Raw genomic sequence first — 115,343 nt, forward strand, 5'->3', positions numbered from 1 at the left:
TTTATCCGGGGGAGTGACCCCCGAGCCCCCCGAATGTGGTGACTGGGGTCCGCTGTTCGCAGGCATAGCCTGCTTCCCGCGGGCCCCTTCGTCGTCTCTGCCGGGGGAGTGACCCCCGAGCCCCCCGAATGTGGTGACTGGGGTCCGCTGTTCGCAGGCGGAAAGTCTGCTCCCGGGCCGGGGAAGGGGATCTTCCCATCGACCGTGGTACGTCGAGGTACGGTTGAGTCATGGATGCTCCGAGGTCTCGCCCGACCGAAGTGAGCGTGCGCCAGTTCGTCAACGACTCCGGCAGTATCACGCGCGGCCTGCGCGAGGGGAGGCGATACATCTTGACGATCAACGGTGAGCCGCTCGCGGAGGTGAAGCCGATCAAGCGCCGCCGGTTCGTTCCCACGGCCGAGGCGCAAGCCGTCTTCGCCACCGCTCCGGCTGTCGACTGGGACCAGGTGCGGGCCGATCTGGACACCGTGATCGATGACGAACTACGCGATCCGCTCGACGGGACCGGTCTGTGATCCGGCACGAGCGAGGCGTGCTGGACACCAATATCGTGGCCGCCTTCAAGCTCTTCGACCCTGCCGAGCTGCCGGCTGAGTCGGCGATCACGGCCGTCACGCTCGGCGAGCTGTCGCGTGGTCCGTACGCCACCGATGATCCGGTCAAGCGGGCGGGAAGGATCGCGGTGCTGCAGTATGCCGAAGCGGCTTTCGGCGACCCGCTGCCGTACGACGCCGAGGCGGCCCGGATGTTCGGGCAGATCTGCGCCGTCGTGTACGCGCAGGGCCGGCAACCGCGAAGCCGGACCGCTGACTTGATGATCGCCGCGACGGCCGCCAGCAATGAGCTGCCGCTGTTCACCGCCAACCCCAAGGACTTCGACGGCCTGGAACGGATGGTGGACGTGTTCGCCGTGACACGCCCTTATGGCGCGACAGGTTAGCCGTGGGCACGTGGGGCGGGTCTGCCCCTTGCGGCGGAGATGTTCGAGTGAGCAGGCATCAGGTCCACTTCGGTGACCGGGGTTCGCTGGTCGCAGGCGGAAAGCCTGCTCCCGGCGGGCCCCTTCGTCGTTCGTCCGGAGGGATCGCGGGGGATTCACCGGGATCGACCGACCAGCCATGAGCGTGCTCCCCGGGGAGCACGCCACATGGCCGGTCGTCTTTCAGGTACCGGCCCCCGGATGAGGGGGCATCGGGGCGTTCATCGGAAGAATCAGTTGCCGGTGATCACGAAGGTCGTCCCCGGCTGCCTCACGATGTTGCCGTCGGCCGAGTTGGTGATGGTCACGTTCGACAGGATCGCGTTGCCGCGGGCGCCGCTCATGGCCAGGATCCCGGCCCCGTTGTTGGATTTGTCGATCTTCACATTGGTGATCGCGACGTTCGGCATGTTGCCGCCGCCCGTCTTGAACTGGATGCCGTCGTAGGTCGAGTCGGAGATGTCGGTGTCGCGGACGGTGACACCGGTGATGTCGCTGCCCTGCGGGAACAACGTGATCGCCCCGAACTCCTGGTCCTCGTTCCAGAAGGCGCCACCCGTGCGGTACAGCCCGTTGTTGGCGAGCAGCGTGGTCCCCGAGAAGGGCAGGGGGCTGTGGTCGGTCGCCAGCATGATGCCCGGGTAGTTCATGGTGTCGTAGATCAGGTTGTTCTCGGCGGAGTTGTCGTAACCGCCGTAGATCGCGATGCCGTTCGCCCGCCAGGGCAGCTGGATGGTGTTGTTGACGAAGTGGTTGTCGTGCGTGTTGTCGACGACCCGGTCCTTCACCGCCTGGTTGGCCCAGATCGCCAGGGCGTCGTCACCGGTGTTGCGGAACGAGGAGTTGAACACCCGCGAGTTCCGCGTGCCGTTGGTGAAGTTGATGCCGTCGGCGTAGGTGTTGCGGATGCGCATGCCGCTGAACAGCAGGTTGTCGCCGGGGCCCCACAGGGCCGGGATGTTGTCGTAGTCGCGGCCGACCCAGGCGCCCACGTTGGCGTGCTCGATCCACACGTTGGTGATCTTGGTGTTCTCGCCGAACCGGCCGTTCAGGCCCACTCCGCCCTCGTCGTTGCCGTCTCCGCCGCGGATGCGGCCCGAGCCGAAGATGGCGATGTCGGAGATCTGGGTGTTGCTGTCGATGTCGAAGCCGAAGTTGCCCTCGTGCGGGTGGTTGATTCCGCCCACCACGTCCTGCGGCTCGGTCAGGGTGTACAGCTGGGAGTGCCACATGCCCGCGCCGCGGATCGTGACGTTGCTGATGCCCACCTGGTTCCACTGACCCCGGTTCAGCGGGTCGTCGGTGAGGATCTTCTGCTCCTGGCGCCACTGTCCCGCCGGGATCCACACGCAGCTGATGACGCCGTTCTGGTCGTCCGTCACCGCCCGCTGGATGGCGGCCGTGTCGTCGAGACCGTCGTTGGGCACCGCGCCGTAGTTCGTGATCGAGGTGCAGCCGGCCGGCTGACTCGTCGGCGGCGCCACCTGCTCCAGGTCGATCAGGTCGATGACGTAGAACGAGGCCGTGTCGCCCGCGTCGCGCTGCAGCTTGAACTTGGTGCCGGCCGGGTAGCTCTGCGAGAGCAGCGCGTGCGACTCGTCGAACAACCTCCGGGCGTCGGCCTGGGGGGTGTTCGACAGCGCCTCGGGGCCGTCGGTGTTCCCGTACAGCCAGCTGTGGCGCGAGGAGAGGGTCAGCTTCCTGGAGAAGGTGCCGTTGATGTAGAGGCTGATGGTGGCCTCGATGCCGCCGCCGCCCGCCGCGTCGGGGATGGAGTTGCGGACCACGATCGAGTTGGAGGGGGTGGTCGAGGTGAACTCGACGAACTGGCCCGTGCTGTTCAGCCGCACCGACTTGCGGCCCGAGGACTCGGTGGCGAAGTTGGTGTGCCCGAAGGTGCGCAGCGGGTCGGTCTCCAGCAGGGTGCCCTGGTAGTTGGCGGCCTCGGCCTCGTACTCGACGTACGGGACGGCCGCGCCGCGCCCGACCACGATCGCCTGCGAGAACGTGTTGTTGTTCTCGTTCGTCTCGGTGACGGTGTTGGTCGCGTCGGCGGTGGCGGTGATGGTGGCGCCGCCGCTGGTGGCGGTCCAGCTCCCGCTGACGGCCACGTTGGCCGTCGCGCCCGCGGCGATCGACGCGGTGTTGCCGTTGAGCGTGGTGCCGCCCACCGCGACCCGGGTGACCGTGGTCGCGCCCGTCGCGGAGGTTCCCCGGTTCTTCACGGCCACGGTGAACGTGACCGGCGCGCCGACGGCCGGGTTCTGCGGGCTGGAGGTGACGCCGAGGACCTGCAGGTCGGGGCCGGGAGCCTGCGCGACCACCAGCGGCGACGAGGCGGTGAGGGTGTTGTTGCCCTCGTTCTGCTCGAAGACCGAGTTGTCCGCGTCGACCCTGGCGCTGACCGTGTAGCTGCCCTCGCCTCGGGTGCCGATGTTGTGGGTCACCGTGGCGGTGGCGCCGGCGGCCAGTGCGGGGACGGCGACGGTGCCGGCGAGGGTGCCGTCGAGGTTGAGGTTGACGCTGTCCGCCGGGGAGGCGGCGTTGCCCGCGTTCCTGACCGTGGCCGACAGCGTGATCGCGCCGGCCTCGCTCGGGGACGCCGGGGTCCACGAGAGGTTCGTGACCGTGAGGTCGGGGTTCGGCGCGGGGACGCCGATGACCTGGAACTCGGCGACCTGGCCGCCGGGCGCGCCGCTGTTGCCGGTGAACCTCAGCTGGACGTCGGCGACGGTGGCGTCGAAGGTGATCGTCACCGAGTTGCCGGAGGCCGGGTTGAACGTGTGGTTCTGCGCCGCCACCAGGCTGGTGTAGCCGGTGGCGTTCTGCTCACGGCCCAGGACCTGGATGTTCTGCGTCCGGGTGCCCCACGCGGAGTCGGGGTTGAGTTTCACCACGACAGAGGTGACGCCGGCGTTGGCTCCGAGCCTGGCGGTCAGCGTGTTCGGGAACGCGCCGGAGTTGGCCTCCCAGTAGGTGGCCAGGTTGTTGTCGTTCGCGTTGGCGGCGACGAACGAGTGCACGTGGCCTGACGCGACCATCTCCTTGCCGATCGCCAGGTTCGTGCCGGGGTCGCCGGTGCCGTTGCGGGTCACGGAGTTGCTGTTGGCCGACTGGTTGCCCGCCGCGTCCTTGGCCCGTACGAAGTACGTCACGGTCGCCGACGCCGGCTGGGTGTCGGTGTAGGTCAGCACGTTGCCGACGCTGCCCCGCAGCTGGTTGTTGGCGTAGATGTCGTACCCGGTGACGCCCACGTTGTCCGTGGAGGCGTTCCAGGCCAGCCTGATCTGACCGGTGGCCGGCTGGGTGTAGGAGAGATTGCCGGGGGCCGACGGGTTCTGGTTGTCACCGCCGGCGGTGGCTCCGTAGATCTCGAACTCGGAGATCTGCGCGGCGGGCCAGCCGGTGTTGGCGGTGATGTTGACACGCCAGTAGCGGTGGGTCGCGGCGCCGAAGTTGATCGTGACGGTGTTGCCGGTCGCCGGGTTGAACGTGTAGGCCGCCGAGCCCACGACCGTGCTGAAGGTGTTGCCGTCGGCGCCGCCCTGGACCGAGAGCGTCTGGGTGCGGGTCTCCCAGACGGCCGGCGGGGGCAGCTTCAGGACGATCTGGTCGACGCTCGTGGCGGTGCCGAGGTCGATCCGCGCCCACTGCGGGAAGCTGTTGTTGGCGCTTTCCCAGTAGGTGGACTGGTTCCCGTCGTTGATGGCGGACACCGCCTGGCCGCCCGTGGAGCTGCTCGCCAGGGTCGCCTTGCCCGGCGACAGATTGGGGCCGGCCGCGGCGGAGGCCGGGACGACCGACCCCACCATGAGCAGGCCGGCGGCGGCGATCATGGTCGCCACCAGCCGTAACGGTCTGTACAGCATTCTCATTCGCGCTCTTCTTCTCTCGTCGGGCACGGCAGGGCCGAGGCGTGAAGGCTGCGCCTTCACCGCACACGTAATGGGGGGCAGGTGCACGACGCAGTGCATCCCTGGAGAGTTGCGAGGAATAGCAAGAAACTGAACAACAGATTGCAATATTCTTGCATGACTTTGGCCAAATGTTACATACGTGCTACAGGCGCGTCAACGGCTGGGAAGCAGCTTTCTCAACCGGTTCGACGCGAGATGTGACAAGGGGTCAGAACGGCCGTGAATGCCGGGCCGTGTCCGTGGCCGCCGGGCGCGGGCATGGGCCTGTGAGCGCGGGCACCTGTGAGCGCGGGCATATGGGCGCCGGGTCACGGGCGCGGGGTCACGGGCGCGGGGTCACGGCGCCGGTCTGTGAGCGCCGGGCGTGGGTCACCGGGATGCGGGCACCGGTCTCGCACGCCGGACGGCCGGATCGCCGGCCTCGGCGGGGGGAGGAGGCGCCCCCGCGCGTCGCCCGCCGTCCGCCGGCGCGCGCGGGGGCGGCCGTTCTCAGCCCAGTTCGTAGTCGAGGTGGAAGGAGTGGGCGCCGTCGTCGTTGACGATCTGGCCGCCGCCCCGGATGCCCGACAACTCGCCGGTACCGGAGTCGGGGAGGATCGTCCAGCTCAGCGCCGACTCGCCCGCGTGGCCCGTGGCCGTGTGGTGGAGCACGAAGGTGCCCTTGCGGCCGTGCGCGGTGCCGGTGAAGCGCTCGAAGCCGGCGTAGGCCGCCGACGTCTCGACCTGGGAGATCGCGGTGATGATGTCGGTGGTGCTGGTGCCCACCAGGTCACCGTCGAAGGTCTTGGTGATGTGGACGCGGGAGAGCGTGGCTCCCTCGGCCTCGTCGTAGGGCTGTGGATCCCAGCTGTCGATGGTGAAGGTTCCTGTGGCGCGAGGCATGTGGGGCTCCCTTGTGGAATTCCGGATCTCGCGCCCATCCTGGCGACCGTACCTGCCATCTGATGTCAGATACGGGCCCGCTCCGGACTCCCTAGGACAGCCTCCACTTGTCCATGTTCCAGGTGATGGTCGACTGCGCGGGGTTGGGGACGACGTTCCGGAGCGTCTCGTTCCACGCGCTGAGGCCCGGGTGCTGGAACAGCGGGATGGTGGCCAGATCGCTCCAGAGCCGCTTCTCGATCGCGCCGATGATCGGGTCCTGGGCCGCCAGGTCCACCGTCGAGTTCAGCTTCGCGATGAGCCGGTCGACCTGCCTGCTTGAGTAGCAGCCGTTGTTGTTGCCCTTGTTCTGGGCGTCGCACTTTCCCGGCGAGGTGAAGTTGGAGGCCCAGCCGCTGACCAGGGCGGAGCCCGACCAGGCGAACAGGGCCACGTCGTAGCCGTTGGCCGGCATCACGGTGCCGAGGAAGTCCTCGGAACCCTTGTCGACGACCTTGAAACCGGCCTTGTTGCAGGCGTCGATGATGAGCTGCACCGCCGCGGTACGGCGCGGGTTGGGGGTCTGGTAGCCGATGCTGACCTCCAGGCCCGTCCTGCCCGCCTCCCGCAGCAGTGCCCTGGCGCCCGCGATGTCCTGCCGCGCGTACGCGCCCGCGCTGCCGCTGGCCGCGACGACCCTCGCGCTGTTGGCCTGGAACGGGGCCACGGTACGGACCTGCAGGGGCTTGGCGGAGGGGGAGACGGGCCCGATCAGGGTGTTGACGATGAGCTGCCTGGGCACGCACCTGGCGAACGCCTCGCGCAGCCTCCTGTCCCTGAACGGGCTGGAGTCGAAGTTGAAGTCCAGGTGCTCGTAGGTGTACTTCTCGAAGACGTCGACCTCCACGCCGCGCAGCGACTGCAGCTGCCTGAGCACGTCGGGTCCCGGCTGCGGCTCGACGATCTGGACCTCGCGGTTCTGCAGCGCCTGGGCCTGCTCGTCGAGGGTGATGAAGCGCTCGACGATCGTCGGGGTCGCGGCCGGGGTGCCCCACCACCTGTCGTTGGCGACCAGGGTCAGCCGCTGCCCGGCGTCCAGCTTGGAGAGCTTGTACGGCCCCGAGGACGGGATCAGCTCGGCGTCGGGCAGCCTGCCCTCGGAGACCCAGCCGTCGTTGAAGAACGTGATGCCCTTCGCGATCCTCCTGGAGTCGCCCTCCCTGACCGCCGCGATGAAGTCCTCCTCGGACAGGCCGTCCTGCTTGGCGACCACATGGGCGGGCATCATCTCGGTCGCGCCCGGACCCCCGGCCACCCAGTCCGCGAACGGCTTGTCGTAGACCAGGGTGAACTTCTTTTCGCCCTTGCGGCAGTCGGGCACCTTGGTGTCCCGCAGGCCGGTGGTGTCGGCGGAGGCGAAGCCCCTGACCTTGCCGGACCGGAAGGCCCACCACAGCATGACGTCGTCGCAGTCGATCGGGACGCCGTCCGACCAGACCGCCTTGTCGTTGATGGTGTACTCGACGCTCAGCGGGTCGTCGGAGACCTTCTCGTACGTCCCGAAGTCCTTGTCGGGGGTGATCGCGCCCTTGTCGCCGTAGAACCAGAAGCCCGTCAGCACCCGCTGCAGGGGAGCGGCGTTGCGCGTGGCGTTCTCGGCGGTGGTGTTGTTGTTGTAGGAGTGGAACTCCTGCTCGTACGCGTAGGTGATGGTCTCGCTCGGCAGGGCCGACTCCGAGCCGGAGGCCGCGGGGTCGTCCGCCGGGCCGGTGTCCGCGCAGGCGCTCAGCAGGAGCGCGCCACTCGCGAGCAGTGCCAGGAACCTTCCCGGCATTCGTGCGTGGAACACGGCACCACTCCTTCGATCGCCCGGTCCCCGGTCTGTCCCCGTACCGGTCGAGCATCGTCACTTCGTGTGGCCGGGCGGAACCCGGACCGGCATCGCGTCTCCCCATAACCATGCCGAACGCGAGACCCTCAAATGAGGAGAATAGAAAAAACACAACCTTTGAGCGAATTTACCCAATATGTGAGATAGCCGTCTCACGGGTCCGGATCACGGGCCTGGGGCGCGGGCATGTCCCGCGAGAAGGGCCGTGGCCTGATTCTTGCGGTTATTGGCACTCGGGCCACTCGTGGGCCCGTGTGCCGTCCCTCGATTATGGAGCGCATGACAACGACCCCTCGGGCGCCCGAACGCGGGCTGCACCGCGCCTGGATCGTGGCGGGAGTCGCGTTCGTGGCAATCCTCGGCGCGGCCGGGTTCCGGGCGACGCCCGGCGTGCTGATCACACCGCTCCAGGAGGAGTTCGGCTGGTCCCGGGGCACGATCTCACTGGCCGTCTCGGTCAACCTCATGCTGTACGGGCTGACCGCGCCCTTCGCCGCCGCCCTCATGGACCGCTTCGGCATGCGCAGGGTCGTGACGTACGCCCTGCTGCTGGTCGCCGCGGGCAGCGGGCTCACCATCCTGATGAACGCCCCCTGGCAGCTCATCCTGTGCTGGGGCGTGCTGGTCGGTCTCGGTACCGGCTCGATGGCCCTGGTCTTCGCCGCCACCCTCACCGAACGCTGGTTCGTCCGCCACCGCGGCCTCGTCACCGGCGTGCTCACGGCGGGCGGCGCGACCGGGCAGCTCGTCTTCCTGCCGGTCCTCGCGCACCTGGCGGCGGACAGGGGCTGGCGGTCGGCCGCCGTCACGGTCGCCGTCGCCGCCCTCGTCGTGGTCCCCCTGGTCTGGTTCCTGCTGCGCGACCGGCCCGAGGACGTGGGCACCACCGCCCTCGGCGCCGACCCCGCCGCGCCCCCGGCGGTCTGGCCGGCGCGGGCCGGAGGTGCCGCCTCACGCGCCCTCGGAGTGTTGCGGAGCGCGGCGCGTACGCGTCCCTTCTGGCTGCTCGCCGGGGGGTTCGCGATCTGCGGGATGAGCACCAACGGCCTGGTGGGCACCCACTTCATCCCCGCGGCCCACGACCACGGCATGGCAGAGCCGGTCGCCGCGGGGCTGCTCGCCCTGGTCGGGATCTTCGACGTGGTCGGCACCGTCGCGTCCGGCTGGCTGAGCGACCGGGTCGACTCGCGCGTCCTCCTCGGCGCCTACTACGGCCTGCGCGGCCTGTCGCTGATGGCCCTGCCGAGCCTGTTCGGGGCGACCGCCGAGCCCAGCATGCTCGTCTTCATCATCTTCTACGGCCTCGACTGGGTGGCCACGGTCCCGCCGACCGTCGCCCTGTGCCGCCAGATCTACGGTCCCGACGGGGCCGTGGTGTTCGGCTGGGTCTTCGCCTCCCACCAGGTCGGCGCCGCGATCGCCGCGGTCGCCGCGGGAGTCACCCGCGACCACTTCGGCGCCTACGACCTCGCCTGGTACGCCGCGGGCCTCCTCTGCCTCGCCGCCGCCGTCATGTCGATCGCCATCACCAGGAAGCCCGTCACCGGGAAGCCCGTCACCGGGAAGCCCGTCACCGTGACGCCTGGCACGGGAGAGGCCACCACCGAGGAGCAGGCATCCTTGAAGGCGTGAGAGAACGAGGCGGGGCAGCGGCGACGGCCGGCGGAGACGGCGAGGGCAGGGACGGCGAGGACGGCGAGGGCAGGGACCGGGACCGGAAGGTCCTCCCGCTCGTGGTGCGGATCGAGCGCTCCGCGCCGCCCGCGCGGACCGACGCCCTGGAGGCGGCGGCCCTGGCCGTGCTGGCACTGCTCGACGACCCGCGCGCCCTCGACGGCGGCGAGTGGGCCGAGGCCGTACGGGCCTGGGACGGCAGCCGGTTCAGGAAGGTCGTCCGGCGGGCGCGCGGGGCGGAGTGGCGCCGGGTGCTCGACCTGCCCGGTGTCACCGTCACCTCGGGCACCGCAGAGGTCCGCGTCCACCCGCCGGTCCCGCTGGACGGCTGGCCCAGGGATCTCTTCAGGCTTCAGGTGTCCGGGACCGAGCTCGCCGACCCCTCCGATCCGGGACCGCCGGGGGACGTGGTGCTGTGGCTCAACCCCGGGCTGACGATGTCGGCGGGCAAGGCCATGGCCCAGGCCGGGCACGCCGCCCAGCTCGCCTGGCAGGCGAGCGGGGACGACGCCAGGCGGGCGTGGCGGGACAAGGGCCTGGCGGCCTCGGTGCGGACCGCCGATCCCGCCGCGTGGGCCGGGCTGGTCGCCTCGGGCCTGCCGGTGGTCAGGGACGCCGGGTTCACCGAGATCGAGCCGGGCTCACGCACGGTCGTCGCGGACGCTCCCTGGCTGCGCGGGGACGGCCGGTGATCGGCGGGCGACGCATGAGCCGGTGATCGGCGGGTGACCGGCATGAGGGCGCCGGCGTCCACGGGGGAACGGGCGGTGGCCAGGTCCGGGGGACGAGCGGTCAGCGGGGCATCCTGACGATGTCGGCGAGCACGCCGCCCTCGGGGGTGAGCCGCGCCGCCGACGGGCTGTCGTGGACCACCAGGAGGCGCTCGCCGTCGAGCACGGTGATCCCCTCCGGGTGGTCGTTCCCGTTCCCGTGCGGCAGGTCGCCGACGAGCTCCAGCTCGTGCCGTACCGATGGTTCGTCCTCCGGGTCCCAGCGCAGCACCCGGACCGGGCCGTCCAGGCTCATGGTCGGCCCCGCGAGGATCAGCAACCCGCCCCGGTGCGGGCACATGTCGCGGACACCGAGCCCGCCGAGGTTCAAAAAGTGCGTCCGGTAGGGCCTGCCGTCGATGGGGGCGAGCCTCAGGCTGCCGGGACGCCGGGGGTCGCTCTCCGGCCGGATCTCCAGCATCGCGGCCCAGCCGCGCAGCACCGGGCCGCGCAGGCCGACGAACAGGCGGCCGTCGAGCACGGCGATGCCCTCGATGTCCAGCCCGTTGTCCTTGCTGGGAATCGTCACGAAGGGGGCGAGGTGCGGATCGTCCGCCAGCAGGTCGGCCAGGTTCCGGCCGGGACCCGCCAGGATCTCCGCCCTGCGGGAGCCGTCCTCGCGGGCAGGGGTGGCGCCGACGAGCGGCAGCCGTACGAGGATGTAGCGGTTCTCCTCGCGCACCACGCTGCCGAGACGGCGGCGGGCCTTGTCCGGCGGATGCCCCTTCTTGACCCGCCTGCGCTTGAGGCTGTGCGACCCGATCGCCCAGAGCCAGCCGTCCGCCCGGGCCAGGCCCTCGATGTCGGCCTCCTCGTCGCGCCCGGCCGGCAGGTCCACGAAATCGGCGAGGTGGAAGGTGCGCTGGTCGTCGAAGCGCCCGGCGCGGAACGCCAGATGCTCGACGGTGGCGGTCTCGTCACCGGCCAGCCAGAGCCCGAGGGCGTCGGTGCGCACGGCCGACAGGTTGGTGTGCGTCCTCGCCTCGCGTGAGGAGACGTCGAACCTGAGTTCCACCTGGCGTTCCACGAACATCCCGGAATCATCGCAGGGTGTTTCGCGCGAGGAAGGGGAAGGTACTCGTTCCCGAAGTGTGATGGGGATCCCGCACGGGAAAACAGGATTTGTCGTACGCTCCCGATCGTGCTCGATGGGTTGGGTGGGACTCAGGGGACCCGGGAGACGGGTCCCGCGCCGACATACGTGACCGCGGAGGCGGCCACATCGGAGATGCCGAGAATCGTGGCCGAGAGCCCCCCGAAGCTACCGGATTCCCCCGTGAAGCGGTCCCGCATCGGCGACCTGCCGATGCGCGTCATCTACCGCATCCTGGCCGTCGGCCTCGCGGTGATCCTGGCCGCGGTCGCGGCGGTGGTCGGCTTCGTCTCCTCGAGCTCCCCAGATCAACCGGGCGAGGGAAAGACGGGGCAGATCGCCGCGCCATCTGCCGCGCCACCCTCGCCCGGTCCAGGCTCGGCGGAGCCGTCCGTCCCCGCGACTCCGGCGACGGAGCCGTCCGCCTCGGTGTCGGAGCAGGCGTCCGCCCAGGCCTCCGCCGAGGCCTCCCCCGCGCAGTCGGCGCAGGCGTCCCCCTCGGAGACCCCCTCCGCGTCGGCGTCCCCCTCGGGGAGCCCCGCCGAGACGGCCGCTCCCTCCTCGCCGTCCGACGGCTCGGAGCCGGCGCCCGACCGCAGCGCCGTCATCGCGGCCCTCGCCGACCCCCGGGTGCCCGACCTGCCGCGTGACAAGCGGCTCGGCCGCCTCCCCGGCAAGGCGTACAAGAGCAAGCGACGCGTCCAGGACGGCAAGTCGGGCGTGTCGCTGGTCCGCCTGGGCAAGCCCTGGAAGGTCTTCGGCGCGTCGCCGTTCTCCACCAAGCAGGTGCTGCCGAAGGCGAAGGGCGCCGCTCACCGGGGGATGCTCGCGACCTGCCCGGTGCCGATCCTGGTGCAGAAGGAGTCCAAGGACACCGCGCTGCTGGCCGCCCGGTGGACGCTCAACCACCACCCCAAGGGCGGCAAGATCACCTGGACCGCCTCGCAGCCGATCAAGGACGGCTGGCTGCTCGCCTACCGGGTGAAGTACAAGCTGAAGGGCAAGACGCGCTCCTCCATGGCCGCCGTCGCCGTGACCGAGATCTCCGGTGCCAAGCCCGCGATGCTCTTCGCGACGATCCCCGACACCCAGAGCAAGTACTGGCGCGCCATCAACACCGCGGTCTCCTCCCTCAAGGTGAAGTGACAGATTGAAGTGAGCCTCACCTGGGCAGGAATCGCCTTGTCCGTGTGACCTGGTGAAACTCGGGGGAATTTCACGGCCGGCCGCTTCGCCGCCGCACGCGTGACGACCTCCCGCCCGCTCGCCGGGCGCGGGGTCCGGCTCTCCTGCGGAAGGCGGCCCCGGTTCGAGGGCCCGGACCGAGCCGGGCGTCCCGGACGCGCCTCCGGGACGCCCGTCCAGGCCGACTCCCCCGAGCCGTCGAGGGGGAAGTCGTGAACCGACCGGCGTCTCAGGAACGCAAGGGGGCCGGCCCCGACACGCCCGACAAGGGGAACGAGACCAAGCCCTGGCGGTCCGAGGGCCTGCCCGGCGACGGGGCGCCCGCCCCGCAGCGCCCGAGGTTCAACTGGGTGCGCTTCCTGATGACCATGGTCATCGTCTACGCGGGCTTCTTCATCGTCTCCTCGTTCTTCGAGGAGCCCACCGAGCCGATCTCCTACACCCAGTTCACCCAGCAGGTTCAGGCGGGGAACGTCAAGGAGGTCTACGCCACGGGCACCGCGATCCAGGGCACCCTCAGGAAGGCGGCCCGCGACCCCGACAGCGACAACGTCACGTACCACAAGTTCTCCACGGAGCTGCCGGTCTTCGCCGACCGGGCCGGGCTCTACCAGCAGCTCCTCGCGACGAAGGCGAACATCAGGGCCGAGCCCGTCGGCGGGAACCTCCTGTCGAACCTCCTGCTGTCCCTGGTCCCGGTCCTGCTGCTGGGCGGCCTGTGGATCTGGCTCGTGCGGCGCGCGGCGTCCGGCGCGATGGGCGGCGGGACGGGCGGCCTCGGCGGCCTCGGCGGCCTCGGCAGGTCCAGGGCGGCCAAACCGGTGGAACCGGCCAAGGTCCGGGTCGACTTCGACGACGTCGCGGGCATCGACGAGGTCGAGAACGAGGTCGCCGAGGTGGTCGACTACCTCAAGGACCCCGACAAGTACCGGCGGCTGGGGGCGAAACTGCCCAAGGGCGTGCTGCTCTCCGGGCCGCCCGGCACCGGCAAGACCCTCCTCGCCCGTGCCGTGGCGGGGGAGGCCGACGTGCCCTTCTTCTCGGCGAGCGCCTCCGAGTTCATCGAGATGATCGTGGGGGTCGGGGCCTCGCGGGTGCGCGAGCTGTTCGACGAGGCCCGCAAGGTCGCGCCGTCGATCATCTTCATCGACGAGATCGACGCGATCGGCAGGGTGCGGGGCGGCAGCACCATCGGCGGCCACGACGAGCGCGAGCAGACCCTGAACCAGATCCTCACCGAGATGGACGGCTTCACCGGCTCCGAGGGGGTCATCGTGATCGCCGCCTCCAACCGGGCGGAGGTCCTCGACCCGGCGCTGCTGCGTCCCGGCCGCTTCGACCGTACCGTCGTGGTCTCCGCGCCGGACGCCGAGGGGCGGCTGGCGATCCTGCGCGTCCACAGCCGGGGCGTGCCGCTCGCCGGCGACGTGGACCTGGAGCGGCTCGCCAGGACCACCCCCGGCATGACGGGCGCGGACCTGGCCAACCTGGTCAACGAGGCGGCGCTGCTCGCCGCCAAGCGGGGCAACGACAGGGTCGACGCCGCCGACTTCGCCGACGCGCTGGAGAAGATCCTGCTCGGCGCGGCCCGCGCCGTCGTGATCCCGCAGGACGAGCGCAGGCGCACCGCGTACCACGAGGCGGGCCACGCGCTGCTCGGCATGCTCCAGCCTGGCGCCGACCCGGTACGGAAGGTCTCGATCATCCCGCGCGGGCGGGCGCTCGGCGTCACGCTCTCCACGCCCGACACCGACCGGTACGCCTACGACGAGAAGTACCTGCGCGACCGGATCGTCGGGGCCCTCGGCGGCATGGCGGCCGAGCAGGTCGTCTACGGTGTGGTCACCACCGGCTCGGAGAACGACCTGGAGCAGGTCACCGTGATCGCCCGCGGCATGGTCGGCCGCTGGGGCATGTCCGCCAGGATCGGCCCGCTGACCGTCCTGCCCGCCGCCGCCGACGGCCGGCCCGCCGCCGCCCCGGACACCCTCGCCGCGGTGGACCAGGAGGTACGGCGCATCGTGGACGAGTGCTACGCGGTCGCCCTGGCCGTCCAGGCGGAGAACCGGAGCCGCCTGGACGGCATCGCCGCCGCCCTGCTGGAGAACGAGACCCTGGCCGAGGCCGAGGCCTACGCCGCAGCCGGGCTCCCGGTGAACACCGCCGCCGAGATTCCCTCCCCGGAACCGCCTCCGCGGCTCCCGCCCCCGCCGCACGGCTGACCTCCGGGCGCCCGTCGTGGATCGGGTGCTCTCTCGTGGATCGGGTGCTCTCTCGTGGATCGGGTGCTCTGTCGTGGACGGGGTGCTCTGTCGTGGACCAGCTGCTCTGTCGTGGAGCGGATGCTCTGTCGTGGGCCGTGTGCCTGTCGTGGATCGGAGTCGCGCTAGGCTCGGTCGCCGTGACCCAGATCGTCCTCGCCTCCGCCTCGCCCGCCCGCCTCGCCCTGCTCCGCAGCGCCGGAATCGATCCCAAGGTGATCGTCAGCGGTGTGGACGAGGAGGCCATCACCGCCGACAGCCCGAGAGAGCTCTGCCTCGCGCTGGCCCGCGCGAAGGCGACCGTGGTCGCCGGTGATCTGACCGAGGGGCTGGTCATCGGCTGCGACTCGATGCTCGAACTCGACGGACGGGCCTACGGCAAGCCGTCCTCACCCGAGGAGGCCGTCGCCCGCTGGCGCGACATGCGCGGGCGCGAGGGCCGCCTGCTCACCGGCCACTGCGTCATCGACGCCGCGGACGGGCGCGAGGTGGCGGAGGTGGGCGCGACGGTCGTGCGCTTCGGCACCCCCGGAGACGACGAGATCGCCGCCTACGTCGCCAGCGGTGAGCCCCTCAACGTCGCCGGGGCCTTCACGCTGGACGGCCGCGGCGGCTGGTTCGTCGACGGCATCGACGGCGACCACGGCAACGTCCTGGGCATCTCCCTGCCCCTGCTCCGCCGCCTCTTCGGCGCCCTCGGAGCCTCCGTCCCCGGCCTCTGGCAGCGCCCCTGACGCCCGCCGTCCCGTGTGCCCGCCAGGCACGGTGCCCGGTTTCCGGAGGCGTTCCTCTGACGTCTCCCGGTGCCGTCGGGCGCGCCCTCCCGGGTGACGTCCGATCCCGATAATCTTCCGCCATGGGTCATTTCCGCTCCTTTCTGGACGGCATCGGGTTCTTCTTCCAGGGACTGCGCTGGGTCGCGCGACACCCGCGCTGGTGGCTGTTCGGGTTGATCCCGGCTCTGATCGCGTTCGCCCTCTACGCGACCGGCCTCTACTTCCTCGGCACGAACGCGCTGGACATCGCCGCGTGGGGCACGCCGTTCGCCGACGGATGGAGCGAGGCGACGCGGACCGCGCTGCGGGCGGTGGTCGGGCTGGCGCTCTTCGGCGCGGCACTGATCCTGTCGGTGGTGACCTTCACGGCGATCACCCTCATCCTGGGCGACCCCTTCTACGAGAAGCTCTCCGAGAAGGTGGAGGAGACCTACGGGGAGGTGCCGACCGGCTACGACCTCCCGCTGTGGAAGTCGATCCCCCGATCCATCAGGGACAGTCTCGTCACCCTCGGATGGCTGTTGCTGTTCACGATCCCGCTGTTCTTCCTCGGTTTCGTGCCGGTGATCGGGCAGACGGTGGTGCCGGTCCTGGGCGCCCTGGTCTCGGGCTTCTTCCTCACGATCGAGCTGACCACGCTGGCCCTCGAGCGCAGGGGACTGGCGCGCAAGCGACGTTTCGGCCTGCTCAGGGGGAACAAGGCCCCCGCGCTCGGCTTCGGGGTCCTGCTCTTCCTGCTCTTCCTCATCCCGTTCGTCGCGGTGATCGCGATGCCCGCCGCCGTGGCGGGCGCGGCCATCATGGTCCGCACCCGCCTGGCGCCGCCCGTCCTCCCGGCGGGAAGGACGGACGGGAGCCCGCGCGTCGACAGGGGTGTCTGAGGAGTTCCCGCCCCCTCGGCTGTTCACCTGTGGACAGCCGAGGGGGGCTTTCCACAGAAAGACGCTCGGTGCGAAGGAGGCGGTCCGGTTCCGGCGAGGCTTCGGGACATGACACCAAACACCCCGGCCTCGCCCGAGCCCTCGTCCGCCGGGTCCCCGGTCTCACCTGAAGCGTCGTCTCCATCGGCCCGGTCCTCGGTCGCGCCCGAAGCGCCGTCGCCCTCCTCTCCGTCCTCCCCGCCCGCCGCGCAGCCCCGGCTCCTGCTCGGTTCCACGGAAGACGTCCTGGGCGCCGTTCCCTACCTGCTGGGGTTTCACCCCGCCGACAGCCTGGTCGTCATCGGCCTCACGGGCAGCCCGTCCAGGGGCAGGCTGCATCTCACCGTCCGGTGGGACCTGCCGCTGGGGCCCGGTGGTCTCGGCCGGATCGTCCCGCTCCTCGGGAAAGAGGGCGTCACCGAGGTCGTCGTGGTCGGTTACGGTGCCGGCCCGCTGGTGACCCCGGCCGTCGACGAGGCCGTGGCGCTGTTCCGCCGGAGCGGGCTCACCGTCGTCGACGCGCTCCGGGTGGAAGACGGCCGCTACTGGTCGTACGAATGCTCGCGGACCGACTGCTGCTCGGCCGACGGCATGCCGTACGAGCGACGGGCCGGTGCGGTCGCGGCGGAGGCGGTCCTGCACGGGCTCGTCGCCCTGCCGGACAGGCAGACCCTGGAGCGCTCGCTCGATCCGGTCACCGGACCCGCGCGGGAGGCCATCCGCGAGGCGACGAGCCGTCTCACGGAGGAGATGCGCGGCAGGCTCGCCGGATGCCACGACGCCGACGGGTTCGCGGCGGAGTTCGTCGCGGACGGCATGGCCAGGATTCGCGAGGCGGTCGTCACCTACGCCTCGGGAGGACGGCTCGACGAGGACCAGGCGGCCAGGCTGGGGCTCGACCTGGCGGTGATCAGGATCCGTGACGAGGCGTGGGCGCTGGTCACCGACGAGAGCCACGACGCGCATCTCAAGCTCTGGCACGACCTCACCCGGAGGCTGGAGCCGAGGTTCGTGCCTCCGGTGGCCTCGTTACTCGGCCTGGTCGCCTGGCGGCGGGGAGACTCCGCGCTGGCGGGCGTCGCCCTCGCCCGGGCGCACGAGGCCGACCCCGGATACTCGATGGCCAACCTGCTCGCGCACGCGATTCACCACCTGGTCCCGCCCCACGTGCTCGACGACAGGATGCCCAGCCCCGAGGAGCTCGACCAGGAGATGGGCAGTCCCCGGATGTCCTGGCTGCTCCCGATGGCCGCGCTGCTGGAAGGGCCCGGCGGCCCCGGCCGCGAGGCGGCCGCCGGTTCCTCGTGCCCCCGCGCCACCGGATGACCGGGGTCTCCTCGGTCCCGGTGACGAGGGGCGGTCGCGTCACCGGTTCTTCAGGTCGCCTGTCTGGGGGACCCAGGGAACGCTCGGCCGTCCTCTCCGCAGGAGGCGCTGGAGCACGCCGACCCCCGCCCCCGTCGCTCCCACGAGGGTGACCAGAAGGTGGACGGCACTGAAGTAGAGGCCGAAGAGGAGGCCCCGGCGGGCGAAAACCCGTCGATAGGTGCTGCCGTCGAGGACCACGGCGGCGGCGACGAGCAGCGGCGACACGAGGGCGCCGGCCGGGCCGGCCAGCAACGGCAGCAGGAGCGCCGGTACGGCGGCGACCAGCAGGACACCGCCGAACGCGCGCGGCACGGAGTCGCCCGGCGTCTCGCCCCGGGTCCACTCCCGCGCGCTCACCCGTGCGCGCCGGAACACCTTGCTCAGGATCATCCGCATCGTGGAGTCGTGGTCGGCCCGGCCGCAGACGGCGGCGGTGATGCGCACCTCGTAGTCCTTGCGCATCAGCCGGGAGCGATAGTCCGCGGACACCGTGTCGCTCAGGTGCGGGTTGAAAGGGCCGATCTCCTTGAACACCTCGGCCGACACGGCGAGCACGGCCGCGTGCAGCTCAAGGGTCGGACGGTCGGTCGGCATCCACCAGTGGTACATCTGCAGCGCGCGATACTGCGCGGGAAGGGTCCGGGCCGCCAGCGGCTCGGGGTGCAGGATGCCTCCCAGGGCACCCAGCCGGGGCTCGGCCTGGAGGATGTTCACCGCGTTCTCCACGGCGTCCGGGTCGAGGGCGATGTCGCCGTCCTGGAAGAGCAGGATCTCGCCGTGGGAGTGCTCCGCGCCGAGGTTGCGCGCGGTCGACGCCCCGCTGTTGACCTCGGTGCGCAGCACGGTGACGCCCATCGACCTCGCCACCTCCGCCGCGTCCTCGGTGCCGCAGTCGTCCACCACGATGACCTCGATGGGGGAGTAGGTCTGCTTCTCCAGCGCGCGCAGGCACAGGCGTAACACGTGGGATCGGTTGAAGCTGGGGATGATGACCGAGACTAGCGGGCGTTCTCGATTCACAGGTCGCTCCATTGGCTGAAGGCCGCTCTTTCCGAACCGCCGGGTGTCGGCCGATGATCAGGGCGGGCAGCCCCGGTGGGTCTTCGGTCAACCGGCCGTGGCTCGTCGCCCGACCTCCGACCGCCTTGCTTCCCGCCCACGCTAGCCTCGGCGGCTTGTCTCATTCTTGTCGTGCGGTCCGGCATGTCATACGGTTCCCTTTCCGTGCGGCTTGTGCGGTCCGAGACCGAGGCTCGTGCGGTCCGGGGCAGAGGTTTGTGCGGTCCGGGGCAGAGGTCTGCGCGGTCCGGGGCCGAGGTCTGCGCGGTCCGGGGCCGAGGCTTGTGCGGTCCGGGGCCGAGGCCTGCGCGGTCCGGGGCGCGGACGACAAGGAAGCGACAAGAACCGGTCAGTACGTTGAGGTGCCGCTGGAAGTGACCGCGGATCGTCAATGGCTCTCGCCGGCCTGACCTACGTGCCGAGGTGGTGTGCTGATGGGCGACCGGGACATCATGACCGAGGATCAGCCGACGGATGTCCCTCCCGGGAAGCCGTTCAGCCGGCGGGCTCGCATCGGCCGGTTCGTCAGGCCGCGGCGGCGGTGGTGCCTGGGCACCCGGCTGGTGGTGACGGCCACCACGGGATGGCTGCTGTTCGTGGTCGCGCACCTGCTGGTGAGCGGCCGCACCTCGCTGTGGGCCCCGCTCGACCTGATGCCGCCGTTCATGTTCGTGGCGGTTCCGTCGCTGGTGCTGGTGGTGGCGCCGCTGGCGCGCCCGGTCCGCCGGCGGGTCATCCCGGTGCTGGTGCTCACCCTGGCGCTCGGCGCGGGACACAGCGGGATCAACGTGGCGACCCTCTGGCACACCCCGCCGCCGGCTCCGCCCGGGGCCGTCAAGGTGGTCACCTGGAACACCGAGTTCTGGGACCAGGACTGGCGCACCTCCGACGGGAACAGCTACTCGCCCAACTTCTACGACTACCTGCGCGAGATGGACGCGGACGTCTACCTGCTCGCGGAGTACCTCTACGTCGACACCTCGGCGGGGGACATGATGGCGTCGAAGTGGACCGCCGACATGGCGCTCCGCATCGACAAGACGGCAGAGCTGCGACGCGAGTTCCCGGGATACGAGGTCGCGACGTCCGGGGAGCTGATCACGCTCTCCCGGCTCCCCGTCGTCGGGCAGCGCGGGCTCGACATGACCCCGTGGCTGCCCGCGAACCAGAAGGCGATCCCGGAGGTGATGCGGGACTGGCCGACCTCCTACACGGTCGAGACGCTGCGCACCGACATCCGGGTGAACGGCGCGGTCGTCTCCTTCTACAACACGCAGATCAACCAGCCCCCGACCGGATGGCGGCTGTACGACGGCGAGACCCGCGACTCCAACCAGTACGCCCACAGCCGGCGGGAGGCGAGCTACCGGGCGCTTCGCGCCGACATCGAGGCGAACGACCACCCGGTGATGCTCGCCGGAGACCTGAACACCACCCCGGCGATGGGGATGCTCGGGCTGCTGCCGGAGAAGCTGGTCGACCACACCCGGGCGCTGCCATCCCTCTATCCGGCCACCTACCTCGCCGGAACCGCCGAGCTCTGGCGGATCGACTGGGTGCTCACCACACCGGACGTCGTCGTGCACCGCTACGAGATGCCCGGGGCCGCCGGACTGTCCGACCACCGTCCTCAGCAAACGGTTCTATCGGTCGGCCACTGAGCCGTGGAAGGAATTGACATGACGGAACCGGCGACCGCGCGACCCGAGGATGTCGCGGTCATCGTGCCCAACTACAACAAGAAGAAGACCCTCCGAGCCTGCCTGGAGGCGGTGTACGCGCAGACGTACCCCCCGGCCGAGGTGATCGTGGTCGACGACCGCAGCACGGACGGCTCGCTGGACATCGCGCGGGAGTTCCCGTGCACGATCGTCGAGCTGCCGACCAACCAGGGGCCGTCGGGGGCCCGCAACACCGGGGTCGACTCCAGCACCTCGCCCCTGCTCTTCTTCGTGGACTCCGACACCGCGCTCGCCCCGGACGCCGTGGAGAACGCGGTGCGGGCCTACCGGGAGACGCCCGACTGCGGCATGGTCCAGGGGATCTACGACAAGGAGCCGCTGTACGACGACGGCCCGGTGGAGAGATACCGCGTCTTCTCCGAGCACTTCGACCGCCAGCGGGCGGTGTCCACGTTCCTGTCCAACTCGCTGATCCCGCGTGCGGTCTATCGCGAGGCGGGCGGGCTGGACGAGCGGCTGCGCGACGGCGAGGACTTCGAGTTCGGCAACCGGGTCCCGTCCAGGTACCGGCTGGTGGTGACCGCGACCGTGGTCACCAGGGCGGACGACGTCGACCGGTTCTGGGAGTGCATGTGGGAGCGGTTCGTCAGGGCCAGCACCCTGCCGGTGATCATGTTGAGGGCGCGGCGGCTGTACGACGACGACACGATCGGGTTCCGGCTGGACATGATCGGCCCGGATCCCCGCACCCGCCGCCTGCCGCCGCGGATCTCCTCCGTCTCGGCGGCGCTGAGCCTGTTCACGCTGCCGTTCGTCTTCCTCGTGCCGTGGCTGCTCTTGGTGCTCGCGCTGCTGCTGGCGGCGTTCGTGACGGTGAACCGTGACTTCCTCCGATACTCCTACCGCTACCGGGGCGCGGGCTTCGCTCTGCTGATGGCCTCGATGCAGTTCTGCTACCACACGGCGTTCTTTCTCGGAGCCCGCGCGGGGCTGCCACGGCTCGTCTACGAGCTGCTCCGCCGCCAGGGGCACCCGGCCAAGACCGGTATGACCCCGGTCTCCCCGGCCGGTGCGCCCGAGTGACCGAGAGCCGGCCGTGGCGCCCGTGGCGCCCGTCGTGGCGCCTGCCCCGCGCGCTCGTGCGCGCCCTGATCGCGGCGTTCGCGCTGGTCCTGGTGGGCGCGGTGGCGGCGGCACTGGCCGGGCAGGACTGGAGCGTGGTCTCCGTCATGCTCGCCCGGAGCGACGGCGGGCGGATCGGTCTCCTGCTGGCCGGCGCGCTGCTGATCAGCATGGCAGGGCTGGGGTTCGGCTACCTGGCGTGGCGGGCGGTGCTGTTCGAGCTCGGCCCGCGGGTCGGCGAGCCGCGGGTGGCGCGCGTCTTCTTCGTGACGTTCCTGAGCAAGTACGTGCCGGGGAAGGTGCCCGGCCTGATCGCCGCGACCAAGGTGGCCACGGCCAACGGTGTCGGTCTCGGGCGGTTGATGGGCACGGCGGCGCTGAGCATGAGCCTGGTCCTGCTGACCGGGCTCACGATCGGGCTGCTCGCGGGCGTGCACATGCTCGGCACCCAGGTGGCGTGGCTGGTGGCGGTGGCGGCGGTGCTGATCGTGGTCGTGCTGGTGCGGCCGCAGCTGGTCAACCACGGCGCGCAACTGGTGCTGCGGGTGCTGCGCCGGCCGGACCCGGCCAGGTCGGCCTCGCCACGCGGGATACGGTTCGCGGTCGTCGCGCAGGCGGTGTCGTGGCTGGTCACCGGCCTGCACCTGTGGCTGCTGGCGGTCGCGATGGGAGCCGACCCGCTGCGGTCCCTGGGACTGTGCGTGGGCGCGTTCACCCTGGCCACGACGGTCGGGATGCTGACGGTCGTGCTTCCCGACGGGATCGGCGTCCGCGAGGCGGTGCTGACCGCCGCCCTGACGGTGGTGCTGCCCGCGCCGGCGGCCGCGGTGGTGGCGGTGGCCAGCCGGCTGGTCTCCACGGTCGGCGAGGTGGCGCTGGGAGCGGCGGCGCTGGCGGTGGCCGAGGTCGTCATCCGGCGTACCCCGGCCCCGGCCTCGAAGCCGGATCCGGAGCTCACGGTGGATCCGGAGCTCACGGTGGATCCGGAGCTCACGGTGGATCCGGAGCCCGCGACGGAACCGGAGCCCGCGACGGTGGCGGAATCGGCGTCGGCGGCGGGAGAAAAGTAGCCCTGACAAGCATCGGAACAGACCAACGCGTGCGAGCGTCCGCCAGGTGGGCCCCCTCCCGGCCGGCGGGCGCCCGCCAACCCGAAGGGGTCATCGACCATGGATGAGCAGCGGCCACTGGTCTCGGTCATCATTCCCAACTACAACTACGCCCGCACGCTGGACCTGTGCCTGAGCGCGCTGGAGCGGCAGGACTACCCGCACATCGAAGTGATCGTCGTCGACGACCGGAGCACCGACGACTCGGTGGAGACAGCCCACCGGCACGGGGTGCGGGTGCTGGTCACCGACACCAACATCGGGGCGCCGGCGGCGCGCAACCTCGGCGTCGAGCACGCACGCGGGGAGGTGCTGTTCTTCCTCGACTCGGATGTGGCGCTCACCCCGGACACGGTGGGCAACGCGGTGGCGCTGCTCACGTCCGATCCCACGCTGGGGGTGGTGTGCGGCACGTACGAGCCGGAGCCGCTGATCCCCGACAGCCGCGTGGAGCGGTACCGCAGCCTCCAGCTGCACTACTGGATCTCCGGTGACGCGGGCGACATCACCACCATCTACTCGGCGATCTTCGCGATGTGGACCAGGGTCTTCCACGAGATCGGCCCGCTCAATCCGGCGTTGCGCCACAGCGAGAACGCCGACTACGGCCACCGGATCACCCAGCGCTACCGGATCGTGCTGGACACCGCGATCAGGGGCGCGCACGACCACGACGACAAGCTGAGCGTGGTGCTGTCGAAGTTCTTCCACCGCGCGCGCCTGCACATCCCGCTGTACCTGCGCCGGCCGGACTTCAACGGCGGCCCGACCAACAGCAGCCGCGGCTGGGGTTCGCTCGCCGCCCTGTTCGCGGTCGTCACCGCGCCGCTGCCGGTGCTGTTCGGCCCGCTCTGGCTGCTCGTGCCGCTCGTGCTGCTGGCCGGCTCCATCGCCTCCGACCTGGGGATGTACCGCTTCGTCTGGGGTTATGCCGGGCCGGCGTTCACCGTCTACTTCACCGCGATCCACTTCCTGGTGAACGTCACCGTCGCGCTGGCGGTGTTCGTCGGCGCCGCGCATTGCGTGCTGTCCAGCAAGTTCCGCAACACCTACGACATGCCGGAAGCGTCCGCGCCGGCGATGGGGGCGTGAGCGATGGCCGGCCCGCTGGTATCGGTGATCGTGCCCAACTACAACTACGCCGGCTCGCTGGAGCTCTGCCTGCGCGCCCTGCAGGAGCAGACGTACCGGCCGATCGAGCTGATCATGGTGGACGACGGCAGCACCGACGACTCCGTCGCGGTCGCGGAGCGGCTCGGTGTCCGGGTCGTCCACACCGAGCGCAACATGGGGGTGGCCGGCGCGCGCAACCTCGGCACCACCCACGCCCGTGGCGAGATCCTGGTGTTCGTCGACTCCGACGTGGCCGCCTACCCCGACTCCGTCGAGGTGGCGGTGGGCATGCTCGCGGCCGACCCGCGGCTCGGGGCGGTGTGCAGCATCCACGACCCGGAGCCGCTGATCCGCGACAGTCTCGTCGAGGAGTACCGGGCGCTGCAGTACTACTACTGGACGGCCAGTTCCGAGGGGCCCATCTCGTTCCTCTTCCCGGCGATGGTCGCTATGCCCCGACACGTGTTCGACGAGGTCGGGGAGTTCAACACCCGGCTGCGCGAGACCGAGGAGGTCGACTACGGCCATCGCCTCACCCAGCGGTACGACATGGTGCTCACCTCGGCGGTGCGCTCCCGGCACGACCACGACGACGAGCTGTTCAAGTTGCTGCGCAAGCTGTTCAAGCGGGGGCGCGCCCGGGTGCCGCTGTACGCGCGGCGCAAGCGCTTCGCCCGCGGGTTCGAGACCTCGAACCGGGCCGGCGGCAGCCTCGCCGCGCTGGCGGCGGTGGCCACGCTGCCGGCGCTGGTGTTCGGCCCGGCCGGCGCCGCGCTGCCGGCCCTCGCCCTGGCCGTGTCGATCCTGGCGGACCTCGGCATGTACCGGTTCGTGCTGCGGCGACGCGGCCCGCTGTTCCTGCTCTACTACGGTACGGTGCATTTCGTGGTGAACGTGACCATCGCGGCCGGGGTGGCGGCCGGGGTCGTGCAGTGGTTCTTCTCCGCCAGGTTCCGCCGGCTCTACGATTCCGACCTGCTCGTGCGGCCCTCGGCCGCGGGGGAGGCGGCGACGTGACGGCTCGTCCATGCCCGCCCGCGCCACGCGCGCGTTCCGGACCCGGCCGCGGGGGAGGCGGCGACGTGATCTCGTCCGCGAAGCCTGCGACGTCCGCGCCACGCCCACGTCCCGGATCCGGCCGCCGCCGATGACCGATACGCGGGTGGTGACAGCGGCCGCCGGGCCCAGGCCGGTCCGGCGGGCGCACTGGCGGACCTGGCCCCTGCTGTCCGCGCCGGTCGCCTGGCTGGTGTTCGTGGTGCTTCATCGCGTGCTGTCCGGCCGGGTGTGGTGGTGGCAGGCTCCGGAGCTGGTCCCGCCGCTCGCCTTCGCGGTCCTCCCGGTCCTGCTGCTCGCGGTGGCCCTGCCCGCGCGCACGGCCCGTGGGTGGATCGCGGCGGTGACGCTCGCCTCCCTGGTTCTCGGCGGTGGCCTGAGCGGGCTCAATCCCGCCGCCCTGTGGCACCGTCCCCCGCCCGCCCCGCCGGGCGCGATCACGGTTTTCTCCTGGAACACGTTGTACTGGGACATGGTGACGGGCGGGGAGACGATGCCACCGCCCACCGGCACGCCGGCGCGTGACGTCGACGACTTCTACCGGTACCTGCACGACCAGAAGGCGGACGTGTACCTCCTGCAGGAGTACATCTACTTCGGCCCGGACTCGAAGGCGATCCGGGTGGACGACCTGGCCAGGCTGCGCCGGGAGTTTCCCGGCTACCACGTCGCCGCGGCGAGCGAGATGGTGACGGTCTCCCGGTTCCCGATCGTCCTGGAGCGGGGGCTCGACCTCCGCCCGTGGGTGTCGGAGAAACGCGACGCGGTCCTGCCCCCCGACCCGGGCCTGCCTGGTTTCTCGGCGGTGAAGACGCTGCGCACGGACGTACGCGTCGGCGGGGAGAGCGGGAACGGCGGGAACGGCGGGAAGATCGTCTCGTTCTACAACACGCACATCAACTCCCCCGTCCACGCGTTCCCGCCGGGCCCGGACCCCCGCCGCCTCAACCGGACCCAGCACGAGCGGCGGCAGGCCAACCTCCGCGCGCTCGCGGCCGACGTGGAGAGGAATCCGCACCCGGTCGTGCTGGCCGGAGATTTCAACGCCTCACCGGCGATGGGCATCCTGCGCCTGCTGCCGGACCGGCTGGTCGACGCCACCCCGGTGCTCGAATCGCTCTACCCCACCTCCTGGGACGACCGATGGCCGCTGTGGCGGATCGACTGGGCGTTCACCACGCCGGACGTCACCGTGCACCGGTACGGGCTGGTGCGGTCGGGGGGCCTTTCCGACCACAGCGGGCAACGCCTGGTCATCTCGACGAGCGGGTGATCCGGCGAGCAGGGAGGGACTCCGGGGGCTCCTCCGGGAGAGCGGTCAGGGCCTGGACAGCACCCGGTCGGACACGTGGGCCGCGGGGCGGATCCAGCTCGGCGGCTGCCCGAGTGGCACCCAGCCGGCGACGGCGTGGTGGGCGCCGGCCAGGACCACTCCCTCGGCCGCCCAGACCGGCAGGTCGTGGTCGCCGCGCAGGATCTCCTGGTGCAGCGCGCGCAGCTCCGGCCCCGGCTCGATGCCCAGGTGGTCGGCCAGATACCCGCGCAGGCGCGCGTACTGGGCCACCGCCTCCGCGGTGCGTCCCAGGGCGCAGAGCGCGCGCATCAGCATGCTCGCGAGCGGCTCCACGAGCGGGTAGCGGGGAACGAGAGGGGTGAGTTCGGTGACCACCGCGTCGGGCCGTCCCAGCCGCAGGTGCGCCTGCGCCCAGGTGACGACGGCACCGACGAACTGCTGCTCGATGCTGTAGCGCATCCGGGAGGCCCAGTCTCCGGAGATGCCGGTCAGCGGCGAGCCGCGCCACAGTTCCATCGCCTCGGCCAGCAGCGCGGCCCGGGCGGGGTCGTCGCCGGCACGGGTCTGCGCCTGTTTCGCCAGACGGTGGAACCGGTGGGCGTCCACCCGGTCGGGATCGGCCTCCAGGACGTAGCCGCCGCCGCCGCGCTCGATGGCGACCGCGGTTCCCGCCAGTGCCTGCCGCAGGCGTGCGATGTGGGCGTACAGCGAATCCGTCGCCCGGTCCGGCGGAAGATTCCAGACCCGGTCGATCAACGTCTGAAGTGGCACGGGATGGTTGACGTCGACCGCGAGGGCGGCCAGCACCGCGCGTCGTTGCGGTGGCCCCAGGGGAACGCGCCGGCCGTCGACGGTCACCTCGACCGGGCCCAGTATGCGGACTTCCATGCTTTCCTTCCGTGTGGCTCTCACAACGGGACCGGCTGGTGGGCGAGCACGAGCGTCACACCCAGGGTGGCGGCCCACAACATCGAGTTGGCGACCATGCCCCGGTCCCGCAGCAGGATCCGGACCGGGTCACCACCGCCTTCGTCCATCAGCTGGATCTGCAGGTAGCGGAAGAGGGCGAAGAGCGCGAAGGGCGTGGACAGCAGCATCGCCGTCTGGCCGTACTGGGGGCCGAACGGGCCCTCGTCGCGCAGGTACATGAGGCCGGAGACGAGGGCGAGCACGGAGGCGATCTGCAGCAGCCAGTTGGTCAGCTCCATCGAGTAGCCGTGGAGCGCCGGCCGGTGCGCGGCGCCGGTCTTCAACTCCTGGCGCCGCTTGCCGATGAGCAGCAGCAGGGACATCGAGAACACCGCGACCAGCAGCCAGGTGGCCGCCCGCCCCCCGGCCACCTCGTATCCCTGGACGACCCGGAGGACGAAGCAGACGGCCACCGTGCCCACGTCGACGAGCGGGATGTGTTTGAGACGGCGGCTGTACGCGATGTTGATCAGGAGGTACGCCACGATGGGCCAGTACGGCCCCGGGGTGAGGGCGATGACGGCACTGAGCAGCACGAGCAGGCAGGCGCAGTAGGCGTACGCGACCCTGATCCCCACGCGACCGGCGGCGACGGGACGGTGACGCTTGACGGGGTGGTGCACGTCGCGGTGCCGGTCGGCGATGTCGTTGCCGACGTAGACGGCGGAGGAGGCCAGGATGAACGCGACCGTGGCCAGGACGACCTCGACCACGGTGGCGAGGTTCCACAGGGAGGTGTCGATGAGCGCGAGCGGTACGAGGAGGATCGCCTTGGCCGCGTGCGAGGGCCGGATCAGTCTGAAGAGGTCCGTGACCAGGCGTGGCCGGGCCTCCGCTTTCTGCTCCGGGGCCGGTCCCCTGGGCCGCGGGAGTTCTGGAATGTCTGCCGATTCGACGACGTACATGCTTTCCTCGTCATTTCAGAAGAAGACTTTCGCCAGCGACAGCGCGCCCTGCCGCCACGCGTCGCGGCTGGTCTGGCCGGCACCCCGCGGTGAGCCGGCGGTGCGATGCTCCCGCCACCAGGCGTACGTGCGGAGGATCGCGTCCCGGTTGGACAGCCGGGGCCGGAAGCCGAGCCGGTCCCTGGCCTTTTCGATGCTGACGTAGGAGTCGGCGAGCAGCTTGTGCACCAGCCGCCCGTACACCGGGGACAGCCGGGTCCGCTCCAGCAGCCGGAGTCCGGCCAGGGCCGGCCGGACGGGCAGTGACACGACGCGCCTGCCGTGGCCGGCCGTGTCGAGCACCGCCTGGAAGTCCTCCCGCAGCGTGCCGAACTCCGCGGCCGCGAGGTTGTAGGTGTCGTTCGCGACGTCCGCCGGTGCCGTCAGGACGCCGGCCACGGCGTCCACCAGGTCCTCTATGGCGAGCATCTGGATGCGTACGTCTCCGCGGCCGAGGACCGGGAAGTTCCGGCCCTCCTCGGCCCACTCGAAGAGCATCGCGAACAGGCCCATCCGGCCGGGACCGAGGAAGGTCTTGGGGCGCAGGATCGGCACGCACATCCCGCCGGCCCGGTACTTGTCGGCCAGTTCCTCCGCCTCGGTCTTGGCCCTGGTGTAGGGGTCGACCGGCTCGCGCGGATGCTCCTCCGGGGTGGGCACCAGCTTCGGGAGCCCGTACACGGCGGTGGAGGAGATGTGGACCGTCCGCTCCACCCCGGCCCGGCGCGCGGCCTCCAGCACGCTGTGGGTGCCCCCGACGATCAGGCTCTGGATCTGCTCCGCCGGATAGCTCGGCAGCGCGCCGGCGCAGTGCACGACGGCGTCCGCCCCGGCCATCGCCTCGGACATCAGCGCGACGTCGCGCACGTCGCCGACCCGGTGGTTCCATCCCGGGTCGGGATCGGACGGCGGGCGCAGGTCCACGCCGACCACCTCGTGGCCGTCGAGCACGAGCCGCCGCACCAGGTTGCCGCCGAGCATCCCGGCGCTGCCGGTCACTACGACCCGAGAGGCCACCGCGATCCCACCTTCTCCCGTACGAACCGGGCGAGCAGCCGCGGCAGGCCCTTGGACAGGGTCTTGTCGAGGCTCTGCACGAAGTACTCGACGTCGTCGGGTTCGATGGCGAGGGTCGGCGCGACGACGAGGGGGTTCTCGACGTTCGGGCTGTAGTACGACACGATGTCGTGCTCGCTGTAGAGGTCGGCGATCACCGAGAGGGTGATCAGCTTGGTCCGGAAGTGCGGGTCGCCGGAGAAGCCGGGCACCAGCTTTCCCGCCAGGTCGAGCACCTTGGGGCCGCCGGTCAGGAACACCCCCCACAGCGCCCCGGTGCCGGTCACCTGGCCGACGACGTCCGGGTAGCGCTTCTGGATGTTCTCCAGGCCGGGCTTCAGGATGCGCTCGATCTGCCGCGCCCGCGCGGGAAAGTCCTCCTCGACGATCACGTTGATCGCCTCGATCGCGGTGACGGTCTCCTCGCCGAACCCGTAGTAGGTCGTGCTGTGCAGGATGACGTCGGAGAGCCGGTCGTAGGCCTTGCGGAAGATGGGCTCCCGCGCGGTGTACCCGGCAATGGACGCCTTGCCGCCGCCCAGCGACTTCGAGTAGACGAGGATGTCGGGCAGCAGGTCCGGATAGCGCATGAAGTAGAAGAGGCTGCCGGTCTTGCCCCAGCCGGTGTACACCTCGTCGAAGATCATGATGATGTCGTGCTCGTCGCAGAGCCGTCGCAGCTCGCGCAGGTCCGTCTCCGACCAGGAGCGCATGCTCGACGCGCTGAACGGCTCGACCATGATCGCGTAAACGTCGCACCTGCCGTCGGGGGTGCGCGCGGCGTCGACCGCCGCCCGCACGGCCGCGAGGTCGCCGTACGGGTGGACGACGATCCCCGGGAGCCCGGGGAAGCGGAACGAGTTCTCCGACGAGCCGGTCAGGCTTCCGGCCCCCAGGGTCTTGCCGTGGAAGCTGATGTCGGATCGCAGGATGGTGTTGCGCCGTCCGCCGTGATACTTGTACGCCATCTTGATGGCGCCCTCGTTGGCCTCGGCACCCGAGTTCGGGAAGTAGGAGATGTTCAGGTCGCCGGGCAGCAGCGTGGCCACGTTGTGGCTCAGCGCGGCCACGTACGGGGAGAAGAACGCCTTGTGGACCTCCATGCGCCCGGCGTCGGCGAAACGACGCCGGGCCGCCAGGATGCGCGGGTGGTTGTGGCCGTGGTTGAGGACGCCGACCCCTCCGGTGACGTCGAGGATCCGGCGGCCGTCACGGGTCCAGATCCAGGCGCCCTCGGCTCGCTCGGCGAGCTCGCGACCGAAGCCGAACGAGGTCATGAGGTTGACCTGGCTGCGGCTGACGTACTTCCCGTACAGGTTCTGGACCTGTTTCACGGTAAGGTTTTCACACTCATCGATGCCGATTAGCTCCGACACGTTCGCCCTTTCCTGGCGTTTTTCCGCATTTTGCAGCTGCTGGCGTCACAGGTGAGTTCGGTCCGAGGATGGCAATCGTCGCGAGGTGGGCGCCCGTCGGGCTCCTGCGGCAGCGCCGCCGCTGTCACCGGTCAGCCCCTGGGTCTTCCTGCGCAAGGTGCCGGCCTTCTCTCCGCGGTATGAGAAGACGAGAGACATCTCGCTAATGGTGTTAAATATGGCTATACCTCGCACCATACAAATCTGTATAGGTCGGCGCCGTGGCGCGATGAACCGCGAGCGGGAAAGGGTGGCGCGAAGCGCTGACTCGGGATTTCTTCTTTCGAAGATCCCGTGGCCGTCCCGGTCACATGTGGCGATGATTTCGGGCATGCCGGATTCCGCGATTACGGCGGGCATGAGAATTTTTCCAGCGTGTAAATTACCGGGATTACGACCGATGAGCCTGAAGATTATTTTCAGCGTGTAAGGTTTCCCGCCGGTTCCGATCACTCATTTCTCGTCGCCGCCGATCGGGTGGAGCGCTCCCATGCGGCGAAGGGCGATTTCCGGCGCGGCCCAGCGCGCCCCGGTGCGGCCCGGTGCGGCGACCTCGCCTTCGCGACCCGCCGGACGCTCGGCCGCCGGACCGGCGGCTCTCCGAGGGGCCCCGGTGTTTCTAGCCGCCCCAGCCGTACGACGGCCGGTACCGGACGACGCCGCGGGCGATCGGGAGGCCGGTGGCGTCTCCCGCCGTGCCGGGCACCTGGCGCGCGGTGGAGAGCAGGTCGGCCATCTTGGCGTTGAGCCATCGGGGATCGGCCGTGCACCCCTCGGGCGGCATGCCGAAGCGGCCGAGGGCCAGGCGGCCGAACTTGGCGTCCCGCCTGGTTCGCCGGTTGCACACGTCACCGAGAGTGCAGGCGGTGAGGAGGGAGCTGTGAAGCGCCCGCCGTACGGCCTGTACCTGCTCCTCCTCGGTCTCCTCCTGCCGGGTCCGTTCGCGGGCGAACAGGCAGAGCAGGTCGTGCATGCGGTACCGGTCCACGTCGCGGACCTCGAGGAGTTGGACGTCCGCGAGATGATCAAGGAGATCCGCGGTCTGTTCCTCCGAGCGGTCGGCCAGCGCCGCGGCGACCGCGACGCTGATGTCGGATCCGCCGAGCAGGCTCAGCAGCCGGAACATGCGGGAGTGCTCGGCCTCCAGGCTGCGGTAACTCACCATGAAGCAGGCCCGGACCGCGCGGTCGTCGGCCTGCAGCTCGGACAGGCGGTGATCCTCGACCGCGAGCCGGGCGGCGAGGACCCGCAGCGACAGGCCCGGCCGGGCGATCAGCCGGGCGGCGGCGATCCTGATCGCCAGCGGCAGGCCGCCGCAGAGCCGTACGATCGCGCGGGCCGCCCGAGGGTCGGTGGCGACGCGCTCCTCGCCGATCAGGCGGCTGAGCAGGGTGGTCGTCTCGTCCTCGGCCATGACGTCGAGGCGGAGATGCGTGACGGCGTCCAGAGAGGTCAGCATCCTGCGGGCGGTGATCAGCACGCAGCAGGCAGGGCTCGCGGGCAGCAACGGCCGTACCTGCGCGGCGTCCCGGGCGTTGTCGAACAGGAACAGCAGGCGTTTGCCGTCGGTCAGCGAGCGGAACCGCGCGGCGGCCTCGTCCACCTCGGCCGGCACGGCCGCGTCGTCGCCGCCGAGGGAACGTAACAGGCGGGCGAGGACCTCGGCCGGGTGCAGCGGCTTGACGTTGGGGGTGGAGCCGTGCAGGTTCACGTAGAGCTGCCCGTCGGGGAACCGGCCCGCGATCTGGTGGGCGACGTGCACGGCGAACGCCGACTTGCCGATCCCGGCCGCTCCGGCGACCGCGGAGACGGCGATCCGGTCCGGGCCCGCGGAGACCAGTGCCGTCCGCAGCCGTGAGATCTCGGCGGCACGCCCGGTGAAGGCGGCCGAGTCGATCGGGAGCTCGGCCGGGGCGAAGGCCCTGCGGGCGATGACCGACGGTGACGGCGCCGCCAGTACGGAGTCGTCGACGAGGATCTGCTGGTGCATGCGGATCAGGTCCGGGCCGGGATCGACGCCCAGCTCCGCGGCGAGCGTCTCCCGAGCGCGCTGGTACACCGCGAGCGCGTCGGCCCGGCGGCCGGAACGGTACAGGGCGAGCATGAGCTGTGCCCGGAGCCGCTCGTTCAGCGGATCCCTGCGCGTCAACGCCTCCAGATCGGCGAGCACCTCGCCGTGCCGGCCCAGCGCCAGACGGGCCTCCAGCGAGGCGTCCACGACGGTCGTTCTCAGCCCCTCCAGCCGCGCCGCCTCGCCCCGCAACGGCTCGGGCAGGGACAGTCCCTCCAGAACCGCCTCCGCGCGCCAGAGGCCCAGGGCCCGGGTGTACCGTTCGAGCGCGACGTCATTTCGCCCTTCGGATAACATCAGACGTCCTTGAGAGACGAGTTCTTCGAACAATCTCACGTCTGTTTCACCGGGAGCGACCCGGAGCACGTAGCCGTTGGAACCCGCCTCGATCCGGGAAGGCGAACCGAGCGCCCGGCGCAGCGCGGAGATATAGGTGTAGAGGTTCGACTCGGCGTTGGCGGGAGCATGTTCACCCCACAACCAGTCGAGCATTCGATGGGTGGGGACCGCCTTACCGGCATTGAGCAGCAGGGCGGCGAGCAGCACCCGCTGTTTGCGCCGTCCAAGGGCGATCGGCTGCCCATTGGCCGTCCGCACCTCGATCGGTCCAAGAATCTTGAAATCCATCGGCATCACTCTTCAGCGCATATCATGCACCAACATGAAACGTACAAATACGCATAAATCCTGTTTTGTATAGCGACTCATGATCGCGGTCCTCAACCTTCGGAGGGTACTCACCTGAAGGGAAGAAAAAGATTACGCGGCCGACGTCCCCGGACGCCCGTACTCCGGTGCGGCGTTCCGCGACGCGTATTGTGATCGGCCCTGCGCGACCACTCCAGCCAGGGGCGTCGCGCGGGACGGGAGGGGCGCGTCACGGCGCGAGCCGTGGACCGGCGGGCCGGTGCCGCCCGCGCGCCCGGCGCGAACATCCACCGTTCCCGGGCTCGCCGGATCCGGCCGGCAGGTCACCCCATGGGCGTTCGGCCGTGCCGCCGGAAGAGTCCGGCGGCCCCGGACGCGAGGCGGCCGCCGGTTTCTCGTGTTCCCGCTTTCTCGTGTCCCGCGCCACCGGACCACCGCGGTCTCCCCGGTGGCGGGCGACGGGGACGGCCGGTCTCCCGGCTCAGCCCTCCGCGCGCTTCTGGCGCTCGTTGTAGGCCCTCATCCGGGGGGGATAACCGGTCAGCTGCACGTCGTAGACCGGCAGGGCCAGGTCACGGGCCACCTTGCGGATCACCGCGGGGGAGCCGACCCGGCGCCGGGTCCACTCACCGTCGTCGGCGACGGCCACCGCCGTGGTGTTCGTCGCGAAGGTCTCGGGCTCGACATAGAACTCGACGCCCCGGCGCGACTTCGCGAAGGCGATGAGCGACTCGACGTCGGCGTCGGTCGTGGCGCGGTCGAACTTGGCGATCTTCGGCCCGCGCAGGCGCCTCAACCCATAGCGATCTCGCCATCTCATATTTCCTTGTATACCTCTCCTGCTCGTTCCATGGCGGAAGGCCAGGGATGGGTCTCAGGGGCTTATGGGGGTTCATCCTGATATACGAGGCCGACAATCTGGACGAGCATTGAGGTCGAAGCGGCGACGAAAGGGTATCGGTCTCATGGCAGGCACAGCGACACCAGCGGGCCCGGGGCACGGGGGAGTGCCGGCGGCAGGCCCTCAGCCCGGTCACGCGGGGCTTCGGGTCAGCAACCAGGATCGTGAGCGGGTGGTCGAGCACGTCCAGGCCGCCTACGCGGAGGGAAGGCTCGACAAGCTCGAGTTCGACGACAGGCTGGAGCGGGCGATGACGGCCCGCGTCCACGGCGACCTCGTCCCCATCATGAACGAGCTGTACGGCACGCATCCGGCCCGGTCCGTGTCCTACCCGCCCGTCAGGGGCCAGGTTCCGGCCGCGTACGGTCATCACGGCCGCCTCGGCGGGCGGGGTGAGACCGGAGGCGAGCGGCTGGGCGCGATGGCGTCCCACCTGCTCCCGCTGGTCGGCCTTCCCGTCATCGGCCCGGCGGTCATGATGCTCACCGCGGGCAGGACCTCGCCCTACGTCCGGGCCCACTCGGTGGAGGCGCTCAACTTCCAGCTGACGATGCTCGCGGCCACCATCGTGCTGGCGATCACGTTCATAGGTTTCGTCCTGACGCCCCTGCTCTGGATCGGCGGCGTGGTCCTGTCCGTGGTCGGAGCCGTGGCCGCGGCGGGTGACGGTGACTTCCGGTACCCCCTCACGCTGCGTCTCGTGAAATGACGACCGGTCTCGTGAAATAACGACCGGTTTCGCGAAATGACGACCAGGCCCGTGAAGGGCCGGGCCCGTGACGGGAACGGGCAGCCGCGGGGCGGGACGTCAGAGCATGAGGGAGCGGACCATGTCGACGGTGTCGGCCTGGTCCGCCGTCTTGTCGGTGCGGTAGCGGATGACCCTGGCGAAGCGCAGCGCCATGCCGCCGGGATAGCGGCTCGACTGCTGCACGCCGTCGAAGGCGATCTCGACGACCGTCTCGGGGCGGACGGTGACCGTCCAGCCGTCGGTGGGGCCCTCGGCGATGCCGAGGAAGTGGTCGGTCTGCCAGGCGAGCAGCTCGTCGGTCAGGCCCTTGAAAGTCTTGCCGAGCATGACGAACCCGCCGGTCAGCGGGTCGCGGGCGCCCAGGTGCAGGTTGGAGAGCCTTCCCTCACGGCGGCCGCTTCCCCATTCGGCGGCCAGGACGACGAGGTCGAGCGTGTGCCGGGGCTTCACCTTGATCCAGCCGGCTCCGCGCCGCCCGGCGGCGTAGGGCGCCAGGAGCGACTTGACCACCACGCCCTCGTGACCGCTCCTGATCACGTCCTTGAAGAACGCCTCGCCGTCCGCGACGTCGCCGGTGACCAGACGGGGGGTCACCAGCTCCGGGGGCACGGCGGCGGCCAGGGCCGCGTGGCGCGCCTCACCCGGCAGGTCGAGCAGGTCGGCGCCGTCGACCCGCAGCGCGTCGAAGAAGAAGACGCTCAGCGGGGTCCTCTCTCTCGCGCGCGGTACGTCGGTGCGGCTGGACACGCGGCCCGAGGTGACCTGGAAGGGTTCGGGGCGGCCGTCGGCGCGCAGCGCGATGACCTCGCCGTCGAGGACCAGGTCGCGGGAGGGCAGGGTGCTCATCGCCTCGACCAGCTCGGGCACCTGCGCGGTGATGTCCTCGAGGGCGCGGGTGAAGACGGTGATCCGGTCGCCCGAGCGGTGCGCCTGGACCCTGACGCCGTCGAGCTTCCACTCGACGGCGACCGGTCCGCCGAGCTTGCCGAACGCGGCCGCCATGGAGGTGGCGCTCTGGGCGAGCATCGGTGACACCGGGCGGCCGACCTCCAGGCGGAAGGCGCGCAGTGCCTCGATCCCGCCGCCGAGGGCGGCGGCGCCGACGGCGGGAAGCCAGCCGCGCAGCGTCAGAGCCCGCCTGACCTCGGCGGCCGGCACCCCGGCCGCCTTCGCCACGGCCTCGACCATCACTCCCTCGAGCGCGCCCTGGCGCAGCTCGCCCCGGAGCAGCCGCGACAGGAAGACCTGCTCCTGGCGGGTGAGGGCGCCGAACAGCTCGGCGACCAGCGTCCTGCGCGCGTTCTGCGAGCCGGGGCCGGCCAGGGCCTTGATCCGGTCGAGGAGGTCGTGGACCCCGCGCAGCGTGGCGGTGGCGGCCAGCCGGGGTTCGGGCGGATCCTGCAGGCTCGTCCAGCCCACGCCGATGTTGCGCTGCGGCAGCTCCCCGGAGAGGTAGGCGATGGCGATCTCCGCCTCGTCCGGCTCGACCCTGCCGAGCAGCTCCGCGAGGTGGGCGGTCTTCGCCAGCCGGGCGGAGCTGGCGGTCACGGCCGCCGAGGTGCGCGCGAGGTCGATCAACAACACAATGGCCAGCTTAAGAGCTACAAGCGGCATTTCGGTGAGGTGAGGGGCTGCTTTTCGGAGTCGTCGCGTTTCCGGGAGGGCGGGCCTTCCCCCGAACCCCCTGAACGTGAGCCGGCCGCCCCGCCAGGGCACGCGGGTGACGGCACCGGACGCCGGTGACGAAGCCGGACACGGGGGACGGCGCCGGACGCGGATGGCGGGAGGATACGGGGGCGGGGACGTGACAGGACGCGTCGGGCGGGCCACCCGTCGCCGGTGAGGCCCGCCCGCGCCGTCTCGTCCCGGGGCGTCAGCTCACGCCGAGCAGGTCCACGACGAAGATGAGCGTCTCGCCCGGCTTGATGCGGTTGCCCGCACCGGCGTTGCCGTAGCCGAGGTGCGGCGGGATGGTGAGGCGGCGGCGGCCGCCGACCTTCATGCCCGCGACACCCTGGTCCCAGCCCGCGATGACCCGGCCCCCGCCCAGCGGGAACTGGAAGGCGTCGCCGCGGTTCCACGACGCGTCGAACTCCTCGCCCGTCGAGAAGGCCACGCCGACGTAGTGCACGGTGACCTGGTGCCCCGCCTCGGCCTCCGGGCCGTCCCCTACGACGATGTCGACGATCTCCAGCTCCGAGGGCGGGGCGCCTTCCGGAAAGTCGATCTCCGGCTTCTCCAGTGCCACGTGGTTCTCCTTGGTCGGATGCGCGCCGGTCGATTTCCGACCGGCCGGACGACTCTACGGGTTCCGGCGCCGCCACGAGAGACATGGGGCAGGGGGCGGCTTCCGCGTCGCCCTTTTCGACGGAGCGCGCCGCCCTTTCCGGCGGAGCGAATCGCCCTTTTCGGCGGAGAGCGTGGGAGCGGCCTCGCGCACGGGGGCGGCGAGACGCGTCACCCGGGATCCCCCCGCACGGGGGCGGCGGTCATCGGCGCCGCGGGTGCCGGCGGCGCGGGGAGCCATTGCGAGAGTCACTGGGGAGCGCTCTCTGAGAAAGAGAGTGACCCGCTCGGCGAGGAGTGTCAAGGGTTCGACGGGGCGCCAACGGAACATGGCGGAAACGCGACCTTAATGTGACCTTTCTTCATGGGAGCGCTCCATGCACGAGAAAATTTAACCTCTAAATCTGCCTGACCTGCGAAAACATTTCATTGCCAGGGAGAGCGCTCTCCATAAAAAGCTGATCGTCAGACTCTGGTCGGCGTCGGGGGGACCGTTGACACGTAACCCACTTGGCATCAATCTGCTCAGGGAGCGCTCTCTCCATGATCACTTATGAGGACCCAGGAGGGTTCCATGCGTAAGTTACGCCAGCGGTTCCTCGCCCCGATGGTCGCCGTTTCCGCCCTGGCCCTGGGCCTGACCGCCTGCGGCGGCGGTGACGCCGAGACCGCCGGGAGCGGCGGAGCGGCCTCCGCGCCGGCCGAGAAGATCAAGCTGACCGTCGGGTTGTTCAGCGACTTCCACTACGCGCCGCTGTACGAGGAGTTCAAGAAGACCCACCCCAACGTGGAGATCGTGGAGCGCCGCGCGCAGTTCAACGACCACCACACCAACCTCATCACCCAGCTGACCACCGGCGCGGGCGCCGCGGACGTGGTCGCCGTCGAGGGCGGTTACATCGGCGCCTTCACCCCGGTGCCGGACAAGTTCCACAACCTCAAGGAGTACGGCCTGGACAAGCGCCAGAGCGAGTACCTCGACTGGAAGTGGAAGCTGGGCGTCTCCAACGACGGCTCCGCGCTCCTGGGCCTGGGCACCGACGTCGGCGGCCTGGCCATGTGCTACCGCCCCGACCTGTTCAAGAAGGCCGGCCTGCCCACCGACCGCGAAGAGGTCGGAGCGCTCTGGCCGACGTGGGACGCCTACATCGAGACGGGCAAGAAGTTCGTCGCGGGCAAGGTGGAGGGCGCCAAGTTCACCGACGGCCCCGGCGAGCACTTCCGCGCCATGGTCGAGCAGGCCCCCATCGGTTTCTACGACGCCCAGTACAACATCGTCGCCGCCACCAACCCCGAGGTGCGCAAGGCGTACGACACGGGCGTGAAGATGATCGACGCCGGTCTGTCGGCCAACCTCGCCGCCTTCTCGCCGCCGTGGAACACCGGCATCGCCAAGGGCACCTTCGCCACCATGGTCTGCCCCGCCTGGAAGACCGGCACGATCAAGGACCAGAAGCCCGGTGAGGGCACCTGGGACATCGCGGCCGTGCCCGGGGGCGGCGGCAACCAGGGCGGCACCCACCTGATGCTGCCCAAGCAGGGCAAGCACCCCAAGGAGGCCGCGGCGCTGATCGACCTGCTGACCAGCAAGGAGAGCCAGATCAAGCTCTTCAAGGAGGCCAGCGCGCTGCCCTCGCTGCCCGCCCTGTACGACGACCCCGCGGTGAAGGACTACGTCAACCCCTACTTCGGCAACGCGCCGATCGGCAAGATCTTCACCGACGCCGCCAAGTCGCTCAAGCCCCAGCCCGTGGGCCCCAAGGCCGGTGACGTGCTGCAGGCGATCGGCAACGGTCTCCAGCGGGTGGACCAGGGCAAGCAGAACGCCGAGGAGGCCTGGGCGCAGGCGCTCAAGGACGTCAGCAGGATCAAGTAGTCGCTCCCGGCCGGCTGGTCTCGCACCGGTCGGCCACCTGCTTGTGCCCCTGTCCTCGCGGGCGGCGCGCACCCCGCGCCGGCGAGCCGCGTGGCTCCCGCCGCGACGGGCCGCACGCCCCCGCCGTCCAACGAATCGCCGAAAGGAGCTGCCATGGCCACCCGCGCGCCCGATCGCCTGGCGGCGGTCCCACCGAACAGGCCGGTGCGACCTCGCCGCCTCCGCCGCCACCTGGTTCACCAACTCGACGTCAAGGGCTCGCCGTACGCCTACGTGGCCCCGTTCTTCCTGCTGTTCTCCGCCTTCGGGCTGTTCCCCCTGGCCTACACCGCCTGGGTGAGCCTGCACGAGTGGACGCTGCTGCGGGACGAGCACCCCTTCGTCGGTCTGGACAACTTCAGGACGCTGCTCGCCGACGACTACTTCTGGAACGCCACCTTCAACACCCTGTCCATCGGGGTGCTGTCCACCGCGCCGCAGCTGCTGCTGGCCATCTGGCTGGCCCACCTGCTCAACCGGCCGCTGCGGGCGCAGACCTTCTTCCGCATCACTCTGCTGCTGCCCAACGTGACCAGCGTGGTCGCGGTGGTGGTCATCTTCAGCCAGCTGTTCGGCCGGGACTTCGGCATGATCAACTGGGTGTTCTCGCTGGTCGGCGTCGACGGTGTCGCCTGGAACGAGGGGGTGCTGAGCTCCCACTTCGCCATCTCCACCATGATCATGTGGCGGTGGACGGGCTACAACGCCCTGATCTTCCTGGCGGCCATGCAGGCCGTGCCGCGCGAGCTGTACGAGGCGGCCACCATCGACGGCGCGAGCGGGATGACCCAGCTCCGCAAGATCACCATCCCGATGATCAAACCCACGATCATCTTCGTCGTCATCACCTCGACGATCGGCGCCATGCAGATCCTCGCCGAGCCGCTGCTGTTCAGCTCCTACATCATCACCGGCGGGGTGGACCGGCAGTACCAGACGCTCGCGCTGTTCATCTACGAGAACTTCACCAAGCTCGACTTCGGCTACGCCTCGGCCATCTCCTGGATGATGTTCGTCTTCATCGTGGTGATCGCCGGCATCAACTACCTGCTCACCCGTCGCGGGAAGGGAGGGCTGTCGTGAGCGCCCACACCGCCGTCTCCGCGGTCCGCCGTCGCTCCGGCGGCACGGCCCGCAGGCTCACCTACCTCACGCTGACCGCGGTGGCGTTCTTCTCCATGCTGCCGCTCTACTACAGCATCGTGGTGGCCTCCCGCGACAACGCGGCCCTGGCCGACGTCCCGCCGCCGCTGATCCCCGGCGGCAACTTCTTCGCCAACGTCGCGCGCGTCTTCGACACGGTCCCCTTCGCCCTGGCGATGCTCAACTCCGTCATCGTCTCCGGCTCCGTCGCGATCGCGGTGATGTTCTTCTCCACGCTGGCCGGGTTCGCCTTCGCCAAGCTGCGCTTCCGCGGCCGCAACGCCCTGCTCCTGCTCACCGTGGCGACGATGATGGTGCCGACCCAGCTCGGCATCATCCCGCTGTACATGCTGATGGTGAAGCTGGAGTGGACCGGCACCATGTACGCGCTGATCGTGCCCGCGCTCGTCAACGCGTTCGGCGTGTTCTTCATGACCCAGTACCTCTCCCGGGCGCTGCCGACCGAGCTGCTGGAGGCGGGGCGGGTCGACGGCTGCAGCACCTGGGGCCTGTTCTGGCACGTCGTGCTCCCGGCCGCCCGCCCCGCGGCGGCCGTGCTCGGCATGCTCACCTTCATGTCGGTCTGGAACGACTACTTCTGGCCGCTGGTCGTCCTGACCCCGGAGGATCCGACGGTCCAGGTCGCCCTGTCCACACTGGCCAGCGGATACGTCAACGACTACGTGCTCGGCCTGGCGGGCACCACGCTCGGCACGCTGCCACTGGTCATCGTGTTCGCGCTACTCGGCAAACAGATCATCGGAGGAATCATGCAGGGAGCGGTGAAGGGATGACCGTCGTCGGCACTCGGGGGGCCACCCTTACGGAAGGGCGTGCGGACTTCCCCACCGGTTTCGTCTGGGGCGCGGCCACCGCGTCCTACCAGATCGAGGGAGCCGTGAAGGAGGACGGCCGCGAGCCCTCGATCTGGGACACCTTCTCCCGCACCCCGGGCAAGGTCGCCGGGGGTGACACCGGCGACGTGGCGTGCGACCACTACTTCCGCCACGCCGACGACATCCGGCTGATGAGCGAGCTGAACCTGGCCGCCTACCGGTTCTCGGTGGCCTGGCCCAGGGTCCAGCCGTACGGCAAGGGGCCCGTCAACACGCGCGGCCTCGACTTCTACAGCCGCCTGGTGGACAGGCTGCTGGAGGCGGGCATCACGCCGTACGCCACCCTCTACCACTGGGACCTCCCGCAGGCGCTGGAGGACGCGGGCGGCTGGCCCGAACGCGACACCGCCCACCGCTTCGAGGAGTACGCGGCGGCCGTGCACGCGCGGCTGGGAGACCGGGTCCGCAACTGGGCGACCCTCAACGAGCCGTGGGTGGCCGCCTTCCTCGGCTACGGCAACGGGGTGCACGCGCCGGGCAGGACCGACGCCGCGGCGGCCTTCCGCGCCGCCCACCACCTGTTGCTGGGGCACGGGATGGCGGCGCGGGCACTCCGCGAGGGCGGCGCGCAGGAGATCTCGCTGGTCCTGAACCTGTCACCGGTGATCACCCCCGCCCAGGTGGACGATCCGGGGGCCGAGGTCTCCGAGGCGGACGCGGAGGCGGTCGGCCGGATCGACACCCTGCTGGTCAGGCAGTTCCTCGACCCGGTGCTGCGCGGGGAGCATCCCGAGGGGTTCCTCGACATCGTCGGGCGCAACGGCGGCCTCGGACACATCTGGGACGGAGACCTGGCGACCATCAACCAGCCGATCGACCTGGTGGGCATCAACTACTACAACCCGTGCGTGGTGGAGGCGGGGCCCGGCCAGGCGGCCGACGCGGCGTGGCCGGGCAGCGAGGACATCCGGTTCTGCCCCGCGGACGGCGTGCCCGCCACCGCGATGGGCTGGCCGATCGTGCCGAACGGGCTCTCCCGCCTGCTGGTGCGGCTCTCCGACGACTACCCGGAGGTCGGCCTGATCATCACCGAGAACGGCGCGGCCTTCGACGACGTCGTGGAGGACGGCCACGTCCACGACGTTCGCAGGACCGAGTATCTGGACGGCCACCTGCGCGCCGTGCACGCCGCGATCGCCGACGGGGCGGACGTGCGGGGTTATCTGGTCTGGTCTCTGCTGGATAATTTCGAGTGGGCCGAAGGGTACCGGCGTAGGTTCGGAATCGTGCACGTCGACTTCGCCACCCAGCGGCGTCTGCTCAAGGACAGCGCGTTGTGGTACCGCGATGTCATCACGCGTAACGGACTGTAACCGATCGTAGGGGAAGAACACGATGAGACGACCCACCCTGGAGGCGGTCGCCGCCCGTGCCGGGGTCTCCCGGTCGACCGTCTCCCGGGTGGTGAACGGCCAGACCACGGTCACCGCCGACATCCGGGACCTGGTCATGCGCGCGGTGAACGAGCTCGGCTACGTCCCCAACGGGGCGGCGAGGAACCTGGTGACCCAGACGACCAACTCGGTCGCGCTGGTCGTCTCGGAGTCGCCGAACCGGGTGTTCTCCGACGACCCGATGTTCTCCACCGTCATACGCTCGGCCAGCCTGGAGCTGGAGGCCGTCAACAAGCAGGTCGTGCTGCTGCTGGCCGGGTCGCCGGAGAGCCACGCCCGGGTGGAGCACTACATCGCCGGCGGCCACGTCGACGGCGTCATGCTGGTCTCCAGCCACGGCGCCGACCCGCTGCCGGTCGCGCTCACCCGGCTGCGGGTCCCGGTCGTCTCCTACGGCAGGCCCGCCGTGCCGGTCGCGATCCCGTACGTCGACAACGACAACGTCGAGGGCGCCGCCGCGGCCGTGCGGCACCTGCTGGAGCGGGGCAGGCGGCGCATCGCCACCATCGCCGGGCCGCTGGACATGATCGGCGGGCAGGACCGGCTGGCCGGATACCGCGAGGTGCTCCGCGACTCCGACCGCCGCTCGATCATCGCGGTCGGCGACTTCACCCGGGAGTCCGGGGCGGTCGCGATGCGGCAGCTGCTGGCCGACGACCCGGAGATCGACGCGGTCTTCGCCGCGAACGACCTGATGGCGATCGGCGCGATGCACGCGCTCCGCCAGGCGGGCCGGCGGATCCCCGAGGAGGTCGCCATCGTGGGCTACGACGACATAGAGGCCGCCCGCTACACCGACCCGCCGCTGACGACCATCCACACGCCGCACGCCGAGCAGGCCGCGGCGATGGTCCGCCTGCTGCTCTCCCTCTTCGACGGCGGCCCCGCCGAGCCCATGATCGTGTCCACCGAGCTGGTGGTCCGGGCCTCCTCGTAGTCCCCGTGGTCCCCGGCGCGGCCCTCTCCGGCCGGGTCCCGGACTCACGGTCCCCGGCCGGTCCCGCTCCGGCCGGGCCGTGGGCTCACGGTCCCCGGCCGGGTTCCGGGCTCGTGGCCCCGGCCGGGGCCATGGCCGCCGTACCCGGTCGTCGCCGGCCGGGCCGCGGGCCCGGGCGGTGTTCAGGAGGCGGTGGATCCCCGGACGACCAGCTCGGTGGGGAGCATCACCTGTGCCTTCTCCTCCAGGTCGAGGACCATGCGGGCGAGCCTGCGTCCCATCTCGACGGTCGGCTGCCTGACCGTGCTCAGCGGGGGCTCGGTGTAGGACGCGGCAGGGATGTCGTCGAAGCCGACCACCGCGACGTCGTCGGGAACCCGCCGGCCCGCCTGGCGCAGGGCCGGCAGCGCGCCCAGCGCCATCATGTCGTTGGCCACGAACACCGCGTCGATCTCCGGGTCGTCGGCCAGCAGCTGCCGCATCGCCGACGCCCCCGACTCCCGGGTGAAGTCGCCGACCGCCACGATGGAGCGGCGGTCGGAGTCGCGCAGCACGGCGCGGTAGCCGTTGAGCCGGTCGATCCCGGCGATCATGTCCTGTGGTCCCGCGATGGTGGCGATGCGCCGCCTGCCCCGCTCCATCAGGTGCCGCACCGCGCGCTCGGCGCCTCCGGCGTTGTCCATGTCCACGTACGGCAGGCTGCTGGGCACGGTCGGCCGGCCGCTGCACACCACCGGCACCCCGCGCCTGGCGAGGATGCCCGGCAGCGGGTCGGTGCCGTGCATGGACGCGATGACCACGCCGTCCACGTGACCGTTGGTGGCGTAGCGCTCGACCCGCTGGTAGCCGCCCGCCATGCCGGTGAGCATCAGCACGAGCTGCTTGTCGGCCTCCTCGATCTCCATGCTGACCCCGCGGATGATCCCGGCGAAGGTGGGGTCGTCGGAGAAGACGCGGGTCGCCGGCTCGGGGAAGACGAGTGCTATGGAGTCGGCCCGCTGGGTGACCAGGCTCCGCGCCGCCTGGTTGGGCACGTAGCCCAGCTCCTCCACGGCGCGGTTGACCGCGTCGCGGATCTGCGGTGCCACGCGCGTGGAGCCGTTGACCACGCGCGAGGCGGTCGCCCGGGACACGCCGGCCCGGGCGGCCACCTTCTCCAGGGTTGGACGGGCCCTCACAGCCCGTTCCGGCGTACGACCTCGCTGTACCACAGGGCGCTGTCCTTGGGGGTGCGTCGTTGCGTCGCGTAGTCGACGTGTACGACGCCGAACCGCTTGCGGTACCCTTCGGCCCACTCGAAGTTGTCCAGGAGTGACCAGACGAGGTAACCGCGCAGGTCGGCGCCGCCCTCGATGGCCGCGTGCGCCGCGCGCAGGTGCCCGTCGAGGTAGGAGAGACGGCCGGCGTCGTGCACCTCGCCGTCCTCGACGACGTCGTCGAAGGCGGCGCCGTTCTCGGTGATGATCAGTGGGGTGCCCGGATAGTCGCGCGACAGCCGCAGGAGCAGGTCGGTCAGGCCGAACGGCTGGACCGGCCATCCCATCGCGGTCCGCGGCGCGTCGGCTCCGCCGAAGGCGATGCCCTCGCTGCCCGGGTAGACCGGGTTGGCGGGCTCGCCGGTGCGGGCGGTCACGGTCTGCGGGTGGTAGTAGTTCACGCCCAGCAGGTCGATCGGCTCGCTGATGATCTCCAGGTCCCCGTCGTGGACGAAGGACCAGTCGGTGAAGCGGCGGGCCCGCTCGACGACGTCGGCGGGATACTCCCCGCGCAGCACCGGGTCCAGGAAGATCCGGTTCTGCAGGCCGTCGACGAGCTCGGCGGCCGGGGTGTCGTCACCGATCACCGGGGAGAGGTTGAGCGTGATGCCGACCGTGGCGGCGCCGGAGGCGCGCAGCGCCTGGACGGCCAGGCCGTGGCCGAGCAGCAGGTGGTGGGCGGCGGCGAAGCCCAGCGCGGGCTCGGCGAGACCGGGGGCGTGGATGCCCGACGCGTAGCCGAGGAAGGCCGAGCACCAGGGTTCGTTCAGGGTGGTCCACGTCTCGACCCGGTCACCCAGCCTGCCGTGCGCGATCGCGGCGTAGTCGGCGAAGTGCGCCGCGGTCTCCCTGTTGGTCCAGCCGCCGCGGTCCTCCAGGGTCTGCGGCAGGTCCCAGTGGTAGAGCGTCACGATGGGAGTGATGCCGTTGCCGAGGAGCTCGTCGACGAGGCGGTCGTAGAAGTCCAGGCCGCGCGGGTTGGCCGGGCCGGATCCGTCGGGCTGCACGCGGGGCCAGGAGATGGAGAAGCGGTAGGAGTGCAGGCCGAGGTCGCGCATGATCGCGACGTCCTCGGGATAGCGGTGGTAGTGGTCGCACGCGACGTCACCCGTGTGACCGGCGTGGACCTTGCCGGGAGTCCGGGAGAAGGTGTCCCAGATGGAGGGGCCCCTGCCGTCATCGCGGGCGGCGCCCTCGATCTGGTAGGCCGCAGTGGCGGCGCCCCAGACGAAACCCTCTGGAAACCTCAGCACGCCGGAGTCCTGAAGGTCGTAGGACTTTTCGGCGGACATGGTCATGTCCTCACCGCCCCATTCTGTTCGGCTGTCACGTGAGAGCGCTCTCTGGAGCATCACGGTATCGCACCGATCGTGTCAAGAAAATTGAAACTGTAACCGTAATATCACAGTTCTTGACATCGCATGGTGGGCAGACAATTCTTCCAGAGAGCGCTCTCACACTCCCCGGCAATTGTGTATATGGAGGAAGGTTCCATGTCGCTCCTCTCTCGGCCTCGGCGCACCGCCCTTGTGGCGGGCACCATAGGGCTGGCTTTGGTCGTCACCGCCTGTGGATCCTCGGACCCCGCGCCATCCGCGGGTGGCGGTGCCAGCACCGCTCCCGAATGCGCCGCCTTCAGCCAGTACGGCAAACACGAGGGCAAGACCGTCAGCATCTACTCGCCGATCCGCGACGTCGAGGCCGATCTCTTCGAGAAGGCGTGGAAGCCGTTCGCCGACTGCGTCGGAATGAAGATCACTTATGAGGGCACCGGCGAGTTCGAGGCCCAGATCCAGGTCCGCGCCGACGGTGGCAACCCCCCCGACATCGCCTTCTTCCCCCAGCCGGGCCTCCTGGAGCGCTTCGCCAAGGCAGGAAAGCTCAAGCCCGCCTCCGAGGAGGTCAAGAAGCTCACCGCCGAGGGCTGGTCGGAGGACTGGGCCAAGTACTCCACCGTCGACGGCGTCTTCTACGGCGCCCCGCTGGGTGCCAGCGTGAAGTCCTTCGTCTGGTACTCGCCGAAGATGTTCACCGAGAAGGGATGGGCCGTCCCCAAGACCTGGGACGAGCTCATGACGCTCACCAACACGATCGCCGGCACCGGCGTCAAGCCGTGGTGCGCGGGCATCGAGTCCGGTGACGCGACCGGCTGGCCGGCCACCGACTGGATCGAGGACCTCATGCTCAGGGAGGCCGGTCCCGAGGGATACGACGACTGGGTGAGCCACAAGACCCCGTTCAACGACCCCAAGGTCACCGCGGCGGTCGACAAGGTCGGCGCGATCCTCAAGAACGAGAAGTTCGTCAACGGCGGCTACGGCCCGGTCAAGTCGATCGCCAGCACCGCCTTCCAGGAGGGCGGCGTCCCGATCACCGAGGGCAAGTGCGCCCTGCACCGCCAGGCGTCCTTCTACGCCAACTTCTGGCCCGAGGGCACCAAGGTGGCCGAGGACGGCGACGTGTTCGCCTTCTACCTGCCGGGCAACGACCCGGCCAGCAAGCCGGTGCTCGGCGCGGGCGAGTTCGTGGCGGCCTTCACCGACCGTCCCGAGGTCAAGGCCGTCCAGGCCTACCTCGCCGGCGCGGAGTTCCCCACCACCCGCATGAAGCTGGCGACCTACGTCACCGCGCGCAAGGGCGTCGACCCGGCCAACGCCCAGAACCCGATCGACAAGCTCTCCATGGAGATGCTCCAGGACCCGAGCACGGTCTTCCGCTTCGACGGCTCGGACCTGATGCCGGCCGCGGTCGGCGCGGGCACGTTCTGGAAGGGCATGACCGACTGGATCAACGGCAAGGACACCAAGACGGTCCTCGACTACATCGAAGCCTCCTGGCCCAAGTCCTGACCTATCCCGGTGGGTCCGGCCCCGCGTGACGCGGGGCCGGACCGTCGCCCGCCCGGCCCGATCCTTCCGGGAGATCCTCCGATGGACTTCGACTTCGCCGCCGAACTGCCCAAACTCGTCCAGCTGCTGATCGGCGTCGCCGCCTTCCTCGTGGTGGTCGCGGTGGTCCTGGTGCTGGTCGACCGCGCTCCGATGCGGCGGCGCGCGTGGCCCCACGCCACGATCCTTCTTCTGCCCGCCCTCCTGCTCCTCGCCATCGGCCTGGTCGTACCGGCTGTGCGGACCACCCTGCTGTCGTTCATGAGCGGCGACGGCAAGCTGTGGGTCGGCCTGGACAACTACGCCTGGATGTTCACCCAGCCCGAGGCGGTGACCGTCCTGCGCAACACCCTCGTCTGGGTGCTGCTCGTCCCGCTGCTGGTGACCGCGATCGGCCTGGTCTACGCCGTCCTGGTCGACCGCACCCGCTTCGAGTCGCTCGCCAAGTCGCTGGTCTTCCTGCCGATGGCGATCTCCTTCGTCGGCGCGGGCATCATCTGGCGCTTCGTCTACGCCTACCGCTCCGAGGAGCAGGACCAGATCGGCCTGCTCAACCAGATCACGGTCGCCTTCGGCGGCGAGCCGCAGCAGTGGCTCCAGGAGGCGCCGCTCAACACGCTGTTCCTGATCGTGGTCATGGTCTGGATCCAGGCGGGGTTCGCCACCGTGGTGCTCTCCGCCGCGATCAAGGGAATCCCCGCCGAGATCGTCGAGGCCGCCAAGCTGGACGGGGCGACCCCGCTGCAGATGTTCTTCCGGGTGACGCTGCCGTCCATCCGCTCGGCCGTGATCGTGGTGCTGGTCACGCAGTCGATCGGCACGCTCAAGCTGTTCGACATCGTCCGAACCATGACCGGCGGCCAGTTCGACACCAGCGTCATCGCCAACGAGATGTACAACCAGGCGTTCCGGTACGGCGAGACGGGCAAGGGCGCGGCCCTCGCGGTCTTCCTGTTCGTCCTGGTGACCCCGATCGTGATCTACCAGATCCGCCAGCGCAGAGAGGCCGTCAGGTGACCGGGCGAGCAAGCCTGCACGGCGCCGCGAGCACGCGGCGGGCGAAGGAGTCCACATGGCCACGTTGACCCAGACCGTGGTGCGGCCCGAGGTGACGACCGCGCCGCAGCGCGTACGGCGGAGGCTGAGCGGCCGGATCGCCGGCGTCGTCGCGATCGTCATCGCCGTCCTGTGGACCACCCCGACCTTCGGCCTGCTGCTGTCCTCGCTGCGCCCGGAGGACCAGATCAAGTCCAGCGGCTGGTGGACGTTCTTCTCCAGCCCGCAGATCACGCTGGAGAACTACCAGGAGGTCCTGTTCGGCACCTCCTCGTCCTCCGGCCAGATGATGAGCTTCCTGATCAACTCGATCGTCATCACGATCCCGTCGGTGCTCTTCCCGCTGGCCCTGGCCACCTTCGCCGCGTACGCGCTGGCCTGGCTGCCGTTCCGCGGACGAGAGTGGATCTACATCGGCATCTTCGCGCTGCAGATCGTGCCGCTGCAGATGGCGCTCGTCCCGCTGCTGTCGTTCTTCTCCGAGGGCGTGTCCGTCTTCGGCCTGCAGCTGATGCCCGCCTGGGACCTGGAGGGACCGGCCCGGTTCGTCCAGGTCTGGTTCGCGCACACCTGCTTCGCGCTGCCGCTGGGCGTCTTCCTGCTGCACAACTTCATGTCCGAGCTTCCCGGCGAGCTGATGGAGGCGGCGAGGGTCGACGGGGCCAGTCACGGGAGGGTCCTGCGGACGATCGTCCTCCCGCTGGTCGGGCCCGCGCTCGCCACCTTCGCGATCTTCCAGTTCCTCTGGGTCTGGAACGACCTGCTGGTGGCCCTGATCTTCGCCGGGGGCACCCCGGAGAGCGCCCCGATGACGGTACGGCTGGCGCAGATGGCCGGCACCAAGGGCAACGAGTGGCAACGCCTGACCTCTGGGGCGTTTGTCTCGCTGATCATCCCGCTGATCGTCTTCCTGTCGATGCAGCGCTACTTCGTCCGCGGCCTGCTGGCGGGCAGCGTCAAGGGCTGATCCGCGGCATCCCGCCGTTCCTCCGCCGCGACCCGGCGGGCACCCTCTCCGGGGCGCCCGCCGGGTTTTCCGTACGTGCCCGGGGAGTTTCCGGCACGTTGCCTCAGGAGCCGGGCCGCTCCTTGGCGGCCGGGGCGGCGGGGCGGTCGGGAGAGACCGGCTGAGCGGGGATCCGGTGCTCGGCGGTGCCGGGCCGCGCGGGGACGGGGCGCTCCCCGGTGTCCGGCGAGGTGCCCGGTGAGGTGGCCGAAGCGGTGCCCGGCGAGGTGGCCTGCGACACGGGGGCCGGGTCGTCCTCGGTGGCGGACCCGGCCGGGGCGTCCGCGTGCGCGGGAAGGTCGGAGGTGACCGGTCGCGGGGCGAGGTCGGGGGTGACCGGCTGCGGGGGAAGGTCGGAGGTGACCGGGCGGCCGGAGATGTCGGGGGCGGTCGGCTGCGGGGGGACGTCGGTGGCGAGCGTCCGCGGGGGAGCGGGGTTGCTCGGCGTGGTGGTCCCCGCGGCGGCCGGGTCGTACAGGCCGGCGGACGGGGGAACCTCGACCACCACGGTGTCCGCCGGGCCGGGGGTGGACTCCAGGACGGCCCGCGCGTGGTCCATGTGCGAGGCCGCGACCAGCACGTCGTAGCGGCCGGCGACGATCGCGCTGCGCGAGGCGAAGTCCCGCTTGCCGCCGGTGAACACGTGGTTGATGAACCCGAACGCGGCGCCCATCACCGCGCCCCACAGGGCCGCCCAGAGCACGAGCACGAAGAACGACAGCGTGGTCGAGGTGAACAGGCCGAGGAACATCCCGACCACGGCGCCGAAGGCCGCGCCGCTCCCGGCCCCGGTGAGCGCGGCCCGCCCGTTGGTCATCCTGCCGGTGACGGTCTCCTCGAGTTTCAGGTCGCTGCCGACGATCGCCACGTTCTCGACGGGAAAGCCCGCGTCGGAGAGCCCGTCCACGGTTCGCTGCGCCGCGAGGTAGTTGTCGTAGCCTGCCAGGACCCTCCGGTCCACGACGACCTGCGTGTCCAGGCCGGTGGGCGTTCCATTCATTTCCGCTCGCCTTTCGGGGGTGGGAGATGGCTCGACGGGCCGACTACCCCGTGTCCGCAGGAGGATGCGCGTCTCCCGCCGGGATCTGGCCGCGAGTGGCGAACGCCGGGAACCGTGAGTGATGAACCTCCGGGAACTGCGGGCGGAGGATCCGGGTACCGCGACAGGCGAACCCCATTAATCGGGAAAGAAACCCGGACAATTTGGACATTGGTAAGGGCTTACCGTTAGGGTTCCTACAAGATGGCGCCAGTGCAGGCGGGAGACGGGGCACCGGTGTCAGGGTCACGAAGGAACCGGAAATGATCGTGCTCATCGCGGTGGTGGAGGTGGTGCTGGTACTCGCGGCCTTCGCGGCGGTGTACAGGCTCACCCGCTACCGGAGCAGGCCGATGTGGCTGAAGGACCGTGTGCCCGACACCCGCGCCGACCCCGATGACCAGGCGCCGCGGGCCCGCGGCAGGTGACCGGCGAGAGCGGGCGCCACGCGTACGGCGGCGCCGCGCTCTCACGGGTGGATCCGCCGCGGGCGGCGGCACCGGTCCCCCGCACGGGAGGCGGCACCGCGCCCTCGCGGGCAGATCACCAGCTCTGGTGGAGCGGCATGCCCTCGGTGTAGCCGGACGAGCTCTGCACGCCGACCACCGCCCGCTCGTGGAACTCCTCCAGGGTGGAGGCGCCCGCGTAGGTGCACGAGGAGCGCAGGCCGGCCACGATGGCGTCGATCTGGTCCTCGACGCTGGGCATCGCCGGATCGAGATACATCCTGGAGGTGGAGATGCCCTCCTCGAACAACGCCTTGCGCGCCCGGTCGAAGGGGGAGTCCTCGGCCGTGCGCAACCGCACCGCGCGGGCCGAGGCCATGCCGAAGTTCTCCTTGTACTTGCGCCCGTCGGCGGAGGTGCGGGTGTCGCCGGGCGACTCGTAGGTGCCCGCGAACCACGAGCCGATCATCACGTTGGACGCCCCCGCGGCCAGGGCCAGGGCCACGTCGCGGGGGTGGCGGACACCGCCGTCGGCCCACACGTGGCGGCCCAGCCTGCGGGCCTCGGCGGCGCACTCCAGCACGGCGGAGAACTGCGGGCGGCCCACGCCGGTCATCATCCGGGTGGTGCACATGGCGCCCGGGCCGACGCCGACCTTCAGGATGTCCGCCCCGGCCTCGACGAGATCCCGCACGCCCTCGGCGGTGACGACGTTGCCCGCCGCGACGGGCACGTCGGGGTCGAGGGCCCGGACCGCCCTCAGGGCGCTGATCATCTTCTCCTGGTGGCCGTGGGCGGTGTCCACGACCAGGCAGTCCACCCCGGCGTCGAGGATCTCCTTGGCCTTGGCGGCCACGTCGCCGTTGACCCCGACGGCCGCCGCGACGCGGAGCCTGCCCGAGTCGTCGACGGCGGGCCGGTACAGGGTGGCGCGCAGCGCGCCCGTCCTGGTGAGGATGCCGACCAGCCTGCCCTCCGCGTCCACGACCGGGGCGAGCCGGTGGCGGCCCCCGTGGAGGCGGTCGAAGGCCTCGCGCGGGTCGAGCCCGGCGGGCAGCGTGAGCAGGTGGTCGGACATCACCTGGGAGAGCTGGGTGTACATGTCCACGCCGGAGCAGTCGCTCTCGGTGACCACGCCGGCCGGACGGTTGTCCCAGTCGACGATGATGATCGCGCCGTGGGCCCGCTTGGGCAGCAGGTTGAGCGCCTCGCCGACGGTGTCGTGCGGGGTGAGCGTCAGCGGGGTGTCGTGGACCAGGTCGCGCTTCTTGACCCAGTCGACGACGTCGGCGACCACGTCGATCGGGATGTCCTGCGGGATCACGGTGATCCCGCCCCGCCGCGCGACGGTCTCCGCCATCCGCCGTCCCGCCACCGCCGTCATGTTGGCGACCACGACGGGGATGGTGGTTCCGGTGCCGTCCCGGCTGGAGAGGTCGACGGCGAGCCGAGAACCGACGGAGGAGAGCGACGGGACCATGAAAACGTCGCTGTAGGTCAGGTCGTAGGCCGGTGCCATCTCATTGAGAAATCTCACGTTGATCCACCTTATCCCGTGAATTGCCAAAGATGAGCGTTCCCCTTTTCCGCTTCTCCGAAGAGGACCGGCAGGTCGGGCCGGAGGCTAAGATCCGGTTTGCGCGAATAAGTGGATGGCCATGAGGAGGCATTGTGATCGTGGTTGATCGGCCCGAGATGCTCGTCGTAGGTCATGCGGTACGGACATCGAACGCCGACGAGATGGAGCCGGGCCGGGGGAGGCTCGGCGCGCTCTGGGCGCGGGCGGGATCCCCGGGGGCCTTCGCCCACGTACCGGGACGGGTCGACGAGAACATCTACGCGGTGCTCACCGACTACGAGAGTGATCATCACGGCGCCTACACCCAGATCGTCGGGGTCGCCGTGCGCAGCGCCGCGGCGCTGCCCGAGGGCATGGTGGCGGTACGGGTCCCCGGGGTGCCGTCGCTGAAGGTCGAGGCCCGCGGGCCGATGCCGGGCGTCCTGCGGGAGGCGTGGCAGCAGCTGTGGAAGCACACCGAGTCGGGAGGCACCCCGCCGAGGGCCTTCACCACCGACCTGGAGGTGCACCACCCGGGGGGCGCCGACATCTACGCCGCCGTGTTCCCCTCGATGGGCTGACCGTCCGCGGCGAGGCTGGGAGTCTCGCCGCCCCGGTCGTGTCCGTGCTCGTCGCCCTCGTCGCCGGGGTCGTCCTCGTCGTCCGGCGGCGGGTCGGACATCTGCCAGCCCGCCAGGAGCGCCGGCAGGATGAGGTGCGTCGTGATCACGGCGCTCATGAGCGTGACGATCGCCGCCGCCGGGATCTGGACGATCTTCTCGGCTTCGCGCGAAGCGAGCAGGAGAACCAGGCTGAGAACGACGAGGACCATCGTGGTTCCCCGGCGGGCGTCGGCCTGGATCTTCTGGCGTTCGCGGATCTGGCGTTCGTCGAGATAGCGCTCGGCGAGGCCGACCACGCCGCGGGTGGCCGTGACGAGCGCCGACCAGACCACGAAATAGATCGCCAACGCGCTTCCCGCCAGGGCGAAGGTGGTCCACATGGCGACGTCGCTCGGCGCCAGGTACCAGCACACGATCGCGCTGATCCAGATCATCCCGGCGGATCCGGCGCCCATGCCGGCGAGGATCCGGCGCCGCCGGCGGGTGGCGTACCAGGAACGCGGCGGCCATTCACGGTAGCGGGCCTCCAGCCGCTCGGGAGTCAGCTCACCCATCACTTCACCTCACTGCCCAGTCGGGGGAACGGCTTCAGGGAGAAAACGACCTCCAGCGGCACCTCAAAATACTCGGCGATGCGCAGGGCGAGGAACAGGCTCGGGCTGTACTCGCCGCGTTCCAGATAGCCGATCGTCTGGTAGTGGACCCCCAGCGCGGCCGCCAGATCCTTGCGCGAGACACCGCGCTCGGCTCTCAGCACCGGGATCCGGTTGTACACGGCTTCCGCAGACATCCCAGCAGTCTCCCAGCATTCACGAGCCCTGCGCGGCGAGCTGCCGCTCGGCGAGCCGGGATCCGGACTCGCGCCGGGTAACCCGGCGGATCAGCTTCGGTGCCAGCAGCATCCCCACTACCGCCCACAGCGCGAGCGCGGCGGCCACCCAGGGCAGGCGCCAGCTCCCGCCGATCTCGACGGCCAGTACGGAGTCGGGCATGAACGCCGCGCGCAGGCCGAGTCCGTGCCAGTAGAGGGGGAACGCCTGCGAGATCCACTGGACGAACTCGGGCATGTACGTGACGGGGACCATGACGCCCGAGGTGATCATCAGGATCATCATCGGCAGCCCCAGGATCCCGGCCGCGGCCTTCGGCCCGGGGACCAGGCAGCCGATCGTCGCACCCAGCGGCACGACGGCGACCGTGCCCAGCACCGTCACCCACACCAGGGTCGTCCAATCACGGGGGAGTGTGACTCCGCCCAGGGCGACGCCCGTGACCACGATCAGCACGCTCTGCACGAGGATCTGGCACAGCACGGTCACCCCTCGCCCGACGAGGTAGGCCGGGATCCCGCCGGGAACGATCCGCAGCCGTAGGAGCGTCCCCTCCTCGCGGTCGGCGGCGATCGCCATCGGAAGGGTCATCAGACCGTTGGAGAAGACGGTGAAGGCCAGGAAGCCGATCATCATGAACGTGCCCTGGGAGGCGCTCGTCCCCTTCACCGAGCCGTCGCCGATGAAGAGCATCAGCAGGGCGAAGGTCCCCACCGTGCCGATCGCCGTGGTGATCAGTTCCTTGCGGTCCTTGATCAGGTGCAGGTGCTCGGCCCAGCCGCGTCGCAGGCCGATGCGGAGTGCTCTGACGTTCATGCCGCCCTCCCGACGAGGCTCAGGTAGTTCTCCTCCAGCGACGGACGCCGGATCTCCAGATCGGGCACCGGGCCGCCGAACCTCTGGTGCAGCTCCCACGCCGCCCGGGACGGGTCCGCGGTGGTCAGGACCCGCTCCCGGCCGTCCTCCGTCCAGCGCACGTGCGACCGCGCCTGCACGGCCTGTGCCAGCTCGGACGGGGTTCCGCACGCGGCGATCTCCCCGCCGACCAGGATCGCGGTCCGGTGCGCCAGCTTCTCGGCCTCGGCGAGGTCGTGCGTGGTCAGCAGCACCGTGATGCCCTCGTCGGCGGCCAGTTTGGTGATCAGCAGGTGGAACTCCCTGCGTGCCTCCGGGTCGAACCCGGTCGTCGGCTCGTCGAGGAACAGCAGCCGGGGGCGGCCCACGATGCCCAGGGCGACGTCCAGCCGGCGGCGCTGGCCGCCCGACAGGCGGCTCGCCCGCTGCCCGGCCTGCGCGGCCAGGCCGAGCGCGCTCAGCAGCTCGTCCGGGTCGCGTGGGTCGTCGTAGAACTCGCCGAGGTGGGCCAGGAGGTCCCTGGCGCTCCACCTGGGGTGGTCGCGCCAGCTCTGCAGCACGATCCCCAGCTTGGCTCGCCAGGCGTCGGTGCCGTGTGCGGGGTCCGTCCCCAGCACGCTCACCTCGCCGGCCGACCTGTTCCTGAAGCCCTCCAGGATCTCGATGGTGGTGGTCTTGCCCGCTCCGTTGGGGCCGAGCAGCGTGAAGATCTCTCCGTATCCGATCTCGAGGTCGACCCCTCGCAACACCTCGGCCGTGCCGTACGTCATCCGCAACCCGCGAACGCTTATCGCAGTACTCATGTGTACGAATGTAGTACTTCTACTACATATGAATCAACACCTACAACGAACAGAGGTACAGCTATGGCGGGCGCATCCCTCGTGAGCAGGGAAAGGAGCCGGGCAGGAAAAGGGGCCGGGCCGGGAAAGGGGCCGGGAAAGAGACCGGGCCGCCCGGCCGGTTCGCATGGGCGCGTCCGGCCGGGCGGCCCGATCGGACGCGCCGGTGTCTCAGAGAGGCGGTTCCCCCTGGACCTCAGGGAGGCGGTTTCCCCGAACCTCAAAGGAGGCGGTTCCCCCTGGACCTCAGGAAGGCGGTTCCCCCGAGGTCCGGAGGAGACGGTTCCCCTGAACCTCGGGGGAACCCGTTCCGTTGAGTCTCGGGGAGGTCGTTCCGCTGACAGGGCGGCCCCGAGCCGCAGAGGCTCAGCCCTCCTGCTTCCACAGGGGCTCGGGAACCTCGAAGCCCACGTCCTGGCCCCACCGGTTGCGGTAGCTCACCTCGTGCGCAGGGCGGCGGGGCGCGACGCCCCAGCGCCCGGTGGGATAGCCGAAGGTGACCGTGCAGGCCAGGGTCCAGCCCTTGCCCTCGGGCACGCCGAGCACCCGCAGCGTCTCCTCGGCGTGGAAGATGCCGAGCACGCTGGTCAGCGCGCTGCCCACCCCGTGGGCGCGGGCGGCCAGCTGCGCGCTCCACACCGAGGGGAAGATCGAGCCGCCGGACGGGTCGTTGCGGACGAACGCGAACAGCAGCAGCGGGTAGCCCTCGAAGTGGTCGGCCAGGTGCTTGGCCGACTTCAGCACGTTGAGCGTCCGGGTGTCGCCCTCGGCCTCGGCCTTCTCGCGCATCGGCTTGTAATGGCCCTCGAAGAGCCGCCCGAGCGCGTCCCGGTAGAGGGGGCCGAGCCGCTCCTTCACCGCGAGGTCGTCGACCAGCAGGAAACGCCAGCTCTGCACGTTGCCGCCGCTGGGCGCGCGGACCGCGGCGTCCAGGATGCTCCGCTGGACCTCCTCGGGGATCGGGTCCGGCTTCACCCTGCGCATCGCCCTGGTCGTGTAGAGGGCCTCGAAAACGTCCATCTTCTGCGTACCCTCGGTGCTCGCGGGCCCGTCCTCGATCCTGATGCCTTCCACGCCTTCCACGCCTTCCGTGTCCTCCGTCGTCTCGGTCTTCGTGTTCGCGGGACCGTCGCCCGCCGCCTTCCTGCCCGTCTCGCCGCCCGTCAGGCCAGCACCCCCGCTTCGCGCAGCCGCGTCGCGGTCTCCTCGGGCAGCCCCCAGGAGGACAGGTCCGCCAGCCGGGTGGCGGGGGAGAGGTCCTGCTCGGGCACGCCGAGCAGGCGCGGCGCGGGCACGGGCTGCCTGACCCCGCCGACCTCGACGAACACGCCCCTTGCCTTGTTGTGCGGGTGGTCCGCGGCCTCGCCCCCCTCCAGCACGGGGGAGACGCAGGCGTCCGTGCCGTCGAACACCGCCTCCCACTCGGCGCGGGTCCTGGACCTGAACGCCTCGGCCAGCCGCTCGCGCAGCGCGGGCCACTGCGACCTGTCGTCGCGGTCGGGCAGGTCCTCCAGGCCCATCAGGGTGGTCATCTCGGCCCAGAACTGCGGTTCCAGCGCCCCGACGGCCATGTACCGGCCGTCGGCGGTCTCGTAGGTGTCGTACATCGGCGCGCCGGTGTCGAGCAGGTTCGTGCCGCGCGGGCCCCAGCCGCCGGTCTGCACGCCGTGGTGGAACATCGCGAACAACGTCGCCGCGCCGTCCACCATGGCGGCGTCGATCACCCGGCCCTCGCCGGTCCGCTCCCGCTCGATCAGCGCCAGCAGCACGCCGTACGCGAGCATGAGGCCGCCCCCGGCGAAGTCACCGAGGATGTTGATCGGCGGGGTGGGGGGCTCGCCCGCGCGGCCCAGCATCGACAGCACGCCGGAGACGGCGATGTAGTCGATGTCGTGCCCGGCGGTCGTCGCGAGCGGTCCGTCCTGGCCCCAGCCGGTCATCCGCCCGTAGATCAGGCGCGGGTTGACCGCGTGCAGGTCGGCCGGGCCGATGCCGAGGCGCTCGGCGACGCCCGGCCGGAAGACCTCGACGACCACGTCGGCGTGGCGGGCCAGCTCCTTGAACGCGGCCACCCCCTCGGGGGACTTCAGGTCCAGGCCGACCGTCCGTTTGCCCCGGTCCATCACGTCGGGGCGCGGCCTGTCGCCGGTCCTGGCGACGACGCTCGCGCGCTCGACGCGCAGCACCTCGGCCCCGTGGTCGGCCAGCATCATCCCGGCGAAGGGCCCGGGGGCCAGCCCCGCCAGTTCGAGCACGCGGACTCCGGCCAGCGGGCCCTTCCTGGTCACGTGCTCCATCGACATTCTCCTCGGGTGCGTTCCGGGTCTCGTCGGATACGGCGTACCCGGGCAACCGCCCGGTTGCGGGCACCGCCGCCCTCCCGCCCAAGTAGAACAACATTCGGCTTTCAATGGCAAGACACATCGCGAGGAGTCGCATGGCGCCCGCGCACGTATGGGAAACTTGCGCCCTCTCCGAATGGGACCTAGGGGTTTTGCGATGACATATCCGCACAGTGAACGGGTGGTCGCTGGGCGCTATCGGTTGCTGCGGGAACTCGGCAGGGGCGGTATGGGCGTCGTGTGGGAGGGCTACGACATCCTCCTCAACCGCTCGGTCGCCGTGAAGGAAGTGCTCCTACCGCCCAACCTCTCCCCGGCCGAGCACCAGGTCCAGCTGACCCGCACCTCCCGCGAGGCCAGGACGGCGGCCAGGCTCAACCACCGCGGCATCGTGGCGATCTACGACGTGGCGGAGCAGGACGGCCGCCCCTGGATCGTGATGGAGCTGGTCAGGGCACGCGGGCTGGACGAGGTCGGCCTGCTGCCGGTGCGCCAGGTCGCCGACATCGGCCGCCAGGTCCTGTCGGCCCTGCGCGCGGCCCACGAGGCCGGGATCCTGCACCGCGACGTCAAGCCGAGCAACATCCTGCTGGACGCCGAGGGCCGCGCCGTGCTCTCCGACTTCGGCATCGCCGTCATCGAGGGCGACACCTCGCTCACCCAGACCGGCATGGTGACGGGCTCGCCGAGCTTCCTGCCGCCCGAGCGCGCCACCGGGGTCGACGCCGGCCCCTGGTCCGACCTGTGGGCACTCGGCGCCACCCTCTACGCGGCCCTGGTCGGCCACGGGCCCTTCGAGCGCCGCGACGCCATCTCCACCCTCGGCGCGCTCCTCACCGAGGAGCCCGACTTCGGCGTGCTGCCCCAGGAGATGCGAGCGGTGCTCACCGGCATGCTCCAGCGGGAGCCGGCCCACCGGCTGACCGCGCAGCAGGCCGACGCCATGCTGGCGGAGGTCATCGACGACCCCTCGGCCGCGGCCCGCCGTACCGGGGAGACCGCCGTCCGCCAGGGGCGGGGGACCGGGGGCCACCGCACGGGAGGGGCCCCGAGCCGTACCGAGGAGAACTTCAGCCGCATCGGTAAGACCTCCCACCGCACCGGGGAGCGGGAAAGGCACGACACCAGGAGCTCGGCCGTGCCCGGCCGCCGCGGGAGAGGACGGCTCCCGCTGATCGTGGGGGCCGTCGTGCTCCTGGCGGCGGGGGGCGCCGCGGCGGCCGTGGCGATGTCGCAGCCCGAGCAGCGGCCGGTGGCGCGCTCCGCGCCCACCGCCGCGGAGACCACGCCGGAGCCGGTGGAGGAGACCGAGCCGGCGACCCCCACCCCCACCCCGACCCCCACCCCCAAGCCCACCAGGACCAGGGCGGCGGTACCCGCCGGAGGGCTGAAGACGTGGCGGGCCCGCCCCCCGGAGAACTGGTCGATCAGCTACCCGGCCGGATGGAACGGCGACTGGGCGGCCGAGACGGGCTACACCCAGTGGCTGCGCCGCGACGGGGCCGCCCACATGTCGGTGGAGCCGCTGGAGGGAAGCACCGAGGGCCTGGATTCGCTCCTGGAGACCGTCAAGGAGAACGTGGCGCAGTGGAGTGAGATCGACTTCGAGGACACGGCCAAGATCCCTCTCGCCTACGGCGCCGGGCTCCAGTGGGAGTTCACCTGGACCATGAAGGACAACGGGGGAGCCCCCTGGGCCGAGGCCGGGGTGACCTACCACGAGGTGCGGCGGTTCGTCGAGGTGGGCGACTCGGTCATGGTGCTCAGCTGGACCACCCACGACGCCGACTGGGTGGCCCAGAAGGCCCTCATGACCCGTGTGTTCGACAGTTTCCACCCCCGCGGAGGCGAGTGACATGTCCTGGAAGGTGCTCGCGCTGCCGCCCCTCCCCCAGGAGGCGGTGCGCAACCTGCTCGGCTCGCTCGGCGACCGGGTCGCCGTGTCGGTTCCCGCGGCCCGCGACCGGGAGTCGCTGCTCGCCGCCCTCGGCGACGCCGAGATCGTGGTCGGCGACTGGAGCGGCGGGCTCGCCCTGGACGCCGAGGCCGTCCGGGCCGCGCCGAACCTGGCGTTCGTCCAGCAGCCCTCCGTGGGCGTGGACGGCCACGATCTCGCCGCGCTCGCCGAGGCGGGCGTGCCGCTGGCCAACACCGCGGGGGTGAGCGCGATCGGGGTGGCCGAGTGGTGCCTCGCCGCCGCGCTCGCGCTGTCGCGGCGGCTGCTCGACGCCGACGCCGCGGTCCGCGCGGGACGCTGGCCGCAGCTGGACCTCGGGCCCGCCGAGCTGTACGGCTCGCGCGTCGGCATCGTCGGGTTCGGCCCGATCGGCGAGGCCGCCGCCCGGATGTTCGCCGCCCACGGATGCGAGGTCTCCTACTGGACCCGCACGCCGCGCGAGGTGCCCTACACCTACCGGGAGATCGGCGATCTCGTCGCGAGCTCCCACGTGCTCGTCCTGGTCGTCCCGCTGACGGAGGAGACCAGAAGGCTGATCGACCCGTCCCTGATGCCCGCGGGCTCGCTGCTCGTCAACGCGGCGAGGGGACAGGTGGTCGACTCGGCGGCGCTGCTGTCCGCCCTGGAGTCGGGGCACCTGGGCGGCGCCGCGCTCGACGTCTTCGACACCGAGCCGCTGCCGCAGGACGACCCGCTGCGCGGCAGTCCGGGGGTCCTGCTCTCGCCGCACGTGGCCGGGGTGACCCCCCAGTCGACCGGCCGCCTGATCCGGTGCGTGCTGGACAACCTGGAGGCGGCGATCGAGGGCCGGCCTGTGGCGAATGTGGTCAACGGGGTTGATGCGGTGGTCGGTCGAAGATCGCAAGAAGGACGGTCGTAGAGTTTTCCCGTGTTTAACGCGCCCTGCCTGGCTCCGGAGACATCCGAGTTATAACGTGCCTAGGGGCGATCTTTCCAACGAGGTCATGGGGGTGATCACCGTGCGGCAGATGACGGGGATGTCTGCGCACCGGCAAGCGGTGGAGCAGATCAGGGAGTCCTACGCCGCCATCCCGGGAGGCGCGGTGCCCCGGCTCTCCAAGGCCACCACCAACCTGTTCCGGTTCAGGGACGGCGCCCGGTCGGCGAAGCTGTCGGCCAGGGACCTGGACCAGGTCATCGAGGTCGACCCGGTGACGATGACCGCCGAGGTCCAGGGGATGACGACCTACGAGAACCTGGTGGACGCCACGCTCGCCCAAGGGTTCATGCCGTACGTCGTTCCGCAGCTGAAGACGATCACGCTGGGCGGGGCGGTGACAGGGCTCGGCATCGAGTCCACCAGCTTCAGGGAGGGGCTGCCGCACGAGTCGGTGGAGGAGATGGAGATCCTCACCGGCGACGGCAGGATCGTGGTGGCACGTGACGACAACGAGCACCGGGACCTGTTCCGGGCGTTCCCCAACTCCTACGGCACGCTCGGCTACGCCCTCCGGATCCGGATCAAGCTCAAACCCGTCGAGCCGTACGTCAGGCTGACCCACATCCCGTTCGGCGACGCCGACAAGTGCATGCTCGCGATGCGCGAGATCTGCGAGCGCGGCGAGTACGAGGGCGAGCGCGTCGACTTCGTGGACGGCACGTTCTTCGGCCCCGGGGAGCTCTACATCACGGTGGGCCGCTTCGCCGAGCGCGCCCCGTACCTCTCCGACTACACCGGGATGCGCATCTACTACCGGTCGATCCAGACCAGGACCCGCGACTGGCTGACCGTCCGCGACTACCTGTGGCGCTGGGACACCGACTGGTTCTGGTGCTCGCGCGCCTTCGGCGTGCAGACCGCGCTGGTGCGGTCCCTGATGCCGCGCAAGTGGATGCGCTCGGACGTCTACCGCAGACTCGTCGGCCTCGACCGCAAGTACGGGGTGATCGCCAGGGTCGACCGCTGGCGCGACCTGCCCGTGCAGGAGTCGGTCATCCAGGACATCGAGGTGCCCGTCGAGCGCGGTGCCGAGTTCCTGGAGTTCTTCCACGACAAGGTCGGGATGGCGCCGGTCTGGATGTGCCCGCTGAGGTCCACCGGCGAGTGGCCGCTCTATCCGCTGGAGCCGGGACGGCTCTACGTCAACTTCGGCTTCTGGGGAACGGTCCCCCTCCCCAGGGGGCAGTTCGACGGTTACCACAACCGTCTGATCGAGAACCGGGTCCACGAACTGGAGGGGCATAAATCGCTGTACTCCACTTCGTTCTACCCGGAGGATGAATTCTGGCGGTTTTATAACGGAACCGCCTACTGGCCGGTCAAGCGGGCATACGACGGGGGTGGCCGGTTGCTCGACCTCTACGACAAGTGTGTTCGGGGGCGTTAAGAGAGGCTGATTCTGTGTTGCTCGCAGAGATCTTCGAGAAGGTCATGGGGCCCGAGGCGGACGTGCGCTTCGTCGCCTACGACGGAAGCAAGGCCGGACCGGCCGGCGCCGACATCAGTGTCGAGGTGAAGACCCCGGCGGCCGTCGCGTACCTGGCGCAGGCCCCCGGAGAGCTGGGTCTGGCCAGGGCGTACGTTTCCGGCCACCTCGACGTCGACGGGGACATGTACACCCTGCTGTCGCGCATGTGGTCGCTCACCGTCAACGACATCCCGGTCGGGCAGAAGCTCGCGGCCATCCGGGCGCTCGGGGTCCGCCCGCTGCTGACGCGGATGCCGCCGCCTCCGCAGGAGGTGCGGCGCAGCATGCTCGCCCGGATGGGCAGCAGGCACGCCAAGCAGCGCGACGCCGAGGCCATCCACCACCACTACGACGTCTCCAACAAGTTCTACTCGTGGGTGCTCGGCCCCTCCATGGCCTACACCTGCGCGGTCTTCCCCGAGCAGGAGTCCACGCTGGAGGAGGCGCAGCTCACCAAGTTCGAGCTCGTCGCCCGCAAGCTGGACCTCAAGCCCGGCATGAGGCTGCTGGACGTCGGCTGCGGCTGGGGCGGCATGGTCATCCACGCCGCCCGCGAGTACGGCGTGAAGGCGCTGGGGGTCACCCTCTCGCGCCAGCAGGCCGAGTGGGCGCAGAAGGCCATCGCGGAGGCCGGTCTCGGCGAGCTCGCGGAGGTCCGTCACATGGACTACCGCGACGTGCAGGAGAGCGGCTTCGACGCCGTCAGCTCGATCGGCCTGACCGAGCACATCGGCAAGGACCAGCTGCCCTTCTACTTCCGCTTCCTGTACGACAAGCTCGTCCCCGGCGGGCGGCTGCTCAACCACTGCATCACCCGCCCGACGGGCACGGAGAAGACCCTCAACGCCGGCGGCTTCATCAACCGCTACGTGTTCCCCGACGGGGAGCTGGAGTCGGTCGGTTACCTGGCCCGCCAGATCGAGGACACCGGTTTCGAGATCCGCCACGAGGAGAACCTGCGGGAGCACTACGCGCAGACCCTCCGCTTCTGGTGCGCCAACCTCGACGACCACTGGGACGAGGCGGTCAAGGAGGTCGGCGAGGGCACGGCGCGGGTCTGGCGCCTCTACATGGCGGCCTGCGTGGTCGGCTTCGAACGCAACAAGATCCAGCTCCACCAGGTCCTCGGGGTGAAGCTCAACGCCGACGGCACGGCCGGTCTTCCGCTCCGCCCCTCGCTCGACTGGCCCTGACACCCGGGGCACGCGCACGCGGGGAGCCCCCGCGCGGGAGACGCTCGTACGGGATGTTCCTCTACGAGAATCCGCGCGGGCGCTCACGCGAACGCGTTCACACCGGACCGTGCGGCCCCTGCCGCGGACACCTCGGGGCCGGGTTCCGGACGGCGCGTCGCGCGCCGTCCGGAACCCGGCCCCGCCCGCCGTGGCCTCGTCGGCCGGGCGGGTGCGGGCCCCTCAGCGGAGCTCGCGCTTGAGGATCTTCCCGGTCGCGGTCATCGGAAGCGTGTCGCGGAACTCGACGATCCGCGGATACTTGTATCCCGCCATGTTCTCCCTGCCCCAGGCGATGAGCTCGTCCTCGGTGACCGTCGCGCCGGGGGTGCGGATGACGTACGCCTTCACCTCCTCGCCGTGCGAGTCGTGGGCGACCCCGACCACCGCCGCGAGGGAGACCTCGGGGTGGGTGATCAGGACCTCTTCGAGCTCGCGCGGGTAGACGTTGAAGCCACCCCGGATGATCATGTCCTTGGCCCGGTCGATGATGGAGTAGTAGCCGTCGGCGTCGCGGGTGGCGATGTCGCCGGTGCGGAACCAGCCGTTCCGCATGACCTCGGCGGTCGCCTCGGGCCGGTTGTAGTAGCCCTTCATCACGTTGTGGCCGCGGATCGCGATCTCGCCGGGACCCTCGCCCTCGATCGTCTTCCAGTCGTTGTCGATCAGCTTCATCTCCACGCCCCAGATCGGCGTGCCGATCGTGCCGGGCTTGGTGGGCCTGCCGAGCTGGTTGAAGCTGGCCACCGGGGAGGTCTCCGACAGGCCGTACCCCTCCAGGATGCCGATCCCGAAGGTCTTCTCGAAGTCCTTGAGCACCTCGACGGGGGAGGAGGCGCCACCGGCGGCCGCGATCCTGAGAGAGGTGGGCACCTCGTCGCCGTCGGTGTGGATCTTCGTCAGCATGGCCCAGTACATGGTGGGCACTCCCGCGAACAGCGTGATGTTCTCGGCGCGCATCAGCTCCAGGGCGGGGCCGGGCTCGAAGCGCGGCAGGAGCACGACGGTCGCCTGGCGCCGGAACCCGGCGTTCATGACGACGGTCTGCCCGAAGGAGTGGAACAGCGGCAGCACCGCCAGGTAGGCGTCGCCGCCCTCGGTGCGCGGGAACATCTCGTCGGAGACCATGGCGTTGAGCAGCATGTTCTGGTGGCTGAGCTCGGCGCCCTTGGGCTGGCCCGTGGTGCCGCTGGTGTACAGGATCACCGCGGTGTCGTCGGGCGAGGTCTGCACCGTCTCGAACTCACCGGACACGCCGTCCAGCGCCGCCCACAGCGTCTCCCCGTACTCGGACTCGGTGGCGAACGCGGTGGCGGGCAGCACGAAGAAGTGTTCGGCGGAGGCACCCTCGAAGCCGGCCCTGCCCCGCTCGCCCAGTGGCAGCTCGGGGGTGCCCTCGAAGCAGAACAACGCCTTGGCCTGGGAGTCCTCCAGGTGGTAGGTGATCTCCCTGGACTGCAGCAACACGTTGAGCGGCACGACCGTGGCGCCGGCCTTGAGGATCCCGTAGTAGACGAACGGGAAGTAGGGCAGGTTGGGGCAGGCCAGCGCCACCTTGTCACCCTTACCGATCCCGCGGGAGACCAGCAGGTTGGCAACCTGGTTCGCGACGGTGTTGACCAGGGAGTACGGCAGCCGCAGGTCACCGAAGACCAGTGCGGTGCGGTCGGGGGCCTCCCTGGCGCTGTCCTCCAGTGCGATCGACAGGTTGAGCATCGTACGTCCTCCTCCGAGCAAGCTCTGACCCGCTCATACTGGCAGCCCGAGATACCGACCGGTAGGTAACACGATGACAAATTGACGGGCAAACCGCGGGGGAGTAAGCAGATAAGAGCGCGCTTACGGGGAGGCGAGCTGGCCGACTGTGCGATGAAAGGTCAGTGAGCGTGGAGTACGACTACGTCATCGTGGGCGCGGGGTCAGCGGGATGTGTGCTGGCCAACCGTCTTTCCGCCGACCCCGGCACGAGGGTCGCCCTCATCGAGGCGGGCGGTTCCGACCGGAAGCTGGAGGTCCGGATGCCCGCCGGATTCTCCAAGCTGTTCAAGACCGAGCGCGACTGGGACTTCACCACCGCCAAGCAGCCCGAGCTGTCCGGCAGGGAACTCTACTGGCCGCGCGGCCGGATGCTCGGCGGATCCTCCTCGATGAACGCCCAGATGTGGGTGCGCGGGCACCGCGCCGACTACGACGGCTGGAACGTGCCGGGCTGGTCCTACGAGGAGGTCCTCCCGTACTTCCGCAGGGTCGAGCGCCGCGCCGGCTCCAACCGCGGCGGCGTGTACGGCACGGAGGGCCCGATCCACATCTCGGAGCTGCGCTCCCCGAACCCCGCCACCGCGCTCTTCCTGCGAGCCTGCGAGGAGCTGGGCATCGCCCGCCTGGAGGAGCTGAACGGCCCCTCCAACGAGGGCTGCTCGCCGACACCCGTCACCCAGCGCAGGGGCCGTCGCTGGAGCTCCGCCGACGCCTACCTCGCCCCCGCCGCCAGGCGGCCCAACCTCACCGTGCTCACCTCCTCGCGCGTACGCCGCGTGCTCGTCGAGGACGGGCGCGCGACCGGGGTGGAGTACGGCGTCGACGGCGGTAACGGCGGCGACGCCACTGTGGTGGCGCGGGTGCGCGGGGAGGTCATCCTGTCGGCCGGGGCCATCGGCTCGCCGCACCTGCTGATGCTGTCGGGGGTCGGCCCGGCGGACGAGCTGCGGTCCGCGGGTGTCGAGCCGGTCCACGAGCTGCCCGGGGTCGGCGCCAACCTCCAGGACCACCTCGCGTCGGGCGTCTTCCTGCACTGCCTCAAGCCGATCACCCTCGCCGGCGCCGAGTCGACCGCCAACCTGCTCCGCTTCCTGGCCGGCGGCCGGGGCATGCTCACCTCCAACGTCGGCGAGGCCGTGGCGTTCATCCGCACCTCCGAGGAGGAGCCCGCCCCCGACATCGAGCTGATCTTCGCTCCCGGCTCCTTCGTCAACCACGGCCTCACCCCGCCGCCCGGCCACGGCCTGACCATCGCCTCGATCCTGCTCCGGCCGGAGAGCCGCGGCCGCCTCTCGCTGGACGGCCGGGACGTCGTGATCGACCCCGGCTACCTGACGGCGGCGGCCGACGTCCGGCGGCAGGTCGCCGGGCTGCGGAAGGCCAGGGAGCTGTTCACCACCGAGGCGCTCCGGCCGCTCGCGGGGCCGCCGATGGACCCGTACTGGGACCCGAGGACCGATGAGGAGCTCGTCCGCTGGATCCGCGAGCGCAGCGAGACCCTCTACCATCCGGTCGGCACCTGCCGGATGGGCGACGATCCCGGGTCGGTGGTGGACCCCGCACTGCGGGTCCGGGGGATCGCCGGCCTGCGGGTGGCCGACGCCTCGGTCATGCCGCTCATCACCCGGGGACACACCCACGCGCCCACCGTCATGATCGCCGAAAGGGCCGCCGACCTCATCGTCGCGGGCCGCTGACGGCCGGACCACTGACCACCGGGCCATTGGCCGTGCGGCCGGTGTGGCCGTGTGACGGTGCGGCCGTGCGGCCGGTGTGGCCGTGTGGCCGTGTGGTCGTGTGGTCGTGTGGCGGTGCGGCCGTGTGGCGGCGAGGCCGCCGTGACCGCGGAGGAACCGCGTGGGTGGATCAGCTTGGCCGGGCCGTGGCCTTCCTTTCGCGGGGTGCCAGGGGGGAGCATGTCTCCAGGCCGGGCGCTTCCCGCAGGGGAGCACTCCGGGAAGGTCGACGGCCTCGTTCCGGGCTGGTTGAGCCGAGGGTCCTGTGGCAGGATCCATAAACAGAATGCGGTTCTAGTGGAGGCTGGCGTGACGGTTTCACTCGCGGACATCGATCTGTCGGACATCTCCTTCTGGGAGCGGCCGATGGCCGAGCGGGAGGCCGCCTTCGCAGTGCTCCGCGCGCAGCCGGGCCCGATCCTGTTCGCCGAGCCCGAGATCCCCTTCGCCCCGCTCGGCCCCGGCTACTACGCCCTGGTGCGGCACGCGGACATCATCGAGGCCAGCCGCCACCCCGACGTCTTCTCCTCGGGCCGGGGGGCGACGTCCATCCAGGACCTCGGCCCCGAGTTCGGCGAGTACTTCGGTTCAATGATCAATATGGACGATCCCCGGCACGCGCGGCTGCGCAGGATCGTGTCCCGGGCGTTCACCCCGAAGATGATCAAGCAGTTCGAGGCCGACGTCGATGCCGCGGCCGTGCGGATCGTGGACGACCTGATCGCGAAGGGGCCGGGCTGTGACTTCGTGACCGAGGTGGCCGCCAAGCTGCCCCTGAAGATCATCTGCGACATGATGGGCATCGGCCCCGAGCACTACCAGGCGGTCTTCGACGCCACGAGCATCATCCTGTCGGGCGGCGACCCCGAGTTCATCGCCGACGTCAGCCGTGCGGCCGAGTTGCTCCTCGGTGCGGGGCAGGGGCTCCAGGACCTCGTCATCTCCCTGGCCGCCGAGGGGGGAGACAACCTCATCACCGCCCTGACCAGCGCCAACATCGACGGTGAGAAGCTGACGATGCAGGAGCTCGGCTCGTTCTTCATCCTGCTGGTGGTGGCGGGCAACGAGACCACCCGCAACGCCATCTCCCACGGCCTGCACCTGTTCACCGAGCACCCCGACCAGCGGGAGCTGCTGCTCCAGGACCTCGACGGACGCCTGCCCGGTGCCGTCGAGGAGATCGTCCGACTCGCCTCGCCCGTCGCCTGGATGCGCCGCAGCCTCACCCGCGACCACGAGATGAACGGCCACCTCTACCGCGCGGGCGAGAAGGTCCTGCTGTACTACTGGGCCGCCAACCGCGACGAGAGCGTCTTCACCGACCCGTACCGCTTCGACATCCGGCGTACCGAGGGTCCGCACGTCGGCTTCGGAGGCCCGGGGCCGCACTTCTGCCTGGGCGCCCACCTCGCCCGCCGCGAGATCACCGTGATGTTCCGCGAGTTGTTCACCCGCCTGCCCGGAATCCGTTCCGTGGGGGAGCCCGACCGTCTGCGCTCCAGCTTCATCAACGGCATCAAGCACCTTGACTGCGACTTCTGAGCGCCGCCAGGGGAGGTCGCGTTGACGTGAGCGTTCGCTTTCACGAATTCCGGGCGTCGCCCGGGGCCTCACATTGACGTGAGCGCTTGCTTTCCAAAATTCCGGGCGTCGCCCGGGGCCTCACATTGACGCAAGCGCTTGCTTTACAAAAGGATGGGCGCCATGAGCGTGACGCCAGCCGAGCGGAAGCCGATCGTCTCCGCCGGTGACTTCGACCTGTCGGACCACGACTTCTGGGCCAGGCCCATGCCGGAGCGGGAGCACGCCTTCCGGCTCCTGAGGGAGCTGGAGCGTCCCGTCTTCTACCAGGAGATGGAGAACCCGGTGGTCCCGCGAGGGCTCGGCTATCACGCGCTGGTCAAGCACGCCGACATCCTGGAGGCCAGCCGCACTCCCGAGGTGTTCTGCTCGGGAGACGGCGGGGCCACCAACATCCTCGACATGCCCGCCGAGTTCGCCGAGTATTTCGGTTCGATGATCAATATGGACGATCCCCGGCACGCGCGGCTGCGCAGGATCGTGTCCCGGGCGTTCACCCCGAAGATGATCAAGCAGTTCGAGGCCGACGTCGATGCCGCGGCCGTGCGGATCGTGGACGACCTGATCGCGAAGGGGCCGGGCTGTGACTTCGTGACCGAGGTGGCCGCCAAGCTGCCCCTGAAGATCATCTGCGACATGATGGGGATACCGGAGAAGGACTACCGCGCTGTCTTCGACAGATCCAACATCATCCTCGGAGGCTTCGACCCCGAGTACGTCGGCCTCGACATGAACACCGTCGCGGAGAGGCTGCTGACCGCCGGGATGGAGCTGCAGCAACTCGTTCAGGACCTCGCCGCGTACCGGACGGAACATCCCACGACCGACCTCACCTCGTCGCTGGTCAACGCCAACATCGACGGTGAGAAGCTGACGATGCAGGAGCTCGGCTCGTTCTTCATCCTGCTGGTGGTGGCGGGCAACGAGACCACCCGCAACGCCATCTCCCACGGCCTGCACCTGTTCACCGGGCACCCCGACCAGCGGGAGCTGCTGCTCCAGGACCTCGACGGGCGCCTGCCCGGTGCCGTGGAGGAGATCGTCCGCCTCGCCTCACCGGTCAACTACATGCGCAGGAAGGTCACCCGCGACCACGAGATGAACGGCCACCTCTACCGCGAGGGGGAGAAGGTCGTGTTCTACTACTGGGCCGCCAACCGCGACGAGAGCGTCTTCACCGACCCGCACCGCTTCGACATCACCCGCAGTCCCAACCCCCACATCGGCTTCGGCGGCCCGGGACCGCACTTCTGCCTGGGCGCCCACCTCGCCCGCCGCGAGATCACCGTCATGTTCCGCGAGTTGCTCCGTCGCGTCCCGCGGATCGAGGGCGGCGTTCCCGAGCGGCTCCACTCCAGCTTCATCAACGGGATCAAGCGGATGGAGTGCGCCTTCTAAGCCTTCTAAGTCGTTCGAGGCTTTCAGGAACTCCTACGGGGTGGTCACTGCCCCGCCGCGCGGATGGACTTGAAGACGGTGTTGATGTCGGGGAGCAGCTCCTTCTTGCTGTCCGGTACCGACATGTAGACGATCGAGGGCAGGTCGGCGCCGGTGCTCACCGCCGCCACGACCATGGTCGTCTTCGAGTCGCCCGAGGTGATCTCGTACGCGGCGAGCTGGCCGGGCAGGCCGTTCACCGACAGGGTCTGCTGGGCGGTCTTGCGGGCGGTGTTGCCCTCGGGGAAGAACTTGTTGCGCCCGCTGGAGGCCACCGCGTTGATCACCGGTGCGAGGTTCTCCGGCGAGGTGTACTTGCCCTTCAGGCGCGGGGAGAGCGGGCCCGACATCAGCTGCGCGAACTGGGTCTTGCCCGTGGAGTCCGTACCCGCCGGCAGATACTGGCGGGTCGTGAAGCCGTAGGAGGCGGGCATGCCGGGACGCTGGTCCTGCCGCCAGGGGGCACCGAGCCGTGCCAGGGTGATCCCCGCCTGCTGGTCGGTGAGCGTGCCGGCCACCGGCGACGCCTCACCGGTGAAGCGCGGCAGGCGGCCGATGGCCGCGGGCTTGGCCGGTTTCTTGGTAGCCGCCGTCGAAGGCTTGGGATCGGAGGCGATCTCCTCGCCGCCGGCCAGCGGCCCGGCCAGGAACGCCCAGAGCACCGCGCCGAGCAGCGCGATGATCACGGACCCGGCCAGTGCGAAGATCCAGACCGGCCGTCCCCGCTCCCCGAGATCGTCCTCGTCCTCGATGGCCTGGTAGTTGTCGCCGAAGACCGTGTTCCACAGCTCCTGCTGGCGCTCGGGAGGAGGTGTCTTCGGGCCGCTGATCTGGCCCGCGGTGACGAACGGCTTGTTCGGGTCGGAGGGGTCGCGGCTCAGGTGATGACCGGGCTGGCCCGGGTGCCCAGGCTGGCCGGGATGTCCAGGCTGGCCGGGCTGGCCCGGGTGCCCAGGCTGGCCGGGGTGACCCCCCTGCCCGGATTGGCCCGGGTGGCCGGGCTGGGACGGCAGGGGGCCGGCTCCGGGGTGAACGGGGGTCGCCTGCGCGGGTGCGCCGGAAGCCGCCGCGTTCGCCGCCTGGGCCCACATGGCGGGGGTGTCCGGCACGCCGTAGCTGCGCCGCGCGTTTCCGGTGCCGTCGCCGTTCGGGGTGCCGTTCGGGGTGCCGCCCTCAGGTGAGGCGCCCCCGAAGGGGGGACCACCGAGGGCGACGCCGGAAGGGGCGCCCGGGGCGTTTCCCTGAGCGGTGCCGGGGTGGGCGCTCCCGAAGGGAGCGGCCGGAGCGTCGGTGCCCGCCCAGGCGGGGGAGAACGCCGAGGTCTGGGCCTCGGCGGGACCCGCGTTCCCCGAGGAGGAGGCCGGAGGCCACGCGCCGTCGCCCGCCGGGGCCACGGGTGGCCAGGGGGCGTTCTCCGCCGGGGCCGCGGGTGGCCAGGGGGCGTTCTCCGCCGGCGCGGGCGAGGGCGGCCACCCGCTGTTCTCCGCCGACTGCGCCGGAGGCCAGGCGGAGGCGTCGTATCCCGGTGCGGTGGCCTGCCACGTCTCGCCCGCCGGCGCACCGGAACCCTGCCGGTGGGCTTCCCCCTGCGGGTTCGACGCCTGCGCCCAGCCGTTGTTCTGCGGGCTGGTCGCCTGTGCCCAGCCGTCGGCCTGCGGGCTCTGCGTACGGCCGTCGTCGTGGGGCGTGGCGCCGGGCCGGCCGTCGTTGGGCGGTGCGCCGGCCTGTGCCCAGCCGTTGGAGGAGCCGGTCTGGGGGGTGGAGGTGTGCTGAGCGTTGCCGTCCTGCGGCGGCGTGGACTGCGGCCATCCGTTGTCGGGTGAGGACGGGTGGCGGCCGTCGGCCTGCGGGTCCGAGGCCTGTGCCCAGCCGTCCTGCGCAGGGGCGGATTGCGGCCATCCGTTGCCGGGGGAGGTCTGGTGCGAGCCGTCGGCGCCCTGCGGGCCGGATGCCTGTGCCCAGCTGTCGCCTTGCGTGCCCGATCCCTGCGGGCCGGATGCCTGCGCCCAGCCGTCGGCCTGGGGGGTGGTCGCCTGCGCCCAGCCGTCGTTGCGCGGGCTGAAAGCCTCCGACCAGCTGTCGCTCCGGGGATTCGACGCCTGCGCCCAGCCGTTGTTCTGCGGGCTGGTCGCCTGTGCCCAGCCGTCGGCCTGCGGGCTCTGCGTACGGCCGTCGTCGCCGGGCGGGGTCTGCCACGAGGAGTCGTTGCCGCCCTGCGGCTCGTCCTGCGGGCGGGGGAGCCGGGGGCCGGTACCGAGGGAGTCGTTCGTCCACGAGGGCGACGGCTCGGCTGCCTCCGGCCATGCCGGAGGCAGGTGGGACTGGCTGGACTGCTCCGAGGCCATGCTTTCCTTACCTCCCGCGCGGGTGCCCGAATTAGGCGTATTGGGCATGGTCTCACGTGAGACGGGGGGGCTCGCAGGGAAACCGGAGAACGCCCCCCTGAACTGGAGTCCGGTGGGGTCGGTCGGTGGATCCTGCATGGGCAGGCCGACCTCCATCGGATCCGGGCCCTGCCCCGGCTCTGCTGAATGTGCCACGGTTAAAAGAGTAAACGTGAGAGACATACGAGGTCACAACAGGCGCATAGCCATCGAGTCTCGTTGCCCCGCGAGTACGGAACCCCATTCTGCCGACCTGGCCGGATCCTGTCCCCCGCTTGCCGCGATCGGCCCTGTTTTCCCTGGCCATGAATACGTCTTGCGGGCTGCGATAGTCTTGGTCTATGCGTGCCGCGACCCTGCTTATAGGGCCGCATCGGCGTCCCCGTCCCTGAGCGCCCTGCCGATGCGGCTGCCCTCCGCGTGAGCGGGGGGTTTTTGCATTGGGCCGGACGGGCCAGACCATCCACGCAGACACACCCCGAGGAAACCGACGTGAGCGAGCGAGCCGACATGCAGAGCGACGAGCAGCACTATGACCCGCAGGCCCTGCAGGTCAAGTGGCAGCGCAGGTGGGAGGAACTGGACCCCTTCCGGGCCTCCGACGACCCCGCCGACCCGCGCGAGCGGCGCTACATGCTCGACATGTTCTCCTACCCCTCGGGCGACCTGCACATGGGGCACGCCGAGGCGTTCGCCCTGGGCGACGTCATCTCCCGCTACTGGGTCCAGCGCGGTTACAACGTGCTGCACCCCGTCGGCTGGGACTCCTTCGGCCTGCCCGCCGAGAACGCCGCGATCAAGCGCAACGCGCACCCGGCGGAGTGGACCTACGCCAACATCGAGACCCAGGCCGGCTCCTACCGGCGCTACGCGATCTCCTTCGACTGGTCCCGCCGCCTGCACACCAGCGACACCTCGTACTACAGGTGGACCCAGTGGCTGTTCAACCGCTTCTTCGAGCGCGGCCTGGCCTACCGCAAGGGCGGCCTGGTCAACTGGTGCCCGAACGACCAGACCGTGCTGGCCAACGAGCAGGTCAAGGACGGCAGGTGCGAGCGCTGCGGGACCGAGGTCGTCCGCCGCGAGCTGACCCAGTGGTATTTCAAGATCACTGATTATGCCGACCGGCTGCTGGACGACATGGCTCAGCTGGAGGGCAACTGGCCCGAGCGCGTGCTGGCCATGCAGCGCAACTGGATCGGCCGTTCGGAGGGCGCCGACGTCGACTTCGTGATCGAGGGCCGCGACGAGCCGGTCACCGTCTACACCACCCGCCCCGACACCCTGTACGGCGCCACCTTCTTCGTGGTCGCCCCGGACGCGCCGCTGGCCGAGGAGATCGTCACCGACGACCGGCGCGAGGCGTTCGAGGCGTACCGGACCAGCGTGTCGAAACTGTCGGACATTGACCGGCTGTCCACCGAGAAGGAGAAGACCGGCGTCTTCCTGGGCCGGTACGCGATCAACCCGGTCAGCGGCGAGCGCATGCCGGTCTGGGCGGCCGACTACGTGCTGTCCGACTACGGCCACGGCGCCATCATGGCCGTGCCCGCGCACGACCAGCGCGACCTGGACTTCGCCCGCGCCTTCGGCCTGCCGGTACGTGTGGTCGTGCACACCGGCCTGGCCGATCCGGGCGAGACCGGCGTCGCCACCTCCGGTGACGGCGCGATGGTCAACTCCGGCCCGCTGGACGGCCTGGCCAAGGCCGAGGCGATCCGGAAGATCATCGAGGTGCTGGGCGAGCGGGGCACCGGACGGTTCACGGTCAACTTCCGGCTGCGCGACTGGCTGCTGTCCCGCCAGCGCTTCTGGGGCTGCCCGATCCCGATCATCCACTGCGCCGACTGCGGCGAGGTCCCCGTCCCCGACGACCAGCTGCCCGTCACCCTGCCCGACATGCGCGGCGAGGCCCTGGCGCCCAAGGGCGTCTCCCCGCTGGCCTCGGCCGAGGACTGGGTGAACGTCTCCTGTCCCAAGTGCGGCGGCCCGGCCAGGCGCGACACCGACACGATGGACACCTTCGTCGACTCCTCGTGGTACTTCCTGCGCTACGTCGACCCGGCGTACGAGGACGGCCCGTTCGACGTCGAGCGCGTCCGCAGGTGGGGCCCGATCGACCAGTACGTCGGCGGCGTCGAGCACGCCGTGCTGCACCTGCTGTACTCCAGGTTCTTCACCAAGGTCCTGCACGACATGGGGATGGTCGACTTCGTCGAGCCCTTCACCCGCCTGCTGAACCAGGGGCAGGTCATCAACCAGGGCAAGGCGATGTCCAAGTCGCTGGGCAACGGCGTCGACCTGGGCCGGCAGATCGACGCCTACGGTGTCGACGCGGTCAGGCTGACCGTCGTCTTCGCCGGACCGCCCGAGGAGGACATCGACTGGGCCGACGTCTCCCCGGCGGCGTCGCAGAAGTTCCTGGCCCGCGCGTTCCGCGTCATGGCCGAGGCCGGCGCGGCCTCCGCGCCCGGCGTCGACGTCACGGCCGGAGATCCGAGCCTGCGCAAGGTCGTCCACCACACCATCGACGAGGTCACCAGGCTGGTCGACTCCCACCGCTTCAACGTCGCGGTGGCCCGCATGATGGAGCTGACGAGCGCGGCCCGCAAGGCCATCGACTCCGGGCCCGGCGCCGCCGACCCGGCGGTCAGGGAGGCCGCCGAGACCCTGGCGGTCATGCTGTCCCTGGTCGCGCCGTACGCGGCGGAGGAGGGCTGGGAGCGGCTGGGACACTCCGCCTCGGTCGCCACCGCGGGCTGGCCGGTCGCCGACCCGGCGCTGCTGGTCCAGGAGTCGGTCACCTGTGTCGTCCAGGTCGCGGGCAAGGTGCGCGACCGGCTGGAGGTCTCCCCGGAGATCTCCGAGGCGGACCTGGAGGCGCTGGCCCTGGAGTCGGAGAAGGTCCGGTCCTTCCTGTCCGGGGCGCCGCGAAAGGTGATCGTCCGCGCGCCCAAGCTGGTCAACATCGTCCCGTAGGCAGCGGAAAGGCCCTGAAAATGCCGGATGGGTGGTGTCCCGATATCGGGACACCACCCATCCGGCATGTCGCGCGTCCTGCGGCGCGTCGCCCGGAGGCGCGTGGTGCGGAACTCGCGTCGGAACGGCGTGTTTCGAACCTCGCTCAGCGGGCGCGGAGAAGAGCCCCGCGCGGAGAGGAACCCAGCGAGGAGAGGAACTCAGCGGGCGCGGAGCAGAACGGTCCGGAGCTCGCCCGGAACGCTCGTGTCAGAGCTTGCGGAGGACCGCGACGACCTTGCCGAGCACGGTGGCCTCGTCACCCGGGATCGGGTCGTAGTTGGGGTTGTGCGGGACCAGCCAGACATGGCCGTCTCTGCGCTTGAAGGTCTTGACCGTGGCCTCGCCGTCGATCATCGCCGCGACCACGTCGCCGTTGTCGGCGACCGGCTGCTGGCGTACGACCACCCAGTCACCGTTGGCGATGGCGGCCTCGATCATCGAGTCACCGGTCACCTGGAGGAGGAAGAGGGTGCCCTCGCCGACAAGCTGCTTGGGCAGGGCGAAGACGTCCTCGATGCTCTCCTCGGCGAGTATGGGACCACCGGCGGCGATCCGGCCTACCAGGGGAACGTAGGCGGCGGTCGGGCGGCTGACCGGGGCCTCGTCCTCGCCGGAGTCGGGATCCACCCACAACACGGGCTCGCCGGGAAGGCGGACCTCCAGGGCGCGGGGGCGGTGCGGATCACGCCGCAGGTAGCCCTTGCGCTGCAACGCCGTCAGCTGGTGCGACACGCTGGAGGTGCTGGTGAGCTGCACCGCCTCACCGATCTCCCGCATGGACGGCGGGTAGCCGCGCTGCTGCACGGAATCGCGGATCACCTCAAGGATCTTCCGCTGCCTGGGGGTGAGGCCAAGGGAGTCACGCCTTCGCACCGCCAGGTCGCTGGCGGCCGAACCGTTCTCGTTGTGCTGGCTCATACGAACTCCTCGCCTCCCGGTCTGTATTTAACACGTCGCACACAGCGACCATACCTCGGCCGAAGATCATATTCAAACAATTGTTCGAATGTCCTCGAAATCGGCGACGCCGTGGTGTACAACATCGTACGGGAGTTCGATCGACATCGTGTTCGATTCGCCGATCTTTCTTCGACATGTGTTCGGCCAGGTCGAGGGGATGGGGGTCACCATGAAACCGACCACGACGACACCGCGATCCAGGACCGCGCCGGCATCCCGGGCGGCGCGGCGATCACCGGAGGCGCCGCGCCTGCGGCTCGTGCCGCCCCCGCGACCGGAGCCGGAGTCGGGGTCGGAGCCGGGGCCGGAGTCCGCGCGGAGGTCCGGGGCGGGGGCCGGGCCGGGATCCGGACGGGGGCCGGTGCCGGATCCGGTGTCGGGACCCCTGCCGGGACCCCTGTCCGGACCACTGCCGGGACCGCGTACCGGCCGTGGGTCGGGGCGAAGGTCCGGACAGGGGTCCGAGCGGGTGCCCGGGCAGCGGTCCGGACAGCGGTCCGAGCGGCTGCCCGGGAGCGAATCCAGGCAGGGGCCCGGTCGCGAGCCCGGGCGGCCGTCCGGACGTGAGCGGAGACGGCGACCCGGTCGCGAGCCGGGGCGGAGGCCTGGCCATGAGCCGGAGCGGGGGCTCGGGGGCGGATCCGGGCCGGGAAGGGCGCCGGGCCCGGCGGTGGCGTCCGCGGCGCGGGCCCGCCGTCCCGGGGTCGCCCGGCCGGCGCCCGTCCGGCGGCCACTCCGGCTCACCAGGCGTGGAAGGATCGTGGCGGTGGCGGTGCTCGCGCTCCTCACCCTGGGGGTGCTCTGGATCGGCGGGCGCATCGACATGGCCTCGGCGGGCGGGCGGCCGGACCTCGAGGGCCTTCCCCGGATCACGGTGCACGCGGGCGACACGCTGTGGGAGATCGCGGACGCGTTGACGGAGGAGGCCGACACCGGCCCGACGGTCCGCCGTGTCATGGACCTCAACGGGCTGTCCGGCTCCGCGGTCCGGCCGGGGACCCGGCTCTACCTCCCCGAGGGCCTCGTCCGCTGAGGCCCGGGAGGGCCTGCCCCCTGAGATGGGCTGTCCCCTGAGACGGGGGAGGGGCGGTGGCGTACGCGGGGGAGGGGTCCGGGAGGGCGGTCGGCGGGCGGGGGAGGGGGTCCGGAGTGCCCTCGCCTGACAGGTCGCCCGGGGCGCGTGTGAGGGAAGCGGTGCCCGGGACGGGAGGGGTCCCGCCCAGGTGGCGACACGCCGCGATGTGACGGCTGATCAGCGACTTCGTCCCGCAAGGTCGTTTCAACTTGCGTTCATGGTCGCGCACTTCTACGGTTGGACCACAACATCTAGTGGCTGCATCGCAACCCTTCACCACAGATTGTGTTTCCATTACCGCACCTCGACTATTCGAAGGTGTGTGCGCGAGCGTCTGTGCGTGCGCGTGGTGGGTAGGTGAAATGGGTCGGCCGCTTCGGTAGTCAGGGAGGCGACACACGTGCATTGTCCGTTCTGTCGCCATCTGGACACGCGAGTCATCGACAGCCGGGCCACCGAGGACGGTGGGGCCATCCGCCGCAGGCGCACGTGCTCCGAATGCGGGCGCAGGTTCACCACGCAGGAGACCGTCCTGCTCATGGTGAGCAAGCGCAGCGGTGTGACGGAGCCGTTCTTCAGGGACAAGGTGATCGCCGGAGTCCGGCGGGCGTGCCAGGGACGGTCCGTCAGCGAGGACTCCCTGGCGCAGCTGGGCCAGCGGGTCGAGGAGAGCATCCGGGCCACCGGGTGCGCCGAGATCGCGGCCCACGAGGTCGGGCTGGCCATCCTGGGCCCGCTCCGAGAGCTGGACGAGGTGGCGTACCTGCGGTTCGCCTCCGTCTACCGGGGGTTCGAGACCCTGGCCGACTTCGAGGCGGAGATCGAGCGGCTCCGGGCGGAGCGCTCCACCGAGCAGGACTGATGCAGACCCCGGGCGCCGGGGGTGAGGCGGCGCGTTGGTGTGGTCCGATTCGAGGGTTCTACGGAGCCCCAGGAGGGGGAAGTCATGACGGAGACTGTCGGCGCGGTGACACGTGGGGGCAAGAGGCCGCGTAAGGGCCTGAAGATGAAGCGCATCTTCACCACGCCAGGCGTGCATCCCTATGACGAGCTGACCTGGGAGCGCCGTGACGTCGTCATGACCAACTGGCGCGACGGCTCGGTCAACTTCGAGCAGCGCGGCGTCGAGTTCCCCCAGTCGTGGTCGGTCAACGCCGCCAACATCGTGACCACCAAGTACTTCCGCGGCGCGGTCGGCACCCCGCAGCGGGAGTGGAGCCTCAAGCAGCTGGTCGACCGGGTGGTGGGCGTCTACACGCGTACGGCGGTCGAGCACGGCTACTTCGCCACCGACGAGGACGCCGAGATCTTCGACCACGAGCTCAAGCACGCCCTGGTCAACCAGGTCTTCAGCTTCAACTCGCCCGTCTGGTTCAACGTCGGCACCGCGTCGCCGCAGCAGGTCAGCGCCTGCTTCATCCTGGCCGTCGACGACCAGATGGAGTCGATCCTCGACTGGTACAAGGAAGAGGGCGTGATCTTCAAGGGAGGTTCGGGCTCCGGCGTCAACCTCTCCCGGATCCGTTCCTCCAAGGAACTGCTCTCCAGTGGCGGCACCGCCAGCGGCCCGGTCTCCTTCATGCGCGGCGCCGACGCCTCCGCGGGCACCATCAAGTCCGGGGGCGCCACCCGCCGCGCCGCCAAGATGGTCGTCCTCGACGTCGACCACCCCGACATCGAGGAGTTCGTCGAGACCAAGGCGCGCGAGGAGGACAAGATCCGCGCCCTCCGCGACGCCGGGTTCGACATGGACCTGGGCGGCAAGGACATCGTCTCCGTCCAGTACCAGAACGCCAACAACTCCGTGCGCGTCTCCGACGAGTTCATGCGCGCGGTGGAGAACGGCGAGGAGTTCGGCCTGCGCGCCCGCCTCACCGGCGAGGTCATCGAGAAGATCGACGCCAGAGAGCTGTTCCGCAAGATGGGCAAGGCCGCGTGGGAGTGCGCCGACCCCGGCCTCCAGTACGACGACACGATCAACGACTGGCACACCAGCCCGGAGACGGGCCGCATCACCGCCAGCAACCCCTGCTCGGAGTACCTGCACCTGGACAACTCCTCGTGCAACCTGGCGAGCATCAACCTGCTGAAGTTCCTGAAGGACGACGACACCTTCGACATCGCGAACTTCGTGAAGATCACCGAGCTGGTCATCACCGCGATGGACGTCTCCATCACCTTCGCCGACTTCCCGACCGAGAAGATCGACGAGACCACCCGCGCCTACCGCCAGCTGGGCATCGGCTACGCCAACCTCGGCGCGCTGCTCATGGCCACCGGCCACGCCTACGACTCCGACGGCGGCCGGGCGGTCGCCGGGGCCATCACCTCGCTGATGACCGGCGTCTCCTACCGCCGCAGCGCGGAGCTGGCCGCGGTCGTGGGCCCGTACGACGGCTACGCCCGCAACGCCGACGCGCACAAGCGGGTCATGCGCAAGCACAACGACGCGAACGACGCCCTGCGCACGTTCGACGAGATCGACGGGGCCATCCACCGCGAGGCCTCCAGGCAGTGGAACGAGTGCCTGCGGCTCGGCGACAGGAACGGCTACCGCAACGCCCAGGCCTCGCTCCTCGCGCCGACCGGCACCATCGGCCTGATGATGGACTGCGACACCACCGGCATCGAGCCCGACCTCGCCCTGGTCAAGTTCAAGAAGCTCGTCGGCGGCGGCTCCATGCAGATCGTCAACCAGACGATCCCCCGCGCGCTGCGGCGGCTGGGCTATCAGGAGGAGCAGGTCGAGGCGATCGTCGAGTTCATCGCCGAGCACGGCCACGTCGTCGACGCCCCCGGCCTGCGACGCGAGCACTACGAGGTGTTCGACTGCGCCATGGGCGAGCGCGCGATCGCCCCGATGGGCCACGTCCGCATGATGGCCGCGGCCCAGCCGTTCCTGTCCGGAGCCATCTCCAAGACGGTCAACCTTCCCGAGTCCGCGACGATCGAGGACATCGAGCAGGTCTACATGGAGGGCTGGAAGCTCGGGCTGAAGGCCCTGGCCGTCTACCGCGACAACTGCAAGGTCGGCCAGCCCCTCTCGGCCTCGGGCAAGAAGACCGAGGGGAAGGAGACGCCCGCCGAGCCGGCGATCCAGGTCGTGGAGATCAGCCGCCCGACCCGCCGCCGGATGCCGAACCAGCGCCCCAGCACCACCACCCGCTTCACCGTGGGAGGCGCCAAGGGCTACATGACCGCCTCGTCCTACCCCGACGACGGTCTCGGTGAGGTCTTCCTGAAGATGTCCAAGCAGGGCTCGACCCTCGCGGGCGTCATGGACGCGTTCTCGGTGGCCATCTCCATCGGCCTGCAGTACGGGGTGCCGCTGGAGACGTACGTCGGCAAGTTCGTCAACATGCGTTTCGACCCGGCCGGCATGACCGACGACCCGGACGTCCGCATCGCCGCCTCGGTGATGGACTACATCTTCCGCCGTCTGGCCCTGGACCACCTGCCCTACGACGACCGCGCGGCCCTCGGGATCTTCTCCGCTTCCGAGCGCGCCGCCCAGCAGCGCGGTGAGGACCCGGCCCCGATCCAGACGGACGAGGTCATCGCCGAGCTCGCCACCTCGGCTCCCATCGAGACGGCCGCTCCCGTCGAGGAGCCGAAGTCCCGCCCCGAGGCGGTGCCCGTGGAGACCCCGCGCCGCACCGGCTCCCTGGAGTCCCACCAGGGCCGCACCGCCGACGCGCCGCTCTGCATGACCTGCGGCACCAAGATGCGCCCGGCCGGCAGCTGCTACGTCTGCGAGGGCTGCGGCTCCACCAGCGGCTGCAGCTGATCCCGGGCGGAAAGGCAGCGCCCGCGTAGCGCCTGACAGCAAGAAGCGCCTGACAGCGAGGAGGGGACCGGAACCGAGTCCGGCCCCCCCGGCGTCCTCGGGGAGTCGTCCGCGAATCCAGCAGCGAACGAATCACCTGGTTTCGGCATCTCATCACCGGATGACAGTCGCTACCGAAGGGGACTCTGATGGATGTCAGGCGCGGAACCCGAACGTGGCCCGGTCCGGCTCGCAAAGCCCTGGCGCTGCCGGCCGCGGCGATCGCCTTCACGATCATGACCGGCTCCGGGATGCCGGCCCGCGCGGCGGACGGGGCGCCGTCCACGGCGATCACGGTCGTGCGGTCGGGTATCCCCAAGGGGTTCCTGCTGTACGAGAGCGGGGCGACCAGGAAGAGGTTCGAGAAGGAGATCGGCCCGATGTCCTGGACGTTCGGCGACCGCCGGGACGTACCCCTGCTGATCGACCCCTGCGCCACCGCGAGGCGAACGGACGTCGGCCGCCAGGCCGCACGGACCGTCACGGGCAGAAGTGTGAAGTGGGATGGTGACTACTCCGAGCAGCTGATCGTCTATCGGGACGAGACGGCCGCTCGCAGGGCCGTCGAGGGTCTGCGGTCACAACTGCACCGGTGTGGCGAGCGGAATCGCCAGCACTTCACCTACAGGACGAAACCCGTGCGCATCGGTGACGAGGCGTTCCTGGTGGACGTCTTCCAGCACGCCACGACGATGGGCGGCACCGTCATGCGGCAGGGGAGGACGGTGGCCGTCTACACCCTCCCTCACGCCCAGAACTGGCGAGAATCGGAATACGGCGTCTCCCAGGCCGGGAAGATGGCGAGGAAACTGGAGAGGTTCAATCGCTGAGGAGGTCGTGACCGCGTGGCGAGAACGCCGCGCGTCGCGTCGCCGTGAAGCGGGACGGGCCGTGAGGTCCTGGGACGGAGTGCACATCCCGCGCCGGGACAGGGGCGGTCGACGCCGCCGGTGCCCGCCCGGTGAGATCGGTTCCGGTGCCCGGGCCGGTCCTCACAGGCGGTAGACCCGGCGGGCGGTGGCGGCGAAGACGTTCTGGACGACCTGGGCGGACCGGCCGGCGAGGACCTCCTGCCAGGTGGAGACCAGGGTGGGCAGGTCGGTCCAGATCTTCTCGATCGGGAAGTTGCTCCCCCACATGCAGCGGTGCGAGCCGAAGGCCTCCAGGCAGGTGTCCGCGACCGTCCCGATCAGTGAGCGGTCCACACGGTGCACGAACGTGCCCTGGCCGGTGAGCTTCACCACGACGTTGGGCCGCTCGGCGAGCAGTCTCAGGCCGCGTTTCCACTCCGCCACCCGGGACGCCTCGAAGTCGTCGAGCATCCCCGCGTGGACCAGGACGAACGTGACGTCGGGGAAGTCGTCGACGAAGCTCGCGGCGTCGGCCATCTGCCCGGCGAACACCTGGAGCTCGAACAGCCAGCCGAGGTCGGCGAGCGAGGCGATGTTGCGGCGGAAGACGGGATCCTTCATGCGGTCGGGGCCGGAGGCGAAGCGGAACTCCGGCCGCTCGTGCCAGTGCAGCTGCAGCCTGGTGCCCCTCATGAGAGGGGTGAGCGCGGCCTGGCGGCGCATCACGTCGGCCGCGCCCTCGTCGAAGAGGTCCGCGGAGCCGATCACGGCCGTCGGCCAGCCGGTCTCGGCATGCGTCTCGCGCAGCCAGCGCACCTCGTCCAGGGCACGGTCGAGCGGCCAGTTGGCCTGCACGTAGACCGCGGAGGTGATGCCGCAGGCGGTGGCCTCCTCGACGTACTCCGACACCGGGTAGTCGCGGCGGATCGGTTCGTAGGGGCCGAAGATGCGCGGGATCATCTCGCCCTGGAGCCAGGGCAGGTCGGCGGCGCGCCAGATGTGGTGGTGCGCGTCGACGATCCCGGCGGGAGCCGGACGGGCGGTGGTGTCGTTCATCGGATACCTCCGGCGTGGGGATCTCCGGCCTCGGCCTCGCGCGGGGGCCTGTCCGTGGGGACTGTCATGAGCGGGCTCCCGCAGGGCGTGGAGCGGGGCGTGGAGTGGAGTGCGGAGCGGCCCACCGTCTGGCCGCCGCGCGCCGGGGGCCGGACAGGACCGCGGGGAGGCGGCGGACCTCCGCGAGGGCGGTGGGCAGGTCGCGTACGCCGCCGAGGTGGTCGAGGTGGGGGAGCAGGGCGGCCATGGCGCGCGTGACCGGGCTGTATGCGGGGGAGCACGCCAGCGGCGACCACCAGACGAGCCGGTGGCCCAGCCGGGACAGGCGGGCGGTCGCGCGGACCATGGGGACGTGGTCGCCGCGTTCGAGCCCGTCGGACAGCACGATCACCAGCGCGCCCCTCGCGAGCGCCACGAACCGTGGAACGTCCAGGAACTCCTGCAGCGCCGCCCCGATCGCGGTGCCGCCGTCGGCGTCCGTGACCCGCTCGGACACCGCGCGCAGCGCCCGGCCCGTGTGGGGGTGCGACAGGGCGGAGGTGATCCTGGTGAGCCGGGTGCCGAAGGTGAAGACCTCGGTGCGGGCCGGTGCCGCGCGCAGTGCCGTGTGCGCCAGGCGGAGCAGGTCGGGGGTGTGCCGCCGCAGCGAGCCCGAGACGTCGACCAGGACGAGCAGGCGGCGCGGGCGCGGCGGCCGGGCACGCCGGCGCAGCTCGATGATCTCCCCGTCGTGGCGGTGCGCCCGCCGCCAGGCGTGCCGCACGTCCAGCCGGTCGCCGGTCCGCGCCGGGCGCCGCCGCCTCGACGGGGTCGAGGGCAGCACGGCGGGCCAGGCGGCCTCCAGGGCCCGGGTGACCGAACGCCACCGGTCGCCGGCCGCGTCGAAGTCCCGCCTGCCGTACGTGCTGAGCGTGCTGGCCTCGACGCCGTCGCCGGGCAGCGCCTCTTGCGGGGCGGGGTCGTCCTCGCCGGGTCCCTGGGGGGAGGGGACGTCGCTCTCCCCGGCGGGCGGCGGCAGGGCGTCCGCGAGGCCGCCCTGCCGGAACCACGCGGTGAAGACCCGGTCGAACGCGGCGAGCTCCTCGATGTCGTGCAGCAGGGTGATCCGGGCGTACCAGTACAGGGCGGTCAGGTCGCGCGGCGGCGACTCGCCGACGACCCGCAGCAGGTCGGCCTGTTTCGGCAGCGCGGTGGTCACGCCCGCGGCGCGCAGTGCGGACAGGAACCCCCACACGTGACCGGCCGCGAGGTCGGCGGGCTCACTGTCGCCGGACGGCTCTCCCGTGGGGGTGGTGGGTTCGGGGTCGCCGGACGGTTCTCCCGCGAGAGCGGGGGGCTCAGGCATCGCCGAACAGCTCCTCCGCGTGCCCGACGAGCAGCCGGGTGTCCTCCTCGTCCTTGATGAGCAGGCCGAGGGCGCGGCGCAGCGCCACGGGCCAGGGGCTGCCGCCCTCGGCCAGGGCCACCGCGCCCCTGGCCCACTCCACCGACTCGGCGATGCCGGGCCGTTTGAGCAGCGGCAGCCCGCGTACCCGCTGGACGGCGCGTACCAGCCCCTCAGCGGCCCGCTCCTCCAGGCCGGGGACGGCCGCGCGCAGGATCGCCCGCTCGCGGTCGACCTCGGGGAAGGCGATCCAGTGGTAGAGGCATCGCCGTTTGAGGGCGTCGTGCAGCTCGCGGGTCCGGTTGGAGGTGAGCACCACGACCGGCGGCGTGCGCGCCCGGATGGTGCCCAGTTCCGGGACGGTGATCTGGAAGTCGCCCAGGAACTCCAGCAGGAACGCCTCGAACTCGCTGTCGGCGCGGTCGATCTCGTCGATCAGCAGGACCGCGCCGCGGTCGGCCTCCAGGGTGCGCAGCAGCGGCCGCCGCAGCAGGAACTCCTCGCGGTAGAGGTCGCCGACCTCCTGGCCGCGGCTCTCGGCCACCCGGACCTGCAGGAGCTGCTTGGGGTAGTCCCACTCGTACAGCGCCTGGCCGGAGTCCAGCCCCTCGAAGCACTGGAGCCGGATGAGCTCCCGGCCCACGACGCGCGAGAGCACCCGGGCGACCTCGGTCTTCCCCACGCCCGGTTCCCCCTCGAGCAGCAGCGGCCGGCCCAGCCGCAGCGCCAGGTGGACGGCGGTGCAGAGGCCCTCGTCGGCGAAGTACCCCTCCCGTTCGAGCGCCGCGGCGAGCGCGCGCTCGTCCAGGAGGCGGCCCACCGAAGCACCCCCACCGGCCCCCGTACCGGCCCCAGGCACAGCCCCACCGGCCCCCGGCACACCTCCGTCGGCCACCGAGGAGGTTGCGCGGGCCGCGGAGGAGTTTCCGCGGGCCGCGGAGGAGGCCCGGCCGGGCGTCGAGGGTTCGCCGGGCGCCGAGAAGGACCCGCCGGGCGCCGGGGGGAACCCGCCGGGCACCGGGGAACCCCCGACAGGCGTCACAGTTGCGCGTGCTCGGTCGTGAGCAGGTGGATCCGCTGGGTGGTGTGCGCGGCGGCGTCGGCCGCGGCGGCCTTGCCGTGCTCGGAGCCGAACGCGGCGACGCGGGCGTCCTCGTCGTCGAAGTAGAGCTCGTTCACCGAGTCGAACGGAGCGTCGTCGCCGTTGCTGACGCTCACCGTGTACTTGCGCAGCCCGGGAAGCTTCTTGGCGAACTCGACGTGGTCCTCCACGACCCACTTCGCGAACTCCTCGTGGGACAGGTTCTCCGCGCGCTTGAGCAGCGAGACGACTTTCAGCATGGGTATCGGTTCCTCCGGATCGGATGGGTTTTTCAGGCGTTCCCGCGCGAGGACACCTCGCGCGGGGTGTCCCGCGCGAGGGCGTCCAGCCCGCGCAGGACGCGTTCGGGGGTGAAGGGCATCGCCGTGATGCGCACGCCGCAGGCGTCGAAGATGGCGTTGGCGATGGCCGGGATCGGCGCGTTGGCGGTCATCTCGCCGATGCCCTTGGCGCCGTAGGGGCCGTTGCCCGCCGGGCGCTCCAGGAACAGGCTGTGCTGTACGGGAATGTCGGCCGGCCCCGGCATGAGGTAGTCGGCGAAGTCGACCGGCCCGTGGTCGCGCCGGGGGTAGTAGGGCTCGGTGGTCTCGAACAGGGCGTGCGACATGCCCATCCAGGCCCCGCCCTCGACCTGCTGGGTCGCCATCGCCGGGTTGAGCGCCCGGCCGATCTCGTAGGCGTTGTACAGCTCCAGCACCTCGACCGTCCCGGTCTCGTCGTCCACCTCGACGACGGCGACCGTGCACGCGTGCGCCTGGCAGGAGTCGGGGTCCATCTCCCCCGTCTCGGGCACCGGCACGCTCGGCTCCTTGAGGAAGATACCGCGCCCGGAGATCGTGCGGCCGTGCTTGAAGTGCGCGGCCAGGGCGAGGTCGGTGATGTGGATGCTCGGCTGGTCCGAGCCCTTGAGCTTGATGACGCCGGTGCCGTCGGTCTCCAGGTCCCCGGCGTCGACCTCCAGCTCCTCGGCGGCGACCTCCAGCATCACGGCGCGCGCCTCGGCCGCCGCCATGATGACGGCGTTGCCGACGCGGTGGGTGCCCCGGCTGGCGAAGGTCCCCATGCAGTGCGGGCCGGTGTCGGTGTCGGCGGTGTTGACCAGGACGTTCTCCATCGGCAGGCCGAGCGTCTCGGCGGCGCACTGGGCGGCGATCGTCTTGATGCCCTGGCCGAGGTCCACCGAGGACAGCGTGATCACGAACGTGCCCGTGGTCGTGGCGTGGATCAGCGCCTGCGAGGGGTCGCCGCCGAGGTTCATGCCGGTCGGGTAGTTCACCGACGCGTATCCGCGCCCGCGTAGCCTGGCCATGGCCTACAGCCCCTCTCGTGTCGTCGACGACATCCGGCGGTACGCCTCGGGCAGCTCGTGCCCGGACATCTCCGCGGCCTTCTGGATCACTTCGACCAGCGCGGTGCCCTCGGCGACCTTGCGGTGGGCCTTGAGGTCCCCGTCGCGGTAGGCGTTGATGAGGCGCAGCTGCAGCGGGTCCATGGACAGGGCCCTGGCGACCCGGTCCATCTGCGACTCCAGCGCGAAGTCGCCGATGGTCACGCCGAACCCGCGCATCGCGCTGGACGGCGTGCGGTTGGTGAACACGCAGTGGCAGTCGGCCCACACGTTCGGGATCGAGTACGGCCCCGGCAGGTGGGCGGCGGCCTTGGTGGTGCCGTACGGGGTGTGCCGGGCGTAGGCGCCGGAGTCGACGTACAGCGTGACCTTGCGGCCGATGATCCGGCCGTCGTCCATCACGGCGTCCTTGATGTAGATGCGCTCGGCCGCGCGCGGCGAGGAGACCTGCATCTCCTCGTACCTGCTGTAGACGAACTTGACCGGGCGGTCGGTCACCATGGCGGCCACGCACGCGACCGGCTCGACGACGACGTCGACCTTGCCGCCGAAGCCCCCGCCGACCGTCCCGCCGACGACGCGCAGCTTGTTGAACGGGGTCTGGAGGATCAGCGCGGTGTTGTCGAGGGTGAAGAAGCACGCCTGGGTGTCGGAGTGGATGCGCAGCCGTCCGTCGGCCTGCGGGACCACCACGCAGCCGGTGGTCTCGGTGGGGGCCTGCTCGATCGGCGCGGACTCGTAGCGCCACTCGAAGACGTGGTCGGCCTGCCCGAACGCCTGCTCCACGTCGCCGAACCGGATCCGCCGGCAGTGGTGTCCCTCGTAGGTGAAGAAGTTGCGGCCGTGGTACTCGTTGACCAGCGGCGCCCCCTCCGCCAGGGCCTCCTCGACGTCGAAGACCGCCGGCAGGTCCTCGTAGTCGACCCTGATCCTGGCCGCGCCCTCCAGGGCCGCCGCCTCGGACTCGGCGACCACCGCGCAGATCGGCTCGCCGAGGTAGCGGACCTTGTCCACGGCCAGGATCGGCTCGTCGTCCGGCCCGACGCCGATCAGCTTGAGCGGGGTGTAGATGTTGTTCGGGATGTCCGCGTGGGTGAGGATCCGCGTGACGCCCGGCACCTCCAGGGCGCCTGTCAGGTCGACGCTCCTGATCCTGGCGTGGTGGCGGGCCGAGCGGTGCATCTTCAGGTGCAGCATCCCCCGGGGGGCGACGTCCTCGAAGAACTCGGTCCTGCCGGTGACGTGCCCCAGCGCGTCGGAGCGCTGGACGACCGAGCCGATGACGGTGAAGTCGTCCTCGCGCTCGGCGGCGAAGGAGCCCTTGTCGATGGGGGCGAGCCGGTAGGTCATCGCGACACCGTTCCTTCCACGGGCTCCTCCACTGGCTGTCCCTGCTCCGCGCTCTCCCCGCGCCTGCGCCTGGCCGCGTCCAGGATGGCGATCATGATGGGCTGGTAGCCGGTGCACCGGCAGACGTTGCCCGAGATCGCCTCGGCCACCTCCTCCCTGGTCGGGTCGGGGTTGCGGTCCAGCAGGGCCTCGGCGACCATGATCATGCCTGCCGTGCAGAACCCGCACTGGGTGGCGAAGTTGTCGACGAAGGCGCTCTGCACCTCGTCGAGGTCCCCGCCGGCGGCCACTCCCTCGAGCGTGCGGACCGAGCAGCCCGAGACCGTTTCCACGGCGACCAGGCACGCCGTCACGGGCCGGTCGTCGACCAGCACGGTGCAGGTGCCGCAGCTGCCCTGCGCGCAGCCGCGCTTGGCCGCGGTGAGCCCCAGCGAGTCGCGCAGGGTCGCCAGGAGGGTGGTCCCCGGTCTGGCGATGAACTCCCGGGGTTCGCCGTTGACGACGAGCGAGACGATCTGTGACGACATTGTCCGGCCCTTTCTGGGGGGTGGGCGGGTGGACGGGCGCTTCCGGGGGTGCGGGTGGACCGCGTCTCCGAGGGGTGGATCGGCGTTTCCGAGGCGCGTCTCCGAGGGGCGGATCTCCGAGGGGTGGATCGGCGTTTCCGAGGGGTGGGCCGGTGGACGGGAGGACGGCGGGCACGTGACAGGTGCCGCGGGACCGCTAGCCGGTGAAGGCCCGGCGCAGGTGCACGGGCAGGACCCGCGCCCGGTACCACGCGCTGGCGTAGGCGTCGTCGAAGGGCGCGGTGTCGGAGCGGGCGGCCTCCCCGGCCTCGGTCAGGACGTCGGGGCTCAGCGGACGGCCCGCCAGCAGCCGCTCGGCCGACACCGCGCGCACCGGGCGCGGGGCGACGCCGCCGAGGGCGATCCTGGTCGAGGTCACCACGCCGTCCTCGGTGCGCGTCACGGAGGCGACGGTCACGATGGACGCCGAGTTCAGCCTGCGGCGCATCGCCTTGTGGTAGTACCAGGTTCCCGGTTCCGGCAGGGCGACCACCACCGCCGTGACGAACTCGCCCGCGGCGACCCCCGAGGCGAGCACGTCGGCCACCGGGGCGTCGCGCCGCCCGCCGGGGCCCGCGATCTCGCACAGCGCGTCGAGGGCGAGCAGGCAGACCGCCAGGTCGCCGTACGGCTGCGCGACGAACAGGTTGCCGCCCACGGTCGCCAGGTTGCGGATCGTGGGGGAGGCGATGGTGCGCACCGCCGGGCGCAGGAAGCCGAGCCCGGGATGCTCCTCGACGGAGGACAGGGGAGCGGCCGCGCCGATCCTGGCGACGCCGTCCCGGACCTCGATCCCCGCCAGCCCGGCCCTTCGCAGGCTGATCAGCTCGCTCCCGGTCGCGGCGCCGCCGCTGACCAGCGGCATCACGACGGTGCCGCCGCCCATGATCTGGCCGCCTCTCGCCGAGTGGGCCGCCACGGCCTCGGCGGACTCTGGCACGTGGACCGCCTGGATCATCATGTCCGGACCCCCTGCGTTACGAGCGGGTTAAATATCGATAATTGATTATCGGAACCGTAGGCTGAGGCTCGTCCCTGAGTCAAGGGGAGGTCAAGAGGAGATCGATGAACGAGAATCGACACTCGGTAGGATGCGCTCCATGACCGAGGAGATGACGGGGGAGCCCTCCATGCTGCCGCGGCTGACGCTGTCGCGGCAGATCCGCGACTCGCTGGTCAGCCGGATCGTCTCCGGCCAGTTCAGGCCCGGTGAGCGACTGGTGGAGACGCGTCTCGCGGCGACGTACGGCACGAGCCAGGCACCCGTCCGCGAGGCATTGCGCGAGCTGGAGGTCATGCGGCTGGTGGAGACCCAGCCGCGAAGGGGCACCTTCGTGCGTCCCTTCGTCCACGAGACGCTCAGGGAGAGCTACGTCGTGCGGGCCGCGCTGGAGGAGACGGCCATCCGGCTCGCCCTGCTCGCCGGGACCGTCCCGCTGGAGGCGCTCGGATCGGACGTGGCGGCGATGCGGGCCGCGGCCGCCGGGCGCGACGGTGAGGCGTCCATGCGGGCGAGCGTGTCCTTCCACCGGCGCATCGTCGAGGCCGCTCGCAACGAGCTGCTCAGGCTCTCCTGGGAGGGGCTGCAGATCGAGGCGCGCACCTCGGTCACGATGCTCGCGACCGGCGTTGACCTCCACGACATCGCCCGCGACCACGCCGAGCTGCTGGCGGTGATCGAGCGCGGCGACCTGGAGACGGCCTGCAAGCACGCCCGCGACCACCAGTGGCACTACGCCGACCTCCCGCACGACGCCCACGGCAGGATCCGCGACACCGCCGCCGGCTGAACACCGGCTGGATCCAGGCTGAATCGCCGCGTATCCGGAGGAATCGCGGTTGGAACCCGATCACCGGGGTAGCCGGGCTTGGCTGTCGTCATCACCGGCCGGAACGGCGGGTGCCCGATCCTTGTGAGGGGCCGGCGCCCGCCGCGGCACGGACGGCGGGATCGTGCGCGGCGCGGGAGCCCGCACGACCTCACCGCCCCGGCCGGGATGCGAGAAACGCGGATACGGTTCGAGGAAAGGTGAGATCGTGACGAGCAACTCTGGACAGACCGGTTCCGAGGCGGCGACGGCCGCGGCCAGGACGCTGGCCGACCCCAACGCGACCGACGAGGAGAAGTCCGCTGCCGCGAGCGCGCTGTCGCAGGCCCCGGAGAGCCACGGGGAGACCGGCGCCGAGGCGGCGTCGGCCTCGTCCAGGACGCTGTCGGACCCGGAGCAGGGCGACGAGGAGAAGTCCGCCGCCGCGAGCGCGCTGTCGCAGACGCCGGAGAACAACGGCGACAGGTGACGATCGCGGCTGCCCGGAGGCCGCCTCCGGGCAGCCCGCCGTCCGGGCGTCAAGAGGCCGGCCGGGCTCACCTCCGGGCGGCCTCACCGGGGCTCACCAAGCCTCACCAGAGCTCGCCTCCGGGCGGCCTCACGCCTCACGAGGGGCTCACCAGAGCTCACAAGGACTCACCGGAGCTCACAAGAGATCGCGAGGGCTCACCAGGGCTCACGAGGTGCCGCCGGGCGGGGCGTCACATCGCCCACCGCCGGAACCCGCCCTCGGAATTGATCACCTGGCCGGTGATCCAGGCACCGTCGTCGGAGGCGAGCCAGCGGACCAGCCGGGCGACGTCCTCGGGTTTCCCCCACCGGCCCGCGGGCAGCGCGCGGCCCACCTCGAGGGTGATGTCGGGGGTGGCCCAGCCGGTGTCGACCGGTCCGGGATTGATCGCGTTCACGGTGATGCCCCGGTCGGCGAGGGCGTCGGCGAGGCTGAGCGTCATCTGGTGGATCGCGCCCTTGCTGATGGCGTACGGCAGCTCCTGGCTCATCGGGGCGAGATGCTGTCCCGAGGTGAACAGGATCACCCGCCCGCCGGGCCGCCGGTCGTCGTGCCGGGCGGCGAAGGCCTGTGTCAGCAGTACGCTCCCGCGGGCGTTCACCGCCCAGGAGAGGTCGAGCTCGTCCGCGGTGATCTCGTCGAGCGTTCCCAGGGCGCTGCGGGCGTGGTTGGCCACCACCACGTCGACGTGCCCGAAGGACCGCGCCGCCAGCTCGATGACCGACGCCGGTGTCTCCGAGTCGGCGAAGTCGGCCTCCACGTGCCGCAGGCGCTCGCCCACCCCGCCGAGTTCCTCGAGGACCCCCGCCATCCCGGCGGGGTCGACGCCCCACGGCTGACCGGCGTCGTGCGGCGTCCACGAGTGCACCAGCACGCTCGCCCCCTCGGCGAGCAACTCGCGGGCGATCGCGAAACCGATCCCGGCCCGTCTGCTCACCCCGGTCACCACAGCGACGCGCCCCGCCAGCGATTTCCGGCCGGGGCCGTCGTTCGTCTCGATCGTCATGGTCCGATCCTGCCGGAGGGGGCGGCGCGTTCGCGATCGGCTTTCGCGAGCGCGCCGCCCCCTCCGTGACGGACGAGCGGCCGTGGCCTGCCCGCTCACCATGCCGTGGCCTGCTCGCTCCGTCTGGCACGCTGGTCGGGTGATTGAGGAGTTCGAGGCGGAGCGGTCGAAGATGTTCGGCCTGGCGTACCGGATGCTCGGGTCGGCCAGCGAGGCCGAGGACGTCGTCCAGGACGCCTACCTGCGCTGGAGCGGCGCCGAGCGTGAGAACATCGTCTCGCCGGGGGCCTGGCTGGCCAAGGTCGTCACCAACCTCTGCCTCAACCGGCTCTCCGCCGCCCGCACCACCCGCGAGCGCTACGTCGGCTTCTGGCTCCCCGAGCCCGCGCCGACCGGCGCGCTCGGCCCGCTGGAGAGCGCCGAGCGGCGCGACGCGGTGTCCATGGCCTTCATGCTCCTGCTGGAGCGGCTCACCCCGGCGGAGCGGGCCGTGTTCGTGCTGCGCGAGGCCTTCTCGTACGGGTACCGCGAGATCGCCGACGTGCTCGACCTGTCCGAGGCCAACTGCCGCCAGCTGTACGGCAGGGCCCGGCGCAGGGTCGGCGAGGCTCCGAGGTTCGACGCCCCCGGCGAGCAGCGGCGAAGGATCGTGGAACGTTTCCTGACGGCTGCCGCGAGCGGCGACCTGGCCGGGCTGGAGCGGCTGCTCGCCGACGACGTGGTCACCTGGTCCGACGGCGGGGGCAAGGTGAACGCCGCGCTGCGGCCGGTCACGGGCCGCGAGCGGGTCGTCCGCTACCTCGCCGGGGCCGCCGCCAAGTTCGGGCAGGGCGTGGAATTCGGCCATGCCGACATCAACGGCCAGGAGGGGATCCTCGCCCGGCGTGAGGGGGAGATCATCACGGTCTTCGTGATCGAGATCTCCGGCGGCATGATCGTCGGGGTGCGCGCAGTGCTCAATCCGGAGAAGCTGTCACATCTGCAGGAGCTCACCGGTTCTTAGGGGTATGACGGAAAACATCCTTGTCACCGGCGGTACGGGCACTCTCGGCCGCCACGTCGTGGACCGGCTCGCCGCGGCCGGTCACCCCGCCCGCGTGCTGAGCCGCACGCGCGAGCCCTACATCGGGGACCTGAGGACGGGGGCGGGGCTCGGCGCCGCCCTCGACGGGGTCGGCACGGTCGTCCACCTCGCCAGCGACCCGCGCGACTCCTCGGCGGACGTCGAGGGAACCCGGCGGCTGATCGCCGCGGCGCCCGCGGGCACCCACCTGGTCTACATCTCCATCGTCGGCGTCGACCGGCACCCGTACTCGTACTACCGGCGCAAGTACGAGGCCGAGAGGATCGTCGAGAACTCGGGGCTGCCGTACACCATCCTGCGCGCGACGCAGTTCCACAACCTGGTCCTGTTCGCGCTGGAGGCACTGGCGAAGGCGCCGGTCCTGCTCGTTCCCGCCGGGACGAGCCTCCAGCCGGTGGAGATCGAGGAGGTCGCGGAGCGGCTGGTGGAGCTGGCGCTGGGCGCGCCCGCCGGGAGGGTGCCCGACATGGGCGGCCCCGAGATCGTGAGCGTCGCCGAGCTCGCGCGGACCTATCTGCGCGTCACCGGCCGGCGCAAGCCCGTCGTGCCGTTGCTCCTGCCGGGCCGGGTGGCCGCCGCCTTCCGGCGGGACGCGCACCTCGCGCCGGACCACCCCGACGGGCGCGGGACGTTCGCTGACTTCGTGGCGACGGCCCCGGGCCGGAGCGGGTACGGGACACGGGCGCGGCGGTGACCGGGGCGGTCCCCGCCGCGCGGGACCGCGACCCGTTGTGCGCGGTGCCGCGCCGGGCCACGGCCCGTGCCGGCTCCGGTCCTCACGAGGGAGACCTCCCGGGCCGGTGACGCCGGGGCCGCTCCGCCCGCAGGGGGATCAGGTGGCCCGCGTGCCCGTCCGGGCGGCGATGTGATCGGGAGGGGCGATCCCGGCCGGAAGCAGGGGGTCGGGCACCGGGGCGAGCCAGGTGGTGGCCAGAGGCAGCCGGCCCGCCCAGAGCCCCAGCTCCGCGTCGGGCCCCTCTCCGTCCTCGGGCGGTCCGGAACTCATTTTGACCGACGCCTCGGCCAGGGAGATCGCGAGGATCGTCGTCGCGGCGAGTTCCTTGCGGCTGGGCCGCCTGGCGTAGTCCCACTGGCCGGGGGCGGCACGCTCGGTCAGGATCCGCAGCGCGGCCAGCTTCTCCTCGCCCTCCAGGGAGCGGGGCACGCCGTAGACCATGGCGGAGCGGTAGTTGACGCCGTGCTCGAAGACCGACCTGGCCAGGATGAGGCCGTCCACGTGGGTGACCGTCACGCAGACCGTGCCCGTACCCGGGCCCGCCACGTCCCCCGGTTCGTCCGGGCCGGCGGCCGTCGCGGCCCCGGGCTCGTCCGGGCCGGTCAGGCTCCTGCTGGCCACCGAGCCGTGCACGTAGAGGTGGTCGGCGTCGAAGCCGTAGACCGTGGGGACCACCATGGGCACACCACCTGAGATCACTCCCAGGTGGCAGACGAATCCGGCGCCCAGCACCTCGTACAGGGCGGCGCGGTCGGTGCGGCCCTTCTCCCGCAGGCGCCGGTGCCGGGTGCGCTCGGTTGCGGACAATTCGCTCATGAGGCGATATTCAATCAGGTGACCTCGGAGTTCGGGTGTCCCACGGTTCGTGCGTCCCGTCGGACGGATCGCCGGGAAGCCGGGTGGATCGCCGGGAGGCCGGGCGGGCCGCAGGGAAACGGATCCGCGGCGAGCCCGCGGCCGGAACGGTGGCGGAACGGCGGCCCGAACGGAGAAAGACCCGCCGTGGCGGGTCTTTCGCGAGGAGGGCCGGACGGGGTCAGGCGGCGGATGTGGGACCGCTGGTCCGTGGAAAGCGGAGGACGTTGCGGCCCGTGTAGGCGCTGAGGTCGACGACCTTGGTGTCACCGGCCACCCCGCGGCGTGTCGCGGAACGAATGTCCCTGATCTTGAGCCGTGCGACATATGGTGGCACGACCACAAGTCTCTTCATTGAGCCCCCCGGCGTGATGGTTCCGTTATATGAAATATCTACAGATCGCCGCATAAGACTGCCGTAAAGGCCAGGTCGGCAGGGGACCAGGTCAGTAGGGGAGCGGGCGCCCCGAGGGGGAGCGCAGGTCCAGGCCCGAGGCGAGGTCGGGACGGCGCGGACGCCGCCGCCGGATGATCTGGGTGCGTCGCCGCATGATCTTCCCCTTTTCCGGGTTCGCCGTGGTCCGCGTCCTATGACACCGGTTCGCCGGACGCTCGCGCGCCTGGCTCGCACGGTTGCCCGTGCGAGCCAAACCTAGTCCGCCCCGCCCCTCCCGATCAACCGTTTTGGCTACGCAGGGTTCCCGCGACCATGCGGGTGGTGACGGCGATCCGGTTCCACGCGTTGATCGTCGAGATCGTCACGACCAGTGCGGCCAGCACCTCCGGCTCGTAGTGTTTGGCGGCCTCGTCCCACACCTCGTCCGGCACCGTCTCGCCGCGGTCGCTGAGCCGGGTGGCCTCCTCGGCCAGGGCGAGGGCCGCCCGCTCGGCGTCGTCGAAGAAGGGCGTCTCCCGCCAGGCCGCCACCGCGAACAGCCGCTCGTCGCTCTCCCCGGACGCCTTCGCGTCGTGGGAGTGCATGTCGACGCAGAAGCCGCAGCCGTTGATCTGGCTGACCCGCAGCTTGACCAGTTCCTTCGTGGCGTGCGGCAGCCCGCTGTCGGCCAGGTACTTCTCCAGCCGCAGCATGGCCCGGTAGGCCTCGGGGGCGAGCTCGCTGACGTTCATCCGCTCTTTCATCGAACACTCCTCAGTTTCTCGGGGTTCCTCACGATGTCGATCTCGGTGATGCGGCCCTCGGAGACGGCCAGCCCGTAGACGGAGAGCCCGTCGTTCCGCGCCCACAGCAGTCCGGCCCGGCCGTTGACCGTGGTCACCGTCAGCCTCCCTGTGCCGCCGAACTTCCCGGCGAGGCCGCGTATGAAGCGGCCCACCCGGTCGGCGCCGCGGACCGGCCTGCGGGCCGCGCCGACCACCCCGCCGCCGTCGCTGCGCATCACCACGTCCGGATCGAGCAGTGCCATCAGCGCGCCGATGTCGCCGTCCCCGCCCCGGATGATCCGCGCGAACGCCTCGACCACCCTGCGGTGCTCGGTCTCGTCGACCTCGAAACGGGGTGCCCGCGCCGCGACGTGCCCGCGGGCGCGGGCCGCGAGCTGCCGGCACGCGGCGGCGGAGCGCCCGACCGCGCGCGCCACCTCCCCGAACGGCAGCCCGAACACGTCGTGCAGGACGAAGGAGGTGCGCTCGGCGGGGCTGAGCGACTCCAGCACCACCAGCATCGCCAGGCTCATCGACTCGTCCAGGGTCACCCGGTCGGCGGGGTCGCCCCCGCCCACCACGGGCTCCGGCAGCCACGGCCCGACGTATTCCTCGCGCCGTACGCGCGCCGAACGCAGCACGTCCAGCGCGAGTCTCGATACTGTGACCACCAGCCAGCCCGTGACGTCCCCGATCTCCGAACGCTCCGCCCTGCCCAGCCGCAACCAGGCATCCTGGACCACGTCCTCGGCCTCGTCGACGCTGCCGAGCAGGGCGTAGGCCACGCCGACCAGGCGTGGCCGGATGGCCTCGAACTCAGCGGCGAGGGCTTCGTCACCGTTCACGTAAGGAGGACGAGACATGTTCCAAGTCTGTGACATCGCCCGAACCTCACCGTCCTCCGGGGCGTCCCATCCACCGGCGAACGGAGTGTGAGTTGAGTACGGCACTTATCGACGGTGATCCGCAGAGGCTGGGCGGCTACTGGCTGGCCGGGCGGCTGGGCGCGGGCGGCCAGGGCGTGGTCTACGAGGCGTACGACGCCGAGGGCACGCGCGTCGCGGTGAAGGTCCTGCACGGTGACGCCGGGACCGACCCCGAGCTGCGCGAGCGGTTCGGCCGCGAGGCCGCCGCCGCCCGCCGGGTGGCCTCGTTCTGCACGGCGGGCGTGCTGGACGCCGACCTCGACGGGCCCAGGCCCTACATCGTCAGCGAGTACGTGGAGGGCCCCAGCCTGCGCCGGGCCGTCGCGGAGGGGCGCCGCTTCACCGGAGGCGACCTGCACCGCCTCGCGACCGCGATCGCCACCGCGCTGACCGCCGTCCACGAGGCCGGGGTGATCCACCGCGACCTCAAACCCGACAACGTCCTGCTGGGCCCGGACGGCCCACGGGTGATCGACTTCGGTGTCGCCCGTACGGAGGACATGTCGCTGACCGCGACCGGCATGGTCGCGGGCACCCCGACCTACATGGCCCCCGAGATCTTCATGGGCCGGCGCGCGACCGCGGCCGTCGACGTCTTCGCCTGGGGCGGGATCATGGTCTTCGCCGCGACGGGCGCCGACCCGTTCCGTGCCGAGAGCCTGGGCGGGATCATGCACCGCGTGCTGTCGGTACAGCCCCAGCTGGACATGCTCCCCGAGCACCTGCGGCCGTTCGTCGCCGCCTCGCTCGCCAAGGACCCCGAGTCCAGGCCCACCGCCAGGGACCTGCTGCTCGCCCTGGTCAGCGGCGACGGGGCCCTCAACACCTCCGACACCCCGGGACTGCTCGCGGCCGGCAGCGACGCCGGGGCCCAGGTCAGGGTGGCCTCGGCCGATCCCGCGCTCGGCACCCTCGCCGAGGACGCCTACGTCGCGCTCGGCCCCGCCGAGCGGGAGCTGGCCCCGGAGATCTTCCTGCGGCTGGTCACCGTGACCGACGACGACCAGCTGGTCGTCCGCCGGGCGCAGTGGGCCGAGCTCCTCGACGGGCGCGGGGAGGGCGAGGCCGCCGCGGTACGGCGCCTGGTGGAGGTCTTCGCGTACCTGCTCACCCACGACGACCGGGAGGTGTGGCTGTCACGGCCCGCGCTGCCGCAGGCCTGGCCCAGGCTGCGCGCGTGGGTCCAGGCCAACCGGGACGGCCTGGCCGTGCACCGGGGCATCCTCACCGCCGCGCGGCGCTGGCAGCTCCAGGGGCGCAGGGACGGGGACCTGTTCCAGGGCGGCAGCCTGGAGAACGCCATGCGCTGGGCGGCCACCGGGCGCCGCAACATCACGCTCAGCCCGGTCGAGCGCGACTTCCTGGAGGCGGGCGCCGCCCTCGCCCGGCGCCGTGTCCGCAGGGGCCGGATGCTCTCCGGCACGCTGGCCGTGCTGCTGGTCGTCGCGCTGGCCGCGGGGGCGTTCGCCGTGCAGCAGAGCAGGGTGGCCGACGCGCGCAGCGCCGTCATCGCCTCCCAGCGCGACCAGGCGACGGCCGCCAGGCTCGCCGCGACGGCCGACACGCTGCGGATCGCCGAACCGGTCAGGGCCATGCTGCTCAGCGTGGCCGCCTGGCGGCTGGCGCCGGTGACCGAGGCGAGGGCGAGCCTGGCCGGTTCGCTGGCCCAGCGGGAGACGGCCGCCTTCCACGACCCGGCCACCGGGATACAGACCCTCAGGGCGCTGAGCGCCGACGGGCGCACCCTCGTCAGCGCGAGCGACGGCGAGGCGCGCGTCTGGGACGTGCGGACCGGCAGGCGCACCGGCGGCTTCACCGGGATCGGCGGCGAGCTGCGCGGGATCGCGCTGAGCCCGGGAGGCGGAAGGCTCGCCGTGATCAGCGGCCTGAGGCTGAGGATCTGGGACGTGCGGACCGGCAGGCCGACCGGCGCCGTCATGGAGGTCCAGGGCCGGAGCGCGGGCGGCGACACCACCGCGTCCTTCGGGCGGTCGGACGACTGGCTCATGGTCGGTCAGGGAGAGGGGTTCACCGTCTGGAACGTCGTGACCGGCCAGAAGCACTCCCCGGTCGGAGGAGCCGTCGGCGGCGACGTCTCGGCGGACGGGCGCGGGTTCGCGACCGGGACCATCAACGGTGAGGCGGTGGGCTTCACCCTGGAGGACCTGCGCAGGATCCCGCTGGGGGACCGCTGCGGCCTCTGTGTGCCGAGGACGGCCTACAGTCCCGACGGCGCGACCATCGCCGTCGGCAGGGGCAAGGACGTCGAGCTGCGTGACGCGTTCACCGGGGCGAAGCTGGACGTCTCCTTCGACGAGGGCATGACCGAGGACCTCGTCTTCAGCCCCGACGGGCGCTTTCTCGCCTCGGCGGTCGACACGGCCCTGCGGCTCTGGCGGGTCGAGGACGGCAGGCTGCTGCTCACCCAGCGGATCGACGCGTTCGAGCCGGTCGTGGCCTTCGACCCGGACGGGCGCACCCTGCGCTACCTCACGGAGGACGCGGTGACGAGCCTCGACGTCTCCGCGCTGACCAGGCCCGTCACGCTGAAGGGCCCGGGTACCCGCTGGGCGGCCCTCAGCCCCGGCGGTCGGCTGCTCGCCTCCAGGGCGGACGGGGCGAGCGAGATCGTGATCCGCGACGCCGGGCGGCGCGTCCGCCTGGGCTCGCTGGACATCGGGCCCAAGGGCGCCGACAACCTCTTCCGGATGGCCTTCAGCGCCGACGGCGGGCGGCTGGTGGCCAACGAGGGCTCGGACGGCCCCCGGCTGACCGTCTGGGACACCTCCACCTTCAAGCGGATCGCCACCGTCACCCTCACCCGCCGCGGCCAGGTGCCCGCCGTGGCGATCAGCCCCGACGGCACCGCCGTGGCCTCGTACACCCTGTACTACGACGCTCAGACGAAGCCCGAAGGGGAGATCCACCTCTGGGACGTGCCCAGCGGGCGGCTCCGCTGGTCACGACCCCAGGAGATGACCGACGGGCTGACGTTCACCCCGGACGGCGGGGCGCTCGCGGTCGCGGGCGGTGAGCACCGGCTGCTGGACGCCGGCACCGGCGAGCCGTTCGGCGAGACCTACGGCTCGCCGACCCTCGGCATCCCGGCGATCGCGCTCGCCTTCGACGAGGACGGTGCCCGCTTCGCCGTCGCCGACCAGAAAGGGCGGGTCTCGGTGTTCGAGACCCGGGGCAGGAAGCGGGTGGGCAGCATGATCCGGGGCGAGGAGGGAACGGGGGCAGGCCTGACGTACTCGCCCCGTGGCGACCTCATCGCCGCGGCGGTGACCGAGCGGTCGGTGGGGATCTGGGACGTCGGGACCGGGCGCCGCCTCGGCCAGCCGATCGTCGCCCAGCCCGGAGATCTCCAGGCGCTGGCGTTCAGCCCCGACGGCGCCCGGCTCGTCGCCGTGGACGGGGCGGGCACCCTGAGCGAGTACCCGGTCGAGCCGGAGGCGGTGGCGCGGGCGGTCTGCGAGCGCGCGGGCCGCACCCTGTCGCGCGCGGAATGGCGCACCTACCTGGAGGACCTGCCCTACCGCGACGTCTGCCCTGCTTGAGCAGCTCATCCCGGGGTGACGCCACGGTGCCCTCCCGGCGGGAGCGGCACCTCCGGCCCCCGCCGCGACCGGGCCGGTGGCGCCCGAACTCGTTGACCGTCTTCATGATCATCTCGATGCGGGTTTTGGACTTACTTGGGGGAGACCCTGCCCTGTGTCACCTCGGCACGGGGAATCCATGACCGGAGGGATTTTCTGCCGGGCCGTCACAGGTCGTGGGGCTGTCCTGTCTTAGCTGGTGACCGGGTGGCGAGAGACGCCTTCGGGGGACAGGAAGGGTTGTCATGAAGATCGTGGTAATCGGCGGTACCGGCCTGATCGGGTCGAAGCTCGTGGCGAAGCTCGGCGAGCACGGCCACGAGGCGGTGGCGGCGTCGCCCGACACCGGCGTCAACACCCTCACCGGCGAAGGGCTCGCCGACGTCCTGACCGGCGCGGACGTGGTGATCGACGTGTCGAACTCCCCGTCCTTCGAGGCCGCCGCGGTCCTGGAGTTCTTCGAGACCTCCACCCGGAACCTGCTCGCCGCGGAGGAGGCGGCGGGCGTCGGCCACCACGTCGCGCTGTCGGTGGTGGGAACCGAGCGGCTGCCCCAGAGCGGCTACTTCCGGGCGAAGATCGCCCAGGAGAAACTGATCGAGAACTCCCCGATCCCCTACTCCATCGTGCACGCCACCCAGTTCTTCGAGTTCACCCGCGGCATCGCCGACGCGGCCACCGACGGCGGCACGGTCCGGATCGCACCGGTGTCCTACCAGCCCATCGCGGGCGACGACGTCGCCCGGGCGGTCGGCAGGGTCGCGGTGGGCCCGCCGGTGAACGGGAGGGTCGAGATCGCCGGGCCCGAGAGGTTCCGGATGGACGGGTTCTTCCTGGACGCCCTGGCCGGCTGGGGCGATCCGCGCGAGGTAGTCGCGGATCCGCACGCGCGCTACTTCGGAGCCGAACTGACCGAGGGGTCCCTGGTGCCGGAGGGCGATGACGCGATCCTCGGCGAGATCCGGTACGAGGACTGGCCGGGCCGGACCGCCACCGGAAAGTAGCGCGTCCCCGCCGGGCACCGGCCCGGCTCCATCACCCATTCTTCACGGAGGTACTTCCCATGCCGGACAACGATTCGACACCCGCCGGGCGCGAGCCGCGATCGACCGTGTGGCAGACGGCGCTCACCGTGCTGCAGGAGGCGGAACCGCCGTTCATCCCGGAGGGGGCGCACGCGATGACCGTGGTCATCGCGTACCCGCCCGGCGACCCCGGCACACCGCCGCACCGGCACTCCGGCCCGGCGTTCGGCTACGTGCTGGAAGGCGAGATGCTGTTCGAGCTGGAGGGCGAGCCCGAGCGCGTCGTCCGGGCCGGAGAGGTGTTCTGGGAGCCGGGCGGCGACGTCATCCACTACCAGGACGGCAACAACCGCGACGACGTCCCGGTCCGTTTCACCGTCACGATGCTGTGCGAACCCGGCAAGCCGATGCTCACCCTGGTGGACGAGGAAGAACTCGCCCGGCGCGCGGACCGCCGTGCCCCCCGGCGATCCTGACCACGGACGGACCCCTGCCGCGGTGCCGCCGCGACCGGCCCGCGCGGCCCGGCCGGGCGGACGTCCCCACAAGACACCCATGGAGGAAAGATGAGCACCCCCACCGGCGAGGACGACTTCCTGTACGAGTTCGAGGCGGAGGTCAGGGAGGAACTCGTCCTGGCCGAGACGAGCCACCCGGAGGAGCCCTTCGACCTGCCGGTCACCGAGTGGCTGTTCGATCCGGCCGACGCCGAGCGCGACGAAGTCGGCCTGCGCGGGATCCTCGGCGCGGTCGAGGCGCTGGAAGGCGACTCCCGTCCCGACCGTCGCCTCACGGACGGACGTACCTGAGGAGAGGCGCGCGGGCCGACCGGAACCGGGAACGCCGGGTTCTCCTCGAGAGCCCGGGTGATCCGTTGTTCGTCCTCGTCAAGGGAAACATTTTTTCCGCGTATCGCATCAAACACCGCATGAGAGTGGCGCGGGAGTTGATCGTGGGCGATCCCTGGCGGCTGGGCGGCTACCGTCTCGCCGGGCGGCTGGGGGCGGGCGCCCTGGGCGTGGTCTACGAGGGGTACGGCCGGGGCGGGGAACGGGTCGCGGTGACGGTCCTGCACGGCCGCCCGGGGGGTGACGCGCCCGCCGAGGCCGCCGCCGCCCGCCGCGTCGCCTCCTCCTGCACGGCGGGCGTGCTGGACGCCGACCTCGACGGGCCCAGGCCGTACATCGTCAGCCGGTACGTGGAGGGCCCCAGCCTGCGCCGGGCCGGGCGGGTCTTCGGCGGCGACGACCTGCGCGGCCTCGCGGCCGCGGTCGCCACCGCGCTGACCGCCCTCCACGACGCCGGGGTGGTCCACCGCGACCTCACGCCCGACAACGTGATCCTCGGCGGGGACGGTCCCCGGGTCATCGGATTCGGGACGGCCCCCGGGCGGGTGACGTCGCTGACCGCCACCGGGCTCAGGACGCGGGTGCCGTCGTACACGGCGCCCGAGGTGTTCACCGGCGGCGCGGCGGGCCCGGCCTCCGACGTGTTCGCCTGGGGCGGGATCGTGCTGTACGCCGCCACCGGCGAGGACCCGTTCGCGGCGGGCAGCCTGGGCGCGGTGATGCACCGGATCCTCTCGCTCGACCCGGACCTGGGCCCGCTGCCCCGGTTCCTGCGGCCGCTGGCCGCCGCCGCGCTCGCCAAGGACCCCCGCGGCAGGCCGGCCGCCCGCGACCTGCTGATCGCCCTGCTCTCCGGGAGCGTCTCCGGGAGCGCCCCGGACCCCGGGACGGCCGCGCCGCGGGCGGGGACCGATCCCGGGACGGCCGCGCTGCTGCGGGCGGGGACCGAGGTGGCGGCCGGGGTCCGTACGGCCTGCGACGACCCCGGGCTGGGGGCGCTGGCCGAGTCCGCGTACGCCGCGCTCGGCCCGGCGGACCGGGAGCGCGCGCCCGCGGTGTTCCTGAGGCTCGTCGCCATCGCCCCCGACGGGCAGCCGGTCGCCCGCGAGGCCAGGGTGCCCGCCGGATCCGAGCGCGTCCTGCGCGGCTTCGCGGGGCTGGTCGCGCACCGGGGGAAGGAGGCGAGTCTGGTCCACCAGGCGCTTCCGTACGCCTGGCCGAGGCTGGGGGAGTGGATCGAGGCCGACCGCGCCCGCCTCGTGGCCCGGGAGAGGTTCGCCCGGCTGGTTCCCCCGCTGCCGGTCGCGCTGGTGGTGCTGGCGCTGCTGGCCGCCGGGATGATCGTGGCGGGCCGGATTGTCTGACCTGCGAATACCTGGGTACGACTTTCCCTGGAGATGCCGATGGTTTTCGGGGGGAAACATGGCGAGCTGTGAAACATGCGGTAACGACTACGACATGAGCTTCGAGGTGCACGCCCAGGGCAAGGTGCACGTCTTCGACAGCTTCGAGTGCGCGATCCAGCAGATGGCGCCCATCTGCGAGCACTGCGGGGTCCGGATCGTCGGGCACGGCGTCGCGGCGGGGCGGCGCTGGTTCTGCTGCGCCCACTGCGCGAGGAAGGAGGGGGCGACCGCGATCGTGGACCGGGTCGGCGCGGAGGTGTGAGGTGCCGGAGTCGCGTCGCGGCCCGGGCCGCGACGCGGTGACGGCGCCCGGCGCCGTCCGGGCACCGGTGACGTCGAGCTCACCCGACGGCGTGAGGCGGTGTTAACGAGACCGGCACGATCTGGTATTGCGTGAGTCTGGCTGAGATCGCCTCCTGCCTTCACACTGGGGCCTATGTGGGATTTTGATGTCCTCGTTCTCGGTTCCGGGCCAGGCGGGCAGAAGGCCGCGATCGCCGCGGCGAAACTCGAACGGCGCGTCGCGCTCGTCGAGCGGCGCAACATGCTCGGCGGGGTGTGCATCAACACCGGCACCATCCCCTCCAAGACGCTGCGCGAGGCCGTCCTGCACCTGACGGGCCTCAACCAGCGCGGCATGTACGGCCAGAGCTACCGGGTGAAGGACGAGATCACCGCGGCCGACCTGGGGATCCGCACCCAGCACGTGATCGGCCGGGAGATCGACGTGATCCGCAGCCAGCTGTCGCGCAACCACGTGGCGACGCTCAACGGCCACGGCCACTTCGTGGACCCGCACACGATCGGCGTCGTCGACGAGCACGGCCACGAGACCAAGGTCACCGCCGACAAGATCGTCATCGCCACCGGGACCCGGCCGGCCCGCCCCGACACCGTGGAGTTCGACGGCCACACGATCATCGACTCGGACGGCATCCTGCAGTTGCAGGACATCCCCGACTCGATGGTGGTCGTGGGGGCCGGGGTGATCGGCATCGAGTACGCCTCCATGTTCGCCGCGCTGGGCACCAAGGTGACCGTGGTCGAGCGCCGCGACCGGATGCTCGACTTCTGCGACCTGGAGATCGTCGAGGCGCTCAAGTACCACCTGCGCGACCTGGCGGTGACCTTCCGCTTCGGCGAGACCGTCGCCGCCGTGGAGCGCCGCCCGCGGGGCGCGCTGACCGTGCTGGAGAGCGGCAAGCGGATCCCCGCCGAGACGGTGATGTACTCGGCCGGACGCCACGGCATGACCGACGAGCTCGCCCTGGAGGCCGCGGAGCTGTCCGCCGACGCCCGGGGCCGCATCCAGGTCGACGAGCACTACCGCACCGCCGTGCCGCACATCTACGCCGTCGGCGACGTCATCGGTTTCCCCTCCCTGGCCGCCACCTCCATGGAGCAGGGCCGCATCGCCGCCCACCACGCCTGCGGCGAACCGCTGCGCGGCATCCACCACCTGCAGCCGATCGGCATCTACACCATCCCCGAGATCAGCTTCATCGGTCCCACCGAGGACGAGCTGACCGCCTCCCACGTCCCCTTCGAGGTCGGCATCTCCCGCTACCGCGAGCTGGCCCGGGGCCAGATCATCGGCGACACCTACGGCATGCTGAAGCTCCTGGTCTCCCCGGACACCCGCGCCCTGCTCGGCGTGCACGTCTTCGGCACCGGCGCCACCGAACTCCTGCACATCGGCCAGGCCGTCATGGGGTGCGGCGGCACCATCGACTATCTGGTCGACGCCGTCTTCAACTACCCCACCCTGGCCGAGTCCTACAAGGTCGCCGCCCTGGACGCCATGAACAAACTCCGGCGGGTGGCCCGCTTCGAGCTCTGACCCCTTGCCGGGCGGCTCTGCCGGGGCCGGGGGCGTTCACGGGCGCAGGAGGTAATCCCCGGCGAGCCGGACGGCCTCGTTCTTGGTGTGCCCGGGGTGGTCCACGAGGATGAAGTGGCGGCCGATCGCGAGCGCGAACGCCAGGGTGCTGCGCGCCTCGATCTCGTCGGGGTCGGTGACGAACGTGCCGAACATCCTCCGCAGGAACTCCATGCGCTCGTTGTCGACACGCCGCAGGCGCGTCGCGACGGACTGGTCCTGACGGGCCCAGGCCCGGACCGCGAGATCGATCCGGTGGAAGTCCTCCGAGAAGGTCAGGTGACCGGCGCGCCGGATCTTCTCGGCGGCGTCGCCGCCGGCGGCGTCGACCTGGGCGAGGACCTCCTTGGTGCAGCGGCGTTCCCACTCGTCGAGCATCTCCGCGAGCAGCGCGGGACGGCCGTCGAAATATCCGTAGAACCCCCCCTTCGTCACGCCGAGTTCGGCGGCGAGCGTCTCGACGCGGACCGCGTCGGGCCCGCCCTGGGCGAGGGCTTCGAGGCCTGCCTCTATCCAGCGGGTTCGTGGTGTACGGGCCACGGCGGGAATCCGGCTCCATCCATTGATCGCGTTGAAATTGTACGGTACCGTATAAAAGAAATATACGGCACCGTATAAGCGAAGGGCCGAACCGTGCCGCGACTCGCAGAGACCACCCATACCGAGCGCCCATGGCGCGTCCACGAACTCACGAGTGACTTCACGGTCGAGGACGTGTGGTCGTTCCGCACTCCCGGGGCCGGGCCCGACGACTTCCCGGTGATGCTCGCGGCGTTGCGAGCCGCGCTCGGATCCACGAGGCAACCCCGGCCGGCGAGGTTCCTGTTCGCCGTCCGGTGGAAGCTCGGCGCGCTCCTCGGCTGGGACGAGCCGTCGGCGGGTGTCGGCGGGCGGGTCGCCTCGCTCCGCGACCGTCTGCCCGCCGACCTCCGCGACGCTCCGCGCGGCCTGGACGACAGGAGGATGCCCCTCAAGCCGGTCTACGAGCTCGACACGGAGGCCGCGCGCGAGCTGGCGAACAAGACCGTGCACGGCGTGATGCATCTCGGCTGGGTTCAGGGAGCGAGCGGCGACCACGAGCTGCGGATGGCCGTCCTCGTCAAGCCCAACGGATGGTTCGGGCGGCTCTACATGGCCGCCATCGCGCCTTTCCGGTATCTCATCGTCTATCCGGCTCTGACCCGGCAGTGGGAACAGGCCTGGCGCGACCGCGATCGTGCCCGCGCGGGGGCGGGGCACGAGGAAGGACGGTCACGATGAGGTCCGGGAGGCGACTGCTCCGCTGGGCGAGCGGGATCATGCTCGTGCTGGGAGCGGGGCATCTGTCCCTGGCGGTGCTCATCGCCAGGGAGGGCGTCGCGGGCTGGGTGGACCGGGGGATGTGGGCGGCCGTCCCGCTCGTGCTCACGGACGGGGGCGCCGGCAAGACGGTGGAGTCCCTTCAGAACGATGTCACCTTCTGGGCCGGCCCGGGAAGCTTCGCCGTGCCCCTCGTTCTCCTGGGTTGCCTGACATGGCATCTGGCCGGACGCGGGGTGGCCGTGCCGGCCGGGATCGGCTGGGGCCTCGCGGTGTGGTGCGCGCTGGGCGGCGTCCTTCTCGTGCCGTCCCCGTTCTTCGCCGGGACCGTCGCCGGGGCGCTCGTCATCCTGGCGGCGCGGAGGGAGAACCGGCCCGTCACCCGGGCGACAGGGCGAGAACCCTCTCCCCGATCGGCGTAGAGATCGCCTCCTCGCCGGACCGCCCGACCCCGGCCGGGTCCTGCCAGGTTGCCGTGCACGAACTCCGCGGGGCGGCCCGCTTCGAACCCCGATCCGTTCACGGGCCGGCCGATTCGCCGTCCATGTCAGGAGCTCGGTGATCAAGTGGCCGGGACGATGCTCACATGCGGCGGACCTGAACTGATCTTTGTGGTGGAATATGGCGAATGGAGAGAGCGCGGCAGTTGGTGGGCGAGATGCTGATCTACTGCTTCGTGATCGTCCTGCTCACCGGCGGCTTCCTGGCGTTCTTCTACACGCCCAGCAGCGAGACCGTGTACTACGACGGCAGCTACACGCCGCTGCACGGTGTTCCCATGAGCGCCGCCTACAGGTCGGCGCTGGAGATCGGCTTCGAGGTGCGCGGCGGCCTGCTCATGCGGCAGGCGCATCACACCTCCTCGATCCTGCTCGTTTCGGGAGCCGTCGTCTGGACCCTGCTCGGCGGGTTCCGGTACGTGTTCGCGCTGCTGGGACTGGGCCTGGCCATGCTCGCCGGGCTCTCCGGCTACGGGGCCGTCGACGACCTGCTGTCCGGGACCTTCCTGGGACGGCTGTCCACCCCCTGGTGGTACGGCCTGCACCTGCTGACGGCGCTGGGCATGGGCACCGTACTGGTGATCTCCTCGCGGCGAGAGGCCGCCCGGCACCCCAGAACACCGCAATTCGTGGCGCTGAGCTTCGGCCTCACTGTTCTGGTGATCTTCTTTCTCTGACGCTCACCGGTGCCGTGGGGCCGGACGATGGGCGGGCTGCTCCACCGCCCGACGGCGTACCAGGCCGCCGTCGCCGCGTCGGCGGGGCCGGCCCCGCTGATCCGGTACCTCCCGCCGCGCCGCCGGATCGGGCCCGCGCCGGGCGCGTCCGGGTCCGGGTCCGGGTCCGGCAGGGCACGCGGACCTTGCGGACCCGTGCGCCGGTGGGATCCCACCGGCGCACGGGATCAGGCGGGGGCACCGAAGGCGTACCTCAAAGGTGGCAGCACCGCACGGGCGTCCGCGCCGCCGACCCAAAGGCCGATCATGAACGCCGCGGTCGCCTCCAGCAGGCCCGCGCGTTCCAGGCCGCCGCCGTCGACCGGCACGCATCCGAGATCGGTGACGAGGGAGCGTACGGCGGCCAGCGCGGCGGGGTCGTCGCCGCAGAGGGGCACCGCCAGCGGGGCCCCGTCGAAGGCGGGCGGCGTCATCCGCCAGACGTCCTCGTGGCACAGGTTGAACGCCTTGACGACGCGGGCTCCGGTCGCCTCCGCCACGCGCCGCGCCATCGAGGGGCCGCCCTCGGTGGCCAGGGTGAACCGCCCCTGCACGACCGGGTTGACGCAGTCGGCGAGCACCCGCCCGTCCAGTGTCCCCCGGGCGGCCCCGGCGGCCTCCAGGACCTCGGTCACGGCGTGATCGCGGACGGCCAGCAGCGTCACCTCGCCGAAAACCGCCGCCTCCTCCCAGGTGACCGCCCGCGCGGCGGGTCCGAGCCTGCCCGCCAGGGCCGCGGCCCTCGCCGGGTCCCGGCCGCTCACCGCCAGTTCGTGGCCCGCGCGGGCCCAGTGCGTTCCGAGGGCGTCCGCCATGTGGCCCGCCCCGAGGATGCCGATGCGCATCCGTCCTCCCCTGCTCGACTGCTGGTATAGGACGAAGGTAGAAAGTTCGTCAGGCACCGTTCGGTGCGTAACGCCTCGGAGAGACTGGAGGACCCCGGCATGTTCCTCGCCGACTGCCGTGCCCGGCTCGCCTTCGACCTGATCGGCAACACCTGGAACGCCGTCGTCGTCTGGGCCCTGCGCGCAGGGCCCAGACGTCCCGGCGAGCTGCGCGAGGAGATCGGCGGGATCAGCGCGAAGGTGCTCACCGAGACGCTGCGCAGGCTGGAGTACAACGGCCTCGTCTCCCGGCGGGCCTACGCCGAGGCGCCGCCCCGGGTCGAGTATGAGCTCACCGATCTGGGGCGGACGATGGTGCCGCTGATCGGGGCCTTCGGCGAGTGGGCCTTCGACCACGGCGACGAGGTCCTCGACGCCCAGGACCGTGCCGAGGGGCTCGCCGGGTGACGCCGGGTACGGGCCCGTCACCGGCAGATGAGGACTTCGCGAGGTCGCCGGTGACGGGACAGCCGCGCACTGCGGCGTACGGGAGCGGCGGCCTGGGACGTACGGAAAGGGGCTGAGACGTACGGGAAGGTGCGGTGCGCGTCACGGAGCCGGAGCGGCGACGGTGGCCGCTCGCCGTTCCAGGACGATCACCACGACCACCAGCGCGGTCAGCGCGGTGAGCTGCGCGAGGGCCGACCAGAGGCCGAGCGCGACCGTCAGGAGCGAGACCACCGCGCCGGCGGCCCGCAGCCCGTTGCCCGCGATGCCGAGGACGCGCCGGAACCAGGCGTCGCCCGCGATGAACAGGGCGACACCCGCGGCCAGGGTGAGGGCCGCGCCGAACTTCAACGGGTCCACCGGGTGGCCGATCGCCTTCTTGACGCCCGCGGCGACCGCGACGATGCCCAGCAGCATCGGGATGTGCGCGTAGAAGTAGGCGCCGAGGATCAGCCGGGTGCGCCGCACCGGCTCGGCCGCCTCCAGGACGTGCTCGGCGCGCGTCTCGTCGTCGCCGCCGAAGTAGAGCCACCACAGGCAGGCGGCCAGCGCGAGGCCGAGCACCGCCGCCAGGCCGAGGGCGAAGCCGACGTGGAGGCCCCTGGCGCCGATGCCGATCGCCACGATCGACTCGCCGAGCGCCACGATCACCAGCAGGCCGTGGCGCTCGACGATGTGCCCGGCCCGCAGGTTGAAGCCCCTCTGCCCGATGAAGTACGGGCTGCCCCAGAGCAGGGCCACCGCGCCGGCCCAGAGCAGGTAGGTGTACGGCGCGGGGACCAGGGCGGCCAGGCCGATGAGCACGACCCCGCCGAGGTTGAACGGGAGCACCCGGGTGAAGGCCGAGGTGACCTGCAGGTACAGCCCGGCGTGCACGGCGATCAGCAGCAGGTACCCGATCGCGAACGCCAGGCCGTCGCCGTCGAACACCGAGGGGATCGACAGCGCCACGATCATGAATCCGGCCATGCCCAGCAGGATCAGCACCCTGCGGGCGGGACGTGTCGGGGGAACGGCGTTGGTCAGCCAGGCGTAACCGGCGTACATCCACCAGATGACGCCGAAGACCAGCAGCGCGCGCAGCGCGCTCTCGGCGGGCCTGCCGTCCTGCAGGCCGTCCACCATGAGGCCGGTGAGCTGGGTGACGGTGAAGACGAAGACCAGGTCGAAGAAGAGCTCGAGGGTGGAGACGCGGAGTTCGGTCTCCGGCGGGGCGGGCTCGACCCGCTCCGCGAACCAGCCGGGGAGGCGCATCCGATCATTGTGCGGGTAGGGCGCCCCCCGTGAATCTCATTAAATGAAGAAAAAAGCCTTCTTGTCCCTAAAGGGAGGTATGTCGCCTCAAAATGGTCAGCTCCCGGAGGGCTCGTCCTTCTTTCCGGCCACGAGGGTGTCGCCCGCCTTGCCGGGCGCGGGTGCCGGGACCGGCTTGGGCGCGGGCGCCGCGGGAGGTACGGATGCGGCGGCGCCGGACGGGGGCTTGCGGGTGCGCGTACGGGGACGGGCGGCGGCGGGGAACTCCGCGGTGTCGGTGGCGCCCTCCGAGGCGGGTCCCTCCGAGGCGGGTCCCTCGGAGGCGGGCCCCTGCGAGGCGGGAGGAGTGGACTCGCCGGGTTTCTTCCCCGCGACGGGCCGGGCGGGGACCGGGGGAGCCTCCGGCTCGCGCAGCGCGGCGATGACGTCGTCGGCCTCGGCCTCGGCGGCGAAGTCCTCGGCGGCCTCGGCCTCGCGGCGCTTGATCACCACCATGTGGTCGACCGACAGGCGGCCCGCGCCGCCGACCGCGAGCAGTATGGAGGCGGCCCCGAGCGCCACGATCAGCTTGGCGTCGCCGCCGGTGAGCGGCAGGCCCACCTCGCCGCTGGCCAGGATGAACACGGCGAGGGCCTCGGCGAACAGCAGGAGCCCGCACGCGGCCACCGCGAGGCCGGCCACCAGCAGGGCGCCGCCGATGAGTTCCGTCAGCATGGTGGTGGCGGCCCACACGTAGGCGTACGCCCCGGAGGCGCCCAGGGCCGCGAACTGCTCGGAGGTGGCGTTCAGGCCCGCTTCGAGCTTGTGCCAGCCGTTGGCGAAGAAGATCCCGCCCACGCCCAGTCTGGCCGCCAGGGAAGCAAGATCATGAAGGGTTTGTCGCACGGTTCCTCATTCTGGTTAGATTCCCCGTTCTTGCCCATGCTTGACCGATAAATGACCGAGCCTAGACCTTCCAAACCCTTTACGAGGGGTCGTTCCCCTGTTCGTCGGGGCGGCGGGGCACCAGCAGCGTCACGGCCAGCGCGGTGGCGCCGAGCAGGAACACGCTCACCGCCACCGTCGCGTGCAGGCCGGAGACGAACGCGACGCGGGCCGCGCCGAGCAGGGCGTCCCCCACGCCGCCGCCGATCTCCCGCGCCACGTGCGCGGCGGAGGCGAGCGACTGGCGGGCCTCGTCCATCATCGCGGGCGCGACGCCGTGGACCGAGGCGAGCGCGGGGGCGTACACGGCCGTGGTGATCGTGCCGAGCACCGCGACCCCGAGGCCCGCGCCCAGCTCGTAGGCGGTCTCCTCGACCGCGGCGGCGCCGCCGGCGTGGGACTCCGGGGTGGACGACATGATCGTGTCGGAGGCGGCCAGCAGGGCGACCTGGATGCCGAAGCCGATGCCGACGAAGCAGAGCGTCAGGGCCACCGGATGTCCCTCGGTGTGCCAGCTCAGGGTGGGAGCGAGGGAGACGGCGGTGAGCGCCAGCCCGCCGCCCATCGTGGCGCGCAGCCCGAACCGGCGCAGCAGCCTCGCCCCGGCCAGGCCGCCCGCGATCGAGGCGATCATGAGGGGGAGCATCCGTACGGCCGCCTGGAGCGGGCTGTCGCCGAGGACGAGCTGGAGGTACTGGGCGAGCATGAGCTCCAGCCCGACCAGGGCGAAGACCGTGAGCAGCACGGCGCCCACCCCGGCGCGGAACGCCCGCCGCCGGAACAGGCTCAGGTCCAGCAGGGGGAAGGCGAGCCGCCGCTGCCTGCGGACGAACCAGACCAGCAGCCAGATCGCGCCCAGGAACGCCGCCACCCCGCCCGGATGCCCGGCCCCGGCCTCCTTCAGGCCGAAGGCCACCCCGAGGATGCCCAGCACCGACAGGAGCGCGCTGAGCGCGTCCCACGGCCGGCCGGCGCGCTTGCGGGACTCGGGAAGGAGCCTGGCCGCGACGGGCAGCAGGACCACCAGGATGGGAACGTTGATCAGGAAGACGGCGCCCCACCAGAAGTGCTCGACGAGCACCCCTCCGACGAGCGGGCCGACCGCCGCCCCGGCCGCGGCCACCGCGCTCCACACGCCCAGCGCGATCGCCCGCTCGTGCCGGTCGGTGAAGACCTGCCGGATGATCGAGAGCGTGGCGGGCATGATCATCGCTCCGCCGAGGCCGAGCAGCGCGCGTGCGGAGATCAGCGCGAGCGGGGTCGGCGCGAACGCCGCCGCGGCCGAGGCGACGCCGAAGACCAGGTACCCGGCCAGCACCAGGCGTTTGCGCCCGTAACGGTCACCGAGGGTGCCGAAGGTCAGCAGCAGCGGCGCGACCATCAGCGAGTAGACGTCGATGATCCACAGCAGCTCCACGGAGGACGGTTCGAGGGCGGCCGTCAGCGCCGGTACCGCGATGTGCAGCACCGTGGCGTCCACCGCGATCAGCAGCAGGCTGAAGCAGAGGACGGCGAGGACCGACCACCGGCCGGCCCCGGACTCCCGCGGGTCGCCGTCCGCGCGCCTGGCCACGAGGGTGGTCATAGGCCGCTCAGGATTTGCCGGCCTGGACGAACATGCGTCGCAGCTTAGGCGAAGTCGGGCAGTGCCCGGGGCGGCATTGAGTGATTGATTCACGTAGTTATGTCCGTTTTACGGCCCCGATTGGGTCAATATTCGGCCCCTCACGAGGTCGTCGGCGACCTCTCTAGAGAGATACAGGCATATACCGCCGTCTAGGCAAAAAGTGATCTCGCACGGACCATGGCGATCGTGGGGAGTCAGCGCGAGGCCCGTGAGCCGCCGTGGTGAGCGGGCCCGGCGGAGACGACTCCGCCCCGATCCCGCCACCCCGGGATCCCACCGACCCCCGGCACGGGAACGCCCCCGGCCGGCCCTCCGTGCCACCGCGGGATCCCGCCGACCCCTGGCCCGGGAACGTCTCCGGCCAGGTTTCCCCGCCACCCCGGGATCCCGCCGACCCCTGGCGCGAGCGCGAGCACGACCCCGTCTCGACCCCCGTCCCGCGGCCACGGGATCCCGCCGATCCCCGGCAGTGGTGCGCCGTGGCCGCCGCGTGGCTGGGCCGCGACCGGCCCGAGGCCGCGCTGGAGGCGGCCCGCAGGGCGCTGGATCTCGACCCCCGCTCCGAGTCCGGCGCGGACTGGGGATACCGCCTGGCCAGCCTCGCGTTCGAGCGGCTCGGCCGCGACGCGGAGGCCGTGGCGGCCGCCGAGGAGGCCGTACGCCTCGCGCCGGGCTCCTGGGCCGCGCGGATGCGCCTGGGAGCCGCGCTGCGCAGGGTGCCGGGACGCTGGCGCGAGTCGCGGGCCCAGGCGGCCAGAGCCGTCCGCTACGCGCCGGAGGAGCCGGACCCGCACGTCCTCGCCGGTGACCTCGCGCTGCTGAGAGGTGAGTACGGCCTCGCGGAGACCGCCTACCGCGAGGCGCTGCGCCTCCTGCCGGATCACCCCGGCGCCAGGATCAACCTCGGCCTGACCAGGCTGCGCTGGGAGCGCCCGCGCGCCCACCACGACCCCGCCTGGCCGGTCGACCCGCGCGAGACCGGCCGGGCCAGGCGTGCCCTGGAGAGGTGGTCGCGGCAGACCCGGATCCTGCTGGCCGTCGCCCTCGTCGCGGTCTGCGCGGCGGAGTTCGGGTTCGGCCTGGCCTCCGTGGCGAGGATCGGCGGCGGGCTCGTGCCGCTCGCGGTCCTGGCGATCACCCTCAGGCAGGCGCACCGGGTCAGGCTCTGGTCGTACGTGCCGCGCATGCTCGTACGCGACCTCTGGCTCGGCATGTCGGTCTCGGTCACCCTGGTCGCCGTGGCCGCGTACGTCGCGGCCGTGGCCACCCTCCCGGCGGAGGCCCCACCCCCCCTCCCCGGCCCGCTGCCGGGCGCGCCGGGGGTGGTCTGGGCGGGTCTCGCAGGGCTGGTGCTCCTCAACGGGACCGTGCTGCTCGTCCTGCGCGTGCTCGTCGAGGCGTGGCGCGGGCGGCCGATCAGGGCGCTGGCGGAGTTCGCCGCCGCCGGTGGCGACCGCACGGCCAGGCGCGACGTGAACGTCACCCTCTGGCTGGTGGCGGGCCGGGTCTGGTCGGTGCCGGTGGCGGTCGTGGTGGCGGTCGTCGTACTGGACGAGCGGAGCTGGGCGGCGGTC

98 protein-coding genes (1 of these 98 running past the window's edge) are annotated in these 115,343 nt (G+C 71.0%); 54 read left to right on the forward strand and 44 right to left on the reverse strand.

Features of this window, described 5'->3' with window-relative positions; translation table 11 throughout:
• The first annotated feature begins 266 nt into the window (after positions 1-266).
• Positions 267-518 carry a hypothetical protein gene (locus AB0G15_RS12750; RefSeq protein ID WP_362838179.1) on the forward strand — a complete coding sequence of 84 codons (252 nt, stop codon included), beginning with the start codon at positions 267-269 and terminating at the stop codon, positions 516-518.
• Positions 519-535: 17 nt separating this feature from the next.
• On the forward strand, positions 536-943 hold the full coding sequence (locus AB0G15_RS12755) for a type II toxin-antitoxin system VapC family toxin (RefSeq protein WP_362838182.1): 408 nt from the start codon (positions 536-538) through the stop codon (positions 941-943).
• Between the two features lie 272 nt (positions 944-1,215).
• On the opposite strand, the gene AB0G15_RS12760 is transcribed toward AB0G15_RS12755, so the two are convergent.
• From AB0G15_RS12760 to AB0G15_RS12770, 3 genes are all read right to left on the reverse strand, one after another.
• Complete coding sequence (locus AB0G15_RS12760) at positions 1,216-4,857, reverse strand: CARDB domain-containing protein (protein ID WP_362838185.1); 3,642 nt, start codon at positions 4,855-4,857, stop codon at positions 1,216-1,218.
• 531 nt (positions 4,858-5,388) lie between these two features.
• On the reverse strand, positions 5,389-5,781 hold the full coding sequence (locus tag AB0G15_RS12765; RefSeq protein WP_362838187.1) for a DUF3224 domain-containing protein: 393 nt from the start codon (positions 5,779-5,781) through the stop codon (positions 5,389-5,391).
• A gap of 91 nt (positions 5,782-5,872) precedes the next feature.
• Complete coding sequence (locus tag AB0G15_RS12770) at positions 5,873-7,609, reverse strand: ABC transporter family substrate-binding protein (protein ID WP_362838190.1); 1,737 nt, start codon at positions 7,607-7,609, stop codon at positions 5,873-5,875.
• 321 nt (positions 7,610-7,930) lie between these two features.
• Here AB0G15_RS12770 and AB0G15_RS12775 point away from each other — a divergent pair, with 321 nt between their 5' ends.
• Positions 7,931-9,283 (forward strand): MFS transporter, encoded by a 1,353-nt coding sequence (locus AB0G15_RS12775; protein WP_362838193.1) that lies wholly within the window; start codon positions 7,931-7,933, stop codon positions 9,281-9,283.
• The gene (locus AB0G15_RS12780) at positions 9,280-10,017 is read left to right on the forward strand and encodes a peptidyl-tRNA hydrolase (RefSeq protein ID WP_362838196.1); all 738 of its coding nucleotides are present in this window, start codon (positions 9,280-9,282) and stop codon (positions 10,015-10,017) included. Before AB0G15_RS12775 ends, AB0G15_RS12780 begins: the two co-directional genes overlap by 4 nt.
• A gap of 100 nt (positions 10,018-10,117) precedes the next feature.
• Here AB0G15_RS12780 and AB0G15_RS12785 read toward each other — a convergent pair whose 3' ends face one another.
• A complete protein-coding gene (locus AB0G15_RS12785; RefSeq protein ID WP_362838198.1) occupies positions 10,118-11,128 on the reverse strand; it encodes a DUF3616 domain-containing protein in 1,011 nt (336 codons plus the stop codon).
• Positions 11,129-11,371: 243 nt separating this feature from the next.
• Between AB0G15_RS12785 and AB0G15_RS12790 the strand changes: the two genes are divergently transcribed.
• The 5 genes from AB0G15_RS12790 to AB0G15_RS12810 all read left to right on the forward strand — a co-directional run bounded on the left by AB0G15_RS12790 (position 11,372) and on the right by AB0G15_RS12810 (position 17,656).
• Entirely contained in the window at positions 11,372-12,334 is a 963-nt protein-coding gene (locus AB0G15_RS12790; RefSeq protein WP_362838200.1) for a hypothetical protein, read from the forward strand.
• A 251-nt stretch (positions 12,335-12,585) separates the two neighbouring features.
• The gene (gene ftsH, locus AB0G15_RS12795) at positions 12,586-14,595 is read left to right on the forward strand and encodes an ATP-dependent zinc metalloprotease FtsH (RefSeq protein ID WP_362838203.1); all 2,010 of its coding nucleotides are present in this window, start codon (positions 12,586-12,588) and stop codon (positions 14,593-14,595) included.
• A 179-nt stretch (positions 14,596-14,774) separates the two neighbouring features.
• Positions 14,775-15,368, forward strand: a complete 594-nt coding sequence (locus tag AB0G15_RS12800) for a nucleoside triphosphate pyrophosphatase (RefSeq protein WP_362838205.1) — start codon at positions 14,775-14,777, stop codon at positions 15,366-15,368.
• A gap of 122 nt (positions 15,369-15,490) precedes the next feature.
• Complete coding sequence (locus AB0G15_RS12805; protein WP_362838209.1) at positions 15,491-16,291, forward strand: EI24 domain-containing protein; 801 nt, start codon at positions 15,491-15,493, stop codon at positions 16,289-16,291.
• A 108-nt stretch (positions 16,292-16,399) separates the two neighbouring features.
• Positions 16,400-17,656 (forward strand): DUF4192 domain-containing protein, encoded by a 1,257-nt coding sequence (locus tag AB0G15_RS12810; RefSeq protein ID WP_362838211.1) that lies wholly within the window; start codon positions 16,400-16,402, stop codon positions 17,654-17,656.
• Positions 17,657-17,695: 39 nt separating this feature from the next.
• Here AB0G15_RS12810 and AB0G15_RS12815 read toward each other — a convergent pair whose 3' ends face one another.
• Positions 17,696-18,718, reverse strand: a complete 1,023-nt coding sequence (locus AB0G15_RS12815; RefSeq protein WP_362838214.1) for a glycosyltransferase family A protein — start codon at positions 18,716-18,718, stop codon at positions 17,696-17,698.
• Between the two features lie 473 nt (positions 18,719-19,191).
• Here AB0G15_RS12815 and AB0G15_RS12820 point away from each other — a divergent pair, with 473 nt between their 5' ends.
• From AB0G15_RS12820 to AB0G15_RS12845, 6 genes are all read left to right on the forward strand, one after another.
• A complete protein-coding gene (locus tag AB0G15_RS12820; RefSeq protein ID WP_362838217.1) occupies positions 19,192-20,418 on the forward strand; it encodes an endonuclease/exonuclease/phosphatase family protein in 1,227 nt (408 codons plus the stop codon).
• A gap of 18 nt (positions 20,419-20,436) precedes the next feature.
• Positions 20,437-21,522, forward strand: coding sequence for a glycosyltransferase family A protein (locus AB0G15_RS12825; RefSeq protein ID WP_362838220.1), 1,086 nt, complete (start codon positions 20,437-20,439; stop codon positions 21,520-21,522).
• The gene (locus AB0G15_RS12830) at positions 21,519-22,631 is read left to right on the forward strand and encodes a lysylphosphatidylglycerol synthase domain-containing protein (protein WP_362838222.1); all 1,113 of its coding nucleotides are present in this window, start codon (positions 21,519-21,521) and stop codon (positions 22,629-22,631) included. Before AB0G15_RS12825 ends, AB0G15_RS12830 begins: the two co-directional genes overlap by 4 nt.
• Before the next feature lie 99 nt (positions 22,632-22,730).
• Positions 22,731-23,762: a glycosyltransferase gene (locus AB0G15_RS12835; protein WP_362838225.1), complete on the forward strand. Its 1,032-nt coding sequence runs from the start codon at positions 22,731-22,733 to the stop codon at positions 23,760-23,762.
• A 3-nt stretch (positions 23,763-23,765) separates the two neighbouring features.
• Complete coding sequence (locus AB0G15_RS12840; protein ID WP_362838227.1) at positions 23,766-24,800, forward strand: glycosyltransferase family 2 protein; 1,035 nt, start codon at positions 23,766-23,768, stop codon at positions 24,798-24,800.
• Positions 24,801-24,930: 130 nt separating this feature from the next.
• On the forward strand, positions 24,931-26,112 hold the full coding sequence (locus AB0G15_RS12845) for an endonuclease/exonuclease/phosphatase family protein (protein WP_362838230.1): 1,182 nt from the start codon (positions 24,931-24,933) through the stop codon (positions 26,110-26,112).
• 45 nt (positions 26,113-26,157) lie between these two features.
• Here the strand turns inward: AB0G15_RS12845 and AB0G15_RS12850 are convergent, their stop codons facing one another.
• From AB0G15_RS12850 to AB0G15_RS12875, 6 genes are all read right to left on the reverse strand, one after another.
• Entirely contained in the window at positions 26,158-27,021 is an 864-nt protein-coding gene (locus AB0G15_RS12850) for a BTAD domain-containing putative transcriptional regulator (protein WP_362838233.1), read from the reverse strand.
• Positions 27,022-27,041: 20 nt separating this feature from the next.
• Positions 27,042-28,007 carry a UbiA prenyltransferase family protein gene (locus AB0G15_RS12855; protein WP_362838236.1) on the reverse strand — a complete coding sequence of 322 codons (966 nt, stop codon included), beginning with the start codon at positions 28,005-28,007 and terminating at the stop codon, positions 27,042-27,044.
• Positions 28,008-28,022: 15 nt separating this feature from the next.
• Positions 28,023-29,063 carry an NAD-dependent epimerase/dehydratase family protein gene (locus AB0G15_RS12860; RefSeq protein WP_362838238.1) on the reverse strand — a complete coding sequence of 347 codons (1,041 nt, stop codon included), beginning with the start codon at positions 29,061-29,063 and terminating at the stop codon, positions 28,023-28,025.
• Positions 29,045-30,436, reverse strand: coding sequence for an aminotransferase class III-fold pyridoxal phosphate-dependent enzyme (locus AB0G15_RS12865; protein WP_362838241.1), 1,392 nt, complete (start codon positions 30,434-30,436; stop codon positions 29,045-29,047). Before AB0G15_RS12865 ends, AB0G15_RS12860 begins: the two co-directional genes overlap by 19 nt.
• Before the next feature lie 700 nt (positions 30,437-31,136).
• Complete coding sequence (locus tag AB0G15_RS12870; RefSeq protein WP_362838244.1) at positions 31,137-33,215, reverse strand: BTAD domain-containing putative transcriptional regulator; 2,079 nt, start codon at positions 33,213-33,215, stop codon at positions 31,137-31,139.
• Between the two features lie 502 nt (positions 33,216-33,717).
• A complete protein-coding gene (locus tag AB0G15_RS12875) occupies positions 33,718-34,056 on the reverse strand; it encodes a hypothetical protein (RefSeq protein ID WP_362682232.1) in 339 nt (112 codons plus the stop codon).
• Positions 34,057-34,201: 145 nt separating this feature from the next.
• Here AB0G15_RS12875 and AB0G15_RS12880 point away from each other — a divergent pair, with 145 nt between their 5' ends.
• Positions 34,202-34,846 carry a DUF1707 and DUF4870 domain-containing protein gene (locus tag AB0G15_RS12880; RefSeq protein ID WP_362838246.1) on the forward strand — a complete coding sequence of 215 codons (645 nt, stop codon included), beginning with the start codon at positions 34,202-34,204 and terminating at the stop codon, positions 34,844-34,846.
• A gap of 99 nt (positions 34,847-34,945) precedes the next feature.
• Here AB0G15_RS12880 and AB0G15_RS12885 read toward each other — a convergent pair whose 3' ends face one another.
• Positions 34,946-36,472: an ATP-dependent DNA ligase gene (locus AB0G15_RS12885; protein WP_362838249.1), complete on the reverse strand. Its 1,527-nt coding sequence runs from the start codon at positions 36,470-36,472 to the stop codon at positions 34,946-34,948.
• 289 nt (positions 36,473-36,761) lie between these two features.
• Positions 36,762-37,136 carry an FKBP-type peptidyl-prolyl cis-trans isomerase gene (locus tag AB0G15_RS12890; protein ID WP_362682223.1) on the reverse strand — a complete coding sequence of 125 codons (375 nt, stop codon included), beginning with the start codon at positions 37,134-37,136 and terminating at the stop codon, positions 36,762-36,764.
• Between the two features lie 612 nt (positions 37,137-37,748).
• Between AB0G15_RS12890 and AB0G15_RS12895 the strand changes: the two genes are divergently transcribed.
• The 5 genes from AB0G15_RS12895 (at position 37,749) to AB0G15_RS12915 (ending at position 43,459) form a co-directional block, all read left to right on the forward strand.
• The gene (locus AB0G15_RS12895; RefSeq protein WP_362838252.1) at positions 37,749-39,050 is read left to right on the forward strand and encodes an ABC transporter substrate-binding protein; all 1,302 of its coding nucleotides are present in this window, start codon (positions 37,749-37,751) and stop codon (positions 39,048-39,050) included.
• 153 nt (positions 39,051-39,203) lie between these two features.
• Positions 39,204-40,172 carry a sugar ABC transporter permease gene (locus AB0G15_RS12900; RefSeq protein WP_362838255.1) on the forward strand — a complete coding sequence of 323 codons (969 nt, stop codon included), beginning with the start codon at positions 39,204-39,206 and terminating at the stop codon, positions 40,170-40,172.
• Complete coding sequence (locus tag AB0G15_RS12905) at positions 40,169-41,026, forward strand: carbohydrate ABC transporter permease (RefSeq protein ID WP_362682214.1); 858 nt, start codon at positions 40,169-40,171, stop codon at positions 41,024-41,026. Before AB0G15_RS12900 ends, AB0G15_RS12905 begins: the two co-directional genes overlap by 4 nt.
• Positions 41,023-42,441: a GH1 family beta-glucosidase gene (locus AB0G15_RS12910; RefSeq protein ID WP_362838257.1), complete on the forward strand. Its 1,419-nt coding sequence runs from the start codon at positions 41,023-41,025 to the stop codon at positions 42,439-42,441. Before AB0G15_RS12905 ends, AB0G15_RS12910 begins: the two co-directional genes overlap by 4 nt.
• 22 nt (positions 42,442-42,463) lie before the next feature.
• Positions 42,464-43,459 (forward strand): LacI family DNA-binding transcriptional regulator, encoded by a 996-nt coding sequence (locus AB0G15_RS12915; protein WP_362838259.1) that lies wholly within the window; start codon positions 42,464-42,466, stop codon positions 43,457-43,459.
• A gap of 182 nt (positions 43,460-43,641) precedes the next feature.
• Here the strand turns inward: AB0G15_RS12915 and AB0G15_RS12920 are convergent, their stop codons facing one another.
• Positions 43,642-44,637 carry a LacI family DNA-binding transcriptional regulator gene (locus AB0G15_RS12920; RefSeq protein ID WP_362838262.1) on the reverse strand — a complete coding sequence of 332 codons (996 nt, stop codon included), beginning with the start codon at positions 44,635-44,637 and terminating at the stop codon, positions 43,642-43,644.
• Positions 44,634-46,013 (reverse strand): GH1 family beta-glucosidase, encoded by a 1,380-nt coding sequence (locus AB0G15_RS12925; protein ID WP_362682202.1) that lies wholly within the window; start codon positions 46,011-46,013, stop codon positions 44,634-44,636. Before AB0G15_RS12925 ends, AB0G15_RS12920 begins: the two co-directional genes overlap by 4 nt.
• A gap of 195 nt (positions 46,014-46,208) precedes the next feature.
• Here AB0G15_RS12925 and AB0G15_RS12930 point away from each other — a divergent pair, with 195 nt between their 5' ends.
• The 3 genes from AB0G15_RS12930 to AB0G15_RS12940 all read left to right on the forward strand — a co-directional run bounded on the left by AB0G15_RS12930 (position 46,209) and on the right by AB0G15_RS12940 (position 49,626).
• Positions 46,209-47,564, forward strand: a complete 1,356-nt coding sequence (locus AB0G15_RS12930) for an ABC transporter substrate-binding protein (RefSeq protein WP_362838265.1) — start codon at positions 46,209-46,211, stop codon at positions 47,562-47,564.
• An 81-nt stretch (positions 47,565-47,645) separates the two neighbouring features.
• The gene (locus AB0G15_RS12935) at positions 47,646-48,620 is read left to right on the forward strand and encodes a sugar ABC transporter permease (RefSeq protein WP_362838267.1); all 975 of its coding nucleotides are present in this window, start codon (positions 47,646-47,648) and stop codon (positions 48,618-48,620) included.
• A gap of 55 nt (positions 48,621-48,675) precedes the next feature.
• On the forward strand, positions 48,676-49,626 hold the full coding sequence (locus AB0G15_RS12940; RefSeq protein ID WP_362838270.1) for a carbohydrate ABC transporter permease: 951 nt from the start codon (positions 48,676-48,678) through the stop codon (positions 49,624-49,626).
• 103 nt (positions 49,627-49,729) lie between these two features.
• Here AB0G15_RS12940 and AB0G15_RS12945 read toward each other — a convergent pair whose 3' ends face one another.
• Positions 49,730-50,665 carry a general stress protein gene (locus tag AB0G15_RS12945; protein ID WP_362838273.1) on the reverse strand — a complete coding sequence of 312 codons (936 nt, stop codon included), beginning with the start codon at positions 50,663-50,665 and terminating at the stop codon, positions 49,730-49,732.
• 302 nt (positions 50,666-50,967) lie between these two features.
• Between AB0G15_RS12945 and AB0G15_RS12950 the strand changes: the two genes are divergently transcribed.
• Positions 50,968-51,132, forward strand: coding sequence for a hypothetical protein (locus AB0G15_RS12950; RefSeq protein WP_362838276.1), 165 nt, complete (start codon positions 50,968-50,970; stop codon positions 51,130-51,132).
• Positions 51,133-51,247: 115 nt separating this feature from the next.
• Here AB0G15_RS12950 and AB0G15_RS12955 read toward each other — a convergent pair whose 3' ends face one another.
• A complete protein-coding gene (locus tag AB0G15_RS12955; protein ID WP_362838278.1) occupies positions 51,248-52,687 on the reverse strand; it encodes a GuaB1 family IMP dehydrogenase-related protein in 1,440 nt (479 codons plus the stop codon).
• A 134-nt stretch (positions 52,688-52,821) separates the two neighbouring features.
• Between AB0G15_RS12955 and AB0G15_RS12960 the strand changes: the two genes are divergently transcribed.
• Positions 52,822-53,289 (forward strand): GyrI-like domain-containing protein, encoded by a 468-nt coding sequence (locus tag AB0G15_RS12960; protein WP_362838280.1) that lies wholly within the window; start codon positions 52,822-52,824, stop codon positions 53,287-53,289.
• Here AB0G15_RS12960 and AB0G15_RS12965 read toward each other — a convergent pair.
• The 6 genes from AB0G15_RS12965 to AB0G15_RS12990 all read right to left on the reverse strand — a co-directional run bounded on the left by AB0G15_RS12965 (position 53,259) and on the right by AB0G15_RS12990 (position 58,155).
• A complete protein-coding gene (locus AB0G15_RS12965) occupies positions 53,259-53,885 on the reverse strand; it encodes a hypothetical protein (protein ID WP_362838283.1) in 627 nt (208 codons plus the stop codon). The two genes, AB0G15_RS12960 and AB0G15_RS12965, sit on opposite strands and share 31 nt — an antisense overlap.
• Positions 53,885-54,121, reverse strand: a complete 237-nt coding sequence (locus AB0G15_RS12970; RefSeq protein ID WP_329084317.1) for a helix-turn-helix transcriptional regulator — start codon at positions 54,119-54,121, stop codon at positions 53,885-53,887. Before AB0G15_RS12970 ends, AB0G15_RS12965 begins: the two co-directional genes overlap by 1 nt.
• 19 nt (positions 54,122-54,140) lie before the next feature.
• The gene (locus tag AB0G15_RS12975) at positions 54,141-54,977 is read right to left on the reverse strand and encodes an ABC transporter permease (protein WP_362838286.1); all 837 of its coding nucleotides are present in this window, start codon (positions 54,975-54,977) and stop codon (positions 54,141-54,143) included.
• Positions 54,974-55,819 (reverse strand): ABC transporter ATP-binding protein, encoded by an 846-nt coding sequence (locus AB0G15_RS12980; RefSeq protein WP_362838289.1) that lies wholly within the window; start codon positions 55,817-55,819, stop codon positions 54,974-54,976. Before AB0G15_RS12980 ends, AB0G15_RS12975 begins: the two co-directional genes overlap by 4 nt.
• A gap of 405 nt (positions 55,820-56,224) precedes the next feature.
• Positions 56,225-56,941, reverse strand: coding sequence for a nitroreductase family protein (locus AB0G15_RS12985; RefSeq protein ID WP_362838292.1), 717 nt, complete (start codon positions 56,939-56,941; stop codon positions 56,225-56,227).
• 80 nt (positions 56,942-57,021) lie between these two features.
• Positions 57,022-58,155, reverse strand: a complete 1,134-nt coding sequence (locus AB0G15_RS12990) for a CaiB/BaiF CoA-transferase family protein (RefSeq protein ID WP_362838296.1) — start codon at positions 58,153-58,155, stop codon at positions 57,022-57,024.
• A 226-nt stretch (positions 58,156-58,381) separates the two neighbouring features.
• Here AB0G15_RS12990 and AB0G15_RS12995 point away from each other — a divergent pair, with 226 nt between their 5' ends.
• From AB0G15_RS12995 to AB0G15_RS13010, 4 genes are all read left to right on the forward strand, one after another.
• Positions 58,382-60,055, forward strand: coding sequence for a serine/threonine-protein kinase (locus AB0G15_RS12995; protein WP_362838299.1), 1,674 nt, complete (start codon positions 58,382-58,384; stop codon positions 60,053-60,055).
• A gap of 1 nt (position 60,056) precedes the next feature.
• Positions 60,057-61,037, forward strand: coding sequence for an NAD(P)-dependent oxidoreductase (locus AB0G15_RS13000; RefSeq protein ID WP_362838302.1), 981 nt, complete (start codon positions 60,057-60,059; stop codon positions 61,035-61,037).
• 109 nt (positions 61,038-61,146) lie between these two features.
• Positions 61,147-62,505: an FAD-binding oxidoreductase gene (locus AB0G15_RS13005; RefSeq protein ID WP_362838305.1), complete on the forward strand. Its 1,359-nt coding sequence runs from the start codon at positions 61,147-61,149 to the stop codon at positions 62,503-62,505.
• A gap of 14 nt (positions 62,506-62,519) precedes the next feature.
• Complete coding sequence (locus AB0G15_RS13010) at positions 62,520-63,779, forward strand: cyclopropane-fatty-acyl-phospholipid synthase family protein (RefSeq protein ID WP_362838308.1); 1,260 nt, start codon at positions 62,520-62,522, stop codon at positions 63,777-63,779.
• 222 nt (positions 63,780-64,001) lie between these two features.
• On the opposite strand, the gene AB0G15_RS13015 is transcribed toward AB0G15_RS13010, so the two are convergent.
• Positions 64,002-65,534 carry a long-chain fatty acid--CoA ligase gene (locus AB0G15_RS13015; RefSeq protein ID WP_362838311.1) on the reverse strand — a complete coding sequence of 511 codons (1,533 nt, stop codon included), beginning with the start codon at positions 65,532-65,534 and terminating at the stop codon, positions 64,002-64,004.
• A 164-nt stretch (positions 65,535-65,698) separates the two neighbouring features.
• Here AB0G15_RS13015 and AB0G15_RS13020 point away from each other — a divergent pair, with 164 nt between their 5' ends.
• The 3 genes from AB0G15_RS13020 to AB0G15_RS13030 all read left to right on the forward strand — a co-directional run bounded on the left by AB0G15_RS13020 (position 65,699) and on the right by AB0G15_RS13030 (position 70,291).
• Entirely contained in the window at positions 65,699-67,273 is a 1,575-nt protein-coding gene (locus AB0G15_RS13020) for a GMC family oxidoreductase N-terminal domain-containing protein (protein ID WP_362838313.1), read from the forward strand.
• A gap of 405 nt (positions 67,274-67,678) precedes the next feature.
• Positions 67,679-68,854, forward strand: a complete 1,176-nt coding sequence (locus AB0G15_RS13025; protein WP_362838515.1) for a cytochrome P450 — start codon at positions 67,679-67,681, stop codon at positions 68,852-68,854.
• A 162-nt stretch (positions 68,855-69,016) separates the two neighbouring features.
• The gene (locus AB0G15_RS13030; RefSeq protein WP_362838315.1) at positions 69,017-70,291 is read left to right on the forward strand and encodes a cytochrome P450; all 1,275 of its coding nucleotides are present in this window, start codon (positions 69,017-69,019) and stop codon (positions 70,289-70,291) included.
• 44 nt (positions 70,292-70,335) lie between these two features.
• Here AB0G15_RS13030 and AB0G15_RS13035 read toward each other — a convergent pair whose 3' ends face one another.
• Positions 70,336-72,675, reverse strand: a complete 2,340-nt coding sequence (locus AB0G15_RS13035) for a hypothetical protein (protein WP_362838318.1) — start codon at positions 72,673-72,675, stop codon at positions 70,336-70,338.
• Between the two features lie 549 nt (positions 72,676-73,224).
• Here AB0G15_RS13035 and leuS point away from each other — a divergent pair.
• Positions 73,225-75,693 carry a leucine--tRNA ligase gene (gene leuS, locus AB0G15_RS13040; protein ID WP_362838517.1) on the forward strand — a complete coding sequence of 823 codons (2,469 nt, stop codon included), beginning with the start codon at positions 73,225-73,227 and terminating at the stop codon, positions 75,691-75,693.
• Positions 75,694-75,942: 249 nt separating this feature from the next.
• On the opposite strand, the gene lexA is transcribed toward leuS, so the two are convergent.
• The gene (gene lexA / locus AB0G15_RS13045) at positions 75,943-76,653 is read right to left on the reverse strand and encodes a transcriptional repressor LexA (RefSeq protein WP_350975199.1); all 711 of its coding nucleotides are present in this window, start codon (positions 76,651-76,653) and stop codon (positions 75,943-75,945) included.
• A gap of 808 nt (positions 76,654-77,461) precedes the next feature.
• Here lexA and AB0G15_RS13050 point away from each other — a divergent pair.
• The 4 genes from AB0G15_RS13050 to AB0G15_RS13065 all read left to right on the forward strand — a co-directional run bounded on the left by AB0G15_RS13050 (position 77,462) and on the right by AB0G15_RS13065 (position 82,426).
• Positions 77,462-77,728, forward strand: a complete 267-nt coding sequence (locus AB0G15_RS13050) for a LysM peptidoglycan-binding domain-containing protein (protein WP_362838320.1) — start codon at positions 77,462-77,464, stop codon at positions 77,726-77,728.
• Positions 77,729-78,170: 442 nt separating this feature from the next.
• Positions 78,171-78,632, forward strand: a complete 462-nt coding sequence (gene nrdR / locus AB0G15_RS13055; protein WP_362682135.1) for a transcriptional regulator NrdR — start codon at positions 78,171-78,173, stop codon at positions 78,630-78,632.
• An 84-nt stretch (positions 78,633-78,716) separates the two neighbouring features.
• Positions 78,717-81,557 carry a vitamin B12-dependent ribonucleotide reductase gene (locus AB0G15_RS13060; protein WP_362838323.1) on the forward strand — a complete coding sequence of 947 codons (2,841 nt, stop codon included), beginning with the start codon at positions 78,717-78,719 and terminating at the stop codon, positions 81,555-81,557.
• Between the two features lie 188 nt (positions 81,558-81,745).
• Positions 81,746-82,426 (forward strand): hypothetical protein, encoded by a 681-nt coding sequence (locus tag AB0G15_RS13065; RefSeq protein ID WP_362838326.1) that lies wholly within the window; start codon positions 81,746-81,748, stop codon positions 82,424-82,426.
• Between the two features lie 162 nt (positions 82,427-82,588).
• Here the strand turns inward: AB0G15_RS13065 and AB0G15_RS13070 are convergent, their stop codons facing one another.
• The 8 genes from AB0G15_RS13070 to AB0G15_RS13105 form a co-directional block, all read right to left on the reverse strand.
• Positions 82,589-83,503, reverse strand: a complete 915-nt coding sequence (locus AB0G15_RS13070; RefSeq protein ID WP_362838329.1) for an amidohydrolase family protein — start codon at positions 83,501-83,503, stop codon at positions 82,589-82,591.
• Positions 83,504-83,567: 64 nt separating this feature from the next.
• Positions 83,568-84,848 carry a VWA domain-containing protein gene (locus AB0G15_RS13075; RefSeq protein WP_362838332.1) on the reverse strand — a complete coding sequence of 427 codons (1,281 nt, stop codon included), beginning with the start codon at positions 84,846-84,848 and terminating at the stop codon, positions 83,568-83,570.
• A complete protein-coding gene (locus tag AB0G15_RS13080; RefSeq protein ID WP_362838335.1) occupies positions 84,841-85,707 on the reverse strand; it encodes a MoxR family ATPase in 867 nt (288 codons plus the stop codon). The genes AB0G15_RS13075 and AB0G15_RS13080 overlap by 8 nt, the downstream gene beginning before the upstream one ends.
• A 218-nt stretch (positions 85,708-85,925) precedes the next feature.
• Positions 85,926-86,228 carry an EthD family reductase gene (locus AB0G15_RS13085; RefSeq protein WP_362838338.1) on the reverse strand — a complete coding sequence of 101 codons (303 nt, stop codon included), beginning with the start codon at positions 86,226-86,228 and terminating at the stop codon, positions 85,926-85,928.
• A 32-nt stretch (positions 86,229-86,260) separates the two neighbouring features.
• A complete protein-coding gene (locus AB0G15_RS13090) occupies positions 86,261-87,298 on the reverse strand; it encodes a molybdopterin cofactor-binding domain-containing protein (protein WP_362838341.1) in 1,038 nt (345 codons plus the stop codon).
• Between the two features lie 3 nt (positions 87,299-87,301).
• On the reverse strand, positions 87,302-88,687 hold the full coding sequence (locus AB0G15_RS13095; protein ID WP_362838344.1) for a molybdopterin cofactor-binding domain-containing protein: 1,386 nt from the start codon (positions 88,685-88,687) through the stop codon (positions 87,302-87,304).
• The gene (locus tag AB0G15_RS13100) at positions 88,684-89,214 is read right to left on the reverse strand and encodes a (2Fe-2S)-binding protein (protein WP_362838347.1); all 531 of its coding nucleotides are present in this window, start codon (positions 89,212-89,214) and stop codon (positions 88,684-88,686) included. The genes AB0G15_RS13095 and AB0G15_RS13100 overlap by 4 nt, the downstream gene beginning before the upstream one ends.
• A gap of 196 nt (positions 89,215-89,410) precedes the next feature.
• Positions 89,411-90,214, reverse strand: a complete 804-nt coding sequence (locus AB0G15_RS13105) for an FAD binding domain-containing protein (RefSeq protein WP_362682105.1) — start codon at positions 90,212-90,214, stop codon at positions 89,411-89,413.
• Between the two features lie 139 nt (positions 90,215-90,353).
• Here AB0G15_RS13105 and AB0G15_RS13110 point away from each other — a divergent pair, with 139 nt between their 5' ends.
• Both AB0G15_RS13110 and AB0G15_RS13115 read left to right on the forward strand, forming a co-directional pair.
• Positions 90,354-91,043, forward strand: coding sequence for a GntR family transcriptional regulator (locus tag AB0G15_RS13110; protein WP_362838350.1), 690 nt, complete (start codon positions 90,354-90,356; stop codon positions 91,041-91,043).
• A gap of 247 nt (positions 91,044-91,290) precedes the next feature.
• Entirely contained in the window at positions 91,291-91,551 is a 261-nt protein-coding gene (locus AB0G15_RS13115; RefSeq protein WP_362682099.1) for a hypothetical protein, read from the forward strand.
• Between the two features lie 232 nt (positions 91,552-91,783).
• Here the strand turns inward: AB0G15_RS13115 and AB0G15_RS13120 are convergent, their stop codons facing one another.
• Positions 91,784-92,599, reverse strand: coding sequence for an SDR family oxidoreductase (locus AB0G15_RS13120; protein WP_362838353.1), 816 nt, complete (start codon positions 92,597-92,599; stop codon positions 91,784-91,786).
• Positions 92,600-92,738: 139 nt separating this feature from the next.
• Here AB0G15_RS13120 and AB0G15_RS13125 point away from each other — a divergent pair, with 139 nt between their 5' ends.
• Positions 92,739-93,602, forward strand: a complete 864-nt coding sequence (locus AB0G15_RS13125; protein WP_362838356.1) for an RNA polymerase sigma-70 factor — start codon at positions 92,739-92,741, stop codon at positions 93,600-93,602.
• 4 nt (positions 93,603-93,606) lie between these two features.
• On the forward strand, positions 93,607-94,377 hold the full coding sequence (locus AB0G15_RS13130) for an SDR family oxidoreductase (RefSeq protein WP_362838358.1): 771 nt from the start codon (positions 93,607-93,609) through the stop codon (positions 94,375-94,377).
• 138 nt (positions 94,378-94,515) lie between these two features.
• Here AB0G15_RS13130 and AB0G15_RS13135 read toward each other — a convergent pair whose 3' ends face one another.
• The 4 genes from AB0G15_RS13135 to sigJ form a co-directional block, all read right to left on the reverse strand.
• Entirely contained in the window at positions 94,516-95,235 is a 720-nt protein-coding gene (locus AB0G15_RS13135) for a pyridoxamine 5'-phosphate oxidase family protein (RefSeq protein WP_362838361.1), read from the reverse strand.
• Between the two features lie 220 nt (positions 95,236-95,455).
• Entirely contained in the window at positions 95,456-95,611 is a 156-nt protein-coding gene (locus tag AB0G15_RS13140; RefSeq protein WP_362682086.1) for a hypothetical protein, read from the reverse strand.
• 338 nt (positions 95,612-95,949) lie between these two features.
• Positions 95,950-96,414 (reverse strand): carboxymuconolactone decarboxylase family protein, encoded by a 465-nt coding sequence (locus tag AB0G15_RS13145; RefSeq protein ID WP_362838364.1) that lies wholly within the window; start codon positions 96,412-96,414, stop codon positions 95,950-95,952.
• Positions 96,411-97,298, reverse strand: coding sequence for an RNA polymerase sigma factor SigJ (gene sigJ, locus AB0G15_RS13150; protein ID WP_362838367.1), 888 nt, complete (start codon positions 97,296-97,298; stop codon positions 96,411-96,413). Before sigJ ends, AB0G15_RS13145 begins: the two co-directional genes overlap by 4 nt.
• A 74-nt stretch (positions 97,299-97,372) precedes the next feature.
• Between sigJ and AB0G15_RS13155 the strand changes: the two genes are divergently transcribed.
• From AB0G15_RS13155 to sthA, 7 genes are all read left to right on the forward strand, one after another.
• The gene (locus AB0G15_RS13155) at positions 97,373-100,921 is read left to right on the forward strand and encodes a serine/threonine-protein kinase (RefSeq protein WP_362838370.1); all 3,549 of its coding nucleotides are present in this window, start codon (positions 97,373-97,375) and stop codon (positions 100,919-100,921) included.
• 284 nt (positions 100,922-101,205) lie between these two features.
• The gene (locus AB0G15_RS13160; protein WP_362838373.1) at positions 101,206-101,964 is read left to right on the forward strand and encodes an SDR family oxidoreductase; all 759 of its coding nucleotides are present in this window, start codon (positions 101,206-101,208) and stop codon (positions 101,962-101,964) included.
• A 59-nt stretch (positions 101,965-102,023) separates the two neighbouring features.
• Positions 102,024-102,461 carry a cupin domain-containing protein gene (locus AB0G15_RS13165; protein ID WP_362682072.1) on the forward strand — a complete coding sequence of 146 codons (438 nt, stop codon included), beginning with the start codon at positions 102,024-102,026 and terminating at the stop codon, positions 102,459-102,461.
• Positions 102,462-102,551: 90 nt separating this feature from the next.
• Complete coding sequence (locus AB0G15_RS13170; RefSeq protein WP_362838375.1) at positions 102,552-102,794, forward strand: hypothetical protein; 243 nt, start codon at positions 102,552-102,554, stop codon at positions 102,792-102,794.
• A 119-nt stretch (positions 102,795-102,913) separates the two neighbouring features.
• Positions 102,914-104,197, forward strand: coding sequence for a protein kinase (locus AB0G15_RS13175; protein WP_362838378.1), 1,284 nt, complete (start codon positions 102,914-102,916; stop codon positions 104,195-104,197).
• Positions 104,198-104,255: 58 nt separating this feature from the next.
• Positions 104,256-104,501, forward strand: a complete 246-nt coding sequence (locus AB0G15_RS13180) for a hypothetical protein (protein ID WP_362682063.1) — start codon at positions 104,256-104,258, stop codon at positions 104,499-104,501.
• Between the two features lie 174 nt (positions 104,502-104,675).
• Positions 104,676-106,079, forward strand: coding sequence for a Si-specific NAD(P)(+) transhydrogenase (gene sthA / locus AB0G15_RS13185; RefSeq protein WP_362838380.1), 1,404 nt, complete (start codon positions 104,676-104,678; stop codon positions 106,077-106,079).
• 36 nt (positions 106,080-106,115) lie between these two features.
• On the opposite strand, the gene AB0G15_RS13190 is transcribed toward sthA, so the two are convergent.
• Entirely contained in the window at positions 106,116-106,658 is a 543-nt protein-coding gene (locus AB0G15_RS13190) for a TetR/AcrR family transcriptional regulator (protein WP_362838383.1), read from the reverse strand.
• Positions 106,659-106,751: 93 nt separating this feature from the next.
• On the opposite strand from AB0G15_RS13190, the gene AB0G15_RS13195 reads away from it, so the two are divergent.
• From AB0G15_RS13195 to AB0G15_RS13205, 3 genes are all read left to right on the forward strand, one after another.
• A complete protein-coding gene (locus AB0G15_RS13195; RefSeq protein WP_362838386.1) occupies positions 106,752-107,378 on the forward strand; it encodes a DUF2867 domain-containing protein in 627 nt (208 codons plus the stop codon).
• Positions 107,375-107,839 carry a hypothetical protein gene (locus tag AB0G15_RS13200; RefSeq protein WP_362838389.1) on the forward strand — a complete coding sequence of 155 codons (465 nt, stop codon included), beginning with the start codon at positions 107,375-107,377 and terminating at the stop codon, positions 107,837-107,839. The genes AB0G15_RS13195 and AB0G15_RS13200 overlap by 4 nt, the downstream gene beginning before the upstream one ends.
• Before the next feature lie 206 nt (positions 107,840-108,045).
• A complete protein-coding gene (locus AB0G15_RS13205; protein ID WP_362838390.1) occupies positions 108,046-108,594 on the forward strand; it encodes a hypothetical protein in 549 nt (182 codons plus the stop codon).
• A gap of 227 nt (positions 108,595-108,821) precedes the next feature.
• On the opposite strand, the gene AB0G15_RS13210 is transcribed toward AB0G15_RS13205, so the two are convergent.
• Positions 108,822-109,535, reverse strand: a complete 714-nt coding sequence (locus AB0G15_RS13210) for an NAD(P)-binding domain-containing protein (RefSeq protein ID WP_362838393.1) — start codon at positions 109,533-109,535, stop codon at positions 108,822-108,824.
• 6 nt (positions 109,536-109,541) lie between these two features.
• Between AB0G15_RS13210 and AB0G15_RS13215 the strand changes: the two genes are divergently transcribed.
• Positions 109,542-109,925, forward strand: a complete 384-nt coding sequence (locus AB0G15_RS13215) for a helix-turn-helix domain-containing protein (protein ID WP_362838395.1) — start codon at positions 109,542-109,544, stop codon at positions 109,923-109,925.
• 141 nt (positions 109,926-110,066) lie between these two features.
• Here the strand turns inward: AB0G15_RS13215 and AB0G15_RS13220 are convergent, their stop codons facing one another.
• The 3 genes from AB0G15_RS13220 to AB0G15_RS13230 form a co-directional block, all read right to left on the reverse strand.
• Positions 110,067-111,218 (reverse strand): low temperature requirement protein A, encoded by a 1,152-nt coding sequence (locus tag AB0G15_RS13220; RefSeq protein WP_362838397.1) that lies wholly within the window; start codon positions 111,216-111,218, stop codon positions 110,067-110,069.
• A 96-nt stretch (positions 111,219-111,314) separates the two neighbouring features.
• Positions 111,315-112,103 carry a DoxX family membrane protein gene (locus AB0G15_RS13225; RefSeq protein ID WP_362838400.1) on the reverse strand — a complete coding sequence of 263 codons (789 nt, stop codon included), beginning with the start codon at positions 112,101-112,103 and terminating at the stop codon, positions 111,315-111,317.
• Positions 112,104-112,182: 79 nt separating this feature from the next.
• On the reverse strand, positions 112,183-113,727 hold the full coding sequence (locus AB0G15_RS13230; protein WP_362838402.1) for an MFS transporter: 1,545 nt from the start codon (positions 113,725-113,727) through the stop codon (positions 112,183-112,185).
• 263 nt (positions 113,728-113,990) lie between these two features.
• On the opposite strand from AB0G15_RS13230, the gene AB0G15_RS13235 reads away from it, so the two are divergent.
• Positions 113,991-115,343, forward strand: the 5' portion of a protein-coding gene (locus AB0G15_RS13235; RefSeq protein ID WP_362838404.1) for a tetratricopeptide repeat protein. 690 nt of this gene lie beyond the right edge of the window; the window shows 1,353 of its 2,043 coding nt (coding positions 1-1,353); it begins with the start codon at positions 113,991-113,993; its stop codon lies off the right edge, out of view.

It is taken from the genome of Streptosporangium sp. NPDC023825, assembly GCF_040639575.1.
Classification (GTDB): Bacteria; Actinomycetota; Actinomycetes; order Streptosporangiales; family Streptosporangiaceae; genus Streptosporangium.

Coding starts and splice junctions, on each gene's coding strand:
- AB0G15_RS12875 (WP_362682232.1), bottom strand. CDS start 34,056: ATGAGATGGCGAGATCGCTATGGGTTGAGGCGCCTGCGCGGGCCGAAG.
- sthA (WP_362838380.1), top strand. CDS start 104,676: ATGTGGGATTTTGATGTCCTCGTTCTCGGTTCCGGGCCAGGCGGGCAG.
- leuS (WP_362838517.1), top strand. CDS start 73,225: ATGCAGAGCGACGAGCAGCACTATGACCCGCAGGCCCTGCAGGTCAAG.
- lexA (WP_350975199.1), bottom strand. CDS start 76,653: ATGAGCCAGCACAACGAGAACGGTTCGGCCGCCAGCGACCTGGCGGTG.
- AB0G15_RS12870 (WP_362838244.1), bottom strand. CDS start 33,215: ATGGATTTCAAGATTCTTGGACCGATCGAGGTGCGGACGGCCAATGGG.
- AB0G15_RS13165 (WP_362682072.1), top strand. CDS start 102,024: ATGCCGGACAACGATTCGACACCCGCCGGGCGCGAGCCGCGATCGACC.
- AB0G15_RS13100 (WP_362838347.1), bottom strand. CDS start 89,214: ATGTCGTCACAGATCGTCTCGCTCGTCGTCAACGGCGAACCCCGGGAG.
- AB0G15_RS12785 (WP_362838198.1), bottom strand. CDS start 11,128: ATGTTCGTGGAACGCCAGGTGGAACTCAGGTTCGACGTCTCCTCACGC.
- AB0G15_RS13205 (WP_362838390.1), top strand. CDS start 108,046: ATGGAGAGAGCGCGGCAGTTGGTGGGCGAGATGCTGATCTACTGCTTC.
- AB0G15_RS13025 (WP_362838515.1), top strand. CDS start 67,679: ATGGCCGAGCGGGAGGCCGCCTTCGCAGTGCTCCGCGCGCAGCCGGGC.
- AB0G15_RS13085 (WP_362838338.1), bottom strand. CDS start 86,228: ATGCTGAAAGTCGTCTCGCTGCTCAAGCGCGCGGAGAACCTGTCCCAC.
- AB0G15_RS12820 (WP_362838217.1), top strand. CDS start 19,192: ATGGGCGACCGGGACATCATGACCGAGGATCAGCCGACGGATGTCCCT.
- AB0G15_RS12925 (WP_362682202.1), bottom strand. CDS start 46,013: ATGACCATGTCCGCCGAAAAGTCCTACGACCTTCAGGACTCCGGCGTG.
- AB0G15_RS13200 (WP_362838389.1), top strand. CDS start 107,375: ATGAGGTCCGGGAGGCGACTGCTCCGCTGGGCGAGCGGGATCATGCTC.
- AB0G15_RS12935 (WP_362838267.1), top strand. CDS start 47,646: ATGGACTTCGACTTCGCCGCCGAACTGCCCAAACTCGTCCAGCTGCTG.
- AB0G15_RS13180 (WP_362682063.1), top strand. CDS start 104,256: ATGGCGAGCTGTGAAACATGCGGTAACGACTACGACATGAGCTTCGAG.
- AB0G15_RS12895 (WP_362838252.1), top strand. CDS start 37,749: ATGCGTAAGTTACGCCAGCGGTTCCTCGCCCCGATGGTCGCCGTTTCC.
- AB0G15_RS12845 (WP_362838230.1), top strand. CDS start 24,931: ATGACCGATACGCGGGTGGTGACAGCGGCCGCCGGGCCCAGGCCGGTC.
- AB0G15_RS12970 (WP_329084317.1), bottom strand. CDS start 54,121: ATGTCTGCGGAAGCCGTGTACAACCGGATCCCGGTGCTGAGAGCCGAG.
- AB0G15_RS12990 (WP_362838296.1), bottom strand. CDS start 58,155: ATGGAGCACGTGACCAGGAAGGGCCCGCTGGCCGGAGTCCGCGTGCTC.
- AB0G15_RS12965 (WP_362838283.1), bottom strand. CDS start 53,885: ATGGGTGAGCTGACTCCCGAGCGGCTGGAGGCCCGCTACCGTGAATGG.
- AB0G15_RS12900 (WP_362838255.1), top strand. CDS start 39,204: ATGGCCACCCGCGCGCCCGATCGCCTGGCGGCGGTCCCACCGAACAGG.
- AB0G15_RS13015 (WP_362838311.1), bottom strand. CDS start 65,534: ATGCTCAACCTGTCGATCGCACTGGAGGACAGCGCCAGGGAGGCCCCC.
- AB0G15_RS13060 (WP_362838323.1), top strand. CDS start 78,717: ATGACGGAGACTGTCGGCGCGGTGACACGTGGGGGCAAGAGGCCGCGT.
- AB0G15_RS13095 (WP_362838344.1), bottom strand. CDS start 88,687: ATGACCTACCGGCTCGCCCCCATCGACAAGGGCTCCTTCGCCGCCGAG.
- AB0G15_RS13005 (WP_362838305.1), top strand. CDS start 61,147: ATGACGGGGATGTCTGCGCACCGGCAAGCGGTGGAGCAGATCAGGGAG.
- AB0G15_RS12930 (WP_362838265.1), top strand. CDS start 46,209: ATGTCGCTCCTCTCTCGGCCTCGGCGCACCGCCCTTGTGGCGGGCACC.
- AB0G15_RS13175 (WP_362838378.1), top strand. CDS start 102,914: ATGAGAGTGGCGCGGGAGTTGATCGTGGGCGATCCCTGGCGGCTGGGC.
- sigJ (WP_362838367.1), bottom strand. CDS start 97,298: ATGTCTCGTCCTCCTTACGTGAACGGTGACGAAGCCCTCGCCGCTGAG.
- AB0G15_RS12880 (WP_362838246.1), top strand. CDS start 34,202: ATGGCAGGCACAGCGACACCAGCGGGCCCGGGGCACGGGGGAGTGCCG.
- AB0G15_RS12950 (WP_362838276.1), top strand. CDS start 50,968: ATGATCGTGCTCATCGCGGTGGTGGAGGTGGTGCTGGTACTCGCGGCC.
- AB0G15_RS12910 (WP_362838257.1), top strand. CDS start 41,023: ATGACCGTCGTCGGCACTCGGGGGGCCACCCTTACGGAAGGGCGTGCG.
- AB0G15_RS13160 (WP_362838373.1), top strand. CDS start 101,206: ATGAAGATCGTGGTAATCGGCGGTACCGGCCTGATCGGGTCGAAGCTC.
- AB0G15_RS12850 (WP_362838233.1), bottom strand. CDS start 27,021: ATGGAAGTCCGCATACTGGGCCCGGTCGAGGTGACCGTCGACGGCCGG.
- AB0G15_RS13075 (WP_362838332.1), bottom strand. CDS start 84,848: ATGCCTGAGCCCCCCGCTCTCGCGGGAGAACCGTCCGGCGACCCCGAA.
- AB0G15_RS12810 (WP_362838211.1), top strand. CDS start 16,400: ATGACACCAAACACCCCGGCCTCGCCCGAGCCCTCGTCCGCCGGGTCC.
- AB0G15_RS13035 (WP_362838318.1), bottom strand. CDS start 72,675: ATGGCCTCGGAGCAGTCCAGCCAGTCCCACCTGCCTCCGGCATGGCCG.
- AB0G15_RS13135 (WP_362838361.1), bottom strand. CDS start 95,235: ATGAGCGAATTGTCCGCAACCGAGCGCACCCGGCACCGGCGCCTGCGG.
- AB0G15_RS13120 (WP_362838353.1), bottom strand. CDS start 92,599: ATGACGATCGAGACGAACGACGGCCCCGGCCGGAAATCGCTGGCGGGG.
- AB0G15_RS12940 (WP_362838270.1), top strand. CDS start 48,676: ATGGCCACGTTGACCCAGACCGTGGTGCGGCCCGAGGTGACGACCGCG.
- AB0G15_RS12825 (WP_362838220.1), top strand. CDS start 20,437: ATGACGGAACCGGCGACCGCGCGACCCGAGGATGTCGCGGTCATCGTG.
- AB0G15_RS13170 (WP_362838375.1), top strand. CDS start 102,552: ATGAGCACCCCCACCGGCGAGGACGACTTCCTGTACGAGTTCGAGGCG.
- AB0G15_RS13130 (WP_362838358.1), top strand. CDS start 93,607: ATGACGGAAAACATCCTTGTCACCGGCGGTACGGGCACTCTCGGCCGC.
- AB0G15_RS12765 (WP_362838187.1), bottom strand. CDS start 5,781: ATGCCTCGCGCCACAGGAACCTTCACCATCGACAGCTGGGATCCACAG.
- AB0G15_RS12980 (WP_362838289.1), bottom strand. CDS start 55,819: ATGAGTACTGCGATAAGCGTTCGCGGGTTGCGGATGACGTACGGCACG.
- AB0G15_RS13105 (WP_362682105.1), bottom strand. CDS start 90,214: ATGATGATCCAGGCGGTCCACGTGCCAGAGTCCGCCGAGGCCGTGGCG.
- AB0G15_RS13145 (WP_362838364.1), bottom strand. CDS start 96,414: ATGAAAGAGCGGATGAACGTCAGCGAGCTCGCCCCCGAGGCCTACCGG.
- AB0G15_RS12835 (WP_362838225.1), top strand. CDS start 22,731: ATGGATGAGCAGCGGCCACTGGTCTCGGTCATCATTCCCAACTACAAC.
- AB0G15_RS13030 (WP_362838315.1), top strand. CDS start 69,017: ATGAGCGTGACGCCAGCCGAGCGGAAGCCGATCGTCTCCGCCGGTGAC.
- AB0G15_RS12840 (WP_362838227.1), top strand. CDS start 23,766: ATGGCCGGCCCGCTGGTATCGGTGATCGTGCCCAACTACAACTACGCC.
- AB0G15_RS12805 (WP_362838209.1), top strand. CDS start 15,491: ATGGGTCATTTCCGCTCCTTTCTGGACGGCATCGGGTTCTTCTTCCAG.
- AB0G15_RS12915 (WP_362838259.1), top strand. CDS start 42,464: ATGAGACGACCCACCCTGGAGGCGGTCGCCGCCCGTGCCGGGGTCTCC.
- AB0G15_RS12855 (WP_362838236.1), bottom strand. CDS start 28,007: ATGTACGTCGTCGAATCGGCAGACATTCCAGAACTCCCGCGGCCCAGG.
- AB0G15_RS13000 (WP_362838302.1), top strand. CDS start 60,057: ATGTCCTGGAAGGTGCTCGCGCTGCCGCCCCTCCCCCAGGAGGCGGTG.
- AB0G15_RS12775 (WP_362838193.1), top strand. CDS start 7,931: ATGACAACGACCCCTCGGGCGCCCGAACGCGGGCTGCACCGCGCCTGG.
- AB0G15_RS13090 (WP_362838341.1), bottom strand. CDS start 87,298: ATGGCCAGGCTACGCGGGCGCGGATACGCGTCGGTGAACTACCCGACC.
- AB0G15_RS13220 (WP_362838397.1), bottom strand. CDS start 111,218: ATGCGCCTCCCCGGCTGGTTCGCGGAGCGGGTCGAGCCCGCCCCGCCG.
- AB0G15_RS12945 (WP_362838273.1), bottom strand. CDS start 50,665: ATGAATGGAACGCCCACCGGCCTGGACACGCAGGTCGTCGTGGACCGG.
- AB0G15_RS13065 (WP_362838326.1), top strand. CDS start 81,746: ATGGATGTCAGGCGCGGAACCCGAACGTGGCCCGGTCCGGCTCGCAAA.
- AB0G15_RS12975 (WP_362838286.1), bottom strand. CDS start 54,977: ATGAACGTCAGAGCACTCCGCATCGGCCTGCGACGCGGCTGGGCCGAG.
- AB0G15_RS13230 (WP_362838402.1), bottom strand. CDS start 113,727: ATGACCACCCTCGTGGCCAGGCGCGCGGACGGCGACCCGCGGGAGTCC.
- AB0G15_RS12760 (WP_362838185.1), bottom strand. CDS start 4,857: ATGAGAATGCTGTACAGACCGTTACGGCTGGTGGCGACCATGATCGCC.
- AB0G15_RS13110 (WP_362838350.1), top strand. CDS start 90,354: ATGACCGAGGAGATGACGGGGGAGCCCTCCATGCTGCCGCGGCTGACG.
- AB0G15_RS13070 (WP_362838329.1), bottom strand. CDS start 83,503: ATGAACGACACCACCGCCCGTCCGGCTCCCGCCGGGATCGTCGACGCG.